76 protein-coding genes are annotated in these 87836 nt (G+C 72.6%); 52 read left to right on the top strand and 24 right to left on the bottom strand.

The genetic code is table 11. From position 1 onward, the window contains the following. Both ABZW17_RS27905 and ABZW17_RS27900 read right to left on the bottom strand, forming a co-directional pair. A partial coding sequence (locus ABZW17_RS27905; RefSeq protein WP_354820372.1) for an AMP-binding protein occupies nucleotides 1–6103 on the bottom strand: 6103 nt, incomplete at its 3' end. Then, the gene (locus ABZW17_RS27900; protein WP_354820369.1) at nucleotides 6100–9885 is read right to left on the bottom strand and encodes an amino acid adenylation domain-containing protein; all 3786 of its coding nucleotides are present in this window, start codon (nucleotides 9883–9885) and stop codon (nucleotides 6100–6102) included. The genes ABZW17_RS27900 and ABZW17_RS27905, both read right to left, overlap by 4 nt. 368 nt (nucleotides 9886–10253) lie before the next feature. On the opposite strand from ABZW17_RS27900, the gene ABZW17_RS27895 reads away from it, so the two are divergent. Then, the gene (locus ABZW17_RS27895; protein ID WP_354820387.1) at nucleotides 10254–10532 is read left to right on the top strand and encodes a tetratricopeptide repeat protein; all 279 of its coding nucleotides are present in this window, start codon (nucleotides 10254–10256) and stop codon (nucleotides 10530–10532) included. A 43-nt stretch (nucleotides 10533–10575) separates the two neighbouring features. Here the strand turns inward: ABZW17_RS27895 and ABZW17_RS27890 are convergent, their stop codons facing one another. After that, nucleotides 10576–11022 carry a hypothetical protein gene (locus tag ABZW17_RS27890; RefSeq protein WP_354820390.1) on the bottom strand — a complete coding sequence of 149 codons (447 nt, stop codon included), beginning with the start codon at nucleotides 11020–11022 and terminating at the stop codon, nucleotides 10576–10578. A 45-nt stretch (nucleotides 11023–11067) separates the two neighbouring features. Continuing rightward, complete coding sequence (locus ABZW17_RS27885; RefSeq protein ID WP_354820366.1) at nucleotides 11068–11508, bottom strand: hypothetical protein; 441 nt, start codon at nucleotides 11506–11508, stop codon at nucleotides 11068–11070. Between the two features lie 138 nt (nucleotides 11509–11646). On the opposite strand from ABZW17_RS27885, the gene ABZW17_RS27880 reads away from it, so the two are divergent. Next, on the top strand, nucleotides 11647–14094 hold the full coding sequence (locus ABZW17_RS27880) for a glycoside hydrolase family 3 N-terminal domain-containing protein (RefSeq protein ID WP_354820363.1): 2448 nt from the start codon (nucleotides 11647–11649) through the stop codon (nucleotides 14092–14094). 53 nt (nucleotides 14095–14147) lie between these two features. Here the strand turns inward: ABZW17_RS27880 and ABZW17_RS27875 are convergent, their stop codons facing one another. After that, nucleotides 14148–14633 carry a hypothetical protein gene (locus ABZW17_RS27875; protein WP_354820360.1) on the bottom strand — a complete coding sequence of 162 codons (486 nt, stop codon included), beginning with the start codon at nucleotides 14631–14633 and terminating at the stop codon, nucleotides 14148–14150. Between the two features lie 139 nt (nucleotides 14634–14772). On the opposite strand from ABZW17_RS27875, the gene ABZW17_RS27870 reads away from it, so the two are divergent. Both ABZW17_RS27870 and ABZW17_RS27865 read left to right on the top strand, forming a co-directional pair. Next, nucleotides 14773–15210: a hypothetical protein gene (locus ABZW17_RS27870; protein ID WP_354820357.1), complete on the top strand. Its 438-nt coding sequence runs from the start codon at nucleotides 14773–14775 to the stop codon at nucleotides 15208–15210. 192 nt (nucleotides 15211–15402) lie between these two features. After that, a complete protein-coding gene (locus ABZW17_RS27865; protein ID WP_354820354.1) occupies nucleotides 15403–15951 on the top strand; it encodes an RICIN domain-containing protein in 549 nt (182 codons plus the stop codon). Between the two features lie 84 nt (nucleotides 15952–16035). On the opposite strand, the gene ABZW17_RS27860 is transcribed toward ABZW17_RS27865, so the two are convergent. Beyond that, the gene (locus ABZW17_RS27860) at nucleotides 16036–18825 is read right to left on the bottom strand and encodes a BTAD domain-containing putative transcriptional regulator (RefSeq protein WP_354820351.1); all 2790 of its coding nucleotides are present in this window, start codon (nucleotides 18823–18825) and stop codon (nucleotides 16036–16038) included. A 212-nt stretch (nucleotides 18826–19037) separates the two neighbouring features. Between ABZW17_RS27860 and ABZW17_RS27855 the strand changes: the two genes are divergently transcribed. Further along, entirely contained in the window at nucleotides 19038–19163 is a 126-nt protein-coding gene (locus tag ABZW17_RS27855) for a hypothetical protein (protein WP_354820348.1), read from the top strand. Next, nucleotides 19160–19651, top strand: coding sequence for a GNAT family N-acetyltransferase (locus ABZW17_RS27850; protein WP_354820345.1), 492 nt, complete (start codon nucleotides 19160–19162; stop codon nucleotides 19649–19651). The genes ABZW17_RS27855 and ABZW17_RS27850 overlap by 4 nt, the downstream gene beginning before the upstream one ends. Here the strand turns inward: ABZW17_RS27850 and ABZW17_RS27845 are convergent. Continuing rightward, complete coding sequence (locus tag ABZW17_RS27845) at nucleotides 19638–19787, bottom strand: hypothetical protein (protein WP_354820342.1); 150 nt, start codon at nucleotides 19785–19787, stop codon at nucleotides 19638–19640. The two genes, ABZW17_RS27850 and ABZW17_RS27845, sit on opposite strands and share 14 nt — an antisense overlap. Before the next feature lie 135 nt (nucleotides 19788–19922). Between ABZW17_RS27845 and ABZW17_RS27840 the strand changes: the two genes are divergently transcribed. Next, nucleotides 19923–20537 carry a DUF4230 domain-containing protein gene (locus ABZW17_RS27840; RefSeq protein WP_354820339.1) on the top strand — a complete coding sequence of 205 codons (615 nt, stop codon included), beginning with the start codon at nucleotides 19923–19925 and terminating at the stop codon, nucleotides 20535–20537. A gap of 3 nt (nucleotides 20538–20540) precedes the next feature. On the opposite strand, the gene ABZW17_RS27835 is transcribed toward ABZW17_RS27840, so the two are convergent. Beyond that, complete coding sequence (locus tag ABZW17_RS27835) at nucleotides 20541–21467, bottom strand: 2-dehydropantoate 2-reductase N-terminal domain-containing protein (RefSeq protein ID WP_354820336.1); 927 nt, start codon at nucleotides 21465–21467, stop codon at nucleotides 20541–20543. 69 nt (nucleotides 21468–21536) lie between these two features. Here ABZW17_RS27835 and ABZW17_RS27830 point away from each other — a divergent pair, with 69 nt between their 5' ends. After that, nucleotides 21537–22106 carry a TetR/AcrR family transcriptional regulator gene (locus ABZW17_RS27830; protein WP_354820333.1) on the top strand — a complete coding sequence of 190 codons (570 nt, stop codon included), beginning with the start codon at nucleotides 21537–21539 and terminating at the stop codon, nucleotides 22104–22106. On the opposite strand, the gene ABZW17_RS27825 is transcribed toward ABZW17_RS27830, so the two are convergent. Beyond that, entirely contained in the window at nucleotides 22103–23260 is a 1158-nt protein-coding gene (locus ABZW17_RS27825) for a mandelate racemase/muconate lactonizing enzyme family protein (protein WP_354820330.1), read from the bottom strand. The genes ABZW17_RS27830 and ABZW17_RS27825 overlap by 4 nt on opposite strands. Before the next feature lie 72 nt (nucleotides 23261–23332). On the opposite strand from ABZW17_RS27825, the gene ABZW17_RS27820 reads away from it, so the two are divergent. The 5 genes from ABZW17_RS27820 (at nucleotide 23333) to ABZW17_RS27800 (ending at nucleotide 30036) form a co-directional block, all read left to right on the top strand. Then, nucleotides 23333–24067, top strand: a complete 735-nt coding sequence (locus ABZW17_RS27820) for an FCD domain-containing protein (RefSeq protein ID WP_354820327.1) — start codon at nucleotides 23333–23335, stop codon at nucleotides 24065–24067. 41 nt (nucleotides 24068–24108) lie between these two features. Continuing rightward, nucleotides 24109–25257 (top strand): Gfo/Idh/MocA family oxidoreductase, encoded by a 1149-nt coding sequence (locus ABZW17_RS27815; RefSeq protein WP_354820324.1) that lies wholly within the window; start codon nucleotides 24109–24111, stop codon nucleotides 25255–25257. Nucleotides 25258–25346: 89 nt separating this feature from the next. Further along, nucleotides 25347–26771 carry an extracellular solute-binding protein gene (locus ABZW17_RS27810; RefSeq protein ID WP_354820321.1) on the top strand — a complete coding sequence of 475 codons (1425 nt, stop codon included), beginning with the start codon at nucleotides 25347–25349 and terminating at the stop codon, nucleotides 26769–26771. Continuing rightward, entirely contained in the window at nucleotides 26768–28777 is a 2010-nt protein-coding gene (locus ABZW17_RS27805) for an ABC transporter permease subunit (RefSeq protein ID WP_354820318.1), read from the top strand. Before ABZW17_RS27810 ends, ABZW17_RS27805 begins: the two co-directional genes overlap by 4 nt. Beyond that, nucleotides 28774–30036, top strand: coding sequence for a mandelate racemase/muconate lactonizing enzyme family protein (locus ABZW17_RS27800; protein WP_354820315.1), 1263 nt, complete (start codon nucleotides 28774–28776; stop codon nucleotides 30034–30036). The genes ABZW17_RS27805 and ABZW17_RS27800 overlap by 4 nt, the downstream gene beginning before the upstream one ends. Here the strand turns inward: ABZW17_RS27800 and ABZW17_RS27795 are convergent. Beyond that, the gene (locus ABZW17_RS27795) at nucleotides 30033–30773 is read right to left on the bottom strand and encodes a ribonuclease activity regulator RraA (protein ID WP_354820312.1); all 741 of its coding nucleotides are present in this window, start codon (nucleotides 30771–30773) and stop codon (nucleotides 30033–30035) included. The genes ABZW17_RS27800 and ABZW17_RS27795 overlap by 4 nt on opposite strands. A gap of 144 nt (nucleotides 30774–30917) precedes the next feature. Between ABZW17_RS27795 and ABZW17_RS27790 the strand changes: the two genes are divergently transcribed. From ABZW17_RS27790 to ABZW17_RS27780, 3 genes are all read left to right on the top strand, one after another. Then, complete coding sequence (locus ABZW17_RS27790; protein WP_354820309.1) at nucleotides 30918–33077, top strand: NB-ARC domain-containing protein; 2160 nt, start codon at nucleotides 30918–30920, stop codon at nucleotides 33075–33077. 52 nt (nucleotides 33078–33129) lie between these two features. Beyond that, nucleotides 33130–34476 (top strand): hypothetical protein, encoded by a 1347-nt coding sequence (locus tag ABZW17_RS27785; protein ID WP_354820306.1) that lies wholly within the window; start codon nucleotides 33130–33132, stop codon nucleotides 34474–34476. 72 nt (nucleotides 34477–34548) lie between these two features. Next, nucleotides 34549–34980, top strand: coding sequence for an OsmC family peroxiredoxin (locus ABZW17_RS27780; protein WP_354820303.1), 432 nt, complete (start codon nucleotides 34549–34551; stop codon nucleotides 34978–34980). A 42-nt stretch (nucleotides 34981–35022) separates the two neighbouring features. Here the strand turns inward: ABZW17_RS27780 and eno are convergent, their stop codons facing one another. Continuing rightward, a complete protein-coding gene (gene eno / locus ABZW17_RS27775) occupies nucleotides 35023–36306 on the bottom strand; it encodes a phosphopyruvate hydratase (protein WP_354820300.1) in 1284 nt (427 codons plus the stop codon). A 227-nt stretch (nucleotides 36307–36533) separates the two neighbouring features. Here eno and ABZW17_RS27770 point away from each other — a divergent pair, with 227 nt between their 5' ends. The 8 genes from ABZW17_RS27770 to ABZW17_RS27735 all read left to right on the top strand — a co-directional run bounded on the left by ABZW17_RS27770 (nucleotide 36534) and on the right by ABZW17_RS27735 (nucleotide 45716). Continuing rightward, nucleotides 36534–36977 carry a molybdopterin-binding protein gene (locus tag ABZW17_RS27770; RefSeq protein ID WP_354820297.1) on the top strand — a complete coding sequence of 148 codons (444 nt, stop codon included), beginning with the start codon at nucleotides 36534–36536 and terminating at the stop codon, nucleotides 36975–36977. 77 nt (nucleotides 36978–37054) lie between these two features. Continuing rightward, entirely contained in the window at nucleotides 37055–38131 is a 1077-nt protein-coding gene (locus ABZW17_RS27765) for a substrate-binding domain-containing protein (RefSeq protein WP_354820294.1), read from the top strand. A gap of 79 nt (nucleotides 38132–38210) precedes the next feature. Further along, entirely contained in the window at nucleotides 38211–39518 is a 1308-nt protein-coding gene (locus tag ABZW17_RS27760; RefSeq protein WP_354820291.1) for a sugar ABC transporter substrate-binding protein, read from the top strand. Nucleotides 39519–39529: 11 nt separating this feature from the next. Beyond that, nucleotides 39530–40480, top strand: coding sequence for a sugar ABC transporter permease (locus ABZW17_RS27755; RefSeq protein WP_354820288.1), 951 nt, complete (start codon nucleotides 39530–39532; stop codon nucleotides 40478–40480). Further along, on the top strand, nucleotides 40477–41319 hold the full coding sequence (locus ABZW17_RS27750; RefSeq protein WP_354820285.1) for a carbohydrate ABC transporter permease: 843 nt from the start codon (nucleotides 40477–40479) through the stop codon (nucleotides 41317–41319). Before ABZW17_RS27755 ends, ABZW17_RS27750 begins: the two co-directional genes overlap by 4 nt. Then, nucleotides 41316–42320, top strand: a complete 1005-nt coding sequence (locus ABZW17_RS27745) for a hydroxyacid dehydrogenase (protein WP_354820282.1) — start codon at nucleotides 41316–41318, stop codon at nucleotides 42318–42320. The genes ABZW17_RS27750 and ABZW17_RS27745 overlap by 4 nt, the downstream gene beginning before the upstream one ends. Further along, entirely contained in the window at nucleotides 42317–44158 is a 1842-nt protein-coding gene (locus ABZW17_RS27740; RefSeq protein WP_354820279.1) for a DUF2264 domain-containing protein, read from the top strand. Before ABZW17_RS27745 ends, ABZW17_RS27740 begins: the two co-directional genes overlap by 4 nt. 67 nt (nucleotides 44159–44225) lie before the next feature. After that, on the top strand, nucleotides 44226–45716 hold the full coding sequence (locus ABZW17_RS27735) for a family 43 glycosylhydrolase (RefSeq protein WP_354820276.1): 1491 nt from the start codon (nucleotides 44226–44228) through the stop codon (nucleotides 45714–45716). Nucleotides 45717–45720: 4 nt separating this feature from the next. Here the strand turns inward: ABZW17_RS27735 and ABZW17_RS27730 are convergent, their stop codons facing one another. Genes ABZW17_RS27730 through ABZW17_RS27720 form a run of 3 tightly spaced genes read right to left on the bottom strand, consistent with a single transcriptional unit; the run spans nucleotide 45721 to nucleotide 48648 of the window. Further along, nucleotides 45721–46176 (bottom strand): 2Fe-2S iron-sulfur cluster-binding protein, encoded by a 456-nt coding sequence (locus ABZW17_RS27730; RefSeq protein ID WP_354820274.1) that lies wholly within the window; start codon nucleotides 46174–46176, stop codon nucleotides 45721–45723. Then, nucleotides 46122–47396 carry an MOSC domain-containing protein gene (locus tag ABZW17_RS27725; protein ID WP_354820271.1) on the bottom strand — a complete coding sequence of 425 codons (1275 nt, stop codon included), beginning with the start codon at nucleotides 47394–47396 and terminating at the stop codon, nucleotides 46122–46124. The genes ABZW17_RS27730 and ABZW17_RS27725 overlap by 55 nt, the downstream gene beginning before the upstream one ends. Nucleotides 47397–47406: 10 nt before the next feature. Then, entirely contained in the window at nucleotides 47407–48648 is a 1242-nt protein-coding gene (locus ABZW17_RS27720) for a PHB depolymerase family esterase (RefSeq protein ID WP_354820268.1), read from the bottom strand. A gap of 139 nt (nucleotides 48649–48787) precedes the next feature. On the opposite strand from ABZW17_RS27720, the gene ABZW17_RS27715 reads away from it, so the two are divergent. After that, the gene (locus ABZW17_RS27715; RefSeq protein WP_354820265.1) at nucleotides 48788–50104 is read left to right on the top strand and encodes a serine/threonine-protein kinase; all 1317 of its coding nucleotides are present in this window, start codon (nucleotides 48788–48790) and stop codon (nucleotides 50102–50104) included. Between the two features lie 101 nt (nucleotides 50105–50205). Here the strand turns inward: ABZW17_RS27715 and ABZW17_RS27710 are convergent, their stop codons facing one another. Beyond that, on the bottom strand, nucleotides 50206–51570 hold the full coding sequence (locus ABZW17_RS27710; RefSeq protein ID WP_354820262.1) for a pyridoxal-phosphate dependent enzyme: 1365 nt from the start codon (nucleotides 51568–51570) through the stop codon (nucleotides 50206–50208). A 112-nt stretch (nucleotides 51571–51682) separates the two neighbouring features. Between ABZW17_RS27710 and ABZW17_RS27705 the strand changes: the two genes are divergently transcribed. Then, a complete protein-coding gene (locus ABZW17_RS27705) occupies nucleotides 51683–52063 on the top strand; it encodes a MerR family transcriptional regulator (protein ID WP_354820259.1) in 381 nt (126 codons plus the stop codon). Nucleotides 52064–52169: 106 nt separating this feature from the next. Continuing rightward, the gene (locus ABZW17_RS27700) at nucleotides 52170–53093 is read left to right on the top strand and encodes an NADP-dependent oxidoreductase (protein WP_354820256.1); all 924 of its coding nucleotides are present in this window, start codon (nucleotides 52170–52172) and stop codon (nucleotides 53091–53093) included. A 95-nt stretch (nucleotides 53094–53188) separates the two neighbouring features. Here ABZW17_RS27700 and ABZW17_RS27695 read toward each other — a convergent pair whose 3' ends face one another. Beyond that, complete coding sequence (locus ABZW17_RS27695) at nucleotides 53189–53899, bottom strand: helix-turn-helix domain-containing protein (RefSeq protein ID WP_354820253.1); 711 nt, start codon at nucleotides 53897–53899, stop codon at nucleotides 53189–53191. A gap of 173 nt (nucleotides 53900–54072) precedes the next feature. On the opposite strand from ABZW17_RS27695, the gene wrbA reads away from it, so the two are divergent. The 5 genes from wrbA to ABZW17_RS27670 all read left to right on the top strand — a co-directional run bounded on the left by wrbA (nucleotide 54073) and on the right by ABZW17_RS27670 (nucleotide 59993). Then, entirely contained in the window at nucleotides 54073–54699 is a 627-nt protein-coding gene (gene wrbA, locus ABZW17_RS27690; protein ID WP_354820250.1) for an NAD(P)H:quinone oxidoreductase, read from the top strand. Between the two features lie 55 nt (nucleotides 54700–54754). Continuing rightward, nucleotides 54755–55069 carry a hypothetical protein gene (locus ABZW17_RS27685; protein WP_354820247.1) on the top strand — a complete coding sequence of 105 codons (315 nt, stop codon included), beginning with the start codon at nucleotides 54755–54757 and terminating at the stop codon, nucleotides 55067–55069. Between the two features lie 7 nt (nucleotides 55070–55076). Next, nucleotides 55077–56369, top strand: a complete 1293-nt coding sequence (locus ABZW17_RS27680) for an NAD(P)/FAD-dependent oxidoreductase (RefSeq protein WP_354820244.1) — start codon at nucleotides 55077–55079, stop codon at nucleotides 56367–56369. A 249-nt stretch (nucleotides 56370–56618) separates the two neighbouring features. Further along, the gene (locus ABZW17_RS27675; protein ID WP_354820241.1) at nucleotides 56619–58085 is read left to right on the top strand and encodes an APC family permease; all 1467 of its coding nucleotides are present in this window, start codon (nucleotides 56619–56621) and stop codon (nucleotides 58083–58085) included. 84 nt (nucleotides 58086–58169) lie between these two features. Next, entirely contained in the window at nucleotides 58170–59993 is a 1824-nt protein-coding gene (locus ABZW17_RS27670) for a cellulase family glycosylhydrolase (RefSeq protein ID WP_354820384.1), read from the top strand. Nucleotides 59994–60007: 14 nt separating this feature from the next. Here ABZW17_RS27670 and ABZW17_RS27665 read toward each other — a convergent pair whose 3' ends face one another. The 6 genes from ABZW17_RS27665 to ABZW17_RS27640 form a co-directional block, all read right to left on the bottom strand. Then, a complete protein-coding gene (locus ABZW17_RS27665; RefSeq protein ID WP_354820238.1) occupies nucleotides 60008–60601 on the bottom strand; it encodes a hypothetical protein in 594 nt (197 codons plus the stop codon). 144 nt (nucleotides 60602–60745) lie between these two features. Next, complete coding sequence (locus ABZW17_RS27660; RefSeq protein ID WP_354820235.1) at nucleotides 60746–61948, bottom strand: cytochrome P450; 1203 nt, start codon at nucleotides 61946–61948, stop codon at nucleotides 60746–60748. Then, entirely contained in the window at nucleotides 61945–62478 is a 534-nt protein-coding gene (locus ABZW17_RS27655; protein ID WP_354820381.1) for an ATP/GTP-binding protein, read from the bottom strand. The genes ABZW17_RS27660 and ABZW17_RS27655 overlap by 4 nt, the downstream gene beginning before the upstream one ends. Before the next feature lie 52 nt (nucleotides 62479–62530). Beyond that, nucleotides 62531–62890, bottom strand: coding sequence for a DUF742 domain-containing protein (locus ABZW17_RS27650; protein ID WP_354820232.1), 360 nt, complete (start codon nucleotides 62888–62890; stop codon nucleotides 62531–62533). A 1-nt stretch (nucleotide 62891) separates the two neighbouring features. Then, nucleotides 62892–63308, bottom strand: coding sequence for a roadblock/LC7 domain-containing protein (locus ABZW17_RS27645; protein ID WP_354820229.1), 417 nt, complete (start codon nucleotides 63306–63308; stop codon nucleotides 62892–62894). Then, the gene (locus ABZW17_RS27640; protein WP_354820226.1) at nucleotides 63305–64627 is read right to left on the bottom strand and encodes an ATP-binding protein; all 1323 of its coding nucleotides are present in this window, start codon (nucleotides 64625–64627) and stop codon (nucleotides 63305–63307) included. The genes ABZW17_RS27645 and ABZW17_RS27640 overlap by 4 nt, the downstream gene beginning before the upstream one ends. 451 nt (nucleotides 64628–65078) lie before the next feature. On the opposite strand from ABZW17_RS27640, the gene ABZW17_RS27635 reads away from it, so the two are divergent. Beyond that, complete coding sequence (locus tag ABZW17_RS27635) at nucleotides 65079–65909, top strand: rhamnogalacturonan acetylesterase (protein ID WP_354820223.1); 831 nt, start codon at nucleotides 65079–65081, stop codon at nucleotides 65907–65909. Nucleotides 65910–65931: 22 nt separating this feature from the next. Here the strand turns inward: ABZW17_RS27635 and ABZW17_RS27630 are convergent, their stop codons facing one another. Then, the gene (locus ABZW17_RS27630) at nucleotides 65932–67371 is read right to left on the bottom strand and encodes a hypothetical protein (RefSeq protein ID WP_354820220.1); all 1440 of its coding nucleotides are present in this window, start codon (nucleotides 67369–67371) and stop codon (nucleotides 65932–65934) included. Nucleotides 67372–67620: 249 nt separating this feature from the next. Between ABZW17_RS27630 and ABZW17_RS27625 the strand changes: the two genes are divergently transcribed. The 11 genes from ABZW17_RS27625 (at nucleotide 67621) to ABZW17_RS27575 (ending at nucleotide 75323) form a co-directional block, all read left to right on the top strand. Continuing rightward, nucleotides 67621–68802 carry a histidine kinase gene (locus ABZW17_RS27625; RefSeq protein WP_354820217.1) on the top strand — a complete coding sequence of 394 codons (1182 nt, stop codon included), beginning with the start codon at nucleotides 67621–67623 and terminating at the stop codon, nucleotides 68800–68802. Next, entirely contained in the window at nucleotides 68799–69458 is a 660-nt protein-coding gene (locus ABZW17_RS27620) for a response regulator transcription factor (RefSeq protein WP_354820214.1), read from the top strand. Before ABZW17_RS27625 ends, ABZW17_RS27620 begins: the two co-directional genes overlap by 4 nt. Nucleotides 69459–69526: 68 nt before the next feature. After that, a complete protein-coding gene (locus ABZW17_RS27615) occupies nucleotides 69527–69736 on the top strand; it encodes a TOBE domain-containing protein (protein WP_354820211.1) in 210 nt (69 codons plus the stop codon). A gap of 52 nt (nucleotides 69737–69788) precedes the next feature. Then, a complete protein-coding gene (locus tag ABZW17_RS27610; protein ID WP_354820208.1) occupies nucleotides 69789–70100 on the top strand; it encodes a helix-turn-helix transcriptional regulator in 312 nt (103 codons plus the stop codon). Beyond that, nucleotides 70097–70855 (top strand): HD domain-containing protein, encoded by a 759-nt coding sequence (locus ABZW17_RS27605; protein ID WP_354820205.1) that lies wholly within the window; start codon nucleotides 70097–70099, stop codon nucleotides 70853–70855. The genes ABZW17_RS27610 and ABZW17_RS27605 overlap by 4 nt, the downstream gene beginning before the upstream one ends. A 44-nt stretch (nucleotides 70856–70899) precedes the next feature. After that, nucleotides 70900–71550, top strand: coding sequence for a hypothetical protein (locus tag ABZW17_RS27600; protein WP_354820202.1), 651 nt, complete (start codon nucleotides 70900–70902; stop codon nucleotides 71548–71550). A gap of 87 nt (nucleotides 71551–71637) precedes the next feature. After that, nucleotides 71638–72138 (top strand): hypothetical protein, encoded by a 501-nt coding sequence (locus ABZW17_RS27595; RefSeq protein ID WP_354820199.1) that lies wholly within the window; start codon nucleotides 71638–71640, stop codon nucleotides 72136–72138. A gap of 16 nt (nucleotides 72139–72154) precedes the next feature. After that, entirely contained in the window at nucleotides 72155–73105 is a 951-nt protein-coding gene (locus tag ABZW17_RS27590) for a helix-turn-helix domain-containing protein (RefSeq protein ID WP_354820196.1), read from the top strand. 108 nt (nucleotides 73106–73213) lie between these two features. After that, a complete protein-coding gene (locus tag ABZW17_RS27585) occupies nucleotides 73214–73909 on the top strand; it encodes an alpha/beta hydrolase (RefSeq protein WP_354820193.1) in 696 nt (231 codons plus the stop codon). 63 nt (nucleotides 73910–73972) lie between these two features. Continuing rightward, nucleotides 73973–74539, top strand: a complete 567-nt coding sequence (locus ABZW17_RS27580) for a carboxymuconolactone decarboxylase family protein (protein ID WP_354820191.1) — start codon at nucleotides 73973–73975, stop codon at nucleotides 74537–74539. Further along, nucleotides 74532–75323 (top strand): helix-turn-helix transcriptional regulator, encoded by a 792-nt coding sequence (locus ABZW17_RS27575; RefSeq protein ID WP_354820188.1) that lies wholly within the window; start codon nucleotides 74532–74534, stop codon nucleotides 75321–75323. Before ABZW17_RS27580 ends, ABZW17_RS27575 begins: the two co-directional genes overlap by 8 nt. A 15-nt stretch (nucleotides 75324–75338) precedes the next feature. Here the strand turns inward: ABZW17_RS27575 and ABZW17_RS27570 are convergent, their stop codons facing one another. Next, a complete protein-coding gene (locus tag ABZW17_RS27570) occupies nucleotides 75339–76622 on the bottom strand; it encodes an ROK family transcriptional regulator (RefSeq protein WP_354820185.1) in 1284 nt (427 codons plus the stop codon). 130 nt (nucleotides 76623–76752) lie between these two features. Here ABZW17_RS27570 and ABZW17_RS27565 point away from each other — a divergent pair, with 130 nt between their 5' ends. From ABZW17_RS27565 to ABZW17_RS27530, 8 genes are all read left to right on the top strand, one after another. Beyond that, on the top strand, nucleotides 76753–78426 hold the full coding sequence (locus tag ABZW17_RS27565; RefSeq protein ID WP_354820182.1) for an ABC transporter substrate-binding protein: 1674 nt from the start codon (nucleotides 76753–76755) through the stop codon (nucleotides 78424–78426). Further along, nucleotides 78426–79421, top strand: a complete 996-nt coding sequence (locus ABZW17_RS27560) for an ABC transporter permease (protein ID WP_354820179.1) — start codon at nucleotides 78426–78428, stop codon at nucleotides 79419–79421. Before ABZW17_RS27565 ends, ABZW17_RS27560 begins: the two co-directional genes overlap by 1 nt. Beyond that, nucleotides 79418–81202, top strand: coding sequence for a dipeptide/oligopeptide/nickel ABC transporter permease/ATP-binding protein (locus tag ABZW17_RS27555; RefSeq protein ID WP_354820176.1), 1785 nt, complete (start codon nucleotides 79418–79420; stop codon nucleotides 81200–81202). Before ABZW17_RS27560 ends, ABZW17_RS27555 begins: the two co-directional genes overlap by 4 nt. Then, nucleotides 81199–82155: an ABC transporter ATP-binding protein gene (locus ABZW17_RS27550; RefSeq protein ID WP_354820173.1), complete on the top strand. Its 957-nt coding sequence runs from the start codon at nucleotides 81199–81201 to the stop codon at nucleotides 82153–82155. The genes ABZW17_RS27555 and ABZW17_RS27550 overlap by 4 nt, the downstream gene beginning before the upstream one ends. Before the next feature lie 33 nt (nucleotides 82156–82188). Continuing rightward, on the top strand, nucleotides 82189–84609 hold the full coding sequence (locus ABZW17_RS27545) for a glycoside hydrolase family 2 protein (RefSeq protein WP_354820170.1): 2421 nt from the start codon (nucleotides 82189–82191) through the stop codon (nucleotides 84607–84609). Next, on the top strand, nucleotides 84606–85463 hold the full coding sequence (locus ABZW17_RS27540) for a substrate-binding domain-containing protein (protein ID WP_354820167.1): 858 nt from the start codon (nucleotides 84606–84608) through the stop codon (nucleotides 85461–85463). Before ABZW17_RS27545 ends, ABZW17_RS27540 begins: the two co-directional genes overlap by 4 nt. 42 nt (nucleotides 85464–85505) lie before the next feature. Beyond that, nucleotides 85506–86699 (top strand): SGNH/GDSL hydrolase family protein, encoded by a 1194-nt coding sequence (locus ABZW17_RS27535; RefSeq protein ID WP_354820164.1) that lies wholly within the window; start codon nucleotides 85506–85508, stop codon nucleotides 86697–86699. Between the two features lie 70 nt (nucleotides 86700–86769). Then, a complete protein-coding gene (locus tag ABZW17_RS27530) occupies nucleotides 86770–87516 on the top strand; it encodes a methyltransferase domain-containing protein (protein WP_354820161.1) in 747 nt (248 codons plus the stop codon). Nucleotides 87517–87836: the final 320 nt, after the last annotated feature.

Raw genomic sequence — 87836 nt, 5'->3', positions numbered from 1 at the left:
CGGCCCCCCCCCCCCCCCCCCCGGGGCCCCGGGGGGGGGGTGTTGTGTTTTCGGGCGCTAACCACCCCCCATACCCCCCCCCCACCTCCTGGGGTTCCGCTGTCCGGAGCCAGTCGACGGCCGCCTGGGCGTCCTCGCAGGCCGCCGCGAGGCGCCAGCGGTGCCCGGGGCGGCCCGACTGCAGGTGGCGGAGGACGTCCACAAAGGACTCCGGGTGCGCGGCCAGGTACTCCGCCACGTGAGCCGCGTCGAGCCGCAGGGCGGCGGCGCTGCGGGCCGAGAGCACCAGGCACGGCACCGGATCCGGGCGCGCGGGCGCGGCCGGGCGCACCGACTCCAGCACCACGTGGGCGTTCGTCCCGCCGATGCCGAAGCTGCTCACCCCGGCCACCCGCGGCCCCGCGGGCCACGGCTCCGCTTGCCCCGGCACCCGGAACGGCCCCAGCTCCAGCGCCGGGTTCGGGGCGCGGAAATCCACCGTCGGCGGCAGAACCGCGTGGTGCACCGCCAAGGTCGCGCGGATCAGCCCGACCACCCCGGCCGCCGCGCCCAGGTGGCCGAGCTGGCTCTTCACCGAAGACAATGCGCAGTCCGCCGCGCCGGGCATCGCCGCGCGCAGGGCCGCCACCTCGATCGGGTCGCCCAGGCGGGTCCCCGTTCCGTGCGTCTCCACGTACCCGACGTCGGCCCCGGAACGCCCGGCCCGCCGAAGCGCCGCCTGGACGGCCGCGCGTTGCCCCGCCGGGGAGGGCGCGCTGTAGCTCTGCTTCACCGCGCCGTCGTTGGTCAGGGCCGAGCCGGTGATCACCGAGTACACCGTGTCGCCGTCGCGGCGGGCCGCCGAAAGCGGCTTCAGCACCACCACGCCGACGCCGCTCGCGCCGACCGTGCCGTCCGCGTCGTCGCTGAACGGGCGGCAGCGCCCGTCCGGCGAGAAGATGTGCTGCGGCCGGTACCGGTACCCCTCGGCGAGGGTGAGGTCGACCAGCACCCCGCCGGCCAGCATCACGTCCGCCTCGCCGCCGCGCAGCATCCCGGCCGCCTGGTGGACGGCGACCAGCGAACTCGAACACGCCGTCTGCGTGGTCAGCGCGGGACCGGTCAGGTCGAGGTGGTAGGCGACCTTCGTGGCCAGGAAGTCCTTCTCGTGGTGCAGGGCCAGCTGGAAGCCGTCGGGCAGCGCGGCCGGGTCGGCTTCGCGCAGCATCTGCCGGAAATACGTGTTCTCGCCGCAGCCCGCGATCAGCCCGACACCGGCCCCTGACGTGATCCCGGCGTGCGCCAGCGCTTCCACGCAGGCCATCAGCAGCTGCCGTTGCTGCGGGTCCATCAGGCCGGCGTCGCGGTGGCTGATCCCGAAGTGCTCCGGGTCGAAGCCCAGGGGACCGTCGAGCAGGCTGCGCGCGCCGACCAGGCCCTCGGCGGCCGGGAACTCCTCGATGCCGCGGCGGCCGGAAACGACCAGGTCCCAGAACGCCGCCAGGTCCCGCGCGCCCGGCAGGCGCACGGCCATGCCGACGACGGCCACCGGCTCGTCGGCCGCGGCCCGGGAGGACGGCGTGGCCGCCGCCGGACTGTGTTCGAGGTGCCGCGTCAGGTCCCGCAGCGTCACGTGCTCGAAGAGATCGGCCGCGGTGAAGCGGTAGCCCGCTTCCGCGCAGCGCAGGTGGAACCGCATCAGCGAGAGGCTGGTCGCGCCCGCGGCGAAGAACGTCTCGTCGGGACCGATCGGCGCGCCGGTCACCTCCTCGAACAGCGCGGCCAGCTCGCTCGGCGGCGCCGCGGACGCCCGCCGCAGGTCGGTTCCGGGCGTGCGGGCGGCGGCGTCCCGGTCGAGCTTCCCGCTCGGCGTGCGCGGCAGGGCGTCGACGACCCGGAACCGCTCGACGCGCGCGTGCGGCGGCAGCAGCGGCCGCAGGTGCCCGGCCAGCTCCGCCGCCGACGGCGTCCGGCGGCACTCCAGGAACGCGGTCAGCCGGCCGCCGGCCACCGCGACGACCGCGTTGACGACGTCGGCGTGCCGCAGCAGGGCGGCCTCGACCTGCCCGAGTTCGAGGCGGTGCCCGCTGAGCTTGACCTGCCGGTCGGCCCGGCCGTCGAAGTGCAGCAGCCCGGCGCGGTCGAAGTGCGCGAGGTCCCCGCTGCGGTAGTACAGCTCCGGCAGTTCGGCGAACTTCTCCGGCGCCGCGTCGCCGAGGTAGCAGCGGTTCGCCGCGAGACCGCCGATGAGCAGCTCGCCGACCTGCCCCGGCGGCAGGGGCGCGCCCGTGGCGTCGGCGACCCGCAGGACGGCGTTCGCCACCGGGGCGCCGATCGCGGGCCGCTCGGGCCAGCCCGCCGGGTCGCCGTCGAGGGTCAGCGCGCTGACGACGTGGGTTTCGGTCGGGCCGTAGTGGTTGTGCAGGCGGGCGCCGGGCAGCCCGGCGAACCACCGGCGGATCGCGGGCGTGCACACCAGCTGTTCGCCCGCGGTGATGACGTCCCGCAGCCGCGCCGGGTACCGGCCGAGCCGGACCCCGTGCTCGGCGAGCAGCTGCAGGGCCACGTACGGCAGGAAGATCCGTTCGATGCCCGCGGTCTCCAGCTGCGTCAGCAGCGCCGGGATGTCGTGGCGCCACTCCGGTCGGATCAGGTGCAGCGCCCCGCCGCCGCAGAGGGTCGTGAAGATCTCCTGGAACGAGACGTCGAACGAGAGCATCGAGAACTGCTGGGTCGCCGCGGGCGGCGCAGCCTGCCACTGCAGCAGGTTGGCCAGGGTGCGGTCCGGGACGCGGACGCCCTTGGGCACCCCGGTCGAGCCCGAGGTGAACAGCGTGTAGAGCGGACGGCCGGCGTGCCGGGGCGGGACGTCCGGCACCGGCCCGCCGGTGAGCGTGACGTACCGCTGTTCGACGCCGGTCTCGAACGTTTCCCCCGGCGCGAGCAGCACGCAGCGCGGCCGGACCCGGTCGAGCATGGCGCGCAGCAGCTCCGGCGGGTACGCGGGATCCAGGGGCACGGCGGTGATGTTCAGCCGCGCGAGCGCGAGCAGCGCGACGACGTGCTCGGCCGACGGCCGGAAGTACAGCGCGATGTCGGTGGCGTCGCCGGGCAGGGTGGCGGCGAGCCGGGCCGCGTGCGCGTCCAGTTCGGCGTAGGTCAGGGTGTGGTCGCCGGTCAGCGCGGGCGCGTCGGGGGTCCGCGCGACCTGCCGGGCGAAGCCGTCCGCGACGGTTTCCCACGTCAGGTCCGCCGTCGCCCCGCGGCCGAGGCCGCCGTGGTCCGGGGTCCGGGCGTCGCCGTGCAGGGCACGGTCGAAGACCTCGCCGAGGAGGGCTGCCTCGGCTTCGGTGAAATAGCCTGCCCCGTACTCCCACAGGCAGTCGAAGCCGTCCGGCCGTTCCACCACCGACAGCGTGAGCGCGCACTTCGCCTCCGCCGCCTCGATCCACTGTGGACTGAGCGCGCAGCCGGGCCGCCGCAGCGCCCCGAAGTCGGTGTTCTCCAGGACGAACAGGTAGTCGAAAGCGCCGTAGCCGGGGTCGAGGTCGGCGAAGGCCACGTCCTGGTCGTCCAGGGCCGCGCCGGCCGCTTCGCCGAGCCGGCGGAGCTGGGTGGCCAGGTCTTCGTCCGGGACCACGGCCAGCGGCACGCGCACGGTGTTGGCGAACATCCCGACGCTGTCCTCGAACGCCCGCACCGGCCGGTTCGCCACCGGCGCGGCGATCCGGGGCCGGGTCCGGCCGGTCACCGCGTGGAGGCTCCACGCGAAAACGCCCAGCAGCAGCTGGAAACGCGTCAAGCCCAGCTCCGCGGCCCACTCGTCGACGCGGTCGCGGTCGATCCGGGTCGTGTGCAGCCGCCCGGCCAGCGACGCCTCGGCGAGGGGCTCGGCGTCGTCGGTGCGGCCGGTCAGCCGGTCGCGGTAGCCGGGGGAGGCGAACCAGCGCGACTGCCAGGCGGCGAAGTCGAACGGCGTGTGCGCGTCCGGCCTCGGTGCGCCGCCGGACAGTTCCCGGAACAGGACGTTCAGCGACCAGCCGTCGACCGCGATGTGGTGCAGGCACAGCAAAAGCGTGCCGTCGGGCCGCCAGGCCGCGCGCACGAGCCTGCCGGAGGCGAGGTCGAAGGGCGCGGTGAAGAAGTCGTCGGACGGCTCGGTCCACGGGTCGTACGGCGCCTTCGCCACCTGCCGCAGGCCGTCCGGAGTGGCCTCGAACGCGGTGCGCAGCGCCGGATGCCGGCCGACGAGCGCCCGCACGTCCCGGCGGAGAGCGTCGAGGCCGGGATCGCCGGTGACCCGGAACGCGAGCGGCACGTGGTACGCCGTGGAGCCGGGATTGCGGTGCTGCAGCAGCCAAAGCCGCTGTTGTTCGCTGGTGGCCGGGGCCGACGTCGCGGTCGTCGGCGGGCCCGGCTCCGGGTGGGCCGCGCGCCCCGCGGCCGAGACGGCCACGGCCAGCTCGGCGAACGTCCCGCGTTGCACGACCGACGGCACGAGGTCCGCGCCCCAGCGGTCCCGGATCGCGAACCGCAGCCGCAGCGCCTTGAGCGAGTCGCCGCCGGACCGCAGCCACGTGTCGCTGGGGTGGAGATCCGGCACCCCGAGCGTTTCCGAGACGACGTCGAGGACTTCGCGTTCCCAGGCCGTCGCCTCGCCGCCGGTGCCGGGCCGCCACGCCGGGAACCCGCCGGCCAGGAGCGCGGTTTCGTCGACCTTCCCGTTCGCGTTGCGGGGCAGCTCGCCGACGCGGAACACGTGGTGCGGCCGCATGTAGGCGGGCACGGTTTCGGCGAGGTGCGCTTCGAACGCGTCGAAGGACAGGTCGCCGGCCACGACGAACGCGAGCAGCTCGGCGGTGGCCGCGCGGCGCACGGCCACGTGGACCTGCCGGATCTCCGGGTGGGCCAGGAGCCGGTGCTCCAGCTCCCCGGGCTCGATCCGGAACCCGCGCACCTTGACCTGCCGGTCGGTGCGCCCGACGTAGGCGTACCGGCCGCCCGGCAGCACGCGGACCAGGTCGCCGGTGCGGTAGAACCGCGCGCGGCCCTCGTCCAGCCACGGCAGCCGGACGAACCGCTGCCCGGTCTCGGCGGGCAGCCCGCGGTAGCCGAGGGCGACGCCGGCGCCCGAGAGGTACAGCTCGGCGACCTCGCCCTCGCCCGCCACGCGCTCGCCCGGCGGCTCGTTCGTCTTGACGACCGCGACCGCGCGGGTGCCCGGCAGCGGCCGGCCGATCGGCACGACGTCACCGTCGAAGCCGCGCGGGATGGCGTAGCTGAGCGCGAACGTCGTCGTTTCGGTCGGGCCGTAGCCGTTCTGCAGCCGCGTCGGCGACTCCGGGTTGGCCCGGTACCAGCGGCGGATCAGCGGGGCGTTGAGCTGCTCGCCGCCGATGACGACCCGGCGCACGGTGGCGAAGCTGCCCGGCACGGTCTCGGCGACCGCGTTGAACAGCGTCGCGGTGACGAACATCGTGTCGATGCGCAGCCGGACCAGGGCGTCGGCGAACGCCTGCGGGTCGCGCACGGTGTCGTCGTCGAGGATCACGCACGCGCCGCCGGTCAGCAGCGGCACCCACACCTCGAAGCTGATCGCGTCGAACGCCGGGTTGGCCAGGCAGGCGAACCGGGTGCCGATGTCCAGCCAGCCCGGTTCGGCCAGGCGCAGCACACCGGCGTCGCGCACCTCGACGCCCTTGGGGCGCCCGGTCGTGCCCGAGGTGGAGAAGAGGAACGACGCCGGCGCGGGTTCGGCGGGCAGGCCCGCTTCCGCCGGTTCGGCCAGGAGCTCGCCGGCCCGTCCGTCGTCGACGACCGCGACGGCGCCCGCGTCGGCGAGGATGACGTCCCGCCGGGCGGGCGGGCTCTGCCGGTCCAGCGGCACGACCTGGGCGCCGAGGCGCAGCACGCCCAGCATGACCTGCACCAGCTCCGCCGAGCGCGGGAGAGCCACGGCGACCGCGTCACCCGGGCGGATTCCCCGCCGGGACAACGACTTCGCGACCGCGGCCGCGCCCGCGTCCAGCTGGGCGTAGGTGAGCCGGCGGGGGCCGTCGGCCACGGCGAGGGCGTCCGGGTGCCGCAGGGCCCGGTCGTGGACGCGGCGGGCGATCGAGGTCATCGGGCCGCCAGCTCGGCCGTGATCAGCTTCGCGACCAGTGGCAGCGCGTCGCTTTCGAGCATGTCCCAGTGCCCGCAGCCGGCGGGCACCACCTCGAACCCGCCGCGGGCGCGGCGGCGCCAGAACTCGGCGGTGCCGGGGATCGTGTCCTCGCCGACGGCCTGCACGAAGACCACCCTCGCCGTGGTCTCGCCGGGGTCGTGCTCGCGCGCGGTCCGCCGGTTGTGGTTGTACGTGCGGTGGTAGCGCTCGATCTGCGCGTCCTCGATGCCGGGGTACATACCGTTGAAGCGCACCAGTTTCTCCCGGAACTCGGCCGCGGGCACCGGCTCGATCGCCGCCTTCGCGGCCGGGTCGTCGGTGGCGGTCGTGTCGAGCAGGACGACGGCGACCCGCGGGTGGTTTTGCGCGAGCCGGCGGCCCATCTCGTAGGCGACCAGGCCGCCGTAGGACAGTCCACAAAGGACCAGGGTTTCGTCCGGCCGCGGGTCGACGAGCCGCAGGTACTCCCCGGCCATCGCCTCGACGCTCGGCAGCGGCTCCTCGCCGGGATTCAGGCCGGGGGACTGGATCCCGAGCACCCCGGCGTCCTCGGGCAGGGCGGCACTGAGCGGCAGGTAGCAGAACGCCGTGCCGCCGGCGGGGTGCACGCAGACGACGCGGGCCCGCCCGGCGCCGCGGCGGAACTCGATCAGGCTGCCGGTCTCCGGTGGCCGGTCCGCGCGCAGCAGCGCGGCCTGCGCCTCGATGGTCGGGTGCAGGATGACGTCCCGGATCGGCAGTTCGCGGCCGAACCCGGTGCCGATGGCGTGGGCCAGCTTGATCGCCGAGATCGACGTGCCGCCGACGTCGAAGAAGCCGTCCGAGACGCCGATCGCCGGGTGCAGCAGCAGGTCCTGCCAGATCTTCAGCAGCGCCAGTTCGACGTGGTCGCGCGGGGCGGCGGTGTTGACGGCGGCGGGCGCGCTCGTGCGGGCGTGCGCGAGGACGGCGTCGCGGTCGAGCTTGCCGCTTCGGCTCAGGGGCAGCCGGTCGAACTCGGCGAACACGGACGGGATCATGTAGTCCGGCAGCCGGCCGGCCAGCGCGGCCCGCCACTCGTGCGGGGTCCGGCCGCCGCCGCCCGCGACGCCGGCGACGAGCCGGGGTTCGCCCTCGCGGTCGACCAGCACGGCGGCGTCCCGGACGCCGGGGACGGCCAGCAGCGCGGCCGTCACCTCGCCGGGTTCGATGCGGAACCCGCGTAGCTTGATCTGGTCGTCGCGGCGCGCGGCGTACTCGGCCTCGCCGCCGGGGAGCCACCTGGCCAGGTCGCCGGTGCGGTACATCCGTTCGCCGGGCCGGTACGGGTCCGCCACGAACCGCTCCGCGGTCAGCCCCGGCCGGTGCAGGTAGCCGCGGGCCAGGCAGTCGCCGGCGAGGAAGACCTCGCCCACGACACCCGGCGGCACCGGCCGCAGCCGGTCGTCCAGGAGGTACAGCCGCGAGCCGGGCAGCGGCCGTCCGATCGGGGCCGGGCGGTCGCGGGGCTGCGGGTCGAAGTGCGCGGTGGCGTAGAGCGTGGCCTCGGTCGGTCCGTAGCCGAAGCAGATCTGTAGGCCTGGCAACGCTTCCGCGAACCGCGCGAGGGCGGCCTCGGGAAGGGGTTCGACGCCGGTGAGGACCTGCCGCAGCGCGAGCCCGTGCACGCGCGCGGGATCTTCGTCGATCCACCGGACGTACGCCGGTGGCAGGAACGCCTGCACGATCCGGTGGTCGCGGAGCCACGCCATCAGGGCCGCGGGATCGGGCCGGACGTCCTCGGGCACGACGTGCAGCACGGCGCCGGTGGTCAGGGGGAGCAGGAGTTCGTGCACCGAGGCGTCGAAGCCGATGCTCGACCACGCCGACGTCGCTTCGCCCGGCGTCGCACCGAAGCGGTCCAGCCACTGGTCGAAGAGGGCGAGGACGCTGTGGTGGGTGACGGCGACCCCCTTCGGGCGTCCGGTCGACCCCGACGTGTAGATCACGTAGGCCGTTTCGCCGGGGCCGGTCCGGACCGGTCTCCGGACGTCGTCGCCCTCGGCTTCGAGGGCGGTGACGTCGTCGCCCAGGACCAGCACCGGTCGCGCGTCCTCGACCATCGCCGCCCGCCGGGCGGCCGGCTGGGCCGGGTCGAGCGGGAGGTAGGCGGCGCCGGTTTTCAGCACGCCCAGCACCGAAACCACCAGCTCGGCCGAGCGGCCCTGGTGGAGGGCGACGACCCCGCCGGGCCCGGCCCCGCGGCGGCGCAGGGCGTTCGCGAGCTTCGTGGCGCGCCGGTCGAGTTGGCCGTAGGTGAGGGTCCGGTCGCCGCAGACGAGCGCGGGCGCGGCCGGGGTGGCGTCGGCGTGGGCGGTGAACCGGTCTACGAGCCCGCCGGGGCGCCGGCGCGGCCGCGGACCGGTGCTCCAGGTCGTGAGGATTTCGCGGCGTTCGGCGTCGTCGAGGAGCTCGTAGCCCGCGATGGCGGCGGCGGGCCGGGCGGCCAGCTGATCGAGCAGCCGCACGAGGTACCGGCCGTACCGCGCGGCGGTGTCCCGGTCGAAGAGGGCGACGGCGTAGTCGAGGTGCCCGGTGACGGCGCCGCCTTCGTCGGCCAGGTTGAGCGCGAGGTCGAACTTGGCGGGCGCGAAGTCGACGTCGAGGGGCTCGACGTCGACGTCCGGCAGCTCGAGGAGGTCGTGCAGGGTCGGCACCCAGGCGAACATCGTCTGGAACAGCGGGGTGTGGGCCGGGCTGCGCGGCGGGTTCACCAGCTCGACGACCCGTTCGAAGGGCAGCGCGGCGTGGTCGATCGCGCCCCGCAGGGCCGCGCGGACCTCCTTGAGCAGCGCGGCCCCGGTGACCGGCCCCGCCAGCTCGGCGCGGACGGCCAGGGTGTTGACGAAGAACCCGATCGTGTCGGGGTGCTCCCCGGCGGCCCCGCGGTTGGCGGTCGGCACGCCGACAACGATGTCAGTCTGCGCGGAAAGCCGGTTCAGGAGGATGAACCAGCAGGTCAGAATGGTGGAGTAGAGCGTGACGCCGTGCTCGCGCGCGACGGCCTTCAAGCGGCCGGTGAGGTCCGGCCCGAGAGCGACGGGCACCCGCGCACCGCGGAAGTCCTGCCGGGCGGGCCGCGGCCGGTCGGCGGGCAGCTCCAGGACGGGCGGCACCCCGTCGAGCTGCGTCCGCCAGTAGTCCTCGTGCGCTTCGGGCCCGGCTCCGGCCAGCCAATCCTGTTGCGCCTGAGCGTGTTCGCGATAGGGCCGCGCGGGCGGCAGGTCGGGTTCGGTGCCGTTCACCCGAGCGGCGTAGAGGACGCCGAGTTCCCGCAGCAGCAGCGACCGCGACCAGCCGTCGAAGACGACGTGGTGCACGGTGATCAGCAGCAGGTGGTCACGGAACTGTCGGTGGTCGCCGGTAGCGTGGAAACCGGGGGGCGGCGCCCCGGCCACCAGCCGCGCCCGCGCGAGCGGCGCCCGCGTGAGATCGAACGGCTCGGCCGGCTCCCCGCCCGCGTCCGCCCGGTCCGTGAGCGGAAACCCGTGCCCGGCGGCTTCGACGACCTGCACCGGCCGCCCCTCTTCGACGACGATCCGCGTGCGCAAGGCTTCGTGCCGATCGGCGAGGGCGTCGAAGGCCCATTGCAGCGCCTCGCGATCGAGGGGCCCCCGGAGGGCGAAGGCCATGGTCTCGTTGTAGGCGGACCCGGCCCCAGCCAGCTGGGAGACGGCCCACAGGCGCTGCTGACCGGACGACAGCGGGGCGGACACACGCATCGAGGACGGCCTTTCCGGGCGGGGCGGGGCGAACCGGTACTGCACTGTGCCGTCGCGGCCGAGGTCGGGGAAACGCTCTCTGTCTGTCTCGACAGTTAACACCACACCATCGTGTGATGACGAGTGTGGGGAGAAGTTTGCCCGGAAGTCCCTGCGAGGATGCGTGAACCCGAGTCGTCCGAGGCGCTGGGCCGCCTCGCCGCCTACAGCATGGTCACCCTGACCGGGAACACCGTGGCCGTGCACCGCCTGGTTCAGGCGGTCACCCGCACCCGACCCGACCGACCCCGCCGACATCGCGGCCGCCCGCGCCGGCGCCGCGAGCTGCCTGGCGGCCGCTCTCGTCCGGCACCACGCAGACGGCCTGGCTGCTCAACCAACTGGGCCTCTACCTGGTGGGACAGGGTGACGTCGGCACCGCCATCGGCTACTTCACCCGCGCCTGCGACAGCCTCAACGGCCCCGACCATCCGCATGCGCTGAACTCGCGGAACAACCTGGCCTGCGCCTACCAGATGAGAGGCGATCGAGAGCGGGCAATCCAGCTGTACGAGGTCGCCCTCGCCGGCAGCGAGCGGGTGCTGGGACCCGGCCACCCCACGACCAGAACCATCCGCTCGAACCTGGACGGGGTGCGACCGACCTGATCGGACCTCGCCGCCCGTACCACGGCGCACCCTCGATCGACCTCTAGTACCAGCCGAGTTCGGTCAGCTGTTCCGCGGCGGCCAGGTCGATGAGGCATCGGTAGGAGGTGGCGGTCTTGTCGAAGCGGGTGGCGATGGCGCGGAATTGCTTGAGGCGGTTGAAGCAGCGTTCGACGATGTTGGTCGCCGGGATGTGGCGTCGGCGCAGGTAGGAGTGGATGGCGCGGCCGATGGCATGATCACCTGGCTCGCTCTGTCCGCCGCAGGGATCCGCACGCCCCCTGTGTGAGACCGCGACACGGCGGGCGCCGGCGGCGTGCTGATGCGCTCGCACGATGCTGGAATCGACCGGCACTTCCCGGTCGAGTTCGTCGATCGCTTCGGCCGATTCCTGCACCGGCACCATCCCGCGGCCGCCCTTCGCACCCGATACCGGCAGCAACGGCTGGATGACCTGCCATTGCTCATCGGTCAGTTCATGCCTACGCACCGCAGCCGAAGATCAAAAGAGATCACCCACCGCTTGAGGACATGCCTAGTACCAGCCGAGTTCGGTCAGCTGTTTCTCGGCTTTGCCCACCGACCACACCGTCACCTCGTCCAGCCGCCCCGATGCGGTCCGGAACCTGAGCCCGCGGCCGAACGGGGCACCCACCCACCACAACCCGGTCACCTCGGCGCGGACGATCCGGATCGGCTCGACACCCCGCACCCGCAACTCCAGCTGCCCCCGGCTGACCAGCAGGCTCGCCAACGGCCACGTCACCGTGCGGTGGTTCACCGACGCCTCGCCCCGCAGGACGAGGTCGTAGTCCTCGTCCCGCAGCGCGGCGAACTGCCGCGCGAAGTCCGGATCCGGTGGTGGCACCCGGCCGAACCTCCTGAAACTTTCGCGCCACCGGAACCTGACGATCAGCATCACCGCACCGAGCGCCCCGAACGCCAGCAGGGCGATTCCCTCCGCGTCAAGCCTCATCGACATCCCCTTGCTACTTCGGCGAAACCGGAGGCCGCCCGGCCGCCGTTCGGCGCTTTACAGTCCTGGCGAACCTGCCTACCGTGCGCTCGCACCCGTGCGGTGCGGTCCGTGCCGACCACGGCTCAAGGAGGTCAGGTGTTCCGGAAAAACAGACGCAGTACCCGCGCCACCGTCACGGTGCTCGCGGCGGCGGCGCTCCTCGCGGTTCCCGCGTTCACCGCCGCCAGCAGCGCCGCCGTCGAGCCGGGCGCCACGCCCTGGCTGGACACCCACCGCCCGGTGCCGGCGCGGGTGGAGGCGTTGCTGAACGCGATGACGCTGCCCGAAAAAGTCGGCCAGATGGACCAGCAGCTGGTCACCACGCTGACCGACGCCAACAGCGCCACGTGCGGAAACAACGGGTTCAACCTCCCCAATCCCGACTGCATGCGCAAGATCCTGGTCGACGCCAACGTCGGCTCGATCCTCGCCGGCGGTACCGAAAACCCGATCGACACCACGGGCAAGGGCGGCGTGGGCAACACCGGCTACGACTGGGCCACCGAATACAACACCATCCAGCAGTACGCGATCAAGAACTCGCGCCTGCACCTGCCCGTGGTCTTCGGCGTCGACGCGGTGCACGGCTTCGGCCACCCGTGGCAGGCGCCGCTGTTCCCGCAGTCCATCGGCATGGGCGCCACCTGGGACCCCGCGCTCGCCCAGGCCGGCGGCAAGGCGACCGCGGACGCCCTGCGCGCCACCGGCTGGACCTGGAACTTCGCGCCCGTCCAGGACATCGCGCGCGACAACCGGTGGGGCCGCACCTACGAGACGTGGGCCGAGCAGCCCGTCCTGGCGGCCGCGATGGGCGCCGCGAACATCAAGGGCATGCAGACGCCCGGCAAGCGCGGTGAGCTGAACGTCAGCGCGACGGTCAAGCACTTCGCCGGCTACTCGCAGTCGGTCAACGGCCACGACCGCGCCGAGGCGCTGCTCCCGATGAACTACCTCCAGACGACGATCCTGCCGCCGTACGCGGCCGGGATCGACGCGGGCGCCGGCACGGTGATGGTCAACTCCGGTTCGATCAACGGCGTTCCCGCCACGTCCTCGCACTACCTGCTGACCGACATCCTGCGCAACCAGATGCACTTCCAGGGTGTCGTGATCAGCGACTACCAGGACGTCACCGCGCTGCAGACCGCCTACCACATCGCGGCGGACCTGCCGGGGGCCATCGCCGCCGCCGTGAACGCGGGCGTCGACATGAGCATGCAGGTCTCCGACGCCGCCGGGTGGCAGGCCGCGATCCTGCAGGCGGTGAACACGGGCAAGATTTCGCGCGCGCGGATCGACCAGGCCGTTCGCCGCATCCTCACGCTGAAGTTCCAGCTCGGCCTGTTCGACCAGCCGTGCGTGGCCGACCCGGCGAAACCGTGCGTCGACGCGAACGCCGCCGACGCCGCCGTCACCGCGAGCCGCGACCAGACGCTGAAGGCCGCGCGGGAGTCGATCACCCTGCTGCGCAACGAGAACAACGCGCTGCCGTTGCCGGCGGGCGCGAAGGTCGTGGTGACCGGCCCGAGCGCGGACTCGATGACCAACCAGCTCGGCGGCTGGAGCGTCAGCTGGCAGGGCGTGGCCGGTGCCGGGCACGTGTGCTGCATGGGGCCGGAGAACCAGATCCCGCCGGGCACCACCGTGCTGGGCGGCATCCGGGCCGCGAACCCGTCCGCGGTCTACGCGCCGGACCAGGCGAGCGCCGTCGCGGCCGCGGCCGGCACCAGCGCCTATGTCGCGGTGGTGGGGGAGAAGGCCTACGCGGAAGGGCTGGGCGACAACCCGGCGCCGGCCCTCGCGCCCGACCAGCAGGCCCTCGTCTCGGCCCTGGAGGCCACCGGCAAGCCGGTGATCGTCGTGGTCGTCGCGGGCCGGCCGGTCGGGCTGGGCCAGGTGGAGAAGGCGAACGCGGTGCTGATGGCCTACCAGGGCAGCACGGAGGCCGGCACCGCGGTGGCGGATGTGTTGTTCGGCAAGGCGAACCCCGCGGGCAAGCTGCCGATCAGCTGGCCCTCCGACGCGCCGGCGGTCGGCGCCGACTTCGCCGGTACGGCCCCGTCCCCGCTCGGGGACCAGCCGAAGTTCTTCGACCAGCTGCCCGGCACCGGATCCGGTCCGGGCAACGCCTACAACCCGCAGTTCCCGTTCGGGTACGGCCTGTCGTACACGACGTTCACCCACACGAACCTGGCGGTGACACCGAAGGTCGCGCGCGACGGCACGGCCACCGCGACGTTCACCGTCACCAACACCGGAACCCGCGCGGGCACCGACATCGTGCCGGTGTACGTGGCCCAGCCGGTGAGCCCGGTGGCCGTCCCGCCGCAACGGCTGGTCGGCTTCGCGCGGGTGACGCTCGACCCGGGCCGGTCCCAGGCGGTGCACGTGTCCTTCCCGGCGTCGGCGCTGGCCGAAAGCGCGGGGGACATCAACGCATCCGGCCCGCCCGTCGTGGTGCCGGGCAGTTATGTGCTGCAGCTGGACAAGAACGGCACGACACCGTACACAGTGGACGTTTCGGCGCCGTTCGTGATCCGGTAGCTCGCTTGCGGGGCGACGCCGGCGCGTCGCCCCGCAAGGCGCCTCCCCGCTGATCAACGCCATCGGGACAGCCACCACAGGCACGCGTCGAACCGCGTCTGCCACTTCTCCACGTTCACGTCCGGCCGGACGCCGTGGTGCCACAAGAACAGCAGGACGGTGGCGCCGGCGCCGAGCAGCGCCAGCAGGCCGCCGGCCACGATCGGGCAGGTGTGCTTGTCACCGTCGTCGAGTTCCGTGCGCCGTTCGTCCGGCCACACCCGGACCTGCAGGCGGCGCCCCACGACGAGCCCCCGGCCCTGGGTGTGCCCGAAGGTCTCCGTCCTCGTCACGCCGTCGGGTCCGGTGTATTCGACGTCCGCGGTGTAGCGCTCCCGGACCTCGGTCGCGACGACCCGCCCCGGGAAGAGCCCCGCCGACCGGTGCACGTCCGCGGCCAGGGAAACGCCCGCCCACACCCCCGCGATCCCACCGGCCAGCACCAGCAGGGGCAGCCACAGCAGGGAAGCCGCGGGTAGCCAGGATCGTTCCGACGTCATGCCTCCAGCACGCCGGGAAGGCCGTCCGGGTTGCCCTGCCTGCTTTCGAGGGACGTCGAACAGCTTGTCCGCCCTCGGCGGCCGGTGCAAATCTGGCGGCCGAACGGCTCGGTTCGTGATCTGGCCACCTGGAGGAACGATGGCAGCACGGTTGACGACCTGGAGAATCGCCGCGGCGGCGGGCGCGCTCATCGCCGGAACCCTGTCCGGCGCGGTGCCGGCGCAGGCGCAGGAACTGCGGACGACGCTCGGCGACTGCGGCAACGCGAGCGGCCTCGCCCTCAAGTACGGCCCGGTGGAGGCCGTCTCGTCGGTGAACGACAACGTGGCGGGCATCTACCTGTACGCCACCCCGAACGCGACCTGCGTGCAGGGCCGGGTCCTGGGCCCGCCGGGTGCGGAGATCTGGCTGGACCGGTGCAGCGGCGCGAACTGCACCGGGTTCGTCGGCTACCGGACCGCGGGCAGCGACGGCTTCACGGACACCGGAATCTGGAACGACAACGGCTTCCGCGCCCGCGCCTGCGGTTCCTCCGGCGCCAACGACCACGACATCGTCTGCACCTCCTGGGCCTGAGCGGATTCCTGGCGGCAGCGCCGACGGCGTCCCGCGGCCCTGACCTGCGCACTAAAGCGTCACCAAAGGCTTTCTACGTCTCGACCAGGCACCTTGCTCGGCGGGTCGCTGCCGCTCGGCAGCGCCGACGAGCCGACCGGATCGACCTCGGCTGTCCGGGGTCGTGCGGTCGGCATCGAGAAAGGGGAGAGCATGAGACGCGGTCTGATCCGTGCCGTCACCGCTGTCGCCATGGCCGTTGCCGCGGCCGTCGGGGTCGGGGTTCCGGCGACGGCGGCGACCTCCGGGAACGCCTCGCCGGCCGGTGTCATCGGCGACGGCACCTACCGGTGGGCCAACGCCAACAGCGGGCTGTGCCTGGCCTACGACGTGGAATCGCGGGGGGCGAACCGCCAGGAAGGCTGCGACGGCGGGGACTACACCATCTTCTGGGACGCGGTGAACGTCGGCGGCAACAACTACCGGCTCGTCAACGAACACAACGGCCAGTGCCTGTCCATCTGGCGCGGTGACACCAACGACAACGCGCAGGTCGGCATCTACGCCTGCGTCGACACCCCGGCGGAGGTCTTCACCCTCGTGCCGGCGACCTCGCCGGCGTTCGCGGGGGCCTACCAGTTCGTGAACGTCAACAGCGGCAAGTGCGTGGCGGTCGGCGGGGCCCGGACGAACAAGGGCGCCTGGGTGATCCAGTGGACCTGTGCGCAGAGCGGCGAGTTCATGTGGCGCCCGTACAGCTGACGGGCCGCGCCGGGGATCCGGCCGACGGGTGAAGCGAGGATCCCGCGCCACGAACCGGCGCGGGATCCTCGTTCCGCAACCGGGTCACGGAGACCGCTGCCCGGCGTGCTCGTCGAGGGTGTCCAGCCGCTGCCGGACGCGGTCGGCGTCGGCGTCGCGGCCGTGCGCCCCGTACAGCTCGGCCGCTTCCCGCCACACCACCCGGGCCTGGTCGGGCCGGCCGAGGGCGACGTACGGGTGGCCGAGCCGGTCGAGGGTGGCGGCGGATTCGTAGGTGTTGCCCAGCCGGCGGAACAGCGTGAGCGCCTGCCGGTAGTGGTCGACGGCCCGGTCGTGGTGGCCGGTGTGGTGGTCGATGTAGCCGAGGCTGTCGAGCGTGTCCGCCTCGCCGCCGGAGTTGCCGTGCCGGCGGTGCAGGGTCAGCGCGGCCTGGCAGTGGGCGCGGGCGGTGTCGTGGTCGCCGAGCCGGGAGGCGTGCCAGCCGACGCCGTTGAGCGCGTTGGCTTCCCACTCCGGCCGGCCCAGGGCACGGCACAGTTCCAAGGCCCGGGTGGCGTGTTCGAGGGCCCGGGCGTTGTCCTCCCGCCGCTCCCAGGCCCGGGCGAGCTGGTGGTGGGCGAGCGCCTGCTCGGCGGGGTCGGGGTGGCGCTCCGCCAAGGCGAGCGCTTCCTGCAGGTGCCGGCTCGCCGCTTCGTGGCGGTCGAGCTCGGCGAGGGCCCGGCCGAGGTAGCGGTGCGCGCGGATGCCGGCGGCGAGGCCGGGCAGGTGACCGGCGGCGTCCACCGCGGCCCGCCAGGTGGCCAGGTCGTCCTGGCGGTGCCCGCGCCGGGCGTGGAAGGTGGTCAGCTCCCAGGCCAGCTGCCAGACCCGGGCGTGCCAGCCGTGGTCGAGGGCGGCTTGCTGGGCGCTCAGGAGGGTGACGTGCTCGGCCTCGAACCACGCCATCGCCGCCGCCATGTCCGGCAGTTCTGCGTGGTCCGCACCGGGAGCGGGCTCCTCGAGCCGGACCGCCGCGCGCCGCGGATCCAGGAGCCGGTCGGCCTCGTGGGCGGTGCGGACGTAGAAATCGAGCACGAGCCGCAACGCCGTTTCCCGCTTGGCCAGGCTGTGCCGCCGGGTGGCGTGTTCGGTGGCGTAGAGCCGGACCAGGTCGTGCATCCGGTACCGGCCCGGGGTGGGCTGCTGGAGCAGGCACGCGTTCTCCAGCTCGTTGAGCAGCGCCCGGGTCGCGCCGGACGGCCGGGCCAGCAGGCGGGCGGCGGCGGGCACGCCGATGTCGGGGCCCGGGGCCAGGCTCAGCAGGCCGAACGCGACCACGGCCGCGTCGGACAACGCGTGGAGGGACCAGGACAGGACGGCGCGCGGGGTGGCCCGCGGATCGCCGGGGTCGAGGGCGTCCAGGCGCCCGGACCGGTCACGCAGTTCCGCCGCGAGGACGGCCAAGGGGAAGCCGGGGTGACGGGTGGCGCGAGCGGCGACGATGCCCAGCGCCAACGGCAGGCCCGCACAGCAGGCCACCAGCTCGTCGACCGCTTCGGGTTCGGCGGCGACCCGGTCGGGGCCGAGGTGGCGGGTGAGCAGGTCACGGGCGTCGCGATCGGGGACGACGTCCAGGTCGAGGCAGTGCGCGCCGTGCGCGGTGACCAGCCCGCCGAGGTGGCGGCGGCTGGTGACCAGCACCGTGCAGCTGGGACTGCCCGGCAGCAGCGGACTGACCTGGTCGGTGTCGCGGGCGTTGTCCAGCACGATCACCATGCGCCGGCCGGCCACCAGGCTGCGGTACAGCCGCACCTGGGCGTCCGGGTCGACCGGGACGGCGGCCGGGTCCACGCCGAGGCCGTCCAGGAAGCCGCGCACCGCGGTGTCCGGGCTGACCGGTTGCCCGGCGGGGTCGAAGCCGCGCAGGTCGACGTGCAGCTGCCCGTCCGGGAACCGGTCGAGGCGGGTGTGGGTCCAGTGCAGCGCCAGCCAGGTCTTGCCGATCCCGCCGGTGCCGCCGATCGCGGAGATCATCACCGTGCCGCCCGGGTCCGGCTGTTCGGTGAGGACGGCGTCCAGCCGGGCCAGCTCGGCGGCGCGGCCGGTGAACAGCCGGGGCGGGGCCGGCAGCTGCCGCGGCACCGGCTCGCTCCGGGCCACCGGCCCGGCCAGCTCGGGCGCGGAGTGGAGAATGCTCTGGTACAGCTGCCGAAGCGGGGGACTCGGGTGCACGCCGAGTTCGTCGGCGAGATCGCGGCGGAGCTGTTCGTACCGCGCCAGCGCCTCGGCTTGGCGGCCGCTGCGGTAGAGCGCGAGCAGGTACTGGCCGGCCAGGCGTTCGTCCAGCGGATGCCGCGCCACGCGGTGGGACAGGTCGGCGAGCAGGCCGGCGTGCTGCCCCAGGCGCAGCCGGACGTCGGTGAGATCGAGCTCGGCCGCGTGGCGCTGCTGCAGGAGCGTGGTGCGCACCGAACCGGCCCAGTCCGTGTCCGCCACCCCCGCGAGCGGATCGCCCCGCCACATCTTCAGCGCCCGGGTGAACGAGGCGACGGCGTGGCCGTCACGCCCGTCGGCGCGCGCCTGCTCGACGAGCGCCCGGAACCGGTGCACGTCGACGAGGAGCGGATCGACGACGAGCCGGTAACCGGCCGGGTGCGTCGTGATGGCCACCCCGGGCACGGCGGCAAGTGCCTTGCGCACGAGGGCAATGCGCTGGTGAACGGCACTGCGCGGCCGCCGCGGCAGGCGATGCGGGTGCCAGGCCCGATCGAGCAGCTGATCGACCGACACGACGTGGCCGGCCTCGACGAGCAGCACCGCCAGCAGGCCGCGCAGCTGCGCGAAACCGATGGGTACCGGAGTGCCGTCGACCGCGACTTCGATCTCGCCAAGCAAGCGGAATTCCACCGTCACACGAGCCCCCACCCGAAGCCGACACGCCCTGCCCGATCACATGCTGGCCGGTCGCGGGCAGCCGGCACAACAGACGACCGGGCTAACCGCGTCTCGTCCAGGGGCAGGGCTCGGCTGGCTGCCAATGGCCGAAGCCACGTCATGGGGGTGCTGCGTCTTCGGGTGAGCCCGGGGAGTGCAGCTATGGTTGCCGGGTGATCGATATGCTCTGGGCTCTGACACCGTACGGGGATGCGGTGTTCACCCAGCGGCAGGCCCGCGAGTTGTGCCACGTCGTCGAACGGGGAACGCACCTGTACCTGTGGTTCATCGGCGATTGACGGCCGTCGTGCTGGAGACCGAGCGGCTGCTGCTGCGGCCTTGGCGGATCGGCGATGCCGGTGTGCAGCGGGAACTGTGGGCCGAACGGGATCCGCGGGTGCCCTCGCGTCGGCGGATCGATGGTGCCGGGCGTCCCACCGTTGCCGAGCTCGAGGCGGCTATCCACGCCGGCCGGTCGTCGTTGGCGGCGGTCGAGCGGAAGGGTGCCGGGGACGTCGTCGGCTCCTGCGGGCTGATCCACGGGGCAGGACACGAGGGCGAACCGGAACTGGCCTTCGAGCTGCTGCGCCGGGTGTGGGGGCGGGGCTACGCGACCGAGGCCGCGACGGCCGTTGTCGACTGGGCCCGGTCGTCCGGGTACGGACGGCTGTGGGCCACCGTGTGGGACTGGAACACCGCTTCGCGCCGCGTCCTGGACAAGCTCGGGTTCGAAGAGGCCGGGCGCAAGGACGGCGGAAGCACTCTGGTCACCGTCAAACGGCTGTAGCGCTCCACGCCGCCACCGGGCCCTCGTCCGCGGGGGCGCCGAGCTTCGTGCCCTTGCGGTAGCCGCCGAAGATCATGGCCAGCAGCAGGATCACGAAAACTGCGAGCACTACCCACAGCCACAGGGACTTGCGCACGGCGGTTCCCCTCGTCGTCGGAGAGCAGGTCGGAAGCGAGGCCACCGTACCGCCGCCGCGGTCGCTTAGCCGGGTGAGGTTTTGGGTATACCTTCCGGTATGGGTGCTTGGGGCAAGCGGCTTGTCGCGTTGGCCGTGTCCGTGATCGTTCTGCTCGCCGCGGTGCTGGTCGCTTCGGCGGTGCACCTGTTACCCCAATTGCGCAATCCGTTCGCCCAGCAGACCGAAGAGCACTCCGGTCCGGTGCTGCTGCAGTCGATCGTCGAGCTCTCGCGCTACGAGGCGGCCAGCGGGTCGTTCCAGGTCGTCGTCGACATCACGACCAGCTCGGTGCTGCCGAGCTTCCTCGTGGGCAGCGACACGATGTTCATCGGCGTCGGCACGGACAACGCCTTTGTGGACTTCTCGCGGCTGAAGGGCGACGCGGTCAAGGTCTCCGACGACCGGCAGTCCGCCACGATCACGCTGGGCCACGCGCAGCTGGAGCCGGCGACCCTGGACGTCCACGAGTCCCATGTGTACGCCCAGCAGCAGGGGCTGTTCACGCGCGTCAACGAGTTCCTGACCGGCAACCCGAATTCGCAGCAGGCGCTCTACGAGCTCGCCCAGAAGCAGATCCAGGCGGCGGCCGCGAAGAGTTCGCTGGTGGCGGACGCGGAACGCAACACCCGGACGATGCTCGTCGGGCTGCTGCAGTCGCTGGGGTTCAAGAACATCACCGTCACCTACGCCGAAAACGCCGCGGGCTGAGGCTCAGGCGGCGCCGGCGAAGCTCGCCTCCAGCCGTGGTACCGCGACGCCCAGCCGTTGCGCTTCGGCCAGGGCGTCCCGGCAGACCGCCCGAGGCTCCTCCGCCGCGGGGTCCGCGTGGCCGTCGAAACTCCTGCGCACCAGCGGGACGTGCGCGCTCGACCACGCGAACGCCGGGGCCGTCAGCCACGTCGGCGCCCGGAAACCGCGCCGCACGTCCACGCCGCGCGCCGCGAGCACCGGCCGCAGCTCGCGGGTGATCAGCAGTGCCTCGCGGAAGGCGGCGGTCGCGCCCGGCAGGTCGGCCAGCGTTCCCCGCCGCAGGCCCTGCGCGTGCAGGCCGACGTTCATCGCGAAGTGGCGCCACAGCCAGGCGCGGAAGTCGCGTTTCTCCCGCAGCCGGAGTCCGGCCTCGTGGAACACCCGCCGCGTGGTGCGCTCGCGCTCGGTCGGGGGTCCGTCCAGGGTGCCGAAGACGACCGACGGCAGCAATGTTCCGCGGAGCACGCCGTCTTCGCCGAAACCGCCGCCGGCGAAGGGAAAGCCCCAGGCCACCCGGTCGGCGGGGAGAGCGCCGATCGCGGTCAGCGGCTCGGCCCAGATGTTGCCGAACACCAGCACCGTCGCGTTGCCGACGCGCGGGGCCAGGAACCCGGCGGCTTCCGGGAGGCGGTGGTGCGGCACGCTCAGGACGATCAGGTCGTAGTCGTGCCCGGGCGTCAGCTCTTCGCGGTAGCGCACCGGCCACGACTCGACGACGCGCTGTCCCCACGGCCGCTTCCGCGCGTCGAGCAGGTCGAGGTCCACCGCCTCGCCGAAGGCCGACGCGCGGCCCGGGCGGACGTAGAACCCGATGTCGTGCCCGGCCCGTTCCAGGGCCCACCCGTACACCGTGGCGATCACGCCCCGGCCGAACATGAGGATCTTCACACGCACCTCGTGAGCTATGATGAAATTGGAGGTCATCTCCACTTGTCAAGGTAGGGAGGGGGACGCTGGTTGTCAACGGACGGCAAGCCGCTGCGGGCCGACGCCCGGCGCAACCGTGACGCCGTGCTGGCCAAGGCGCGCGAATCCTTCGACGACGGCAGCTTCTTCGAGCTGCGCTTCGACGATTTCGCCCGCCTGGCCGGCGTGGGCACGGGCACGCTGTACCGCCACTTCCCGACGCGGGAGGCGCTGGCCGAGGCCGTCTACCGCGGGGAAGTGGCGACGCTGTGCGAGCGCGCCCGCCACCTGCAGGCCACGCTGCCGCCGGGGGAGGCCCTGGCCGGCTTCCTGCGGGGCATGGTCGCCTACATCGACACGTACCGGGGCCTGGCCCGGACGCTGGCCACGCTCATGGCGACCGGGGCGGGCGACCTCGCCGAGGGCGGCCGGGAACTGGAGCAGGCCGTCACCGACCTGGTGGCCGCCGCCGTGGCGGAGGGCGCCATCCGCGACGACGTGAGCGCCGGTGCCGTCCTGGTGGCCCTGCACGGAATCGGCGCGGCGCACGACCGTCCCGGCTGGCGAGCCGAAGCCGACGGCGTCATCACCCTCGTGCTCGACGGACTGCGCCGGACCTAGTCGAACACCCCGTAACCCGCGACGGCATGGGCCCGCACGCCGTCCATGTCGAGTTCCACCCCGATCCCGGGCGCGTCGGGCAGCGTGATGTAGCCGTCCTTGACGATCGAGCCGCTCCCGTCGGGGGCGTGGACGTAGCTGTCCCACACCGCGCGCTCCTCCAGCGCGTGCCATTCCTGGACGAAGAAGTTGGGGATCGCCGCGCACTGGTGGGAGGTGGCCATCGTGCCCAGCGGGGTCGACACCAGGTGCGGGGCGAACGGGATGTAGTGCAGCTCCGCGAGGTTGGCGATCTTCTTCGCTTCGGCGAGGCCGCCGCACTTCGGGACGTCCGGCTCGATCACGTCGACCGCCCCGCGTTCGAGCAGCTCGCGGAATCCCCAGCGCAGGTACAGGTTCTCGCCCGCGCAGATCGGCGTCCGGGTCTGCGCGCGCACCCGGACCAGCGCGTCGACGTTCTCGGCCGGCACCGGCTCCTCCAGCCACATCAGGCCGAACGGCTCGAGCTCCCACGCGATCCGGCACGCGCTCGGCACGTCGTAGCGGGCGTGCAGGTCGATGGCCAGGTCGACGTCCAGGCCGATCGCCTCGCGGACGGCGGCCACGCGCTCGACCATCGAACGCAGCTCGGCCGCGTTGATCGTGTGGTTGAAGGCGTCGGACTTGGCCGGGTGGTGCAGGTCGTCGATGTCGAACTTGAGGGCGGTGAAGCCTTCGGCGACCATCCGCTGGGCCCGGTCGACGCAGCCGGCGACCGAGCCCGCCGGGTCGTCGCCGTCGCCGCAGTCGGCGTAGAGCCGGATGCGGTCGCGGAACTTGCCGCCGAGCAGCCGGTGCACCGGCAGGCCCGCGGCCTTGCCCGCGAGGTCCCACAGCGCGAGCTCGATCCCGGACAGCGCGATCACGAACACCCCGCTCTGCGCACCCGCGAAAACCTTGCTGCGGCGCAGTTTCTCCCAGCACCGCTCGACGTTGCACGGGTCCTCGCCGATCAGCAGCGGAGCCAGCGACGCGATCATCCCGACGACGGCGCCCGCGCCGGCATCGGGATTGGCTTCGCCGAACCCGCTGAGCCCCTCGTCGGTGTCGATCCGGACCAGCGTGGCTTCACCGTGGTAGGCCACCACCGCCGTCGTGACGTTCACGATCCGCATTGCTCTCCCGTCGCAAAGTAGTGCACAGGAAGGGACTGTCGCGAGGTCCAACTTGTCCGATAAGCTGATGACATGCCAAGGAGACAAGAGTCTCCGGACGCTGTCAAGGTCCGGACCCTCCCGGTGCAGGTGGCCGCCCACCTGACCCGGCGGATCGTCGAGGGCGCCCCGGCGCCGTCGGAGATCGAGATCGCGGGTGAGTTCGGGGTGTCCCGGGTGGTGGCGCGCGAGACGATCAAGATCCTCGCGTCGCTGGACATCGTCGACGTCGCCCAGGGCCGCCGGGTCGTCGTGCGGCCGCGCGCGGAGTGGGACTACCTGAGCCCGCTGCTGATCGAGTGGCTGCCCGCGGAGATCGTCGACGAGCTTTTGCAGGAACTGCACCAGATGCGCGCGCTGCTCGAGCCCGAGCTGGCCGCGATGGCCGCGGCCAGCGTCACCGACGAGACGCTGGAGCGGCTCCGGGCCGAGCTCGACCGCATGGCGACGCTCGAAACCGACCCCGACACCTACCTCGAGGTCGACCACGAGTTCCACATGGAGATCTGCCGGGCGGCCGACAACCGCATCCTGGACCGGATCATGTACTCCGCCCGCTGGCTCGGCACGGCCAGCCGGCGCGTCACCAACGAGGCCCCGGCCGGGCTGCGGCGCGCCACCGCGCAGCACGCGGAGATCTACGAAGCGCTCGTCGCCCGTGACCCGGAAGGCGCCCGCGCGGCGATGCGCCGGCACCTGAGCAACAACTACTCCACGCTCCTTTCGGAAAAGGAGCAGCGAAGCAAGCGGGCCGCCAAGCGGCGTTAGGCACGGCACGACCGGTATCCGTTGACGAGGACGGACGAGGCATGGCAGCACCGGGGATCCCGCCGATCCGGCTGGGGCTGATCGGCACCGGGCTCGCGGTCGAGAAGCTGCACTGGCCCGCGCTGCGCGGGCTCGCCGACCGGTACGCCGTCACCGCTTTCACCGACGCCTCCGCCGGGCAGGGCCGTCGGTTCGCCGAATACAGCGGGACCGATCCCGCGCGGGCCGCCGTGTCGCGCGCGGCGTTGCTGGCCCGCGACGACGTGGACGCCGTGCTCGTCTCGGTGCCGATCCCGAACCTGTACGAGGTGGCGCGTGACGCGCTGGCGGCGGGCAAGGACGTGTTCTGCGAGAAGCCGGCCGGCGTCGACGAGCAGCAGGCCGCGGCCTTCCTCGCGCTGGCGGCCGGGCACCCGGACCGCACCTTCGTGGTGGGGGAGAACTACTTCTACCGTGACGACCTGCGCCACGCCCGCGCGCTGCTCGACGACGGCGCGATCGGCCGCCTGCACCTGATGGCGTGGCGGTACGCCGGCCAGTCGGTGCCCCGCGCGGGCGGGTTCACCGGCACGCCGTGGCGGCAGCGGCCGCAGTACCGCGGCGGCGTGCACCTCGACTTCGGCGTGCACCACATCGCCCAGATCCGGCTGCTCTGCGGTGACGTCGCCCGCGTGCACGGTGCGGTGCAGACGGCCAACAGCACGATCGACGCACCGTCGGACCTCACGCTCAACCTCGTCTTCACCGGAGGTGCCATCGGCAACTACACCGCTTCCTTCCCCGAAATCCCGGTACCACCCGAACCCAACGAGATGCGGTTGTACGGCACCGAGGGGGTGCTCGTGCTCGGCGGATCCGAGGCGGAGCGCCACGTGATAAGCAGTCGCACCGACGCCACCACCCGCACGACGGTCTTCCGCGGCAGCGACAACGGCTACCGCGCGGAACTCGTCGACTTCGCCGACGCCGTGCAGTTCGGGGTGCGGCCGGTCGGCGGCGTCGCGCAGAGCGTGGCCAACGCGCTGGTCGTGCACGGCGCGTTCGCGTCGGCGGATCGGGCGGCCGCGCTGGCCCTCGACCCCGTGCCCGGCGCCGGCCCGGTACCGCTGTGGCGGCCCCGCGGCTCGGCCGGGCTGTTCGACGGCCTGCCCGGACAGCGCAGCAGCAGTACGGCGTCCTTCGCCGCATGAACGACCCCCAGCTTTGAAAGCTCACAGCGCGGCGCTCGCCCCGCTGTCCCGCCGGTTGCACCGTCGCCCCGTCGGTACGAGGAGTTGTCATGGAAGAGAAGAACGACCTGTCGAGACGCGGTTTCCTCGGGCTGAGCGCGCTGGGCGTGCTCGGCCTCGCCGGGTGCGGGAGTGGTCCCGCACCCGCACCCCAGGTCGACGTCCAGGTCCCGAAAGCCCTGCTCGACCAGGCGGCCTCGTTGCGCGGCGGGTCGGTGGGGATGCTTTCGCAGAAGCTGTATTCGGAAGCGGCCAACAAGGCGCTGGACCGGTCGCTGCAGGTGTTCGCGCAGGCCACCGGCACCACCGTCCGCAACGACCTGGTCTCCGGCGACGCCGGTGACATGGTCGCGAAGATGGACGCCGAGGTGAAGGCGGGCACCAACCGCGATCTCGCCTTCGTGAGCGACCGGCGGTTCGTCGGCCAGCTCCACAACCTCGGCGCCCTCACCGACGTCACCGACGTGGTCACCGAGATGCGCGGGCTCTACGGCGATCCCGCGACCGAGGCGAACGACTACTGCGTGTTCGACGGGCGCTGGTTCGCGATCCCGTACCACTTCATCGCGTCCGGGATGTACCTGCGCAAGGACTGGTACGCGGAGAAAGGGCTGCCGCTCAAGCCGTACTACACGTGGGAAGAGCTGCGCGACAACGCCTTGGCGGTCTCCGACCCGGCGAAGCGGCGCTTCGGCTGGGGCCTCACGGTGAACCGCTCCGGTGACGCCAACGGCTTCATCCAGAACGTCATCAACACCTACGGCGGGGCGATCGCGGACAACACCGGCACGAAGGTGGTGTTCAACTCGCCGGAAACCGTCGCCGCCGTCACGTTCATCGGCGACATCTACACGAACCCGAAGTACCAGCCGATGCTGCCGCCCGGGATCGGGAGCTGGACCGATTCGAGCAACAACGAGAACTGGCTGGCCCAGATCCTCGGGCTGACGCTCAACCAGTTCAGCGTCTACGCCGACTCGAAGACCAAGAAGAACCCGGTCTACGCCAACACGCACGTGTTCAACGGCGCGACCGGACCGGCGATCGACCGGCCGCTCGCGTTCGGCGAATCCAACTCTTTCGTCGTGTTCAAGGGGGCGAAGAACCCCGGGCTCGCCAAGCTGGTGGCGAAGTTCATGGCCGGCGGGAGCGCGCTGCTGGGCGTCGCGAAGGAAGCGCCGTGCCTGGTGAATCCGTCGTGGAGCAAGGTGTGGGACTCCGACCCGTACTACACCACGGGTGACCCGGCCTTCCCGGCGTTGCGGGAGCAGACGCGCGCGCAGCTGCCGGAGACGACCAGGACCGGCTACGCGTTCCCGCAGGCGCCGAGCCCCGGCGAGCAGGCCGCGCTCGCCGCCTACCTGCTGACCGACATGATGCAGTCGGTCATCCAGGGCACCAAGCCGGCCGACGCCGTCGCCGCGACCCACGGCCGGATCGTGCAGATCTTCGAGCAGCAGGGCTACCGGCAATGACGGTCCTGCGTCAGCGCCCGGCGCCGGTCCGCCCGGCGCCGGGCGCGTCGTCCTCGCTCACCAGGACGCAGCGGGTGCTCGGGCGGGACTGGCGGCTCGCCGCGGTGTTCATCGGGCCGACGCTGGTGCTGGTCGCCGGCCTGATCCTGGTGCCGATCGTCAGCTCGGTCGTCACCAGCGCCACGGAACGCCACGGCGCCGGAACGGTCTTCGTCGGGCTGGACAACTACACCGCCCTGATCGGCGACGGCCTGTTCCACAAAGGCGTGCTCAACTCGTTCGTCTTCACCGCCTACGCCGAGATCTTCAAGGTGGTCTTCGGCCTCATCGCGGCGTTGATGCTGCACCACATGCGCCGCGGCAAGGCACTGGTCGCCGGGATGATCCTGCTGCCGTGGGTGATCCCCACGGTCGTCACGGCCTTCACCTGGCGGTCGCTGCTCGACCCGATCTTCGGCAGCGTCAACGTCCTGCTCACCGACTCCGGGATCGGGCCCGGTCTCGCCGCGATCGGCCTGGTCGACAAGTGGCCCGCGGAGTGGCTGTCCGACCCTGCGCTCGCGATGCCGGCGGTCATCCTGGTCAACGTCTGGAAGGGCATCCCGTTCTTCACCGTGACGTTCCTGGCCGGGCTCAAGGCGATCGACAGCGGCCTGCACGAGGCGGCCATGGTGGACGGCGCCTCGACGTGGCAGCGGTTCGTGCACATCACGCTGCCGGGGCTGCGGCCGGTGATGATCGTGACCGTGCTGCTGTCGTCGATCTGGACGTTCAACAACTTCGACCTGATCTGGCTGATGACCCAGGGCGGGCCGGGGGACGCCACCGCCCCGTACGTGATGGTCGCGTATTCCAAGGCCATTCAACAGCTGCAGCTCGGCGCGGGCGCCGCGGTCACCCTGGTGATGCTGCCGGTCATCGCCGTCCTCGTGGTGATCCTGGTGCGGATGATGCGCCGCAGCGACCAGCCCGGCGCGGCCGACCTGGGGCGCCGGAGGCTGAGCCCCGGCCAGCGCCGGGCGCTGCCGTGGGTGGTCGTCGCGGGATCGGTGCTCGTGCTGGTCTGGGCGTCCCCGCACATCGTGTGGAAGGCCGCCCTCGTGCTGGGTGTGTTCGTGGTGCTCGCGGCCGCCGTCGGCCGGGTCGTCTCCGCGCTCGCCGCGCGGGGCAACCGGCTCGCCGCCCGGCTGGTCGGTGGCGGTGGCTCGGCGCTCGCGATGGTGGGCCTGCTGGGTTTCGTGCTCGCCCCGCTCTACTGGGTGACGATCACGGCGTTCAAGTCCGACGACCAGATCGTCGCGCGCACCGACGACCTCTGGCCGGCCCCGTGGAGCACCGAGCAGTTCACCAACCTGTTCACCGGCCGGGCGTTCGGCACCTGGTACGTCAACACGATCCTGGTGTCGGTGGCGTCGACCGCGATCGCCCTGGTCTGCGCCGCCCTGGCCGGGTACGCGCTGGCGCGGCTGAAGTTCCGCGGTTCCGAAAGCTTCACGGTGACGATCCTGCTCACCTACGTGATGCCGGGCGCGCTGCTGTTCATCCCGCTGTACCAGCTGGTGAGCGGGATCGGGCTCAACGACTCGCTGTGGTCGCTCGTGCTCGCCTACCCGACGTTCACCCTGCCGTTCGCGACCTGGCTGCTCGTCGGCTACTTCAAGTCGATCCCGGCCGACCTCGAGGAGGCCGCGCTGGTCGACGGCTGCACGCGGTTCGGGGCGTTCCTGCGGATCGTGCTGCCGCTGGCCAAACCGGGCCTGCTCGCGGTCGCGCTGTTCACGCTCACCAACGCGTGGAACGAATTCCTGTTCGCCTTCGTGTTCATCACCAAGGACAGCTACAAGACGCTGCCGGTCGGCATGCAGTCGATGATCTTCGGCGACGTCGTGCCGCAGGGCCAGCTGGCCGCGGCTTCGCTGCTGGTCAGCATCCCCGTCGTGCTCATGTACGGGTTCGGGCAGCGGTTCCTGACCGAAGGCCTGACCGCGGGCGCGGTGAAGGGATGATCACCGAGGAGCACGTCCCGACGGCGTCGCGGCCGAGTGACCTGCGCATCACCGACCTGCGGGTGGCCACCGTGGCCGGCGTCCCGTTCCGGTCGTCGATCATCCGGATCGACACCAACCAGGGGCTCGTCGGCTACGGGGAGGTGCGCGACCAGGCCAGCGCCACCTACGCGCTGGTGCTCAAGAGCAGGCTCGTCGGGGAGAACCCCTGCAACGTCGACAAGATCTTCCGCAAGATCAAGCAGTTCGGGCACCACGGCCGCCAGGGCGGCGGGGTGTCCGGCGTCGAGATGGCCCTGATGGATCTGGCGGGCAAGGCGTACGGCGTGCCCGCGTACGCGCTGATCGGGGGCCGGTTCCGGGACGAGATCCGCTGCTACGCGGACACGCCGACGGTGGCGGACCCGCACGCGATGGGCGCCCGGCTGCTGGAGCGCAAGCAGCGCGGGTTCACGATGCTCAAGATGGACGTGGGCATCGACCTGCTGTGGGACGTGCCGGGGGCGCTGATCGCCCCGCCGGGCGCCCGCGCCGACGTCACGACGATGCACCCGTTCACCGGCATCCAGGTCACCGCCCGCGGTGCCGACCACCTGGTGTCCTATGTGGACATCGTGCGGTCGGTGGTCGGGTACGACGTCGCGCTCGCGGCCGACCACTTCGGCCACATCGCATTGGATTCGTGCATCCGGATCGGGCGGGCGCTGGAGCCGTTCACGCTGGCGTGGATCGAGGACCTGATCCCGTGGCAGCTGACCGGCCAGTGGCGCCGGCTGACCGACGCGGTGGCCGTCCCGACGTGCACGGGCGAGGACATCTACCTGCTCGACGGCTTCCGGCCGCTGCTGGACGCCGGCGCGATCCGCGTCGTGCACCCCGACCCGGCGACGGCGGGCGGCATCGCGGAGACCAAGCGGCTCGGCGACTACGCGCAGGAGCGCGGCATCCCGATGGCCCTGCACCTGGCGGCGTCCCCGATCGCGACGATGGCGTGCGTCCACCTGGCGGCGGCGACGGAGAACTTCCTGGCCCTCGAACACCACGCGGCGGACGTGGACTTCTGGAGCGACCTCGTCACCGGCCTGCCCCGCCCGCTGATCCGGAACGGGCACATCACGGTGCCGGACACGCCGGGCCTGGGATTCGGCGACCTGGACGAGGAACTGCTGCGCCGCCACCTCGACCCACGCGACCCGGTGTTCTTCGCCGAGACAACCCACTGGGACGCGGAGTCGAGCCACGACCGCCTGTGGAGCTAGGCGCGGCCCTGCTCGGCCCGCCACCGCTCGTACTCGGGCCGCGCCTCCTCCGACAGCGGGTAGTACCGCCGCAGGTCGCCGCCTTCGGACAGGCGGATCCGGGAGAACTCCTCCCACTCCGCGTGCTCCTGGGCGTGGGCCACCAAGGCCGGCGCGAGCTTCACCGGTACCACCACGGCCCCGTCGTCGTCGGCGACCACGATGTCGCCCGGCTCGACCACCGTGCCGCCGCAGGCGATCGGGACGTTGACCGCGGCCGGGACGATGCCGGTCTGGGCGTGGAAGTTCGGGGTGGCGCCGCGGATCCACAGTCCCAGGCCGAGCTTCTTGGCCTCGCCGGTGTCACGCAGGCAGCCGTCGACGACCACACCCGCGCCGCCGCGGCCCTTGAAGTACGTCAGCATCATCTCGCCGAACACCCCGCTGCTCAGGTCGCCGCGTGCGTCGACGACGATCATGTCGCCGGGTTGCGTGTGGTACATGACGTGCCGGTGCAGCTGTTTCTCCGGTTCCTCGTACTCGTCGACGGGGTAGAGGTCCTCCCGTTTCGGCAGGAACTGCAGCGTCAGAGCGGGCCCGGCCACGCGTACCCCGGGCGTCACCGAAACCGGGCCGCGGATGAAGGCGCTGCGGATGCCCATCCGGCTGAGCTCGCCGGTGGCCGTCGCGCTGCCGATGGCGGCGAGGGCGGCGCTGAGTTCGGCGGGCGGGCGAACGATGTCGGGCGTCTCGACCACTTCGGCAGCTCCCTCGGATCCGCGCTGATCTTCGAGCCTAGCCCGGAAAACCCGCTTGCGCGACGGCCGGCCGTGCACCCGTAACAGGCTGATCCGGGCGGACGACCTCCTGCAGAGCGGGCACAGGCGGCTGAAGGGCGGCGGATGACGGAAGACGACGAGCCCGGTGTGGTGCCCCAGGTGCACAACACCGTGTCCGCCACGGCCGTTCCGGGCGTGGTGATCCAGGCCGGCACCGTCGCCGGTGTCGTCCACCAGCAGCTGCCGCCGTACCGGATGCCGGTCCCGCGGCAGTTGCCGCCGGCGCCCGCGCACTTCGTCGGCCGCCGGGCCGAACTGGCCCGGCTGACCGCCGTGCTGGACGCCGGCGCGGCGGGCGCCGCCGTCGTGATCTCCGCGCTGGCCGGTACCGGCGGCATCGGGAAGACCGCCCTGGCCCTGCACTGGGCGCACGCCAACCACGACCGGTTCCCCGACGGCCAGCTCTTCGTCGACCTGCAGGCGTTTTCCCCGGTGGGCGACCCGCTGGAGCCGGCGGTGGCGGTGCGCGGATTCCTGGACGCCTTCGGGGTCGATCCCGCCCGGATCCCGGGGCCGCTGCACGCCCAGGTCGGGCTGTACCGGAGCCTGGCCGACGGCCGGCGCCTGCTGATCATGCTGGACAACGCGGCCGACGCCGACCAGGTGCGGTCGCTGCTGCCCGGCAGCCCGACCTGCACCGTGATCATCACCAGCCGGCACCGGCTCATCGGGCTGGTCACGGCGCACGCCGGCCTGCTGGATCTGGACGTGCTGCCCGCGGCCGACGCCCGGAGCCTGCTGGCGAGCCACCTCGGCCCGCCGCGGCTGGCCGCCGAGCCGCAGGCGGTCGCCGAACTGCTGGCCTGCTGCGCGGGGCTCCCGCTGGCGATCCGGATCGTCGCCGCCCGCACCCGGCACCGGCCCGGCTTCCCGCTCGCCGTGCTGGCCGAGGAACTGCGCGACACGGCCGCCCGGCTCGACGGGCTGGACGCCGGGGACCTGCATTCGAACCTGCGGGTCGTCCTGTCGTGGTCGACCCGCGCCCTGAGCGGCACGGCAGCGACCCTGCTGGGCCTGCTGGCGATCGCGCCCGGCCCGGACATCGGCCTGCCCGCCGTCGCGGCGCTGGCGGCGCTGCCCGTGCACCGGATCCGGCTGGTGCTGCGGGAACTGGAGAACGCGTCCCTGGTCCAGCAGCACGCCCCCGGCCGGTACCGCATGCACGACCTGATCCGCCTGTTCGCCGCGGACCCCGACCACCGGCGTGACGGCGACGAGCCACCGGAGGCGGCGCTGCGGCGGGTGATCGATTTCCATGTGACGATCGCCCACGCCGCCGACCGGCTGCTGGACCCGCACCGGCCGCCCATCCGGCTCGGCCGGCCCGCCCCCGGGGTGCACCTGCAGCCGCCGTCGGACGCCTCGATCGCGATGACCTGGCTGGAAACCGAACACCCGGCGCTGCTGGCGGCCCACGACGCCGCCGCCGGCCACGGCTGGCACGACGCGGTGTGGGAGCTGGCCTGGGCGCTGGACACGTTCCACTTCCGGCGCGGGCACCGCCGCGACCGGGTGCGGGTCTGGCAGGCGGCGCTGGCCGCCGCGGAGCACCTGCCCGACGCGGTCGCCCGCATCGACGCCCACCAGCACCTCGGCCACGCCTACACCGCCCTGGGTCACCCGGGGGAGGGCATCGAACACCTGCAGCGCGCCCTCGACCTGGCCAAGCACCACCGCGACGTCGACCGGCAGGCCCAGAGTCACCGGAGTCTCGCGTGGGCCTGGGAGCACCGGGGGGACGACCGCCAGGCCCTGGCGCACGCGGTGCGCGCCCGGGCGCTGTTCCGGGTGCTCGACCAGCCCGTCCTGGAGGCGTTCACCATCAACGCGGCGGGCTGGCTCGCGGCCAAGCTGGGCCAGTACGACGTCGGCCGCCGCCGCTGCCTGGCCGCGCTGGCCCGGCACCGGCACCACCACAACCCGATCGGCGAGGCGAAAACCCTGGACAGCCTCGGGTACATCGCCCACCAGACCGGCGACTACGAGCAGGCGATCGGCTACTACCGGCAGGCGGTCGGCCTGCACCGCGCCCTCGGCAACACCATGGAGGCGGTCAACAGCCTCGAACGGCTCGGCCACCCGCACGCCGCCCTCGGCCGGCCCGGACAGGCCCGCGCGGTGTGGCGGGAAGCCCGGCAGATGTACGAGGACCAGGGCCGGGACGACGACGCCGCGCGCGTCCAGCGGAACCTCGACGACCTCGGTACCGGTCCGAACGAATGAGTCCGTGGCCGCGGCGCAACCGCGGGCACCGCGTCGAAGGGGGAGCAGTGTGATGCCGAAGGAATCCGGCGAGCAGGACCGACCTGACGGTACTGGCCCGACGGTCAACCGGGTCGTGGGCGACGTCGCCCACGCCGTCCAGGCGAGAGACGTCGGCAACGTCAACATCGGGGTGCATTCCGACCACGACGTCGAGGTCGTGCTGCAGCCCGAGCAGTCCGAGGTGGTCGTCGGCCCCGGTGACCGGCACGGGGTGGTACCGCTGACGGTCACCAGCCACCTCGCCGAGCCGGTGACCGTGGAGTTGTCCCTGCGGGGTGCGGGGACTTCGCCCTGGACGGTCGAACCCGGCGAGGTCACGGTCCGCCCCGGCGCGTCCGCGTCCGCCGCGATCCGGTTGCCCTGCAAGGCAACCGAGCCGTCGGCCGGGCCGAAAGACCTCCACGTGATGGCGAAGCAACGCGACGGAAGGAGAACCTGGCGGAGTGAGCGTCCGGTCCGCGTCCGGGTGCGAGCGGACCCCGGTCTGGCGGTGGAGCCGAAAGTCGTGCCCGACGTCGTCGAGGGAAGACGAACAGTGGCCGTCACCGTGCGTAACACGGGGAACATTCGCCTCGCGGGTTCGGTGAAGCGGCGGACCGCACCCGAGGGCGCCGGTTACCTGCCGCCGGCCGCGGTCATCCTGCCGGCCGAAGGCGGGGTGCCGTTCGAGGTGGATCCGGGAGCGACGGCGGAAGTCCCCGTCGGCCTGGTGGTGCCGCCGCCGGAGATGACGCGGAAAACGTGGAAACTGCCGCTCGCCGCCTGGATCGAGGGCGCGGAGGAGCCGTGCGCGGTGCCCGGACTGACAGTCACCCAGCCGGGCTGGCTGTCGAGCTGGAGCCAGGCCGAGCACGGGCCGTTTCGCCGGAGCACGCTGGCGGTCATGATCGTCGTCGTGCTCCTCTTCGGGTTGCTCCTCGGGGCGATCTTCTTTTCTTCTTCGCAGCCGGCCGCCGTCAGTGCGCCGCCGCCGAGCCAGCTTGCCGCCCCCGCGCCGGTTCCGCCGCGGTTCGCGCCGGTGCCTCGCGAACCCATGGCCTGCACTCCGGGCACTGCGGTCGTGTACCTCGCTTCGATGACCAAGCCCGAGGCCGACGAGTACGCCGCGTACTTCGTGCAGCGCGAGCGCAGCCGGATGAAGGCCCTGAAGCTGCCCGCCGGCCAGAACCATCCCATCCACGTCACCGACCGGGCCGAGTTGTGCCCCGTCCTGCGGGAGAAGCTCGACCGGAGCCCGTCGATGACGGAGTACGTGACCTTCGTCTGGCTCGACGTTCCCACGAGCGAGGCGGCGGGCATCTGCAAGAACCTCGACCGGCCGCATCCCTTCGACTGTCTCGCCGTTCCCCTCACCTGAAGTTCTTTGGCGAACGCGGCCGAGTCCTGATTGACTCTGCACGGAGCACCGACATCGATCTCTGGAGGACGCATGCCCGTCTCGAAGGCCCACGCGAACTGGAACGGCGACATCCCCACCGGGTCCGGGCAGTTCACCGCGGGTGGCGGCAGCATCAGCGGGGGTGTCACCTACAAGTCCCGCTTCGAGGACGGCCCCGGCTCCAACCCGGAACAGCTCATCGCCGCCGCGCACGCGTCCTGCTTCTCGATGGCCCTCGCGAGCACCCTGGCCGGTGCCGGGTTCCCGGCCGAGTCGATCGAAACCGACGCCGCGGTGACGCTGCGGCCGGTCGACGGGGCGCCGACCATCCTCAAGATCGAGCTGACCACGCAGGGCCGCGTCGCCGGGGTCGACGAGGCCCAGTTCCGCGAGTTCGCCGAGCAGGCCAAGGCGAACTGCCCGGTCAGCCGCGCCCTCGCCGGGGTCCCCGAGATCACGCTGCAGGCGACACTCGCCTCCTGACCGCGGCACCGCCGGCCCGGGGACCGGGCCGGCGGTCCAGGCTCAGCGGTGGCCGCTGATCGTGCTCGCGCCCGCGTAGCGCGCCTCGGCGCCGAGCTCTTCTTCGATGCGGATGAGCTGGTTGTACTTGGCCGTGCGGTCGGCGCGGGACAGCGACCCGGTCTTGATCTGGCCGCAGTTGGTGGCCACCGCGAGGTCGGCGATCGTGGTGTCCTCGGTTTCGCCGGACCGGTGGGACATCACCACGGAGTAGCCGGCCTTGTGCGCGGTTTCGACCGTGGTGAGCGTTTCGGTGAGGGTGCCGATCTGGTTGACCTTGACCAGGATCGAGTTGCCGATGCCGCGCTCGATGCCGTCGGTCAGCAGCTTCACGTTGGTGCAGAAGACGTCGTCGCCGACGAGCTGGACGCGCTCGCCGATGGTGTCGGTCAGCTGCTTCCAGCCCGCGTAGTCGTCCTGCGCCAGACCGTCCTCAATGGACACGATCGGGTAGCGCGAGGTCAGCTCGGCGAGGTAGGCGACGTGCTCTTCGACGCTGCGCTTGCGGCCTTCGCCGGTGTAGTCGTAGACCTCGCCGGTGTAGAACTCCGACGCCGCCGGGTCGAGCAGCAGGGCGATGTCCTCGCCGGGGGTGTAGCCGGACTGCTCGATGGCCCGCAGCACGAACTCCAGCGCCTCGTCGGCCGAGCTCAGGTGGGGCGCGAACCCGCCTTCGTCGCCGACGTTGGTGCTGTGCCCCGCGTCGTGCAGCGACTTGCGCAGCGTGTGGAACACCTCGGAGCCCATCCGCACCGCCTCGGCGAACGTCTCCGCGCCGACCGGGCCGATCATGAACTCCTGGAAGTCGATCGGGTTGTCCGCGTGCGCGCCGCCGTTGATGATGTTCATCATCGGCATCGGCAGCAGGTGCGCGAACACGCCGCCGGCGTAGCGGTAGAGCGGCAGCCCGTTGGCGGCGGCGGCCGCCTTGACGACGGCGAGCGAGACGCCCAGGGTGGCGTTCGCGCCGAGCCGTGCCTTGTTCGCCGTGCCGTCCAGGTCGATCAGCGCGCGGTCGACGCTCGCCTGCGCCTCGGCGTCCAGGCCCACGATGGCTTCGGCGATCTCGGTGTTGACCGCGTCGACCGCCTTGCGCACGCCCTTGCCGTGGAACCGGGTCCGGTCGCCGTCCCGCAGTTCCACCGCTTCCCGGGTGCCGGTCGAGGCGCCGGAGGGCACGGCGGCCCGGCCGAACGAACCGTCCGCCAGTTCGACGTCGACCTCGACGGTCGGGTTGCCCCGGCTGTCCAGCACTTCGCGGCCCTTGACCCGGACGATGGCAGTCATCGCGCTCCTCGGTGAGTTCGCAGTAACGGGGGCGGCGCCACGGTGAGCCGCGAGACACGGCGAGGCTAGCAGAAATCTCTGAATCGATCCCGAAATTTCCCGGACGGTTTACCGGTCGCCGCTGAGCCGCGGGTGCGGATCTTCGGTGCGAAAAGTTCCGCATTTGCGACCATTCGGTGCCCGTCCGATGGTTGTGCGGCGCGCGCGTGGCGCCTTAGCTTGGACGGATGGAGCAACTCCTGGTCACCGGGACCGGGTGCGCCTCGCGGCTGATCGACGTCGGGGAGCTGCGCACCCGGACCCAGGTGCGGCTCGACGTCGACTACGTGACCCGCCGCCGGCGCGAGCGGCACGAGGTGCACGGCGTCCACCTGTACGACGTGCTGCGGGAGGGGCCGCTTCCGCTGGACCCGGAGCACAAGATGTCGGGCCTGTCGGTGGTCGTGGCGGCGGTGTCCGAGGACGGGTTCCAGGTGGTGCTGTCCTTCGCCGAGATCGACCCGGAGTTCGGGCACTGCGCGGCACTGCTGGCCACCCGGTACAACGGCGAATTCCTGCAGCGGCCCACCCTCGTGATGCCGAGCGACCGGCGAGCCAGCCGGTACGTCCGCGGGCTGGCCGAGCTGCGGCTGCTGAGCCTGAGTCCGGTAGGTGGCCGCGACTTCACCTGACCGAAGCGGCTCGCCCCTCCCGCTGATCGTTATGCTGAGCGAAACGATCGAACGAACAGCCGGCGGACGAGGTCGAGATGCGGGAGTCGGGGGAGGACCGGCGGCGGCGGATCCTGGCCGTGGTCGAGTCGCGTGGCCAGGCGCGGGTCACCGAACTCGCCGCGGAGCTGGCCGTCTCGGTCGTCACCGTGCGGCGGGACGTCGAGGAGCTGGCCGCGGCCGGCCGGCTGCGGCGGGGCCACGGTGTCGTCCGCTCGCTGGTGCCGCGGCGGCCGGAGCCGGCGCCCGCACCGGCCGAGGACGGCCCGGTGGTGCTGGTCGTCCCCGAACGCCACGCCTACCTCACCGAGGTCCTGCACGGCGCCCGCGCCGCGCTGGAGGCCGCCGACGTGCGAGTCGTGCTGCACCCCGCGCCGCAGGTGCCCGGGGCCGAGCGGACGATCGTGGAGCGGCTGCTCGCCGACGACGCCCGGGGTGTGCTCATCGCACCGCGCTGGCGCGGCGTCGGCACCGAGGAGGCCGACGACGGCTGGCTGGCCGCCGCCGACGTTCCCGTCGTCCTGATGGAACGGCGGCCGCGGCCCGGAAGTGCGCTGCACGCCCGGGATTCCGTCTGCACCGACCACTGGTACGGCGTCCACCTCGCCGTGACGCACCTGCTCGCGCTGGGCCACCGGAGGATCGTCCTGGCCGCCCGCGACGACAGCCCGACCGCGCGGGCGCTGCGCGCGGCGTTCGGCGACATCTGCGCCGGGCGGCCCGAGGTCGAGGACTGGACCGTGGTGCTCAGCGCGCCGGGCGCCGGCCAGGAGCCCGTACGCGAACTCCGGCCGCTCGCCGACGTCCTGCGCGAGCGCGCCGCGACCGGCGTCGTCATGCACGGCGACGTCGACGCCCTCATGCTCGTCCAGCAGCTGGCGGACGCCGGGATCAGCGTGCCCGGCGACTGCTCGGTGGTCGCCTACGACGACGTCGTGGCGGCGTTGGGCAGCACGCCGCTGACCGCGATCGCGCCGCCGAAGGCCGAGGTGGGGCGGCTGGCCGCGGAACTGCTGCTGGAGCGGCTGCGCGGCCCGGCCGGGCGGCCGCCGCGGCGGATCACCGTCCTGCCGGAACTGAAGGTGCGCGGGTCGACCCGGCCGCTGATCGATTGACCGAGTTGTCCGGGGCTATTGACCGGAATTCGTTCAGGCGCCCAGACTGCGGGGAGTCCGCGACCCGCAGGAGGCATCGATGCCTGGCCGACCCAGCCGCCGGACGATCCTCGCCGCGGGCCTCGCCTTCCCGCTGGCGGCCGCGTGCTCGGGACCCGGCGCGGACGCCCCGCGCGGTGCCACCCGGATCACCTTCTGGTCGGCCCTGCGCGGCAGCCAGCAGGTCGTCGACGCGTTCAACCGGACGCAGAACCGGATCCACGTGGTGTTCCAGCAGATCCCGTCCGGCGACCAGGGCGGGTACGCGAAGCTGAGCAACGCGGTCCGCGCGGGCAACGCCCCGGACGTCGCCACCATCGAATACCCCCAGGTGCCCGGGTTCGCCATCGACGGCGTCGCCCGGGACGTCACCGACCTCGTCTCCGATCGCCTGCGCGCCAAGCTCCTCCCGCAGGCCCTGCGCCTGACCACGTTCGCCGGCCGGGTGTTCACCGTCCCGCTGGACGTCGAGCCGATGGTGCTGCACTACCGCACCGACCTGTTCGCCCGGCACGGTTCCGGCCCGCCCCGCACCTGGGACGAGTTCACCGCGGTGGCTCGCAAGGTCCGTGACGACCGGCACCGGCTGGTGGCCTTCGCGACCGACGGGGCGACCCAGTTCGCGGCGGTCTCCTGGCAGGCGGGCGCGCAGTGGTTCGACACCGCGGGCGGCGCCTGGAACGTCTCGCTCGCCGACGCCGCGACCCGCCGCGTCGCCGGGTACTGGCAGGGCCTGATCGACGACGGCCTCGTGTTCGCGAACGGCGTCGCGGGCCGGCAGGGGGACGCGCAGATCGGGCAGGGGCTCGTGCTGGCCCGGCTCAGCGGAGCCTGGGACGCGGGCGCGCAGATGAAGGCGCGGCCGGGCCAGCAGGGCAAGTGGGCGATCGCGCCGCTGCCCCAATGGGATCCGGGGCAGCCCGCGGTGGGGACGCACGGCGGTTCGACGTTCGCCGTCACCCGCGACAGCGCCCACCCGGAAGCCGCCATGGAGTTCATCGAATGGCAGGTCTCGCACCCCGACGCGTTGCGCGCCCGGCTCTCCAGCGGCACCAGCAGCCAGTACCCGGCCGCGCCGGACCTGGTCGAGGTCGGGCGGAAGGCGTTCGACCGCCGCTACTACGGCGGCCAGGACATCTACCGGCTGTTCGAGACCGAGGCCGCGAAGATCCGCGACGGCTGGACGTGGGGACCGCGGATGAGCGCGACCCAGCGGGTGCTGCAGGACGGGTTCGCCCGGGCGGGCGCCGGCCAGGGCACCTTGCTGGACGCCGTCCGCGACGCCCAGCGCGCCACCATGCCGGACCTGATCGCCCTGGGGCTGGCGACGACCGAGCACAGCAGCTGAGGGAGAGACCGATGACGACGACACTCGCGCGTCCGGAAAGCGCTTCCAGAGCGTCCGCGCCGCGCGTCCGGAAGCGGCACCGGCCGGGCACCGCCTGCGCGGTGCTGATGGCCCCGTTCTTCGTGCTGCTGGTCGTGGTCTTCCTGATTCCGGCCGGAACGGCACTGTGGCTGAGCTTCTTCGGCGCCGACGAACCGGGCCTCGGGTTCGGCCCGGAGCACACGATCTTCGTCGGCTTCCGCAGTTACGCCGCCGTCCTGGCCGACCCGACGTTCCTGAGCGGGCTCGGCGTCGTCGCGCTGTACTGCCTGCTGTACCTGCCGTTGCTGGTCGTCTGCTCCCTCGGCTTGGCTCTCCTGCTCGACTCCGGGCTCGCGCGGCTGCGCGGTTCGGCCCGGCTCGCGCTGTTCCTCCCGCACGCGGTGCCCGGCATCATCGCCGCGATCATCTGGCTCTACCTCTACATCCCCGGCCTGTCCCCGGTGGTGGACCTGTTCGGCAAGGCCGGGATCACGGTCGACTTCCTCGGCGTCCACACCGTCATCCCGTCGATGGTGAACATCGCGCTGTGGAGCAACCTCGGCTACAACGTCGTCGTCTTCTACGCCGCCCTACAGGCCGTGCCGCGCGAAGTGATCGAGGCGTCCGTGGTCGACGGCGCCGGCGGCGTGCGGACCGCGCTGTGGATCAAGACGCCGATGATCCGCGCGTCGGTCGTGATGGTCGTGCTGTTCACGCTGATCTGGTCGCTGCAGCTGTTCACCGAGCCGATGCTGCTGTCGCAGGCCACCCCGATGATCACCGCGCGGTTCTCGCCCAGCATGTACATCTACGACGCCGCCTTCACCCGCAACAACTACGGGCTCGCCGCAGCCGCGTCGGTGATCCTGCTCGGGTGCACGATCGCGCTGTCCTACGGCGTCACGCGCTGGACCAACCGCACCCGGGAGGTGGCCGCGTGAAGCCGCCCGGATTCCTCGGCCGCGCCGCGGTCAACACCGTCGTGGCGATCTCCGTGCTCTACACGCTGCTCCCGGCGCTGTGGCTGGTGCTCGCCGCTGTGAAGGACCGGGACGCGCTGTTCGGCAGCGACATCCTTTCGCTGCACGGGTTTTCGCCGCTGAAGAACCTGCAGGACCTGTTCGCCACGGACAAGGGGATCTACGGCCGCTGGTACCTCAACAGCCTCCTGTACGCCGTCGGCGGCGCCGCGGTGAGCGCCCTGGTGAGCATCGCCTGCGGCTACGCGTTCGACAAGTACGTCTTCCGGCACAAGGAAAAGCTGTTCGGGCTGGTGCTCGCCGCGGTGATGGTGCCGCAGACCGTGCTCGCGCTCCCGCTGTACCTGCTGGCCTCGGGCACCGGCGTGGTCGATACGGTGTGGGCGGTGCTGGTCCCGGTGCTGTTCAACCCCTTCGGCGTCTACCTCGGCCGCGTGTTCAGCCAGGGGTACGTGCCCGGCGAGGTGCTGGAGGCCGCGCGGATCGACGGTGCGGGGGAGCTGGCCACCTACTTCCGGGTCTCGCTGCGGATGCTCGGCCCCGGCGTCGTCACCGTGTTCCTGTTCCAGCTCACCGCCATCTGGAACAACTTCTTCCTGCCCATGGTGATGCTGTCGGACCAGCACCTGTACCCGGTCAGCCTCGGTCTCTACAGCTGGAACAGCGCGGCCACCACGTCCCCCGAGTACTACCCGGTGGTGATCATGGGCTCGCTGCTGGCCGTCCTGCCGCTGGTGCTGGCGTTCGCGCTGCTGCAACGGTTCTGGCGCTCGGGGCTCACGGCGGGGGCCGTCAAGTGAGCCGTCCCCGTGCCGCGCTCGCGATGGCGCCCCGCGCCGCGGCGGCGGTGCTCGACGACACCGCGATGACGGCGTTGCGCCGCGTCTGCGACCTCGCGGACGGGGTGCTCGACGACTTCGCGAGGCCCGCCGCCCAGGCCGTCCTGCGGGACGTCGAGCTGCTGGTCACCGGCTGGGGCTGCCCGCCGCTGGACGCCGCGGTGCTCGCCGGCGCGCCGCGGCTGCGCGCGGTCGTGCACACCGCCGGCTCGGTCCGCGGGCACGTCACCGAAGCGTGCTGGGAGCGGGGCATCGCGGTGACGTCCGCCGCGGCGGCGAACGCCGTGCCGGTGGCCGAGTACACCTTGGCGATGATCCTGCTCTCCGGCAAACGGGTGCTGGAACGCGCCCGCGCCCACCGGACGGCCCGCCGCGGCGACGACCCTCTGGGCGTGCCGCCGCACCTGGGCAACCACGGGCGGACCGTCGGCATCCTGTCGGCGTCGATGATCGGACGGCGGGTGATCGGCCTGCTGCGTCCGCACGACTTCCGCGTCCTGGTGCACGATCCGCACCTGACCGCGGCCGAGGCGGCGGAGCTCGGCGTGGAAGCGGTGAGCCTGGCCGAACTGTTCGCCCGCGGTGACGTCGTCAGCGTGCACACGCCGCTGCTGCCGGAAACCCGGGGACTGGTCGGGCGCGAGCTGATCGCGTCGATGCGGCCGGACGCCGTGCTGATCAACACCGCCCGCGGGGCGGTGCTCGACCAGGACGCGCTGGCCGAGGCGACCGGCGCCGGCCGGATCCGGGCGATCCTCGACGTCACCGACCCGGAGGTGCTGCCGCCGGGACATCCCCTGTGGACGGACGAGAACGTGCTGATCACCCCGCACCTGGCCGGCTCGCAGGGCAACGAGCTGCGGCGGCTGGCCGAGCTGGCCGTCGCGGAGGTCACCCGCTGGGCGGCCGGGGAGGCGTTCGCCCACCCCGTCCGCCGCGAACGCCTGGGGATGATCGCGTGAAACTCCCCGACGAAGACCGCGCGCTCAGCCCGCACACCGGGTACACGCGGGACCACTGGGTCACCGCGGCGGACAGCCTGCTGACGGCGGCGTGGCGCTGGGCGAGCCCGGGCGGCGCCCGGCTCGACCTGCCGGGACCGCCGTCGGCCAGCGGCGTCCGCTCGGACGGCCTGGAGGGGTTCGCCCGGACCTTCCTCGCCGCCGCGTTCCGGGTAGCCGGGGCGGACGGCAAGGACCCGTACGGGTGGCTCGAGCGGTACGCCGGGGGACTCGACGCCGGCACCCGCACCCCCGGCCGCGACGACGCCGAGTCGTGGCCGGTGATCCGCGACCACCACGTCGCCGGGCAGCCGATGGTCGAATCCGCGTCCGTCGCCCTCGGCCTGCGGCTGACCCGGCCCTGGCTGTGGGACCACCTCGCACCCGCGGTGCAGGACCGGATCGAGGCGTGGCTGCGCGGCGCGCTGCGGCACGTCCCGGCGCCCAACAACTGGTACCTGTTCCCCTTCACCGTCGCCGGGTTCCTCGCCTCGGTGGGACGCGCCGACGCCGAGACGGCGCAGGCCCGCGAGCGTGCCCTGGCGCTGCTGGCGGGCTGGTACCGCGGGGACGGCTGGTACGCCGACGGCGACGGCCGCGCTTTCGACCACTACAACGGCTGGGCGCTGCACCTGTACCCGGTGCTGGACGCTCACCTGGCCGCCGAGGCGACTCCGCTCGGCCCGCGGCTGCGCGAGCACCTGGAAAGCTTCGGGCTGTGGTTCGGCGGCGACGGTGCTCCGCTCCACTTCGGACGGTCGCTGACCTACCGCTTCGCCGCTGCGTCGGCGGTCGGCCTCGGGGCGGTCACCGGGCACACGCCGCTGCGCCCCGGCGTGTCCCGGCGGCTGCTCAGCGGGGCGTTGCGCTACTTCCTGGACCGTGGCGCCGTCGACGAGCACGGCCTGCTCGGCCTCGGCTGGCACGGCCCGCACGCACCGACGGTGCAGTACTACTCCGGACCGGGCTCGCCTTACTGGGCGTCGAAGGCGTTCGTCTGCCTCCTCGCGCCGCCGGAGCATCCACTGTGGACGTCCACCGAGGAACCCGCGCCGAGCGAGACGGCCGACACGGTGGTGGCGCTCCCGGCGCCGGGGCTGCTGCTGCAGTCGACCCGGTCCGACGGTGTCGTCCGGCTGCACAACCACGGCAGCGACGCCGTCCGCCCGCACGAGGCCGAGTCCGCGGCCGGGGACGACCCGCACTACGGCCGGTTCGCCTATTCGACGCGGACCGGGCCGACCGCGCGGGACAACCCGGCCGACAACCACTTCGCGGTCGTCGTCGCCGGTGTCCGCAGCGTCCGGCGCCGGATCCACCCGCTCGGCGCGGGCCGGGGCGAAGGCTGGGGCTGGGCGGCCTCCTGGCACCGCCCGGTCTTCGGGCGCGCCCCGGCGACCGTGCCCGGGCTGCGCGTCGAAAGCGTCACGGTGGTCCGCGGGCCGGACGAGCTCCGGGTGCACCGCGTGCTCGGTGCCCCGCCCGGCGCCCGCGCCGAGCAGACGGGGTGGGCCACCGCGCCCGGCGAGTCCGTCCTCCGGCCGCTGGCGGGCTGGACGGGCGACGACGAGGTGCGCGCGCCGAACGGCACCGCGTTCGTCCCGTGGGTTTCGCTCCCGCGGCTCACCGGGGACGTCGGCGGGACGGCGGTCTTCGCCGCCTTGGCCGTGCTGGGCACCGAGGCGGGCGGCCCGGCCGCCTCGGTGGGCGAAGAGGGGGTCGCGATCGGGTGGCCGGACGGGTTCGCGGTGCGGATCCGGTTCGGGCCGCTCCGGGTGGAAGGCGCGTTCGAACACTGAGGGAACCGGCAGGTATCCGGGAGCGCGGACAGCCGGCTGAATCGGTATTCGACACGGAGGTCACGAAGTGCTGAAGAGGAAAGCCCGGCTGTTTTCGAGGTTCCTGTCCCTGGCCGTGGCGCTGGTTTCGGCCGGCGCGCCGGCCGAGGCCGCCCCGGCTGCCGCCGCCACGGTCCAGAACGACGTGTTCTGGAAGGACACCTCGGGGAATCCGATCTATTCCCAGGGTGGGGGTGTGCTGAAGGTCGGCACCACCTATTACTGGTACGGGGCCAAGTACAACGGTGCCGTCAGCTACTACAACAATCCGGGCGGTGGGAAGAACGGTGACACGTCGCTGAGCGCGATCACCATCTACTCGTCGACCGACCTGGCGAACTGGAAGTTCGAGGGCAACGCGCTGACCGGCGGGGACCTGGGCGGTGGCTGGGTCGGCCGGATCGGGGTCGCGCGCAACCCGAACACGGGCAAGTACGTGCTGGTGTCGCAGCTGGACAGCGGGCTGGTGTTCGCCACCAGCAGCACCCCGAACGGCAGGTTCACCAAGGCCGGGACGCAGTCGAGCATCTCCGGTGTGTCCACCGGGATGTCCGGCGACCAGTCGGTGTTCACCGACGACGACGGCAAGGCGTACCTGATCTACAGCAACAAGAGCGGCCGGTCGCACCTGTACGTGTCGTCGTTGCGGGCTTCGGATTTCCTGCAGGTCGACCCGGCGAAGAACGTGTACAACAGTTCGGCGGGCGGGCGTGAAGGCAACATCATGTTCAAGTACGGGGGCACGTACTACTTCTGTTCCTCCGATCTCCACGGCTGGAACAGTTCCCACACGTACTGCATCAGCGCGAAGAACATCATGGGCCCGTATTCGGGGGAGTTCGTGCTGCAGGGCACGGACGCCGACTTCTCGCACGTGACCCAGACCGGCCTGGCGTTCACGGTGACCGGTTCGCAGGGTTCGTTCGTGGTGTTCGGCGGCGACCGGTGGAGCGATTTCGCCGGCAACGGCATCGGCTACAACCAGTGGCTGCCGGTGACGTTCACCGGGTCGACGCCGGTGTTCCACTCGCTGAGCCAGTGGACGGTCGACGCGGCGGCCGGGACCTGGGCCGCCGGGCGCGGCAACAATTACGTCCTCAACCCGAGCGCCGAGGCCGACCGGGTGGCGCAGAACGACCTGGCCGGGTGGGCCACCACCGGCGGTGCGGTGAACAGCAACAAGCAGGGCGGGCACACCGGGCGGTGGGCGTTCGCGCAGAGTTCGTCGTCGGCCTACAACGCCTCGCGGTACCAGAACATCTCGCTGCCGAACGGGACGTACACGCTGTCGGCGTGGGTGAAGAGCAGCGGCGGGCAGAAGAAGGCGACGATCTTCGCGAAGAACTTCGGCGGGAGTGAGCTGTCCGCGTCGGTCGGCCAGGCGCTCGGGAACTGGACGAAGGTCAGCGTTTCCGGCATCGCGGTGACGAACGGATCGGTCCAGGTGGGGCTGTTCTCCGACGCGGACGCGGGCAACTGGCTGAACGTCGACGACTTCACCCTGACCCAGACCGGCTGACACACTAGAGATCCAGGACGACGTCCTCCCGTGGCCGGGCGCAGCACACGAGTGCTTCGCCCGGTGCCGGGGGTTCGAGCGGATCGGGTGCGTAGCGCACGTGGCCGGACAACACCGGGGTGACGCAGGTGTGGCAGACGCCGGTGCGGCACGACCAGCGTGTCGGCACGTCACACGCCTCGGCGAGCTCGAGCAGGCTGGGGTAGCCCTCGCTCCACGGCACGGTGAGCCCGCTGCGCGCGAAGGTGACCGCGGGTCCCGGTCCCGCGGGCCCGGCGGGGAGGTGCGGGGTCTTCCGCACGACCCCGGTGAGGCCGGGGTTGATCGCGGAGACGCCGCCGAAGAGTTCACTGTGGACGCGAGCCGGGTCGAAACCCAGTGACACGAGGAGCTCCCGCATCGCCGTCATGAAGGCGTCCGGCCCGCACAGGTAGGCCGTGCCGTCGACGGGAAGGTCCAAAGCGGACAGGGTTTCCCGTGTCGGCCGGCCGCTTTCGGCGGTGTAGCGGACGTGCTCGTGGCCGTGCGGGAGGCCGGCCAGCAGCCGGTGTGCTTCGCCGGCGAACGCGTGGTCGGCGGCGGTCCGGGTGGTGTGCAGCCACCGACCTCCCGTGCCGTCCGGCCGGCGGCGAGGGCGTGCAGCATGGCCAGGACCGGTGTCACGCCGATGCCCGCGGACACGAGGACCACGGGACGGTCGCCGCCGGCCAGGACGAAGTCGCCCCGGGGAGCCGCGACGTCCACCACCGCGCCGGCCGCCAGCCGGGTGTGGAGGTAGCGGCTGACCACTCCGTCGCGCTTGACGCTGATGCGGTACTCGCGCTCCGACGGTGCCGCCGACAGCGAGTAGCTGCGGACCGGCGCGGGGTCACCGGCTCCGGGAACGCGCAGGGTGAGGTACTGGCCCGGCTCGGGCCGGGGGAGCGGCGCGCCGTCGCCGGCCTCCAGGTGGAGGGAGGTCACGGTCGCGCTCTCGGGGACCACCCGGGTGACGCGCAGCGGCCGGAAGCCGCTCCAGCCGCGGGGTGCCGGTGGTTCCGGCGCGGCCAGCAGCTCCCGGAACGATCCCTGCCAGCCGGGGCTGAGCGCCGGGATGTCGAGGGCCTGGCGCAGGGTGTCCCGGTCGCGGCCGGGCAGGTAGAGGAGTGCGTCGACGTCCGCGACGCTCAGCTCGTGCCGGCCGGTGCGGGTGCGGACGATCTCGTCGCCCGCCTGCACGTGGCCTTCGGTGACGACCCGCAGGTAGAAGCCGGGCCGGTGGTGCGCCACCAGCAGCGACGGCATCCGCGGCTCGCCGAGGCGCATCCCGACGCGGAAGCACGTGACGCGCGGCTGGGTGACCTCGAACTCGGCCTCGCCGATGCGGTACCGGTCGCCGATGTGCACCTCGTCGTCGGGCAGGCCGTCGACGGTGAAGTTCTCGCCGAACCGGCCGTCCTGGAGGTCGTCGCGGCCGAGGAACCGCCGCCAGTGTTCGTAGGACTGGCGCTGGTAGACCAGCACCGCGCGGTTCTCGCCGCCGTGGCCGCCCAGATCGCCCTGGCCGTCGCCGTCGACGTTGAGCCGGCGGACCATCCGGCGGCCGCCGACCGGGTGCTTGAAGATTCCCGTGTGGACGGTCCGGCCCCGCCAGGGCACGTCCTTCGGCAGGCCGACGTTCAGCGACACCAAGCGGGCCACGGTGGTCACCTCACCGGCGCTTCCCGGCCATCCACTGCCAGACGTGGGTGCCGCCGGTGCTCGGGTCGTTGCGGGCCACGTAGATCCACGACCAGTGGCCCGGGAACCGGTGGCCGTTCCGGACGACGTGGTCGTAGAGCGTCACTTCCGAGCGGGGGATCAGCTCGTGCGCGTGGACGGTGTTGGCCCGCGGGTCCACCGTGTCGTCGTCGAGGGAGGCGACCAGCCACGTCGGGGTGCTGATCGCCGTCAGCTCGGCGTCCGGGACGAGCGGCGGGTCGCCCGCCTTCCGGCCGGCGACGACCCCGCAGATCGGGACCGACGCGGCGAACGTCCGGGGGTACACGGTGGTCATCTTCAGGCTCATGTAACCACCGTTGCTGCAGCCGGCGACGAGCACGCGGCCGGGATCGACGGGGTGCGTGCGGAGCACGTCGCGGACGATTTCGTGGATCAGCGGCGCGAACCGGGGACCGTCGTCCATCCAGGCGGACGTGCACTGCGGCGCGACGACGTAGGCGCCGTCGAAGATCGATTGTGCTTCCCGGGTGGCGAAGCCGAGCGCGCCCCGGTTGGCGCGCAGGGTCGTCTCGTTGTCGTAATAGCCGTCGGGGAGCGAGGCGCCTTCGCCGCCGCCGTGGAGCCAGACGATCAGGGGACGCCGGCCGGGGCGTGGCGACGGGGAGTACAGCCGGTACTTCATCCCCGAACGGGACGTGTGGTAGCTGAAGGCGTCGACCTCGGGATTGGCCAGCCGGCCCTGGGTGAACGCGGTAAGGGTGACCGGATGGCCGTGGCGCGAGCGCAGCGGGGCGTTCTGCTTGAGGGTGTAGACCAGGTCGAGCCGGACGTTGCGGGCCTTGGCGTCGATGTAGCCGAGGGTGCCGCCGCCGGGCCGGCCTTCGGCGTGGTCGAGGTCGAGCACGACGCGGCCGCGGTGGTCGAGCCGCGCGGCGGTGACGGTCCGGTCGAAGTCGTAGCCGATGTCCTGGCCGCCGGTGTCGATCGGGCTGGTGGCTTTCGCGTGCACCGCGAACGTGCCGGTGGTCAGGCTCGCCGGATCGATCGGCCCGAGCCGGGCGGTCTCGAGGGTGATCGAGGTGATCTGCTCGCCGCCGTCGAGGGTTTCGGCGCCGAGGGTGAAGCCCACCCCGCCGGTCGGGGTGGCGCGGGCGACGCCCGGCACCGCGAGACCCGCGGTGACGCCCGCGCCGGTGACGAGCGCGGTGCGCCGGCTGAACGCCTTCGCCATGCGAACTCCTTCGTCCGGGAACGCCCATGGTATCGCCGGGCGGAGGTTCGGAAAGCGGTTTCACGGCCCGGGTACGTTTGCCCGGGCGGGTGGTGGGGGTACCGGGTGGGGGACCACGACCCGGATGGGGTGCCTGCCGATGAACGACGACCGACCGGAGCACGGCGACGGCGTGCTCGCCGGACGTTACGCACTCGGGCCGCTGATCGGCGCGGGCGCCACCGCCCGGGTCCACCGCGCGGTCGACCGCGAGCTGGGGCGCGAGGTCGCGGTCAAGGTCTACGACCACCCCGTGGTGGCGGCGGACGGGCTGCGCCGGGCGCGGGAGCGGACGCTGCTGGCGAGCATCCACCACCCGCGGGTGGTGGCCGTGTACGACAGCGGCACCGAGGGGCACCGGCCGTACCTGGTGATGCAGCTGGTCGACGGGGAGAACCTCGCCGAACGCCTGCTCGCCGGGCCGCTCCCGGCCGGGCAGGTGCGCGAGTTGGGGATCGCCCTGGCGGACGCGCTGGCCCACGTCCACGCCCGCCACATCGTGCACCGCGACCTCAAGCCCGCGAACATCCTGCTGGGCGCCGACGGTCCGCTGATCACCGACTTCGGCATCGCGCACGCGCTGGACGCCACCCGCATCACCGGAACCGGCCTGGTCACCGGCACCGCCGCGTACCTGGCGCCGGAGCAGATCATGGGCGAGCAGCCCGGCCCGCCGGCCGACATCTACGCGCTCGGCCTGATCCTGCTGGAGTGCCTGACTGCGCAGCGCGAGTTCCCCGGAACGGTGGCGGAGTCGGCGATCGCCCGCCTGCACCGCCCGCCCCGCATTCCCGAGGGAGTACCGGACCCGCTCGCCCACGCACTGCACCGGATGACGGCACGCGAGCCCGCGGACCGGCCGGCCGCGGAGGAGGTACCGCGGTTGCTGGAGGCGGGGGTCCCGCTCACCACGGTGCCGCCGCGGCGGGGGAGGGGGTCGACGGCGGGCGACTTGGTGACCGAGGCGACGGAGGTGCCGCTTTCTGCGGCGACGGAGGGCGCCTTGGCCGCCGCGGCTACGGAGGTTCGGCTCGCTGCGGCGGGCGACTCCGTGACCGGGGCGGCGGAAGTTCCCCTTGCCGCGGCGCCGCGGGCCCGGCGCGGCGGCGCATCGGCGGCGGCGGGTGTCCTGGCCGCCGCGGCGGCCGGTGTGCTTGCGGTGGTGCTGGCCCATCCGGCCGAGCCCGCGAACTCCCCGGCCCCCCTGCCGGAGGCCGCGCCGCCGGCCACCTCGGCGCCTTCGCGGGTGACCCTGCCCCCGGCGACGACCGTCGTGGTCGTGTCGGCGCAAGCCGCGAAGCCGGTGGGGGTGGGCGTGGTCGGCGCCCGGAGTCCGTCCGGAAAACCCCCGGGCGGACCGGACAAGCCGGGTGGCGGACCCCATGGGGAGCCCGGGAAGGGACCGCGGCGACGCTGAACGGTCAGCCCCGATCAGAGCGGCACCCGCCGGGTCGAGGCTTCGTGCTCCCGGAAGCGGAGGGCGAACTCCCGGCCTGCGCGATCACCCCTCCGCCGCGGTCACAGCTGTCCCTTGTGGACGGATCCGGCGACGCGCCCGTCGACGACGATCCACGCCGCCGGGTGCGTGCCGAGGCGGGCCGCCGCGGCCGGGCGGCTCTCCCCGATGCCGATGGCGGGCAGGGGGCCCGTGACGTAGCCGGCGATCGGGTCGGCCGTCCGGGCCGCCCCGGCCCGGACCAGCAGGCGCAGTTCGCCGACGTCCAGTGCGCCGGTGACCTCCGCGACCGACGGCGGGCCCGACGCCCGCGGCCCCACCGGCCAGAGCGTGCCGCCGGGGTGCCGGTCGGCCAGGGTGAGTGCTTCGCCGACCGACGCCGTCAGGGGCAGGCCGGGCGCCGGGGGCGGCAGCGGGCCGAGGACGTCGGCCACGGTCGCCTCGCCCGGCTGCCCGACCGGCAGCCCCAGGGGACCGAGCCAGTCGTCGTCGTAGTACTTCGACAGGTACGACCGGCCGGAGTCGGGCACCACGACCACCACCAGGTCGTCCGGCCCGGCGGCGACCTTCAGCGCGGCGGCGACCGCGGTGCCGGCCGAGGCGCCGAGCAGCAGCCCTTCCTCCCGCGCGAGCCGTTGCGCGGTCAGGATGGACTCGCGGTCGCCGACCGCTTCGACGTGGTCCACGACGTCCCGGTGGTAGGAGCGCGGCCACAGGTCTTCGCGGGTGTCCGGGTGCCGGTAGTGGCCGATGCTCTCGACCAGGTACGGGCTGCCGTCGCCACCGGAGTAGACCGAGTGCTCGGGATCGGCGCCGATGACGCGGACCCGGCCGCCGCTGGCTTCCTTCAGGTACGCGCCGGCTCCGCTGACCGTCCCGCCGGTGCCGATCCCGGCGACGAAGTGGGTGATCCGGCCGCGGGTCTGGCGCCAGATCTCCGGCCCCGTCGTTTCGCGGTGGGCGGCCGGGTTGGCCGGGTTGTCGTACTGGTCGGCGAGCCAGCCGCCGCGCTCGGCGGCGATGCGGGCGGCGGCCCGCCGGACGTGCCCGGGGTCCTCGCGCGGCACGGCACCGGGGGTGACGACGACTTCGGCGCCGTACGCGCGCAGGATCGCGGTCTTCTCCCGGCTGGTCTTGTCCGGCACGACGACGGTGAGCCGGTACCCGCGCTGGGCCGCGACGATCGCCAGCCCGATGCCGGTGTTTCCGGACGTGCCCTCGACGATGAGCCCGCCGGGGCCGAGGGCGCCGCGGCGTTCCGCGTCGAGCACCATCGCCAGCGCGGCCCGGTCCTTGACGCTGCCGCCCGGGTTGAGGAACTCGGCCTTGACGTACACCCGCGGCGCGATCCGGGCCAGCCGGATCAGCGGCGTCCCGCCGATCGCGTCGAGCACGGAGTCGAACGCCTCGATGTCGTCGGCCGCCATACCTGCTCCTCGAATCCGGGTACGCGGCTCTCACCGCACGCGGTCCTCAGGATAGGGACACCGCGCGCGGCAGCTCGGCGTTCCCCGGACCGCGCGAGCGTAGGATTCCCGGGTGCGGATCGGTGACCTGGCCAAGCGCACGGGCGTGAGCCCGCGCTCCTTGCGGTACTACGAAGAGCAGGGCCTGCTGACCAGCACGCGCTCCGAGGCGGGGCAGCGGCACTACGCGGAGGCCGACGTCCAGCGGGTTTCGCTGATCCGGCAGCTGTTCGACGCGGGCCTGTCCAGCCGGGTGATCGCGACCGTGCTGCCGTGCGTGGACGTCCCCGGTGACCTCGGCATCGCCGAAGCGACGTTCGCGGCGATGCAGCGCGAACGCGACCGGATCGACGCCGACATCGCGCACCTGGTCGCCACCCGGGACGCTCTCGACGTGCTGATCACGGCGAACAGCCGGCACCGGGCGGAGCTGGCCACGCCCCGCTCCGCCTGAACCCCTGTGACCCGCGCCTCAGCCGCTTGCCCCTCACACCGGTGTCAGCGGTGAGGATGGCGACCGGCCCGGAACGACCGGGCCGGTCACCGGGAGGCAGCGGAAAATGGGACAGGCGTGGGGTTTCGGCAGGCACGGCGGGCCCGAGGTGCAGGAGTTCTTCGATCGCCCGGATCCCGCCCCCGGCCGCGGCGAGGTGCTGGTCCGGGTCGACGCCGCCGGGGTGAACCCGCTCGACCACCTGCTGCGCTCGGGGGTGGTCCCCGGGCTCGACGGCGGGCGCCCGTTCCCGCGCGTGCTGGGCATGGAGGCGGCCGGGACCGTGCTGGCCCTGGGCGAGGACGTCGACGGGCTCGAGGTGGGTGACGCGGTCTTCGGCTTCGCGCTGACCGGCGGCGGCACCTACGCCGAGACGACGGTGCTGTCCGCGCCGAACACCGCTCGCCGTCCGGCGGGCCTGTCCCCGACCGTGGCGGCGACGCTGCCGGTGGCGGGGACGACCGCGGTGGACGTGCTCGACCAGCTCGGCCTCCCGGCCGGCGCCACGCTCCTGGTCAACGGGGTCGGGGGCGGGGTCGGCCTCGCCGTCGCCCGGCTGGCGGCCGCGCGCGGGCTGCAGGTGATCGGGACCGGGAGCGCCGCCAAGCGCGAGCACGCCGAGGCCGCCGGGGTGCGGTTCGTCGACTACACCGCCGAGGACGTCACCGCCGCGGCGCGCGAGCTGGTGCCGGACGGCGTCGACGGGATCGTCGACCTGGTCGGCGGCCCCTCGCTGCGGACGGTCGCGCCCCTGGCAAGGGATCCGCGCAGCGTGATCGCCGTGGGGGACACGTCCGTGGCGGAGGTCGGCGGGCGGTTCGTCGAGCGGCGCCTCGACCGCGAGAACCTGGAGCGGTCCGCCCGGCTGGCCCTGGACGGCGTCCTCGCCCCGGTGATCACGGCGGTCCACCCGCTGGCCGACGCCCCGGCCGCGCTCGCCACCGTCGAGCACGGGCACGCGCCGGGCAAGGTCGTGATCGAGGTCGCCTGAGCACGGCTTTCCGCCGCGGCACCCATCGGCCCGGCCGGTACCGGTCGCGTCCGCCACCCGACGGCACCGAAAGCCGGCGAGCGCCCTGACCGCCGTCAGGCTTGCGCGTCGGGGTCCGTGGTGAAGTCGCCCGAGAGCCGCCGGGCCGCTTCGGCGGCGGCCTCGGTGACCAGCTCCGGGAGGTGCGGGTCCGCGACCTCGACGCCGAGCTGGACGACGCCGATGCTGGCCGTCGCCCAGTCGGAGCTCTTGATCGGTGCCGCGATGCCGATCGCGCCGTTCTGGAGGGCGCCGGCCGTCAGGGCGTACCCGCGGCGGCGGGCGAGTTTGACGTCGTCGCCGTCGTCCGGGGCGGCAGGGCGGCCGGCGAGGATGGCGAGGCCGTCCGCGCCGACGTCGAGGGGGTGCCTCGCCCCCTGGCGCAACGCGAGGTGGAAGAAGCTGCGGGTGGGCTCTTCGGTGAGCAGGATCAGCGCCTGGTCGCCGTCGGCGATGCTGAGCAGGGTGGTGCTGTTCGTCTCCTCGCTGAGCCGGCGCAGGATCGGGAGCACGGTGGCCTGGAGCCGGGGACGCAGTTTGCTGGCGAGCTCGGCGATCCCGATCCCGAGCACGTACCGGGTGTTGACGCGGCCGATGAGGCGGTGGGCCTCGAGCGTGCGCAGCAGCCGGTAGACCACCGCCCGGGCGGTGGAAAGCGCTTCGGCCAGCTCGGCCGCGGTCAGCCCGTCGCTGTGGGTGGCCAGCAGGCTCAGCACGGTCAGCCCGCGATCGAGCGTCTGGGAGGTCTCCCCGCTCGGCGAGTTCATCGTCAGGGTCCTCCGTCGGCGGCCGGGTGCTGCTGATGGTTTAGCACAGCGGGTCGGCGACCCGCGTGATTGACCGGGGGTCGGCGTGGATCGTATAGTACGGATATCGATCTGCAAGCACGTTAATCGTACACGCTTGGCCGGCATCCCGCTCGGAACGGAAGGAGTGCCGTATGGGCACCCGCATCCTCGTCACCTACTACAGCGCCACCGGCTCGGTGCACCGCCTCGCCGAGGCCGTCCGGGGCGGCGCCGAAGCGGCCGGCGCCGAAGTCCGGCTGCGCCGGGTCGCCGAACTCGCGCCGCCCGAGGCGATCGCGGCGAACCCCGCCTGGGCGCAGCACAAGGCGGAGACGGACGAGGTGGTCGAGGAGGCGAGCCTCGACGACCTGGAGTGGGCCGACGGCTACGCGTTCGGCACGCCCACCCGGTACGGGGCTCCGGCCGCGCAGCTCAAGCAGTTCATCGACACCGCGGGCAGCCTGTGGCAGGCGGGGAAGCTCGCCGACAAGCCGGTCACCACGTTCGTCTCCTCGGCCGAGCGGCACGGCGGGCAGGAAGCCACGATCCTTTCGCTGCACAACGTCTTCTACCACTGGGGCTGCGTCATCCTCCCGCTCGGCTACACCGACGACATCGTCTACGCGGCGGGCGGGAACCCCTACGGCACGTCGTGGCCGGCCGGGTTCCCCTCCGCCATGCCCGACGACGACACCCTGGAATGCGCCCGCTACCAGGGCGGCCGGCTCGCCCGCTTCGCCGAGGTCCTCACCGCCGTCCGCTCCGGCGCCCCGGCGTGACGCCGGGGCCGTGACCCGCGACCGTCCACCCCCCACCGTCCACAAAGGAGCCGAAATGCCGTCGTGTGTCGAGTTCGTCAAGTTCCGGGTCAAGGACGGGCAGCAGCCGGCCTTCCTCGCCCGCCGGTCCGCCGCCATCCCGGCGGTCCGCCGGGCGCACCCGGACCTCGTCGGCGCGCCGGTGCTCGCCGAACACGCCGACGGCTCGTGGACCGACGTCTGGATCTACCGGACGCCCGAGGCTGCGGAGCGGGCCAACGCGGGCGCGGGCGAGATCCCGGAGTTCCTGGCGATGGCCGAACTGCTGGAAGATGTGCGGGTCGAAGCGGCGAGCATGCCGGACGCGGGTGCCGAGCCGGAAGGGAAGTGAGCGGACGGTGCAGTACGACACGGACGTCGTCGTGGTCGGTGCCGGGTTCGCCGGGCTGACCGTGGCGCGGGAGCTCGGGTGGACGGGCGCGCGGGTGGTGGTGCTCGAAGGCCGCGACCGGATCGGCGGCCGCACGTGGACCGACACGCGGATGGGCGAGCAGCTCGAAATGGGCGGCGGGTGGATCCACTGGATGCAGGGGCACGTGTGGTCGGAGGTGACCCGGTACCGGCTGCCGGTCGCCGAGACGCCGTGGCCGGAGACCGCGCACTGGCTGGTCGGCGGCACCCGCCGCAGCGGCAGCGCGGCCGAGCTGCTCGAGCGGATGAACGAGGGCATGCGCCGGTCCATCGAGGACTGCATGACGGTGTTCAAACGCCCGTACGAACCGGCTTCCGGGGACGCCTGGCGCGACCTCGACCGGCTGTCGGTCACCGACCGGCTCGCCGAGCTCGGCCTCGACGACGAGGCTCATGCCCTGTGCGAGGCGATGTGGAGCCAGAACTTCAACGCGCCGGCCGCCACCGGCGCGCTCACGCAGGCGTTGCGGTGGGGTGCGGTCAGCAACGGCGACTGGCAGCTGCTGCTCGACATCTGCTCGCACTGGAGGTTCCGCGACGGCACGGTGTCCCTCGCGAAAGCCATCGAATCGGACGTCTCCGGCGACATCCGGCTGGGGGTCCACGTGGCCCGCATCGACGAACGGGCCGACGGCGTCGTCGTGACGACCGCCGACGGCAGCGAGTTCTCGGCGCGGGCGTGCGTGGTGACGGCGCCGATCGGCGTGCTCGGCGGCATCGAGTTCCCCGCCGGCCTGCCGTCGCCGGCCACGCGGGTCGTGGCCGACGGGCAGAGTTCCCAGGGGTTCAAGCTCTGGGTACGCGCGCGGGGGACCACCGAGCCGTTCATCGCGATGGCCCCGAGCGACGAACCCCTCGCGCTCGTCCAGTGGGAGCACGCCTTCGGGGACGGGGAGTTCACCGCGTTCTCGTTCGGCACCGACGCCCGCAAGTTCCCGGTCACCGACCTCGAAACGGCCGACCGGTACGTGCGCCGGCTGGTGCCCGGCATCGAGGTCACCGACTACGCCAGCCACGACTGGGTCGGCGACCGGTACGCCCGGCAGACCTGGGCGATGCTGCGGCCCGGCCAGCTCGAGGGCGTCCAGGCCCTGGCCACGATGCCCGGCCGCGTGACGTTCGCGGGGGCCGACTACGCCCACGGCTGGTGCAGTTTCATCGACGGGGCGATCGAAAGCGCGATGCGCGCGGCGAGAACCCTGCGCGAACGCGTGCTGTAATCCGCCGTCGGGAATTCGTTCCCCCGAGACCCGAACGGAAAATGTTCGGCCGGATGCCGGCCGGTGTGTCGTATTCACGGCACCCCGGCCGGCTTTTGCCGTTTTCGGGCCCGCCCCGGTGCGCTCGATCGTGCTCGGACCGGTCTTGACATGCTCTGATGCCCATCGCATGCTGTGTACGCAACGCGCACTTGCCGTTCGATTATCGTTCATTCACCGGCAAACTGCCGATCAGCAGGGAGTTGTCGCATGACCGTCCCGCCCCATCGTCTTCCCCGCGTCCTTTCCTGGAAATCCGGTGCCTTTCTCGGATTGACGACAATTCTGGGTGTCTTCACCACCGTCGGGTACATGATCGGCTTGGTCGGCGCGTGGAGCGTGATCGCGATCTGGGCCGCTTCGATGGTGGTCGCGACCGCCCAGGCGTTCCTCTACGCCGAGATGGCCACGATGTTCCCGGACACCGCCGGCGGTGTCGCCGCGTACGCCAACGAAGGCCTGCGCCGCTACACGGTGTTCGTGGGGCCGATCGTTTCGTGGGGCTACTGGCTGGCGTACTCGCTGGTGCAGGCGGCCGTGGCGCTGATCTTCGGCCAGGTGGTCCAGGCCCAGTGGTTCCCGGAGGCGACCTGGGGTGTGGACCTCCTGGGCGTCCACATCGGCCTGCCGCACCTCCTGGGCGCCGCCGCGCTGGTGAGCGTCTTCCTGCTCAACATCTTCGGCATCCGCCCCGCCGCCCGGGTCACCTCGCTCGGCGTCATCATCTTCACGGTCTTCGTCGTGGTGCTGGTCGTGCTGCCGTTCATCGAAGGCAAGTGGTCCGTCACCGGCCTGACCTGGCGGCTCGACAACCCCACGCTCGCGCTGGTGCTGCTGTACCTGGCGGGCTGGACCACCTACGCCGTCGAAGGACCGTCCCTGTTCGCACCCGAGTACCGCAGCCCGGGCTCGGACACCCCGCAGGCGATCCGGGTGTGCGCGATGCTGATGATCGGCGTGTTCACCATCGTCCCGTTCGTCGTGTCCGGCACGCTGGGGGAGAAGGCCATCGGCGACAACCCGAACGGGTACGCCGTCGACGTCATGAACATCCTGTGGCCCGGGAGTTCTTCGCTGGTGGTCGCGGTCGTCGCCATCGGGCTGTGGGTCACCCTCGTCGGCACCAGCGCCCAGGCGGGCCGGGCGCTGCTCGGGATTTCGCGCAGCGACCTGACCGTGAAACAACTGTCCAAACTGAACGGTTACGGGATGCCGGGCCGCGCGCTGGGCGCCGACCTCGTCGTCAACCTGCTCATCCTGTTCCTCGTCGGGAACACGGTCGCGATCGTCGCGGCGAGCAACCTCGGGTACTTCATCTGCTGCGGCCTGGCCTGCTGGGCCTACGTCCTGCTGCGCCGGGACCGGCCGCAGTGGCCGCGGCCGTACCGGCTGTCCCGCAAGTGGGGCGCGGTCGCGATCGTGCTGGGGATCTTCGACTTCGTCGTCGCCGCGGTCGGGATCACCAACCCCGGGCTGGCCGGCCGCGGCGGGCTGAAGGAGACGCTCATCGCCCTGGTGCTGCTGTTCGTCTGCATCCCGCTGTTCCTGCTGCGCCGGCTGTGGCAGGACCGCGACCACGCGTTCGCCTGGCGGGAGGACACCCCGGCGCTGCCGCCCGCGGCCGAGCAGGCCGAAGTGCCCCAGGGGGACGCGGTGGCGGCCGAGCCGGATCAGTGAGCGGCGGACGCGCGGCCATCCTTATGGCCCTTCTCCGGCGGTCCGCGAGTTGGTTGACTTACCCGGGTGAGGATCACGGGTGCGCTGCTCACCGTCCTGCTGGCCACCGCCGGCGTCGTCGTCCCGGTCGCCCGGGCCCAGGCGGATCCACCGTCCTGGACCGGGCCGCTCAGCACCCGCGGCCGGTACGTCGTCGACGCGCACGGTGACCGCTTCAAGCTCAAGGCCGCCAACTGGCACGGCGCGAGCGGCACGTGGACCGGCTCGGGCGACGTCGGCGATCCGGCGAACCACCACGCCGGCGAGATCGCCTACCAGACCCCGCTCGGGCTGGACCGCGCGCCGATCGACACGGTCGTCGACGGGCTCGCGCAGCTGGGCCTGAACAGCGTCCGGCTGCAGTTCTCCAACGCGATGCTGCACGACACCCGGCCGGTGCCGGACCTGGCCGCCAACCCCGACCTGCACGGCCTGACGCCGCTGCAGGTCTACGACCGCGTCGTCGACCGGCTCACCGCGCGCGGGTTCGCCGTCATCCTCAACAACCACACCACGACCTCGCGCTGGTGCTGCGGGCTCGACGGCAACGAACGCTGGAACACCGCCCAGACCGAACAGCAGTGGCAGGACGACTGGCTGTTCATGGCGCGCCGCTACGCCGCGAACAAGCGCGTCGTCGGCGCCGACCTGTACAACGAGGTCCGCCGCAACGCCTTCGACGACCCCAACTGGGGCTGGGGCAACGGCACCGACTGGCAGCGCGCGAGCCAGCAGGTCGCCGACCGCATCCTCACCGAGGCGAACCGCGACCTGCTGATCTTCGTCGAGGGCATCAACTGGACCGGGCTGCCGATCGACGGCTTCCCGCACGGCCGGCCGACGCTCGAACCCGCCCGGACGCTGTCGCACACGCTCGTGGACTCGGGCAAGCTCGTCTATTCGGCGCACTTCTACGGCTACACCGGGCCCAACCACTCCGGCGCGACCGGGATCGGCGAAACGCACGACCCGCGCTACCGCGACCTCTCGCCCCAGGACCTGCGGGACACGTTGTACCGGCAGGCGTTCTTCGTCTCGGCCGACACCGGGCAGCACTACACCGCGCCGCTGTGGATCAGCGAGTTCGGCGAGGGCCGCAACACCACCGACCCGGCGTCACGCGCCTTCTTCGAGACCTTCGTGAACTACCTCGCCGAAACGGACACGGACTTCGCCTACTGGCCCGCGGTCGGTTTTCAGACGAACGGCTCCGGCGACGGCTGGGCGTTGCTGGAGTACGACGCGGCGGGCCGCCGCATCGACGTGCTCGACGGCACGGACTGGCGCGGCCCGGCCTGGCAACGGCTGATCTCCGCGCCGTCGCGGACCGGGCCGATCCCGGCGGCCGAGCACTGGTCGATGCTGAACCTGGACTACGCCGACTTCCAGGAGTCACGCCAGGTCCGCGCCCTGCCGGACTGGAATTCCGGCGCCCGCAAGGGCGTCTGCCCCGACGGCCAGCGGCTGGCGGGACTGGCCCACACCGGCAACCGCGGCCTGTGCACCGGGACGCTCGCGCCCCCGGCCGGGTACGTGGCCGTGCGCGACGAGACCTACGTCGACACGGACTGGGCGTCCGGCTACACCAAGACGCAGTGCCCGCCCGACCACGCGGTCGTCGGGTACAGCGTCCAGGGCGCGGCCTTCTCGGCGGTGCTGTGCGGCCGATCGCCGGCCCCGCTGGGCCGCACGGGCCGCACGGTGTGGTTCGACCGCGGCGACAACCGGCCGTCCGGCACCCCCGGCGGCGACTTCGCGACCGGCAGTTACAAGGGCCAGTGCGCACCGGGGGAGTACGTCGCCGGTGTCGCCTACACCGGCCGGATCGGGTCGAACCGGACACCGGACGCGCTGCTCTGCCGGTCCTGACCGGAGCCCCGGCGTCACGCCTTGAGGTCGAAACCCGTGACGTACCAGGATCCCGCGTGCCGCTGGACCTTGAGGCTGAGGCTGAACGAGCCGGTGTCGCCGGTCGCGCCGACGAGTTCGATGCTGCGCAGCGTGCGGCCGTCGAGCTTGATCGCGGTGTCCGGCACCGTGATCCGGTCACCCGCCTGCTTCACCGGGGCGACCTCGACCTTCCCGGCGGGAGGCAGGGTGACGCCCGGCTTGGCCCACGCCTCGTGCAGCGACTTGGCGCTCGCCAGGACTTCCGGCTTCCGGCACAGGGTCTCGGCGTCCTGACCGGCGGGCAGCAGCACCGGCGCGCTCGACAGGCACGCCTCGGTGTACCGCTCCTGCAGGATCTGGGTGACCCAGCGCTCGACGGCGCCGCCCGGGGTGCCGGCGCCGGAAGCGGGCCGAACTGGCGACGCCGGAGCCGCCGGGGTGACCGGGCCGGTCGTGGCCGGGCTCGCCGAGCCGGCGACGCTCGCCGGCGCGCACGCCGTCGCGAGCAGGGCCACCCAAGGGAGCAGGATCCCGCCCGGCACCGGAGCTTTCCTCGTTCGGCCGGTGTGCCCGGCGCTGAGCTTCATCGGCGGGATCCTGGTGACCGGCGGCGGTGACGTCAACCGGCGACCGTGAAGTCTGCCTCTTCGGCCGTGATGACCGGCCGGACCGGACCTGATCGCCGACGGGCCTTGACCGCCGGCCGGTGCCGGTCGAGAACGCGCCGCGGATCAGCCGGCCGGGGTGAACCGCACCGGCAGCGCCGCCAGGCCGCGGAACAGCGGCGACGGCCGCCACGCCAGTTCGTCGGCCGGGACCGACAGCGCGACGTCCGGCAGCCGGTCGAGCAGCACCTCGATCGCCGCCTCGGCGATGACCTTGGCGATCTCCTGGGCCGCGTACGGGCACCGGTGTTGGCCGTGGCTGAACGACAGGTACGCCTGGTTGCCGGTCGAGGCCTGCGGGACCGGCCGGACGAGCGGGTCCTGGTTGGCCGCCGCGAGCCCGAGGATGAGCAGGTCGCCCTGGCGGATCCGGCTGCTGCCCAGCCGGAGGTCGTGGGCGGCGAACCGGCCCGGGAAGTTCTGCGTCGGCGTGTCCTCCCAGAGCACCTCGTTCAGCGCCTGGCCGACGCTCCGGCGCCCGCCCGAGAGCGTCATCGCGAAGCGGTCGTCGGTGAGCATCAGCCGCAGGGTGTTGCCGATCCAGTAGGCCGTCGGCAGCTGGCCCGCGTTCATCAGGTGGAGCAGGTCCTCGGTGATCTCCTCGTCGGCGAGCGCGGCCGGGTGGGCCAGCAGCCGCGAGGTGACGTCCGGTCCCGGAGCACGCCGGCGCGACTCGACCAGGCCCCGCACCCGGTCCCGGACCCGCGCGTAGGCCTCGTTCGCGCCCTCGCCCGCCGCGTGCGTCCGGTAGACGTCGCTCACCAGGTCCGCGGTCTCCGCGGCCGGCACGCCGATCATCCGGGCGACGACCGGCAGCGGCACCCCGTCGGCGTACTGGGTGATCAGGTCGGCTTCGCCGCTCCCGGCGAAGGCGTCGACGAGCTGGTCGGCGACCTGCTGGGCCCGCGCCCCCAGGTCGAACTGGTCGACGGCGCCGAGCGCCTCGTCGAGGGCCTCGGCCCGCCGCCGGTGCTCGGCGCCCTCGGCGAACATCATCGTGGGCTGGTGGGCGAGCAGCGGCAGCAGCGGCCAGTCGGGCGGGACGCGGTCCCAGGCGTTCCAGCGCCGCGAGTCGCGCCCGAAGACCTCGGGGTTGCTCACGACGTACTGCACCTCGCGGTAGCCCAGGACCAGCCACGCCGGCACGTCGCCGTCGAGCAGGACCGGGGCCACCGGCCCGTGCGTGCGCCGCAGCTGCGCGTAGAGGTCCGCGGACCGCTGCTGGAACTGCGGCCCGGACAGCGGGACGGCGGACTGGGGCGTGCTCATGAGGCGGTCTCCCGGGCGGCGGACAGGACGAAGAGGTGGTTGACGAGGGACAGCAGGACCGTCTTGCTCGAGTCCCGGCGGCGGGCGTCGCAGTCGATCAGCGGCACGCCGGCGGGCAGGTCGAGGGCGTGGCGCACCTGGTCGAGGGAGTGCTCCGGCTCGCCGAAGTTGTTGCGCGCGACGACGAACGGCGTCCCGTGGTGTTCGAGGCGGTCGATCGAGTACCAGGAGTCGGCCAGCCGGCGGGTGTCGACCAGCACGACGGCGCCCAGGGTCCCGGCGAACAGGCGGTCCCAGAGGAACCAGAACCGCTCCTGGCCCGGCGCGCCGAACAGGTACAGCACCATCTCCTCGTTCAGGCTGATCCGCCCGAAGTCGAACGCGACCGTGGTGGTGGTCTTGCCGGGGGAGGCGCCCTCGTCGATGCCGACGCCCGCCTGCGTCAGGGTCTCCTCGGTGCTCAGCGGGCGGATTTCGCTGACCGAGCGGACCATGGTCGTCTTGCCCACCCCGAACCCGCCGACGATCACGATCTTCAGCCCTTCGCGGGCGGTACCCGGCAGCGGGGTGCGGACGTCCCGGTCAGAGCTTGTGCAGTCCACGGAGTACCTGTTCCAGGGTTTCGAGATCGGGCAGATCGGCGCCGGCCGGAGCCGGGGACGGGTGGCGGGCGGTGACCCGGCCGGTGTCGAGCAGGTCGCACAGCAGGATCTTCACGACGCTCACCGGCAGGCCCAGCTCCGAAGCGACTTCCACCATCGCCGTCGGGTGCCGGCACAGGTGCAGGATCCGGACGTGCTCGGACTGCATGCCGGGGACCGGATCGCTTTCGCTCACGATCAGCGTCACCAGGTCCAGCCCGCTCTCGTCCGCACGGCTGCGCCCGCCGGTGACGGTGTACAACCGGTCCGGGTCCTCGCGGTGGAGGCGTTCCCGCGTCACGTCATCCGGCCGTGGTGGGCCGCGCGGCGCGGGGCGGGGCGGTCAGGTACGCGCCGAGCTGCTCGACGAGCTCGTTCATGGTGTGCCCGACGAGACCGACGTCCGCCTCGTCGGCGGCGATCACCGCGAGGTGGGCGCCTTCGCCGGCTTCCACGATGAACAGCATCCCGCCGTGGAACTCCGTCATGGACTGGCGCACTCCGCCGGTCCCGTCGCCGAACTCGATGGACGTCCCGTAGGCCAGGCTCTGGATGCCCGAAGCGATGGCGGCCAGCTGGTCGGCCTGGTCGATGGTGAGCCCGCGGGTGTGGCAGAGCTTGAGCCCGTCCTTGGACAGCACCAGCGCGTGCCGGGTGCCGGGTGTCTTGGCCAGGAGGTTCTCCAGCAGCCAGTCGAGGTCGTGCTCGGTGGTGTTCATCGGCTGTCCTCCGAAGGAGCGGACGGGCGGGTGCCCCGGCCGGCCGCGTGGAACGCGCTGAACCGGGCACCGGCGTCGGCCCGCGCCGGTGCGGGACCCGGCGCCGGCGGCGGTACCGGCCTGGGCGCGGCCGCCAGCGTCTGCCCGCGACGCCGCTGCGGCAGCCCACCCTCCACTGTGGACGCCGGAGGAGTGGCGGGCGCCGGGGCGGGCGGTGTGCGCACCTCCGGCGTGACCGGCAGCGCGTCCGGCTCGGGCTGGGTGATCAGCTGCCGCGGGATCATCACCACCACGCCGGTGCCGCCCCGCGCGGACGGCCGGAAGTGCACGGTCAAGCCGTGCTTGCGCGCCAGGCACCCCACCACCGCCAGGCCCAGCCGGGTGCCGGAGAGCGTGGTCAGGTCCAGTGGCTCGGCGGAAACCGCCCGCACGGCCCGCTCCAGCGCCGCGGGGCCCATGACCAGGCCGCTGTCCTCGATCGTGACCACCACACCCGCGTGCACCTCCTCCACGTACACGTGGACGTCCTCCGACGGCGGGGAGAAGCTGGTGGCGTTGTCCATCAGTTCGGCCAGGGCGTGCATCACGCCTTCGGCGGCGTACCCGGCGATCGCGACGGTGCTCGTCGAGTGCGTCCGCACCCGCTGGTAGGCGCTGATCCGCCCCATCGCGCCGCGCAGGATGCTCTCCATCACGATCGGCTTGGTCCAGCGCCGGCCGGACCGCGCGCCGGTCAGGACCGCGATGCTGTCCGCCAGCCGGCCCGCCTGCGCCGTGCTGTGGTCCAGTTCGAGCAGGTCGCCGAGGACGTTTTCGTCGTAGCGGCCTTCCATCTCCCGCAGGTCGGCCAGCATGCTGGTGGCCAGCGCCTGGACGCGGCCGGCGGCGTTGGCGCAGGCCGCCATGGTGGCCGTGCGCATCCGTTCGCCCCGGCCGATCTCCTGCGCCACCGTCTCCAGCAGCCGCCGCCGGGCCCCGTCGGCCGGGCCGGGCACTTCGGCGAGCGCGGTGTCCGCCGAAGCGCCGTCACGCACGCGCTGCACCACGGCGGGCAGCGTTTCGTCGGCCAGGCGGTCGATTTCCGCGTCCAGCACGGCGATCCGGGCCCGGTGGTGGCGCGCCGCCAGCGCGAAGTACGCGGCGATCGTGACCGCCGCGCAGACGACGACGGCCGCCACCCCGCCGTACCAGGCCGCGTACGCCCCGGCCGTCAGCCACCACGCCCCGCCGGTGACGACGGCGGCGGCCGGCAGAACGTACAGGGCCCGGCCCACCGGCGGACGTCCCGCCTGCTGGTGCGCGAGTAGGTGCACAGACATCGATCAGGTCCTCGCGGGCGGTCGGAAACGGGTCAAGGGCGTGGCGGTGCCGGGATTCGCGGAAAAGGGGGAGTGCCGCGGCGGGTGGACGGAAGCTTCTCGATGCAGGCTCCTCGTTCCCGGCGGCGGTCGCCTCGGCGGTGCGCGGTGTGCCGGGGCCGGCGCACCGGGCGTCGCCGCTGGCGACGACGACCCTAGCGCCGATCTTTGCCGTCCGTAAGAGCCAATCTCCGCTGGCACAACTTCGCCGTGCGGCGGTGATTCCGGTCAATTTTCCACGGCGTGGCCGGCGGATCGGGGAAACTGTCGAAGATTAGGCCGTCTGCCGCAGTGCCGGTGGCGACCGGTGTGGGCGGGTTTCCCTGCGCCATTCACGGTAATCCTGCCGCCGGGCGAGCGGCGTTGCCGTATGGTATGAGAAAGCGCTTTCACAGACGGAGGAAGGCAACGCATGCCGCGGAAACCAGGGTTCCGGCACCGGATCGCCACCGTCGTCGCCGGGGTGGTGGCCGCCCTGACGGGCACCGGGGTGAGTGCTTCGGCCGCGACCGTCACTCACATCTACATCGCGGGCGACTCGACGGCGTCGACCTACACCTCGGCGCAGGCGCCCCGGGCCGGCTGGGCCCAGGCGCTCCCGGTGTTCCTGACGCCGAACGCCGTGGCGGTGAACGTGGCCAAGTCGGGCGCCAGCTCCAAGAGCTTCATCGACCTGGGCCGGCTCGACCACATCCTCGGGCTGATCAAGAAAGGGGACTACCTGCTGATCTCGTTCGGCCACAACGACGAGAAGGCCGACGATCCGACCCGGTACACCGAACCGTCGACGACCTACAAGCAGTACCTCTCGCAGTACGTCGACAAGAGCCGAGCCAAGGGCGCCATCCCGATCCTCCTCACACCGGTCGAGCGCCGCCACTTCGGCAGCGCGGGCACGATCACCCCGTCGCACGGCGCATACCCGGCGGCGATGCGGGAACTCGCGGCGGCCAAGCGGGTACCGCTGGTCGACCTGACCGCGGCCAGCACGGCGCTGTGGAACCGCGCGGGTGTCGAGGGGACGAAGAAGTACTTCATGATCTTCCCGGCCGGCCAGTACCCGAACTACCCCGGCGGCAGCTCGGACAACACGCACTTCCAGGCCGCCGGCGCGATCGAGGTCGCCCGTCTCGTGGCCACGGCCCTGCACGACCAGGGCGTGGTACCGGCGGCGGATTTCCGTCAGCTCACCGCGGCCATCCCCACCAGCGCGATCGTCTGGCCGACGACCGCACCCTACTGAGGACTGGCCCTGATGGCCCCGGTCAGCGGCCGGGGTCCGGACGGTGGACGTCGAGCTCCCCGTACGCCGGCAGCGCGCCGGCCACATCGGTGGACGCGCCACGGAGAACGGAGTCCAAAAACGCGACCGTCGCCGCGGCCACGATCCGCGGGCTGTCGGTGCGGCCCAGGGAACCGACGATCGAGGGCACCGGTGGCAGGTACAGCGGGCCGTCCGTGAACGTGAGGTGGGCCGCGCCCGGGATCGTCAGGCGGTAGCTCGGCGCCGTGCTGCTCTCGAACACCTCGGTGAGGCGCGGCAGGTAACGCGGGTCCGTCGCCGGGGTGATGGCCTGGGTGAGCGCGAGGGCCGGCCGGTCGAGGGCGGGCGACACCGGGCCGTGGGGGTAGCCGTCCAGGTCGATGGCGGCGGCGAACCGGTGGTCCTGGCGGACGGCCTGCAGGGCGGCGGCGCCACCGAGGGAATGGCTGGTCGCGGCGACCCGGCCGGTGTCCAGGCGGCCCGTCAGCGGGTCGGCGCCTTCGTCCAGGCCCGCCAGCTTGGTCAGCACGAAGCCGAGGTCGGCGGCGCGGATCGCGGTCCAGCCGGCCGCCAGCTCCTCGTCGGTGTCCCGGTCGCCGCTGGAGACGGTCGCCGTGGTGATCGTCCGGCCGTCGGCGAGGACGACGGCGGCGGAGTCGTACGGGTGGTCGACGGCGGCGACCACGTAGCCGTGGCTGGCCAGGTCCTCCGCCCACGCGGTGTTCTGGGTGCGCACCCCGCCGGATCCGGGGGAGAACAGCACGATCGGGAACCGCCCGCCCGAGCGGGCCACCGGGGCGTCGAAGACCGAGTGGGTGCGGGCGCGCGGGACGTCGTCCAGCAGGAACCCCGGCAGGCCGGCTCCGGCGGCGACGGCTTCGGCGATGGTGCGCCCTTCGTCTTCCGTACGTCCGAGGTAGGGCGCCCGCGGTGCGTCCGCGGCGCTGTTCTGCGCGGGGTACCAGAGCTGGACGACGACCGTCCGCCGGTCGAGCGGATCGGCCGTGAAGGTTTCGGGACGCGCCGGGTCGGTCCACTGCAGCACGCGGGTGCCGACCGCGAAGCCGCCCGAGGGAACGGGGAACACGGGCACGGGAAAGGCCCACGCGGCCACGACGCCCGTGGCGATCAGCCCGGCACAGGCCAGCGAACCCGGCAACGCGAGCCACCAGCGGGCCCGTCGGCCGGTCCGACGTCGCACCAAAGGGGCGAAAGCGAACGGTGCAGCGATGACAGCGCCCGCCAGCACCGGCAGCATCGGCCGGCGGAGTCCCGTCACGCTCAACGCGACCACGGACAGCAGGAGCACCGCCCCGGCCGCGATCGTGGCGGGTGGACGGGCGGCCGGCGGAAGCCAGCGCGCCACGACCAGCGCGACGGCTCCGAGCAACGCAAGGAGTTCCAGGAGGGACAGGTTCAGTCCCGTGATGATCTCGGTCACCCGGCCATCCTCGGCGCGGGGCAGGCCCGGCCACATCGCTCCCGGGTCCCGTTCCCGGTGCGACGGCGGTGGCAACCGGACCGGCCGGATCGGCGGCCGGACTGCGACCGGGGGAGGGGGTGGGACTCCTCCTCGGGTCGCATCCCGGCCGGGCGCGATCAGCCGGCGGGCTCATGTGCGCGGCGGTGTCCCCGGCCTAGCATGGCGGGACCGGGTACCCGCCCGGAGCTGGACCGACGGGAACGAGCGATGACCGAGGCGGCGGCCGGACCCGGCGACCGGGTGCTGAAACGATGGGCGCGCAACGCTTCCCGGCTGCCGCCGGTGGTGCGGGGGTCGCTGCTGCCGGCCCTTCTCCTGCTCAACGTCGTCACCACCCGGCCGCCGCGTGAGCTGCCGGTGGCCGTGGCCTTCACCGTCGTCCTGGTGCTGCCCCTGGCGTGGCGGCACCGGGCCCCGCGCACGGTCTTCGCCGCCGTGGCCGTGTTCGCCTCGGTCCAGTGGCTGCTGGACGTCCAGCTGCCCGCCGACCTCGCCCTGCTGGTGGCGCTTTACACGGTGGCCGTGCACTCGGAGCTGCGTGACACCCTGGCCGCCGGGGCCGTCCTGGCGGCCGGGGGCCTGCTGGCCTGCCTGCGCTGGGCCACCGAAGGCGCGTTCCTGACCCCGTTCGTCGCGGTCACCGCGCTGATCGTCGCCGTCGGCGTCTTCGGGGTGCACGTGCGGACCCACCGCGCCTACCTCGCCGCCGTCGAGGAACGGGCCGTGCGCCTGGAGCGCGACCACGACCAGCAGGCGCGGGTGGCCGTCGCCGAAGAGCGGACGCGGATCACCCGGGAGATGCACGACATCGTCACCCACAACCTGTCGGTCATGGTCGCGCTGACCGACGCCGCCGTCTACGCGCAGCACCGGTCGCCCGGCAAGGCCACCACGGCGATGCTCCAGATCTCCGAGACGGGCCGCCAGGCGCTGACCGACATGCGGCGTTCCCTCGGCGTCCTGCGCGCCGGCGAACCGGACGCGCTGCGCCACCCGCTGCCCGGCATCGCCCAGCTGAGCACCCTCGCCGACCAGATGGGCGCCGCCGGGCTGCCGACCGGCCTGGAAATCCACGGCGGCTTCACCCACGTCCCCGCCACCGCGCAGCTGACCGTCCACCGGCTGGTCCAGGAGGCCCTGACCAACACCCTCAAGCACACGCCCGCCGGCACCCGGGCGACGGTGCGGATCGAGTGCGCGGCCGAGACCGTCACGGTGGACGTCACCGACACCGGCCCCGGCACGCCGTCCCCCGCCACCACCGGCCACGGCCTCACCGGCATGCGCGAGCGCGCGGCGGCCTACGGCGGGACGGTGCGCGCCGGACCACTCCCGGACGGCGGCTGGGGCGTCCACACGCGACTGTTCCTCGCCGTGGCGCCGGCATGACGATCCGCATCCTGATCGCCGACGACGAAGCGCTGCTCCGGATGGCCTTCGGCACGGTCCTGGAGGCCCAGCCCGACATGGCACCGGTCGCCGAAGCCGAAGACGGCGCCCAGGCCGTCCGCCTCGCCCGGGAACTGCGTCCCGACGTCGTGCTGATGGACGTCCGGATGCCCGGGACCGACGGCATCGAGGCGACCCGGCAGATCATCGGCACCTGCCCGCAGGTCCGGGTGCTCATCCTCACCACGTTCGACCTCGACGAATACGCCTTCGCCGGGCTCAAGGCCGGAGCCTCCGGGTTCCTGCTGAAGAACACCCGGCCCGAGGAACTGCTCACGGCGATCCGGCACGTCGCCGCGGGCGACGCGGTGGTCTCCCCGCGCATCACCCGCCGGCTGCTGGAGAACTTCCGCCCCCACCTTCCCGACGGCACGACCGGGCACGACGAGCGCCTGAGCCGGCTCAGCGCGCGTGAGCACGAGGTGCTCGTCCAGGTGGGCGCGGGCCGGTCGAACTCCGAGATCGCGGCCGCCCTGCACCTCGCGGAGGCGACGGTGAAGTCGCACCTGGGGCGGATCCTGCAGAAACTCGAGCTCCGCGACCGGATCCAGGCCGTGATCTTCGCCTACGAGAGCCGGCTCATCCACCCGGCATGAGGACCTCGTCGTCAGGAGGCCGAGCCGCCTGACCTGCGCCGACCGGGGTGTCGCCGGCCACCGGCCCGGTGAGCGGGATCAGCATCCGCAACCAGCTGCCCGGCCGGGTCACCGGCGTGGCGGCGGGGGAGGCGATGGCGACGGTGAAGCTCGCCGTCGACGGTGGTGAGCTGACCGCGCCCATCACCCGGGAGGCTGTCACCGAGCTGGGCCTGGCGGAGGGCTCCTCGGTGGTCACGCTGGTCAAGTCGACGGAGATCTCGCCGGCGATCGGCTGATGGACAACCTGAGGACTACCTATGTAGAGTACGACATATGGTAGGCCCTCGGATGACGCTGCAGACCCAGCTGGTGCTCCGCGCCCTGTTGCAGCGGCCCGCGCGGGAGCAGTACGGCCTGGAGCTCTGCGCGGAAACCGGCCTGCCGAGCGGCACCATCTACCCCATCGTCGCCCGGCTCGAAGGCTTCGGGTGGGTCGAAAGCCGGTGGGAGAACCCGAACGAGCACATCGTCGAGAAGCGGCCGCGGCGCCGGTACTACCGGCTGACCGACGAGGGCGCCGAGCAGGCCCGGGTCGCGCTCGCCCGGGTGCACCGGCCGGCGCGGATGCGCGGGTTCGGCCTGGCCGGGGAGCCGGCGTGAGCACCGGGCCGCGGCCGGTCGCCGAGATCGCCGGCCAGTATCCGCACGCCGAGGCCGAGCTGGTCGAACGGGCGTATGTGTTCGCGGCGTTCTGGCACCGCGGCCAGTATCGGCACAGCGGTGACCCCTACATCACCCACCCGCTCGAGGTCGCCGCCACGCTGGCCCGGCTGGGGCTCGATGCCCGGATGGTCTGCGCGGGCCTGCTGCACGACGTCGTCGAGGACACCCGGTGCCCGCTCGACCTGCTGCGCGCGGAGTTCGGCGAGGAAATCGCGGCCCTGGTGCAGGGGCTGCTCGTGCTGGAGCGGGACGGCGGTCCGCCGGAGTCCGCCGAGCGCCGGGTGCTGATCCTCAAGCTCGCCGACCGGCTGCACAACATGCGGACCATCCGGTTCGTGCCGCGGGCCAAGCAGGAACGGAAATCCCGGGAAACCCTGGAGGTCCTGGTCCCGCTGGCCGGCCGGCTCGGGCTCGACACCGTGAAGGAACAGCTGGAAGCGCTGTCCCTGGCGACGCTCTACCCGGATCGGTTCACCGGTCACCCCGGCCCGGCCGGCGGCCTCGGATGCTCCCGCAGGGTCCTGGCGATCTCCACCGCGCTGCTCCCCGCCGACGCCCGCGCCCGCTGGCTCGAGGAGTGGACCGCCGAACTGCACGCGCTGCCCGGCCGCCGCGGCCGGGCCCGGTTCACCGTGCAGATCCTCGCCGGCGTGGCGCGGCTCGCGGTCGCACTGCGCCGGGCCGGGCCGTGAGGCGGCCGCCGCGCCACGCGCCGTGCCACCGGGCGATCGTGGCCGTGGACGTCGAGGCCTCCACGGCCCGGCGCAACCCGGACAAGATCACCCTCCGCGCGGCGCTCTACGAGATTGTCGAGGCGGCCCTGCACACCGGCGGCATCACCCGGCGCCGCCGCGACCCGCTCATCAACTGCGGCGACGGAATCCTCACCCTGGTCCGCCCCGGTGACCGCACGCCGAAAACGGTGTTGCTCGACCGGGTGATCCCCGAGCTCGGCCGCCTGCTGGCCGAACACAACGCCCACCGCCCGGCGCACCGCCTGCGCCTGCGCGCGGCGGTGCACGCCGGCGAGGTCCACTACGACCGTCACGGCTGTTTCGGCGAGGCGGTGGACCTCACGTTCCGCCTGCTGGATTCGCCCGAACTCAAGCAGGCGCTCAGCCGGTCGGCGACCCCGTTGACGCTGGTCGTCTCCGACCCCGTCTACCAGTCGATCATCCGCCCCGGCGGCGACCGGATCGACCAGAACCGCTTCCGCCCGCTGGTGCACGTGACCATCGCCGGCCAGTGCCACCACGGCTGGGTCCAGGCTCCGCAGCCGGCCGCCGGCCGGAACGGACCCCCCGATCGTGAACGTCGATCCGCGTGGCCCACTCGCTCCCCTGTGGACAGTGGAAACGCGGGCAGGGCGGAAAAAATGCCGTCTTGACGTCGATCGCGAATTCTGCATTTCACGGTCTCCGTCACAACGAGTGCGTTCTTGTCGTATCCGGCGTTGCCGGGGTAGTGTCCGCCCGTGCCGGATGTCGTGTGGACGCTCAGTGCTGCCGAACAGCAGCGGGCTCGCAGTTTCCAGTCGGTGAACGGGATCGGGCGGGTGCTGCTCGGCCCGACTGCGCCCGATGCGTCGGGATCGCAATTCAAGACGGCGTGGATCAGCGTCGTGCTGCCGATCGCCCCGATCGCGCGCTACTACCTGGTCGAAGAAGGCTCGCTGACCTTCGGGACCAAAACCACCACCAGGTACCGCATCGTCGGCCGCTCGCGGCTGGTGGGGGCGGAAATAGCGCGCACCTACCTCTACTGCTGGCTCGTCGCGCCCCTGATCGCCGTCGGGCCGGTCGCGCTGGTGTTGTCCCAGGCCGACGAGCTGGCCGATTCGATCGGCGTGTTCGGGCTGATCGCCTTGTTCCTGGTCATTTTGTTCGCGTCCGTCGCGGCCCTTTCCTACGGGACGAAATTCGTGCGGAAACGATTCTTCGTGCCGCGGAAGGTGGTGCTCCGAACGGAGCCGTGACGGATACGATGCGGCCATGACCCGGCACCGGATCGTCGTCGTCCTGCTCGAAGAGGTGCTCCCGCTCGACTACGCGATCCCGGTGCACGTGTTCGGCCGGGAAGCGCCGGAAGCCTACGAACTGGTGACCGTGACGGTGGGCGGCGGTGCGGTGCCGGTGGCCGGCGGGACCACCGTGGTGCCGGACGGCGGCCTGGAGCTGCTGCGCGGAGCGGAGACGATCATCGTGCCGGGGTACGCCGGGGCGGTGGATCGGGAACTGCCCGGCTCGCTGGTCCGGGCCCTGGCGGGCGCGCACCGGCGCGGGGTCCGGATGGTGTCGATCTGCTCGGGCGCGTTCGCCCTGGCGCGGGCCGGGGTGCTCGACGGGCGGACCGTGACCACCCACTGGTCGCTGTGCGCCGAGCTCGCGGACCGGTTTCCCGCGCTCACCGTCGACCAGTCGGTCCTCCTGGCCGGGGCCGGCTCGGTCTTCACCTCGGGCGGGGTCACCGCCGGGGTGGACCTGTGCCTGCACCTGCTGCGGCTCGACCTGGGCGCGGCGGCCGCGCGGCACGTGGCGCGGCGCATCGTGATGGCCCCGCGGCCGGCGGACGGCCAGCGGCAGTTCGTGGAGCCGGTGCTCGCCCCGCCCGGCGACGACGTCATCGCCCGGGTCCAGCAGTGGATGGTGACGGCGCTGGAGCGCGCGCTTTCGGTGAAGGACATGGCCGCCGAGGCCGGGATGGCGGAGCGGACCTTCCACCGGCGTTTCCGGGAGCGGACCGGCCTGCCGCCGCTGGCGTGGCTGCGTGACCAGCGCATCGCCCGGGCGAAGGAGCTCCTCGAGAATTCGGAGCTCTCCGTCGAAGAGATCGCTCGCCGGGTCGGGCTGGGCACGGCGACCAACCTGCGGGTCCAGTTCCGCCGGGCCACCAACGTTTCGCCGCGCGAACACCGGAGATCGTTCACCTTCGGTCAGGCCTGACGCCGTGGCAGGAAGGTTTCGATAGTCGGCGGTACTGCCACTGTCCGGAGGCGAGGGCCACGGCCGAAACTGGGCCGGCACCCCCTTCGGACCCAGGAGATCGAAACCATGGACCAGCCGACCTTCGTCCTCGTGCACGGCGCTCTGACCGACGCTTCGGTGTGGCGCCGGGTGTCCGCGCGCCTGCAGGACGCGGGGCACGCCGTCATCGCGCCGGCCCTGCCGCTGCGCCGCTTCGACAGCGACATCGCCTACCTCCGCGCGTTCCTCGCAACCCTTCCCGGGCCGCTCGTCGTCGTCGCGCACTCGTACGCCGGGTCGGTCGTCTCGGCTCCGGCCGCCCTGACACCCGCGGTTCGCGCCCTCGTCTTCGTCACGGCGTTCCAACAGGACGCGGGGGAGACGGCGGCCGCGCTCAACGGGAAGTTCCCCGGCAGCCTGCTGACCCCGGAAAACCTGGTCGTGCGCGACTACCCCGGTGGTGCGGAGGTCTACCTCCGGCCCGAGAGGTTCGCCGAGGTCTACGCGGGTGACGCCGGGGCGCGGGACCGGAAGATGCTTGCGGCAGCACAAAAGCCGTTCGACCCGGTCACCCTCGAGGGATCCTTCGCCGAAGCCGCCAGCTGGCACACCCTGCCGTCGTGGGCGGTCGTGTCCACCGAGGACCGGTCCATCCCGGCGGAGGCCCAGCGGTGGATGGCCGGGCGGGCCGGTTCCACCGTCGTCGAGGTGGCTTCCTCGCACGCCGTTGCGCTGGTGCACCCGGACGTGGTCGCGGACGTCATCCTCGGTGCCACGGGCTGAGCGCACCGGCATTTACCTCCCGGGGAATTGGATCGACGCCGTCGTGGCCGGAGGATTCAGCGCATGACCCCTTACCCGATTCACACCGAGTCCACCGCCGGCGAGACGGCCGCGGAGCCGCTGAGGGTGCTGGCGAAGGCGTTCGGCTTCGTCCCCGCCGCGGCCGGCCTGATGGCCAACTCACCGGCGCTGATCAGCACGTTCTTCGCCGCGTTCGGCCACTTCCGCGGCGGCACGTTCGGCCCGGCCGAGCGTCAGGTCCTGCTCCTGGCCAACGCCGTCGCCAACCGCTGCGAGTGGGCGGTGGCGTTCCACACGCTGGAGTCGATCGAGGACGGCGTCGAGCCGGCCGTGATCGAGGCGATCCGCCGCGGCGAGCGCCCCGGCGACCCGCGCGCGGCCGCGCTGTGGGCGTTCACCCGGTCCCTGATCGAAAAGCGGGGACACGTCGACGACGGCGAGGTCGCGGCCTTCCGGTCGGCGGGGTTCACCGGGGAGCAGGTCTTCGAGGTGATCACCGCGGTGGCGATCTCGGCGATGACCAACCACACGGCGAACCTCGCCCGGCCGGCGCTGGAGGACGTGCTGGTGCCGCACGCGTGGACTGCGGAATACTCGACCGGTGCCTGAAGTGGGTGTGCTGCTGAAACACTGGCGTGGCGCCCGGCGGCTCAGCCAGCTGGCGCTGGCCGCGGAGGCCGCGGTGTCGGTCCGGCACCTCTGCTTCGTCGAGACCGGCCGGGCGAACCCGAGCCGTGCCATGGTCCTGAAGCTGGCGGAGGTGCTCGACGTCCCCCTGCGCGAGCGCAACACGCTGCTGCTGAGCGCCGGGTTCTCGCCCGAGTACCCGGAGTCGCAGCTGGACGCGCCGTCGCTGGCTGCCGTGCGCGGGGCGCTGGAGACGATCCTCGCCCAGCAGGAACCGTTCCCGGCGCTGGTGATGGACCGCAGCTGGGACATCCGGCAGACCAACGCCGCCGCCCGCCGGTTCTTCGCGTTCCTGCAGGAGGGACAGCGGCGGAGCGCACCGGAGCCGGCGAACGTGCTGCGCCGGATGTTCCACCCGGACGGCGTCCGCCGGCACGTGACGAACTGGCCGGAGGTCGCCGAGGCCCTGGTGCGGCGGGCGCGCCGGGAGGCGATCGGCGGCGTCGCCGACGAACGCGCCCAGCGGATCCTCGACGAGGTGCTGAACTACCCCGGGGTGCCGCCGGACCTGCGGCTGGTGGACGCGACGACGCCGGTCCTGCCGATCGTCCCGATCCGCTACGCCCGCGGCGATCGGCGCTTCGACTACTTCTCCACGGTGACCACCCTCGGCACCCCGCAGGACGTGACGCTGCAGGAGCTGCGCATCGAGTGCTTCTACCCGATGAACGAGGAAACCCGGGACCACGCGCGAAACCTGGCCTGACCGGGTGCCCGTCCACTAAGGACTGATCGGCTCCGCCAGCGGCGTTTCCCCGGCGCTCACGTTGCCGGGAAGCCGCAGGCCGTCGTGCAGCGGGACCAGTTCGGACTGGAGCACCATGGCCGCGCCGCCGATCGCGGGTGCGGTCGCCGCGGCGCGCGACAGGCGGACGTCCGGGATGTGCGCGGTGCGCGCGAAGAACGCGTGGTCGAGTTCGTCGCGGATGGCCGGCAGGTACGAAGCTCCCGCGATCGCGAAACTCGGCCCGGTGAGCACGACGGACTCCAGGTCCATCACGTTGGCGAGGGTGCGCACGGCCACCGCGACGTACCGCGCGGACCGGTCGAGCAACGCCACCGCGCCGGCGTCCCCGCGCCGGGCGGCCCGGCTCAGCGCGCCGAAGTCGGTGAGCACCGAGGCGGACTCCGGGCTCTTCCGCCGCAGGCCGGCCACCTTGGCCAGCCGGCGGTCCGCCCGGGCCTGCTCGACGACCGCGGCCGGGCCGGCCAGCGCCTCCAGGCAGCCGCGGGCGCCGCACCAGCACTCCGGCCCGTCGAGGTCGAGGCAGACGTGGCCCACCTCGCCGGTGTTGCCGCTCGCGCCCCGGAACGGCAGGCCGTTGACGAGCAGGCCCGACCCGATGCCGGTGCCCATGTAGATCGCGGCGAACGTGGCGGAGGCGTCGACCCCGCCGGACCACAGTTCGCCGAGCCCGGCCGCGCTGGCGTCGTTCTCCAGGAACACCGGCAGGCCGGCCACCCGGCGCAGCTCGTCGCCGAGCGGGTAGCCGAGCCACGGCCGCAGCGACGGTGGCGTCACCGCCATCCCGCCGCCGGAGGCGAGCGGGCCCGGGAAGACCAGCCCGAACCCGAGCAGGCGGGTGCGGTCGATGCCGGCTCCGCGGACCAGGGTCGCCGCCTCCTGCGCCATCCTCGCGACGACTTCGCCGGGCGCCGCGGAGCCCGGGCCGGGCCGGCTGGTGCGCGCGACGACCGCGCCGGAAAGGTCGGTCAGGGCGTAGGTGAGACCGGCGTGGTCGAGGTGGATGCCGACGGCGAACCGGGCGCCCGGGTCGAGCTGCAGCAGGACCCGGCGCTTGCCGCCGGTCGACTCCGCGCGCCCGGTTTCGACGACCAGGCCGTCGTCGATGAGCCCGCGCACCACCGTCGAGATCGTCGCGCCGGTCATCCCGGTCGCGGCGACGATGCCGACCCGGCTGATCGTCCCCGCGGCGCGGATGACGTCGAGGATGACCGCGCGCGTACTGGCGTGCGGTGTCGTCCGCGGCGCCCCGCTGCTCATGCGCGCCTCCCGGTGCTGGTTGGGCCGGATGCCGTCATTGTGACACGCGAGGGTTGACTTAGTTTCTTCGTCGACTTAACAATGTTGCGGCGCGCTTGGTTCGGCAACGAAGCCCACGAGAGGACTCGTCATGTCGCGTACTCCACGCCGTCGCCGCCTGGGTGCGGTCGTCGCCGCCGCCCTGTTCGCCGCCGGGTGCTCCTCGTCCGGGAGCACCGGCTCCGGGGGAGACGCCACGCTCGTGGCCTACGTGGGCCAGGCCGGGGACTACCAGGTCAACTTCAACCCGTACTCCTCCAGCGTGATCGAAGCTCCGGGGACGATCTTCGAGTCGCTGTTCTTCTTCAACGTCACCAAGGACGCCCCGCCGCAGCCGCTGCTGGGCACGGACTACGCGTGGAACGCGACCGGCACCGAGCTGTCGATCACGCTGCGGTCCGGGGTGAAGTTCTCCGACGGCACGCCGTTCACCGCCCGCGACGTCGTCTTCACCCTCGACATGGTCGCGAAGAACAAGACCATCAACACCACCGGCTACGACGGGAAAGCCGTCGCGGCCGACGACACCCACGTCAAGGTCACCTTCCCCGGCCCGGCGTTCATGCAGGGCCCGCAGGTGCTCGGCAAGATGTTCATCGTCCCGCAGCACCTGTGGTCGAAGATCGCGGACCCGGCGAACGACGTCATCGCGCAGCCGGTCGGCACCGGCCCGTTCAAGCTCGCGTCGTTCAAGCCGCAGGCGTTCACCTACGACGCGAACGCGGGGTACTGGGGCGGCGAGCCGGCGGTCAAGCACATCCGCTTCCTCGCCCTCTCGGGCAACCAGTCGGGCGCCGACGCGCTGGCCGCCAAGCAGATCGACTGGCAGACCGGCCCGGTGCCCGACGTCAAGAACGTCGCGAAGAACTACCCGGGCTACCAGGCGGTGATCACGCCGATGAACCAGATCGCGCTGTTCACCTGCTCGAACGCCGCGCTCGGCTGCACCGGACCGCAGACCGATCCCGCGGTGCGGCACGCGATCTACTACGCGATCAACCGCACCCAGCTGAACTCGCTCGCCTTCGAGGACACCGCCTCCGACGTCTCACCCGGCTTCGCCCTCCTCGGACGGGACGCGAAGTGGGTGTCGCCGAAGCTGCAGGAGAAGACCGCGCCGAAGAACCCCGACCCGGCCAGGGCCGACAGCCTGCTCCAGGGCGCCGGGTACGCCAAGGGCGGCGACGGCCTGTACGCCAAGGGCGGGAAACCCTTGGAGCTGACGGTGCAGGTGCCCTCGGGCTGGACCGACTACATCACCGCGATCGACACCATGACCCAGCAGCTGAAGCAGGCCGGGATCAAGCTGGTTTCGCAGCAGGTGTCCTACAACGAATGGGCCGACGCCCGCGTCCGCGGCCGGTTCCAGCTGCTGATCGACTCGCTGCTGCAGGGCCCGTCGGCCGATCCGTACTACACCTTCAACTACTACTTCGCCACGGAGACGACGGCCAAGGTCGGCGAGTCCGCGTACCCGAACTACAGCCGGTACTCCGATCCCGAGGTCGACGCCGCCCTCAACGCTCTCAAGGGCATCCCGCCCGCCGACGCGGCGAAGCGCCAGCCGCTCTACGACGTCGTGCAGACCAGGTCCGAGCAGGCGATGCCCTACATCCCGGTCCTGACCTCCGGCACCATCAGCGAGTACAACGCGGCGAAGTTCACCGGCTGGCCGACGAAGGACAACCTGTACGCGTTCCCGGCGGTGTGGAACCGGCCGGACCAGGCGCAGATCTTCAAGGCTCTCAAGCCGGCCGGGCAGTGATGCGGTACTACCTGCGCAAGTTCGGCTTCTACCTGGTCGCCCTGTGGGCCGCGCTGACGCTGAACTTCTTCGTCCCGCGGCTGATGCCGGGCAACCCGGTCGACGTCCTGCTGGCCAAGATCGCCCAGCGCGGCGGCGCACCCGACCCGGCCGTCCGGCGGGCGTACGAACTGCTGCTGGGCACGCGCTCCGGTGAGTCCCTCTGGTCGCAGTACGTCGCCTACCTCGGCAAGCTGGCCACCGGGGACCTCGGGATCTCGGTGAGCGTGTTCCCGGCGAAGGTGTCCGACGTGATCGGGCAGGCCCTCCCGTGGACGCTGGCGCTCGTCGGGATCGCGACGCTGCTGTCCTTCCTGCTCGGTGTCGCGCTCGGGATGTTGGTCGGCTGGAAGCGCGGGACGTGGCTGGATTCGCTGGTCCCCGCGACCACGGTGCTGGCCGCGGTGCCGTACTTCTGGCTCGCGTTGATCTTCGCGGCCGTGTTCGCTTCGGCGCTGGGCTGGTTCCCGCTGCTCGGCGGGTACGACGTCGTGCTCGATCCCGGCTGGACCGCCGGATTCCTCGGCTCGGCGCTCGCCCACGGCGCGCTGCCGGCGCTGACGATCGTCGTCTCCTCGGCCGGCGGCTGGCTGCTCGGGATGCGGAACATGATGGTCTCGGCCGGCTCCGAGGACTACGTGCTCACCGCGCAGGCCAAGGGGTTGCGCGACACGCGGGTGATGGTGCGGTACGCCGCGCGCAACGCCGTGCTGCCGTCGGTGGCGGGGTTCGCCATCTCGCTCGGGTTCGTGGTGTCCGGCTCGATCGTCACCGAGCAGGTGTTCTCCTACCCCGGGATCGGCTCGAAACTGCTGCAAGCGGTGCAGAACAGCGACTACGCCCTGATGCAGGGCATCTTCCTGGTGATCACGGTCGCCGTGCTCGGCGCCAACCTGGCCGTGGACCTGCTCTACGGCGTCATCGACGCGCGCACCCGGGCGCGGGAGGCGGCATGACGAACCTCGGACCTGCGGCCGTCCCCGCGCCACGGTGGGGCAGCGGCCTGCGCGCGATGCTGCCCCGCTGGTCACTCCGGCTCGCGATCGGGCTCGGCCTGATCGGGGCCATCGCGTTGTTCGGCGTCCTCGGGTCGTTGTTCGTGGGCGACCCGAACGCGGTGCGCGACGCCGGGCTGACCCCGCCGGGCGGCGGCCACCTGCTGGGCCTCACCCAGACCGGCCAGGACGTGTTCGCGCAGCTGGCGTATTCGACGCGCGGGTCACTGGAGATCGGCCTGCTGGTCGGCGCGCTGGCGACCGTGTTGTCCGCGTTCTTCGGCGTGCTCGGCGCGTACGCAGGAGGGGTCGTCGACGAGGCTTTTTCCTTGTTTTCCAACGTCATGCTGGTCATCCCCGGGCTGCCGCTGGTGATCGTCATCGCCGGGTTCGTCCCGCCGGAGTCGCGCGGGGCCTGGACGATCGGGCTGGTGCTGGCCGTCACCGGCTGGGCCGCCTCCGCCCGGGTGCTGCGCGCGCAGACGCTCTCGCTGCGCAACCGCGACTATGTGGCCGCCGCGCGGGTGGCGGGGGAGAAGCGCTGGCGGATCATCACGGTGGAAATCCTGCCGAACCTGCTGCCGCTGCTGGCTTCCCAGTTCGTGTTCGCGGTGATCTGGGCGATTCTGTCCGAAGCCTCCCTGTCGTTCCTCGGGCTCGGGGCGTCGAACTCCTCGACCCTCGGCACGATGCTCTACTACGCCCAGAACGGCTTTGCGCTGCAGCGGCACGCGTGGTGGTGGTTCGTGCCGCCGGGGCTGGTGATCGCGCTTTTCGGGTGCGGGCTGTCGCTGGTCAACTTCAGCATCGACGAAGTGATCAACCCGAAGCTGCGCAGTGTGTTCCGGGTCCGGCGGCGGGATCCGGTCCCGCCCGCCGAGGTCAGGCCGGCCGGGGAAAACGTCGTGGTCGAGGTGGACTCGCTCGATGTCGTCTACCGGAGCGACGTCCCGGTGCACGCGGTCAAGAACGTCTCGGTGAGCTTGCGCCGCGGGGAGATCCTCGGGCTGGCCGGCGAGTCCGGCTGCGGCAAGACGACCCTGGCCTACGCGATCGCCCGGCTGCACCGGCCGCCGGCCGAGGTCACCGCGGGCTCGGTCGTCTTCCACGACCGCGACGGGACCGGTACGGACGTCCTGCACCTCGGCCCGGACGCGCTGCGCGCCTTCCGCTGGGACAAGCTGTCGATGGTCTTCCAGGGCGCGATGAACGCGCTCAACCCGGTGACGACCGTGCGCGCCCAGCTCGACGACGTCCTCACGACGCACCGGCCGGCCATGACCGCGGCCGACCGGCGGGCCCGGTGCGCGGAGGTGCTGCGGCTGGTCGGCGTGGACCCGGCCCGGCTGACGTCGTTCGCCCACGAGCTCTCGGGCGGGATGCGCCAGCGGGTGATGATCGCGATGGCTCTGCTGCTCGACCCGCAGGTGATCATCATGGACGAGCCGACGACCGCGCTCGACGTCGTCGTCCAGCGCGGCATCGTCGGCGAAATCCTGCGGCTGCGCGACGAACTCGGCATCGCCGTCCTGCTGATCACCCACGACCTGCCGCTGCTGCTGGAGATCGCCGACCGCATCGCCGTGATGAAGGACGGCGAGGTCGTCGAATACGCCGACGCCGGGCAGATGTACCGCGCGCCGGCCCACCCCTACACCCGCGAGCTGCTGTCGTCGTTCCCCAGCCTCACCGGGGCGCGCGGCGCGTTCCTGCGCGCCGGACAGCTGGAGGGCAGCCGATGACCACCCTCGAAACGACCGGCCTGGTGAAGGACTACCGGATCCGGTCGGGCCTGCGCCGCGACCGGTTCCGCGCGGTCGACCACGTGTCCCTCGCGCTGACGCCGGGCCGGACGGTCGCGCTGGTCGGCGAGTCGGGCTCGGGCAAGTCGACGATCGCCCGCCTGCTGACCCGGCTCGACCGGCCCACCGGCGGCGAGATCGCGCTGCGCGACACCGGCGGCCGCCCGGTGCCCGGCCGGGCCTACCGCGACCACGTCCAGATGGTGTTCCAGGACCCGTTCGCCTCACTCAACCCGTTCCACACGGTCGAACACCACCTGGCCCGCCCGCTGCTGCTGCACGGCCGGACCCGCGGGGCCGAGCAAACCTGGCGCGAGGTGCTGCACCTGCTGGACCGCGTGCAGCTGCGGCCGGCCGAGGACATCGCCCGGCGTCGCCCGCACGAGCTCTCCGGCGGCCAGCGCCAGCGGGTCGCGATCGCCCGGGCCCTGGCGCCGGGGGCGAAAGTCGTGATCGCCGACGAACCGGTGTCCATGTTGGACGTCTCCATCCGGCTCGGGGTGCTGAACCTGCTCGCCCGGCTGCAGCGCGAAGACGACCTGGCCGTCCTGTACATCACCCACGACCTCGCCACGGCCCGGCACTTCGCCGACGACGTCGTCGTCCTCTACCGAGGTCAGGTCGTCGAACGCGGACCGGCCGCCGAGGTCATCCTGCGGCCGAAGCACCCGTACACGCAGTTGCTGGCCGCGTCGGCGCCCGACCCGGACAAGCGCGGCCGGGCGCCGGCCGCGTCCGAAGCGGGAACCGGCGCTTCCGCCGGCCGGCCCGGTGGGTGTGCGTTCCGCGACCGGTGCCCGTCGGCCATGGTCGTCTGCGCCGGCGCTCCCGCCGAAGAGCCGGTCGGCGACGGGCACACCGCCCGGTGCTGGCTGTACGGCCCGCGGTCCTAGTCGATTTGCCTGCGTAACTAACGAGGGAGCGCGATGCATCGCGAAGAGCTGCATGACGGCTGGCGTCTCGAAGCGGTGGACGGCCCGGAGCACGTCGCCGGCCGGGCGGTGCCGGCCACGGTTCCCGGCTCGGTCCACCTCGACCTGCTCGAAGCCGGCCTCATCGAGCACCCCTACCTCGACCGCGTGGAAGAAGGCCTGGCCTGGATGCACCGCACCCCGTGGCGCTACACGCTGGACTTCGTCGCCGAGGCCGTGGCCGACCGCGCCGACCTGGTGTTCGAGGGCCTCGACACGGTCGCGACCGTCCGGCTGAACGGCCGGGTGATCGGCCGGACGGCGAACATGCACCGCAGCCACCGCTTCGACGTCCGCGAAGTCCTCCGGGCGGGCGGGAACGAGCTGACCGTCGACCTGCGCCCGGCGCTGGAGCACGCGGAAGCGGTCGAGCGGGCCCTCGGCGACCGGCCGCACGCGTACCCGCACCCGTTCAACATGATCCGCAAGATGGCCTGCTCCTTCGGCTGGGACTGGGGACCGGACCTGCAGACCGCCGGGATCTGGCGCCCGGTCCGCCTCGAACGCTGGCGGGACGCGCGGCTGGCGAGCGTCCGGCCCCTGGTCACCGTCGACGACGACGGCACCGGCCGGGTCACCGTGCACGCCGACGTCGAACGCGCCTCCCACGCCCCCTTGGACGTGACCGTCACGATCGCCGGGCGGACCGGACACGGGCAGATCGCGCCCGGCGACACGACGGCGACGGTCGTCGTCACCGTGCCGCAGCCCGATCTCTGGTGGCCCACCGGGTACGGCGGCCAGCCGCGCTACCCGCTTTCGGTCGAGCTCGGCACCGACGGCCGCGGCCTCGACCGCTACGACCGGCACCTCGGTTTCCGCACGATCACCGTCGACACCGCGCCGGACGAGATCGGCACGCCGTTCACGTTCGTCGTCAACGGGAAACCGGTGTTCGCCAAGGGCGCCAACTGGATCCCGGACGACCACTTCCTCACCCGCATCACCCGCGAGCGGCTCGCCCGGCGCGTCGGCCAGGCCGTCGACGCGAACCTCAACCTGCTGCGGGTCTGGGGCGGCGGGATCTACGAAAGCGAGGACTTCTACGACGTCTGCGACGAGCGCGGAGTCCTGGTCTGGCAGGACTTCCCGTTCGCCTGCGCCGCCTACCCCGAGGAAGATCCACTGTGGACGGAGGTCGAAGCCGAGGCGCGCGAGCACGTCGCCCGGCTGACCCCGCACCCGTCCCTGGCCCTGTGGAACGGCAACAACGAGAACCTCTGGGGCCACGCCGACTGGGACTGGCAGGGCCGGCTGGGCCGCCGCAGCTGGGGCTTGACGTACTACGAGGCCGTGCTGCCCTCGATCGTCGCGGAACTCGACCCGGCCCGCGCCTACGCCCCGGGCAGCCCCTACAGCCCCGGCGCCGTCCACCCCAACGACCCCGACCACGGCACCCGGCACGAATGGGACGTCTGGAACCGCATCGACTACACCCACTACCGCGACCACGTCCCGCGGTTCTGCGCCGAGTTCGGCTTCCAGGGGCCGCCGACCTGGGCCACCCTCACCCGCTGGATCCACGACGACCCGCTGACGCCGGTTTCGCCCGCGTTCCGGGCCCACCAGAAGGCCGACGACGGCGGCGGCAAGCTCGACCGCGGCCTCGCGCCGCACCTGCCCGCGCCGGGGACCTTCGCCGACTGGCACTGGGCCACCCAGCTCAACCAGGCCCGCGCGGTCGCCTTCGGCATCGAGCACTTCCGGTCCTGGTGGCCGCGCACCGCCGGCGCCGTCGTCTGGCAGCTCAACGACTGCTGGCCGGTCACCTCCTGGGCCGCCATCGACTACGAAGAGCGGCCCAAACCGCTGTGGTACGCCCTCAAGCACGCGTTCGCGCCGCGGCTGTTCACCGTGCAGCCCCGCGACGGAAGCGACGTCGTGATCGCGGTCAACGACACCGACGAAGCCTGGGCCGGCGACCTTCGCCTCGAGTGGCGCGGCTTCGGCGGAACCCTCGAGCGCGGCGATACACTGCCGTTCACCGTCCCGGCCCGGTCGAGCGCGGTGGTCGGATCGGCGGAGGAGGGGCGGCAGGTGCTGGTGGCCGAAAGCGGCGACGTGCGGCTGGTGCACGTCTTCGGCGAAGACGTCGACCATTCCTACGAGCCTTCGCCCTTGACGGCCCGCGCCGAACCGGCGCCCGGCGGCTACCGGGTGGCCGTCACCGCGAGCGCGCTGGCCGTCGACGTCGCCCTGCTGGCCGATCGGGTCGCCCCGGACGCGGTGGTGGACGACATGCTGGTGACGTTGCTGCCGGGGGAGACGCGGTCGTTCCTGGTCCGGACCGGGGCCGAGGTCGACCCCGCGGCGTTCGCCGGCCCGCTCGTGCTGCGGTGCTCCAACGCGCTGAGGGCGCCGGTGCGAGCCCGATGAGCACGACGGGGACGAAGTCCGGCGCGATCGGCCTGGTGCTGGCCCGGCCGCCGCGGCTGCTCGGCACCGAACCGTTCTTCATGGAGTTCATCGCGGGCATCGAGCAGCACCTCGCCGACTGGGACCTTTCCCTGCTCCTGCACGTCGTGTCCACTCAGGACGCCGAGCTGGCGGCCTACCGGCGCTGGGCCGAGCACGGCCTGGTCGAGGCCGCGGTGGTGGTGAACCGCCTGGTCCACGACGAGCGACCGGCCGTCCTGGCCGCGGCGGGCCTGCCGGCGCTGCTCGTCGGGGAACCCGCGCCGGGCTTCCCGGCGGTCCGGACCGACAACACGGGCCCGATCGGCGAGGCGGTCGGCGAGCTGCGGCAGCTCGGCCACCGCCGGATCGCGCGGATCACCGGCCCGGGCGCGCTGCTGCACACCACCGAGCGGTCCGCGGCGTTCGTGGCGGCATGTGAAAAAGCCGGGGCCACCGCCCGGCTGGTCGAGGGCGACTACTCCGAAGAGGCCGGTGCCAAGCTGACGACCCGGCTGCTGACCGGCGGCGAACCGCCCACGGCGATCATCTACGACAACGACGTGATGGCTCTGGCCGGGCTGGCCGCGGCCCGCGAGCTCGGGATCGACGTCCCGGGCGAACTCAGCGTGGTGGCCTGGGACGACTCGACCCTGTGCCGCCTCGCTTCGCCCGCGCTCACCGCGATGAGCGTCGACGTGCACCAGTTCGGCGTCCTGGTGGCCGAATCGGTCCTGGAACTGCTCGACGGCGGCCCGGTCACCGAACGCTGGTCGCCGATCGCGCACTACGTACCGCGGGCCAGTACCGGGCCCGTTCCCGCTCCTCGCGCCTGACGAAGGGGTACCCCGATGTTTCGCTTGACTCCTGTGTTCGTCGTGCCCATTCTCGCTCTGCTGGCCGCCCCCGCCGCGTCGGCGCACCCCGCGTCCTGGACCGCGAGCTGGGCGGCGGGTGACGTCGTGGGCTCGGAGATCCCCGGCAACCCCTGCCCGGCCGGGGCCGGGCTCACCGACCGGACCGTCCGCAACGTCGTGTTCCTCAGCGCGGGCGGCGACCGGGTCCGGGTCCGGGTGACCAACAGCTTCGGGACGGCCCCGATGACGATCGGCCACGCCACCGTCGCCCGGCAGGCGGCCGGTCCCGACGCGGTCCCCGGCACCCTGCGTGACCTGACCTTCGGCGGCCGCCGGTCGGTGACCCTCGCCGCCGGTGCCCGGCTGCTCAGCGACCCGGTGCCGCTCGAGGTGGCCGCTCTGTCCACTTTGCTCGTCAGCGTGTACGTCCCCGGCCCGACCGGCCCGATCACGAACCACCCCTTCACCGCCCAGGGCAACTACCTCGCCACCGGCGACCGGACCCGGTCCGGCGGGGGTTTCGCGGACACCCCGTGCTGGATGTTCGCCGACGCGGTGGACGTCACGGCGTCGCCGCGGGTCGTGGGCAGCGTCGTCGCGTTCGGCGACTCGATCACCGACACCGCGAACACCACGGGCAACGCGAACCACCGCTGGCCGGACTTCCTCAGCCGGCGGTTGCGCGCATTGCCGGGCCCCACGCTCTCGGTCGTCAACGCGGGCCTGGGCGGCAACCGGCTGGTCGCCGACCGGCCCGGCCAGCCGTACTACGGCGTCGCGGGCGTGACACGTCTGAGCCGCGACGTCTTCTCCCAGGCCGGAGTGCGGGCGATGATCCTGCTCGAAGGCGTCAACGACATCGGCTACGGCGCCACGGCGGCCGAACTCGTCGACGGCTACCGCCGGGTGATCCACGCGGCGCACGCCCGGGGCGTCCGGGTGTTCGGTGGCACGCTGACACCGTTCGGAAACTCCTTTGTGGACTCACCGGCCGCCCGGCGGACCTGGTCGGACGTCAACGCGTGGATCCGCACGAGCGGTGCCTTCGACGGAGTAGCGGACTTCGCGGCGGCCACGGCAAGCCCGGCCGACCCGGCGGCCCTCGACCCCCGCTACGACAGCGGGGACCACCTGCACCCGAACGACGCCGGAACCGAAGCGATGGCGAACGCGCTCGACCTGCCCGCCCTGGTCGGATCCGTTCGCCCGCGATAACCGGTGGACCGGCCCGCGCCGCCCCCCTAGCCTTCCGGGAACCCGTGTGCCTCCCGAAGGAATCCCCGAAGTGGATCTACCCCGCAGCTTCACCATCCGCGAGCGCAGCCATCGCATCCACAACCCGCTCACCAGCCGGAAACTGGCCGGCCTGGGCGAGGCGCTGGACCCGCCACCCGGCACCCGGGTGCTCGACCTGGCCTGTGGTTCGGGCGAGCTGCTGTGCACCTGGGCCCGCGATCACCGCATCACCGGAACGGGCGTCGACATCAGCACGGCGTTCCTGGCCAAGGCCCGGGCACGAGCAACCGAACTCGACGTCGCCGACCAGGTCACGTTCATCCACGGTGACGCATCGGACCACGTCGCCGACGCCCCGGCCGACATCGCATCGTGCGTCGGCGCAACGTGGATAGGAGGAGGCGTCGCGGGCACCGTGGACCTGCTCCGGCGCAGCCTGCGCCCCGGCGGCCTGATGCTGATCGGCGAACCGTACTGGCGCCGGCAACCCCCGGACCAGGCCACGGTCGAGGGATGTCACGCGACGAGCGAAACCGACTTCCGCGTCCTCCCGGACCTGCTGGCACAGTTCGGGGACCTGGGGTGCGACGTCGTCCAGCTGGTCTTGGCCGACCAGGACAGCTGGGACAGCTACGTCGCGGCCCAGTGGCTCAACATCCGCCGTTGGCTGGACGCAAACCCGGACGACGAGCTGGCGGAGGACCTGCGCGCGGAACTCACGGAGGCCCCGGTGCGGCACGCCCGCTACCAACGCGAGTACCTGGGCTGGGGAATCTTCGTCCTGATGAACCGCTGACACCGGCGGCGGTCATCCGCTTGCACTCGGCGGCGCCGGTCAGGAGTGCCGGATGTTCCAGTAGATCTCCGGGTAGCACACCCCGGTGGTGCTGCCGCGGTGCCCGGTGGCGGCAGGAAGGCGATGAGCGACAGGACCAGTGAGCTTCCGGCGCCGGTCCACAACTCGGCGGGGAGCCACTGGCTCCGGTCGGCGTTCGCGAATGCGCCGATCATCGCGAACAGACCGAGGCTGGCGGCGGGAACATCGCCCGGGCGACAGGGTCGTGAGCGGGATCGAACCGGTGGGCGATTCCTTCACGAGGTTACGGATGCCGGTGT

Source organism: Amycolatopsis sp. NPDC004625, from assembly GCF_040609695.1.
Taxonomy (GTDB): domain Bacteria; phylum Actinomycetota; class Actinomycetes; order Mycobacteriales; family Pseudonocardiaceae; genus Amycolatopsis.
The sequence above is the reverse complement of the archived record's forward strand: the minus strand, read 5'-3'. Positions and strand labels throughout refer to the sequence as shown.

Coding starts and splice junctions, on each gene's coding strand:
- ABZW17_RS27900 (WP_354820369.1), bottom strand. CDS start 9,885: ATGCGTGTGTCCGCCCCGCTGTCGTCCGGTCAGCAGCGCCTGTGGGCC.
- ABZW17_RS27885 (WP_354820366.1), bottom strand. CDS start 11,508: ATGAGGCTTGACGCGGAGGGAATCGCCCTGCTGGCGTTCGGGGCGCTC.
- ABZW17_RS27875 (WP_354820360.1), bottom strand. CDS start 14,633: ATGACGTCGGAACGATCCTGGCTACCCGCGGCTTCCCTGCTGTGGCTG.
- ABZW17_RS27870 (WP_354820357.1), top strand. CDS start 14,773: ATGGCAGCACGGTTGACGACCTGGAGAATCGCCGCGGCGGCGGGCGCG.
- ABZW17_RS27865 (WP_354820354.1), top strand. CDS start 15,403: ATGAGACGCGGTCTGATCCGTGCCGTCACCGCTGTCGCCATGGCCGTT.
- ABZW17_RS27825 (WP_354820330.1), bottom strand. CDS start 23,260: ATGCGGATCGTGAACGTCACGACGGCGGTGGTGGCCTACCACGGTGAA.
- ABZW17_RS27820 (WP_354820327.1), top strand. CDS start 23,333: ATGCCAAGGAGACAAGAGTCTCCGGACGCTGTCAAGGTCCGGACCCTC.
- ABZW17_RS27815 (WP_354820324.1), top strand. CDS start 24,109: ATGGCAGCACCGGGGATCCCGCCGATCCGGCTGGGGCTGATCGGCACC.
- ABZW17_RS27810 (WP_354820321.1), top strand. CDS start 25,347: ATGGAAGAGAAGAACGACCTGTCGAGACGCGGTTTCCTCGGGCTGAGC.
- ABZW17_RS27805 (WP_354820318.1), top strand. CDS start 26,768: ATGACGGTCCTGCGTCAGCGCCCGGCGCCGGTCCGCCCGGCGCCGGGC.
- ABZW17_RS27800 (WP_354820315.1), top strand. CDS start 28,774: ATGATCACCGAGGAGCACGTCCCGACGGCGTCGCGGCCGAGTGACCTG.
- ABZW17_RS27790 (WP_354820309.1), top strand. CDS start 30,918: ATGACGGAAGACGACGAGCCCGGTGTGGTGCCCCAGGTGCACAACACC.
- ABZW17_RS27785 (WP_354820306.1), top strand. CDS start 33,130: ATGCCGAAGGAATCCGGCGAGCAGGACCGACCTGACGGTACTGGCCCG.
- ABZW17_RS27780 (WP_354820303.1), top strand. CDS start 34,549: ATGCCCGTCTCGAAGGCCCACGCGAACTGGAACGGCGACATCCCCACC.
- eno (WP_354820300.1), bottom strand. CDS start 36,306: ATGACTGCCATCGTCCGGGTCAAGGGCCGCGAAGTGCTGGACAGCCGG.
- ABZW17_RS27770 (WP_354820297.1), top strand. CDS start 36,534: ATGGAGCAACTCCTGGTCACCGGGACCGGGTGCGCCTCGCGGCTGATC.
- ABZW17_RS27765 (WP_354820294.1), top strand. CDS start 37,055: ATGCGGGAGTCGGGGGAGGACCGGCGGCGGCGGATCCTGGCCGTGGTC.
- ABZW17_RS27760 (WP_354820291.1), top strand. CDS start 38,211: ATGCCTGGCCGACCCAGCCGCCGGACGATCCTCGCCGCGGGCCTCGCC.
- ABZW17_RS27755 (WP_354820288.1), top strand. CDS start 39,530: ATGACGACGACACTCGCGCGTCCGGAAAGCGCTTCCAGAGCGTCCGCG.
- ABZW17_RS27720 (WP_354820268.1), bottom strand. CDS start 48,648: ATGGCGAAGGCGTTCAGCCGGCGCACCGCGCTCGTCACCGGCGCGGGC.
- ABZW17_RS27715 (WP_354820265.1), top strand. CDS start 48,788: ATGAACGACGACCGACCGGAGCACGGCGACGGCGTGCTCGCCGGACGT.
- ABZW17_RS27710 (WP_354820262.1), bottom strand. CDS start 51,570: ATGGCGGCCGACGACATCGAGGCGTTCGACTCCGTGCTCGACGCGATC.
- ABZW17_RS27700 (WP_354820256.1), top strand. CDS start 52,170: ATGGGACAGGCGTGGGGTTTCGGCAGGCACGGCGGGCCCGAGGTGCAG.
- ABZW17_RS27695 (WP_354820253.1), bottom strand. CDS start 53,899: ATGAACTCGCCGAGCGGGGAGACCTCCCAGACGCTCGATCGCGGGCTG.
- wrbA (WP_354820250.1), top strand. CDS start 54,073: ATGGGCACCCGCATCCTCGTCACCTACTACAGCGCCACCGGCTCGGTG.
- ABZW17_RS27685 (WP_354820247.1), top strand. CDS start 54,755: ATGCCGTCGTGTGTCGAGTTCGTCAAGTTCCGGGTCAAGGACGGGCAG.
- ABZW17_RS27675 (WP_354820241.1), top strand. CDS start 56,619: ATGACCGTCCCGCCCCATCGTCTTCCCCGCGTCCTTTCCTGGAAATCC.
- ABZW17_RS27665 (WP_354820238.1), bottom strand. CDS start 60,601: ATGAAGCTCAGCGCCGGGCACACCGGCCGAACGAGGAAAGCTCCGGTG.
- ABZW17_RS27660 (WP_354820235.1), bottom strand. CDS start 61,948: ATGAGCACGCCCCAGTCCGCCGTCCCGCTGTCCGGGCCGCAGTTCCAG.
- ABZW17_RS27645 (WP_354820229.1), bottom strand. CDS start 63,308: ATGAACACCACCGAGCACGACCTCGACTGGCTGCTGGAGAACCTCCTG.
- ABZW17_RS27640 (WP_354820226.1), bottom strand. CDS start 64,627: ATGTCTGTGCACCTACTCGCGCACCAGCAGGCGGGACGTCCGCCGGTG.
- ABZW17_RS27635 (WP_354820223.1), top strand. CDS start 65,079: ATGCCGCGGAAACCAGGGTTCCGGCACCGGATCGCCACCGTCGTCGCC.
- ABZW17_RS27625 (WP_354820217.1), top strand. CDS start 67,621: ATGACCGAGGCGGCGGCCGGACCCGGCGACCGGGTGCTGAAACGATGG.
- ABZW17_RS27620 (WP_354820214.1), top strand. CDS start 68,799: ATGACGATCCGCATCCTGATCGCCGACGACGAAGCGCTGCTCCGGATG.
- ABZW17_RS27610 (WP_354820208.1), top strand. CDS start 69,789: ATGACGCTGCAGACCCAGCTGGTGCTCCGCGCCCTGTTGCAGCGGCCC.
- ABZW17_RS27590 (WP_354820196.1), top strand. CDS start 72,155: ATGACCCGGCACCGGATCGTCGTCGTCCTGCTCGAAGAGGTGCTCCCG.
- ABZW17_RS27585 (WP_354820193.1), top strand. CDS start 73,214: ATGGACCAGCCGACCTTCGTCCTCGTGCACGGCGCTCTGACCGACGCT.
- ABZW17_RS27580 (WP_354820191.1), top strand. CDS start 73,973: ATGACCCCTTACCCGATTCACACCGAGTCCACCGCCGGCGAGACGGCC.
- ABZW17_RS27570 (WP_354820185.1), bottom strand. CDS start 76,622: ATGAGCAGCGGGGCGCCGCGGACGACACCGCACGCCAGTACGCGCGCG.
- ABZW17_RS27565 (WP_354820182.1), top strand. CDS start 76,753: ATGTCGCGTACTCCACGCCGTCGCCGCCTGGGTGCGGTCGTCGCCGCC.
- ABZW17_RS27560 (WP_354820179.1), top strand. CDS start 78,426: ATGCGGTACTACCTGCGCAAGTTCGGCTTCTACCTGGTCGCCCTGTGG.
- ABZW17_RS27555 (WP_354820176.1), top strand. CDS start 79,418: ATGACGAACCTCGGACCTGCGGCCGTCCCCGCGCCACGGTGGGGCAGC.
- ABZW17_RS27550 (WP_354820173.1), top strand. CDS start 81,199: ATGACCACCCTCGAAACGACCGGCCTGGTGAAGGACTACCGGATCCGG.
- ABZW17_RS27545 (WP_354820170.1), top strand. CDS start 82,189: ATGCATCGCGAAGAGCTGCATGACGGCTGGCGTCTCGAAGCGGTGGAC.
- ABZW17_RS27540 (WP_354820167.1), top strand. CDS start 84,606: ATGAGCACGACGGGGACGAAGTCCGGCGCGATCGGCCTGGTGCTGGCC.